Origin of the sequence: Alsobacter soli (assembly GCF_003004785.1) — a bacterium.
Classification (GTDB): Bacteria; Pseudomonadota; Alphaproteobacteria; order Rhizobiales; family Beijerinckiaceae; genus Alsobacter; species Alsobacter soli.
The window spans coordinates 1-113353 of sequence record NZ_PVZS01000013.1; the positions used below are offsets into that span (position 1 = coordinate 1).

Here is a 113353-nt window from a genome sequence, read left to right on the forward strand (position 1 = left end):
CGGGACGAGCCCGGCCATGACGGAGAGGGAAGGCTCCAGGTGGCAAACGAGCCGAGGAGGCCCCGCCCTACTCCACCGTGACCGACTTCGCGAGGTTGCGCGGCTGGTCGACGTCCTTGCCCAGCGCCACGGCGGCGTAATAGGCGAGCAGCTGGACCGGGACGGCGTAGACGATGGGCGCGAAGTCGGGGCCCATGTTCGGCATGACGACGGTCTCCAGCCCCGCGAGGCCGGATTCGGCCGCCGCGTGCTCGTCGGAAATCAGCACGATGCGTCCGCCGCGGGCGGCGACTTCCTGCATGTTGGAGACGGTCTTCTCGTAGATCGCGTCTCGCGGGGCGATGACGATCACCGGCATGGTCTCGTCAATGAGCGCGATGGGGCCGTGCTTCAGCTCGCCGGCGGCGTAGGCCTCGGCATGGATGTAGGAGATCTCCTTGAGCTTCAGGGCGCCTTCCAGCGCCATGGGGTAGCTCGTGCCGCGGCCCAGGTAGAGCACGTCGGTGACCTTCGAGATGTCGCGGGCGACGTGCTCGATGGCGTGCTCGTGCTTCAGCGCCTCGGCGATCAGGCCGGGCGCGGCGATGAGCTCGGTGACGAGCCGCAGGCCCTCCGCCTCGGACAGCGTGCCACGCTCCAGGCCGGCCGCCACGGCGAGGCAAGCGAGCACGGTCAACTGACAGGTGAACGCCTTGGTGGAGGCGACGCCGATCTCGGGGCCGGCCAGCGTCGGGGCGACCACGTCGCTCTCGCGGGCGATGGAGGAGGTGGGCACGTTGACCACGGAGAGGATCTTCTGGCCGTTCTCCTTGGCGTAGCGCAGGCTCGCCAGGGTGTCGGCCGTCTCTCCCGACTGGGAGATGAACAGCGCCAGCCCCTTCCTGGGCAATGGAGCCTCGCGGTAGCGGAACTCGGAGGCGACGTCGATCTCCACCGGCAGCCGGGCGAAGCGCTCGAACCAGTACTTCCCGATCAGGCCCGCGATATAGGCGGTGCCGCAGGCGGAAATGGTGAGCCGGTCGAGGTCCTTCCAGTCGAACGGCGTCTCGAACGGCAGCCGGACGCGGCCGGTGGCCATGTCCAGGTAGTGGGCCAGGGTGCGGCCCACCACTTCCGGCTGCTCGTGGATTTCCTTCGCCATGAAGTGCTTGTGCGCGCCCTTGTCGACCAGGAAGGCGCCGGCGGTGGTCTTCTGCCTGGGCCGCTCCACGATCTCGTTGGCCTCGTCGCGAATCTCCGCGCCGCCGCGGCGCAGGATCGCCCAGTCGCCGTCCTCCAGGTAGGTGATGGTGTCCGTGAAGGGCGCGAGCGCCAGGGCGTCCGAGCCCAGGTACATCTCGCCGTCGCCCCAGCCGATGGCCAGCGGCGCGCCGCGGCGGGCGCCGATCAGGAGATCGTCCTGGCCGTCGAACACGAAGCCCAGCGCGAAGGCGCCCCGGAAGCGGGGCAGCGAGGCGGCGACGGCCGCGACGGGATCATTGGTGCGGCGCATCTCGCGGGAGACGTACTGGGCGACGACCTCGGTGTCGGTCTCGGAGTCGAAGCGCACGCCGTCGCGCTCCAGCTCCTCGCGCAGCTCGCGGAAATTCTCGATGATGCCGTTGTGGACCACGGCCAGCTTGTCGGTGGCGTGGGGATGGGCGTTGCGCTCGGTCGGCTTGCCGTGGGTGGCCCAGCGCGTGTGGCCGATGCCGATCGTCCCGCTCAGCGGCTGTTCGCGCAGCCGGGCTTCCAGGTTGCGCAGCTTGCCTTCGGCGCGGCGGCGCTCGAGATGGCCATTCTCCAGGGTGGCGACGCCGGCCGAGTCATATCCCCGGTATTCCAGGCGCTTCAGGCCGTCCACGATCATGGGCGCGACGGAAGACGTCCCCAGAATCCCGACGATGCCGCACATGCCTCTGCTCCCCTGGCCATTATCGATAAGCCTGTGCTTAAGGCTTACGCCTGCTTCGCGCAAAATCACATTGAATGACGAATGGTAACAGGCGCCCTTTGGTGGGCGGTCGCCCTCATCCGGCGCCGCGAACGCGAGCCGGCCCCCTGTTCCCGGCACGGGGAGAGGGCTGGGGTGAGGGGCCGAGACGCATAAAATACAACTGCACTCGCGCCGTGATGCGTGGCCTGCGAGGCCAGTCCGCCACAGCATTCTATCATGCGGGGGCATTCCAGGCAGCAGATCGGGCGCGCACGGCGACTGCGTCGCGACATGACCGATGCGGAGCGCAAGCTCTGGATGCAGTTGCGCGATCGGCGGATGGTGGGATTCAAGTTCGTACGACAGGAGCCGATCGGACCTTACATCGCCGACTTTTGCTGCCGCGAGGCGCGCCTGATCATCGAACTTGATGGGTCCCAGCACGCTGCAAGCTGACGGGACGCCGTCCGCGACGCTGCGCTTCGAGACGCGGGCTACAGTGTGTTGCGGTTTTGGAACCATGAGGCGCTCCAGCACATGCAGAGCGTGTTGGACACGATCTATGCTCGGCTGACAGAAGCTTGATGGCGCATGTGGCCCCTCATCCGGCGCTTCGCGCCACCTTCTCCCCGTGCCGGGGAGAAGGGATCAACCGGCGCCGCGGGCGCGAACCGGCCCCCTCTCCCCGGCACGGGGAGAGGGCTGGGGTGAGGGGCTAGCCAGGCCGCCCGTCTCGACGCCATTAGCACCGGCCCCTTATCCGGCGCTGCGCGCCACCTTCTCTCCGCACCGGGGAGAAGGGATCGAGGGCGCCGCCTTGACGCGCCCTGCCCGCTCGCCGAAAAGAAACGCGCGCAGCCGGACCCATGCGATGACAGCCGTCACCCTGATCGACAACTACGACAGCTTCACCTGGAACCTCTACCACGACCTCGGCAAGCTCGGGGCCAAAGTCAGGGTGGTGCGCAACGACCAGGTGACCACCCGCGAAGTGTTGGCCGGCGCGCCGGATGCGATCGTGCTGTCGCCCGGGCCGGGCACGCCGAGCGACTCCGGCATCATCCTGGACGTGATCGACAAGGCCGCGGGGGAGATCCCGATCTTCGGCGTGTGCCTCGGGCTGCAGGCCATGGGACAGGCGTTCGGTGGCGACGTGGTGCGCGCGCCGTTGCCGATGCACGGCAAGGTGTCGACCATCCATCACCGGGGCCAGGCGGTGTTTCGCGGCATCAACGGGCCGTTCCGGGCGACGCGCTACCATTCCCTTGTCGTGAACCGGGACAGCTTTCCGGGCGACCTCGCGGTCACGGCCGAGAGCGAGGATGGGCTCGTGATGGGGCTCTCGCACAAGAGCCTGCCGGTGCACGGCGTGCAGTTTCACCCGGAGAGCATCCAGTCCGAGCACGGGCTGACGATCCTCAAGAATTTCCTCGACCTCGCATCCGAATGGAATAAGACGAGACGCGGGCGGGCCGTCGCCTGAGCCGCTGCGGAGCCTCGCCATGGACGCCTTCAAGCCCATTCTCGCCAAGGTCGCGGCCGGCAGCCCCCTGTCGCGCGAGGAAGCCGAGCACGCCTTCGACACCATCCTGTCGGGCGGGTCGACGCTGGCCCAGACGGGCGCCTTCCTGATGGCGCTGCGCGTGCGCGGCGAGACTGTGGACGAGATCGCCGGCGCGGTCTCCACCATGCGGGCCAAGATGCTGCGGGTGCAGGCGCCGAAGGACGCCATCGACATCGTCGGCACCGGCGGCGACAACTCGGGCAGCTACAACGTCTCCACGCTGGCCGCCATGATCGTCGCGGCCTGCGGCGTGCCGGTCGCCAAGCACGGCAACCGGGCGGCCTCTTCGAAGTCCGGCGCGGCTGACGTGCTCATGGCTCTCGGCGTCAAGGTCGGCCTCGAGCCCGAGAAGGTGACCCACTGCATCGCCGAAGCCGGCGTCGGCTTCATGTTCGCGCCGACCCACCACGCCTCCATGCGCCATGTCGCCCCGGTGCGCGTGGAGCTCGGCACGCGCACCATCTTCAACATCCTCGGCCCGCTCTCGAATCCCGCCGGCGTGAAGCGCCAGGTGCTGGGCGTTTTCTCCGAAAGCTGGCTGCAGCCGATCGCTGACACCCTCAAGGTGATGGGCTCGGAGCGCGTCTGGGTCGTTTATGGCCGCGACGGCCTCGACGAGATCACCACGACGGGCGAAACGGCCGTCGTGGCGCTGGAGAACGGCGAAACCCGCCGCTTCGTGATCACGCCCGAGGAGGCCGGCCTGGAGCGGGCGCGGCCGCAGGATCTGAAGGGCGGCGAGGCCGACCACAACGCGGCCGCGCTGCGCGCGGTGGTGTTCGGCGAGAAGACGCCCTATCGCGATATCGCCGTGCTGAACGCCGCCGCCGGCCTCGTGGTGGCGGGCAAGGCGGCCTCCCTGCTGGAAGGCGCCACCATGGCGCAAAGGGCGCTGGACTCGGGAGCGGTCAAATCGGTGCTTGACCGGCTTGTCGCAGCCTCCAACGACTAAGCGCCATGTCGGACATCCTCGCCAAGATCGAAGCCTACAAGCGCCAGGAGATCGCGGCGGCCAAGGCGCGCGTCTCCCCGTCCGAGATCGAGCGACAGGCGCGCGAGGCCGCTCCGCCGCGCGGCTTCGTACGGGCGATCGAGGCCCATCTGGCCGCCGGACGCCCGGCGTTGATCGCCGAGATCAAGAAGGCCAGCCCGTCGAAAGGCCTGATCCGGCCCGACTTCGACCCGCCCTCCCTGGCCAAGGCCTACGCCCAGGGTGGCGCGACCTGCCTGTCGGTGCTGACCGACGAGCCCTCGTTCGGGGGAAGGCCGGAATTTCTGTCCGCCGCGCGCGAGGCCTCGGGCCTGCCGGCGCTGCGCAAGGACTTTCTGTTCGAGCCCTACCAGGTGTTCGAGGCCCGCGCCTGGGGGGCGGACTGCATCCTGGTCATCATGGCGAGCCTGTCCGACGACGCCGCGAAGCTGCTGACCGACACCGCCCATGCGCTCGGCATGGACGTGCTGGTCGAGGTGCATGACGCCGCCGAGCTCGAGCGGGCCCTGCCGCTCGGCACCAAGCTCGTCGGCATCAACAATCGCAACCTGCGGACCTTCGAGGTGAGCCTCGCGGTGTCGGAGGAGCTTGCGAAGCGCATCCCGGCCGACCGCATCATCGTGGGCGAGAGCGGGATCTTCACCCATGACGACGTGCAGCGGCTGCAGGCGTCGCGCATCTACGCGTTCCTGGTCGGCGAGAGCCTGATGCGGCAGGCGGATGTGGCCGCCGCGACGCGGGCGCTGCTGTTCGGGGACGCCGCCCAGGCCGGCGCGGCATGAGCGAGCTCACCCATATCGACGCCAGCGGCGCGGCCAGCATGGTCGACGTCTCCGAGAAGGCCGTCTCCTCGCGGGTTGCCGTGGCGGAAGGCCGGGTGGTGATGCTGCCCGAAACGGTGGCGCTGATCCGGGCCGGGGACGCCAAGAAGGGCGACGTGCTCGGCGTGGCCCGCGTGGCCGGCGTCATGGCCGCCAAGAAGACGCACGAGCTGATCCCGCTCTGCCATCCGCTGATGGTGTCCAAGGTCGCGGTGGACCTCGCGCTGGATGACGCCCTGCCCGGCGTGCGCGTGACCGCGACGGTCAAGGTCTCCGGCCAGACCGGCGTTGAGATGGAGGCGCTGACCGCCGTGTCGGTCGCCTGCCTCACGATCTACGACATGGTGAAGGCCGCCGACCGCGGCATGCGCATCGAGGGCGTCCGCCTGCTGGAGAAAGAGGGCGGCAAGTCCGGCTCCTGGCGCGCCGCAGACTGACACGCAGCGAGGACCGCATGGCCGCTTCCGAACCGCTTCTGTCTGTGGACGAGGCGCTGGCGCGCGTGCTGTCCGCCGCCCGCGAGCCCTTGCCGGCCGAGGACGTGTCAGTGGCCGACGCGCATGAGCGCACGCTGGCCGAGCCCTTGCGTGCGCTGCGCACGCAGCCGCCCTTCCCCGCTTCCGCCATGGACGGATATGCGGTTCGCGCCACGGACGCCCAGGCGGGCGCGAGCCTGGCGGTCATCGGCGAGGCCCCGGCGGGTCGCGCCTTCCCGGGCTCGGTCGGGCCAGCCCAGGCGGTGCGCATCTTCACCGGGGCGCCAGTGCCGGAGGGGGCCGACGCGATCCTCATCCAGGAGAACGCCACGGCTGCGGATGGGCTCGTGACCGTGAACGTGGCGCCGCAGCCGGGGCAGTTCGTCCGCCCGGCGGGGCTGGATTTCCGCGAGGGCGAGGCCATCCTGCCCGCGGGCCTGCGATTGGCGCCGCGCACGGTCGCGCTGGCGGCCGCCATGGGGCACGCGCGCGTGCGCGTGCGTCGGGCGCCCCGCGTGGGCATCCTGGCGACCGGGGACGAGTTGGTGCGCCCGGGCGAGGAGGCCCGGCCGGACCAGATCGTGGCCTCCAATACCTACGCGCTCGCAGGCCTCGTCCGCCGGGCCGGCGGGATTCCGCTCGACCTCGGGATCGCGGGGGACACCTTCGCCGCGCTGGAAGCCGCCATTACGCGGGCCGTGGAGGCCGGCGCCGACGTGCTGGTCACGCTCGGAGGCGCCTCCGTGGGCGACCATGACCTGGTGCAGTCCGCCCTCGCCCGCCGGGGCATGGAGCTCGGCTTCTGGCGCATCGCCATGCGACCCGGCAAGCCGCTGATCTTCGGCCGGCTCGAGTCCATGGCGATCCTGGGGCTGCCCGGGAATCCTGTCTCGTCCATCGTGTGCGGGCGGCTGTTCCTGCTGCCGCTGCTGCGGGCCCTGCAGGGCGATCCCCATGCGGCGGAGGATCCCAGCGAGCCGGCCGTGCTCGGCGCGGAGCTTCGCGCCAACGACTCACGCCAGGATTACCTGCGCGCCCGGCTGGAGCGCGACGCGGAAGGCGCCCTGCGCGCCGTCGCCTTCGGGCGGCAGGACTCGTCCATGCTGCGCCTCCTGGCCGAGGCCGACTGCCTGATCGTGCGCCCCCCGCATGCGCCGGCCGCCCGGGCGGGAGATCCCTGCCGGATCGTGCGGCTTTAAGCGGCCGGCCTGCCCCGGGGCGGCCGGGTTCGCCCGCTCGGCCACTGGGTGGGATCTTCCCGATGCAGCCGCCGCTACGAGAAGACGCCCCAATCGCAAACAAGGCGCTCGGCGCCATTGCGGAACAGAGATCGAACATGTATGGTTTGTTCGTGATTTGTTTTGGATGAGTCGGCTGCAAGGCCGTCGGCGCATCCTGCAGCGGGGCCTGACCGCCGATGTTGACCCGAAAGCAGCACGAACTCCTGCGCTTCATCCACGACCGCCTGCGCGAGGACGGCGTGCCGCCCTCCTTCGACGAGATGAAGGAGGCGCTGGACCTCCGGTCCAAGTCGGGCATCCACCGGCTCATCATGGCTCTCGAGGAGCGCGGCTTCATTCGCCGGCTACCCAACCGGGCGCGGGCCATCGAGGTGGTCCGGATGCCCGAGCAGGCGCTGCCGACCCCGACGCCGCGGGGCAAGTTCAATCCCAGCGTGATCGAAGGCAACCTCGGCAAGGTGCGCGCCAAGATCACCCCGTCCGAGGAGGCCAACCAGAACGTGGCGATCCCGGTCATGGGGCGGATCGCGGCGGGCACGCCAATCTCGGCCATCCAGTCGCGCTCGCACACGATCAGCCTGCCCCCGGACCTGCTGTCCACGGGCGAGCACTACGCGCTCGAGGTGCGGGGCGACTCCATGATCGAGGCCGGCATCCTGGACGGCGACACGGTGGTGATCCGCAAGCAGGAGAACGCCGACAACGGGGACATCATCGTCGCGCTGATCGATGACGAAGAGGCGACCCTGAAGCGCCTGCGGCGGAAAGGGTCGTCCATCGCGCTCGAGGCGGCCAACCCGGCCTATGAGACGCGCGTGCTCGGGCCGGATCGCGTCCGGATCCAGGGCAAGCTCGTGAGCCTGGTCCGGAAGTACTGAGGCTACCGCCGGCGGGGCTACCTTCGCGGGGTGAGGCCACGCGCCGGAGAGGCTCGCGTCCGCGAGCGGGCGGGCGCGGTCAGCGGTCGGGCGCGAAGGCGTCTTCCTCGCCATCTTCTCCGGATTGCGGCTGCGCCGGGTCGGGAGCGGCGCGGCTGGTCTTCGACGGTCCCGGGGCCGCCGCCTGTGCGCTTTGTTCGGGCTTGGCTGGCGCTGGTGATCCCTTCGCGCGATCTGCTGGAGGGGGTGGAGACGGCCGGCGCGGCAGCCAGGGGCGGTCGCGCAGGTCACTGCGCTCCGTCGCGGCCGTGAAGCCCTCGGCCATGGCGGTGAGCGCCGTGGCTCCGCTCGCCTGAAGCCGCTTGCGATCGAGAACGAGAGGCCTGTCGCACCAGGCAGGCGCCGTCAGCGGCGTCACGATGACGGCAGCCCGGCGGCAGTCATCCTCGAATGCCATCGGGCTGAGCGCCTGGGACACGGCGCGGCCATCCGGGAGCCGCACCACGCAACCCTGCGGGTCACAGCGAACAGGAGCGCCCAGCGAGGGGTCGCCTGGATCGCGCATGTCGCCATCGGCCCTGAGCCACTGCTCGGTGACGAATGCGCCGGCCTGGCGTCCCACGATGGCCAGGCGCCCATCGGAAGCCCGGACCGCAAGGGCCCTGCCGTCACGCGCGACCACGATGTCTGGCGCGTGGGCGTTGCCGGCCAACCCGATCCCGGCCGCGGCGAAGGCGAGACCGCCCCAGCGCAGGCCGGTACGCCACAGGGTCAGCCACAGGATCGCGAGCGTGAGCAGGAGGACGGCGCCCACCCCGAAGGCGGGCATGGCCTGCGTCGAGCCGGGCCAGGATCGCACCTTGGCGGCGATGCGAAGCATGCCCTCCACGCCCCATCCCATGGCCTGCCAGACGGGGCCATCCCAGCCGAATGGATAGGCGACCGCCCCAAGCAGGGCGGCCGGCATGATGATCAGCGACACCAGGGGCAAGGTGAGCGCGTTGCCCACGAGCCCGAAGGGCGTGTAGCGCTGGAAATGATAGAGGCCGTAGGCTCCCGTGGCGGCCTCCGCCACAAGCGTGGAAAGCACTGTTCCCACGAGATGATGGCGAAAGGCCCGCGCGAGCCGGGCGAGCCAGCCGCCCGGTGGCGCCTGCCTGGCCTTGGGCTCGGGCAGGCCAAGCCCGGTGAATGTCCCCGCCTCCGGGTCGGCCCCGGACTGGCCCGGGCGCTCGAACACCGCGATGAGCGCCGCGACCGCGGCGAAGGACATCTGGAACCCCGGCGCCAGGACGGATTCCGGCTCGATCAGGAGGATCAGGATGGCGGCGATCGCCAGATTGCGCATGGACAGCGCCGGCCGGTCCACCAGGATCGCGCCGAGGAGCACGAGCGTCATCACCAGCGAGCGCACCGTGGCCACATCGCCGCCGGCGAACACGGTATAGCCCGTCCCCGCAACCATGGCGCAGGCGGCGGCCCACTTCTTGATGGGCCGGCCAAGCACCATGCCGGGCGACAAGGCCAGCGCGGCGCGGACAATCCAGAACACCATGCCGGCGGCGAGCACCAGATGGAGCCCGGAGATCGACACCACGTGATAGATCCCTGCCGCGCGCAGGTCGTCGTTGGCGTCTTCTGGGATCAGGCCCCGCTTGCCCGTGACGAGCGCCGCGGCGACGCCGCCGGCCGCTCCACCGATGCTGCGGGCGATGCGCTCGGTCATATCATTGCGAGCGCGGTCGACGGCGGCGAGCAGGCGCAGGTCTGCCGGCGGCTCGGGCGCGCCGGGCTCGAGCTCGATCTTGCCGGCCAGAGACCCTACCGCCCCGATGGCGCCGAAATACGCGTCCCGGGCGAAGTTGTAGCCACCGGGGCGCGACGGCTCGGGCGGCGGCAGGAGGCGCGCGGTGGCGCGAATGGCGTCCCCGGGCTTCACGGACGGGCGATTGGGCGTCGTCACCCGGACACGGTAGGGGATCTTGTCAGGCGCGAGCCCCTCCAGCGACAGGACGCGGATCATCAGCCGCCCCCCGGCCATCCGCGTCTCGGCGGCCTCCACGAAGCCGGTGAGCTTGCCCACGCGAACCCGCTCCAGCGCGGGCGCGGCCACCAGGCGCGTTCGCGACGCCGCAGCCACGAAACCCGCGAACACGGCGGTGACGCCAACCGCGGCCACGAAGCCCAGACGCGAGCGGGACGACAACTTCAGCGCCGCGGCGGCCGCCAGCGCGCAGGCGAGCGCGGGCGCCCAAAGGGCTGGCTCCTGGTCCGCGGCGAAATAGAGCAGCACCCCGAGGCCCAGCGCCGCCGGGAGCCACAGGAAAAGGCGGCGCTCCTCGGCCTCGCGCTCGAACAAGCGGCGCAGGCCCGCGCCGCCGGCCGCAAGCGCCTCGCCGAGCGACGGAAGAGCGCCCGCGCCGCCGACCAGCCGGCCGGCCCGCAACGCCTGCGCGACCGCGCGCGCACGGTCCGCCGACGTACCGCCCCGCCCCATTTCGAAAGCCCTGCGCCCGGCCCTTAACCTTGCCGGGCATTGATGCTACAGCACCGCCTCTTGCGGACCAGCGACGGGCAGTTGCATCGTCCGCCACCTCTTTCTCGAGACGTTCACCCGATGTCCGCACCCGTCGTGACCCGCTTCGCCCCCTCGCCGACCGGCTTCCTGCATATCGGGGGCGGCCGCACCGCGCTGTTCAACTGGCTCTACGCCAAGCGCTTCGGCGGCAAGATGCTGCTGCGCATCGAGGACACGGACCGCGAACGCTCCACCGAGGCGGCGATCGCCGCCATCCTGGACGGTCTGCAGTGGCTCGGGATCACCTGGGACGGCGACGTCGTGTACCAGTTCGCGCGCGCCGCACGGCATCGCGAGGTGGCCGAGAAGCTTCTGGCCGAGGGCAAGGCCTACTACTGCTACGCGAGCCCGCAGGAGCTCGAGGAGATGCGCGAGGCCGCGCGCGCGGCCGGCAAGCCCATGCGCTACGACGGCCGCTGGCGCGACCGCGACCCCAGCGAGGCTCCGGCCGGCGTGAAGCCGGTGATCCGCCTCAAGGCGCCCACCGAGGGTGAGACCGTGGTCGACGACCAGGTCCAGGGCCGCGTGACCTGGCAGAACAAAGACCTGGACGACCTGGTGCTGCTCCGCTCCGACGGTACGCCCACCTACATGCTCGCGGTCGTGGTGGACGACCACGACATGGCGGTCACGCACGTCATTCGCGGCGACGACCACCTGACCAACGCAGCCCGCCAGACCCAGATTTACCAGGCCTGCGGCTGGGACATCCCCATGTTTGCGCATATCCCGCTCATTCACGGGCCGGATGGGGCGAAGCTTTCCAAGCGCCATGGGGCGCTCGGCGTCGACGCGTACCGCTCGCTGGGCTACCTGCCCGCGGCGCTGCGCAACTATCTGGTCCGGCTCGGCTGGAGCCACGGCGACCAGGAGTTCTTCTCCACGGAGGAGATGATCGCTGCTTTCGACCTGTCAGGCGTGGGCCGCTCTCCGGCGCGCTTCGACTTCGCCAAGCTGGAGCACCTGAACGGCCACTACATGCGGGCGAGCTCCGACGAAGAGCTCGTGAAGGCGATCGAAGTGATCCTTCCGGAGGTCGGTCCCGCCAAGGGCGCCCCGGCGCAGCTGTCTCCCGAACTGCGAGCGAAGTTCGTGGCCGCCATGCCCGGCCTCAAGGAGCGCGCCAAGACTCTCGTCGAGCTCATCGACAGCGCCTATTACCTGTACGCCCAGCGTCCGCTCAGCTTCGAGCCAAAGGCCGAGCAGTTGCTGGCCGACGGCGGGCGAGCCCGCGTCGCGGCCCTCTTGCCGGCGCTGAAGGCGCTCCCCGAGTGGACGGCGGCGTCCACGGAAGGCGCCGTCCGCGCCTTTGCGGAGGAGACCGGGGCCAAGCTCGGCCAGGTGGCTCAGCCGCTGCGCGCGGCGCTGACCGGCCGGTCGACGTCGCCCGGGCTGTTCGACGTCATGGCCGTGCTGGGGCGCGAAGAAAGCCTGGCCCGGCTGGAGGATCAGGCCGCCAAGGCCTGACCGGTTGCGAGGGGCGCGCTCCGCGCGCAGCCGCCCGACTTTCGGTGTGGTTGAACGCCCTTCGCAATTGCGATAGCAAGCGCAAGACTTCTAGCGAACTCACTGCGATGGTGACGGGAAGCCCCTGAGATGAGGGCAAATCCGGACCCTCGCGAGCCGCCTGATCTCGCCGTCGCGGCCCGGGCGCCCTAGCTCCGGCAGCGGCTGCCTCGCCTTGACGTCTTGGCCGAAGGAAAATCGCCCATGAGCGCTCCTGCCTCCCTGTCTGCCGCCGGAAAGACCGTAGAGTTCCCCGTCAAATCCGGTTCGATCGGCCCGGACGTCATGGACATCAGCAAGCTGTATGCCCAGACCGGGATGTTCACCTACGATCCCGGTTTCACCTCCACGGCGAGCTGCGAGTCGAAGATCACCTATATCGACGGCGACGAGGGCGTGCTGCTGTATCGCGGCTACCCCATCGAGCAGCTGGCCGAGCACGGCGACTTTCTCGAGACCTGCTACCTGCTGCTCTACGGGGAGTTGCCCACCGCCGCCCAGAAGGCCGACTTCGACTACCGCGTCACGCGCCACACGATGGTGCACGAGCAGATGATGCGGTTCTTCCAGGGCTTCCGCCGGGATGCGCATCCGATGGCGGTGATGGTGGCGAGCGTGGGCGCGCTCTCGGCCTTCTACCACGACTCGACGGATATCTCCGACCCGCAGCAGCGCATGGTCGCCAGCATGCGCATGGTCGCCAAGATGCCGACCCTGGCGGCGATGGCCTACAAGTATTCCATCGGCCAGCCGTTCATCTATCCGCAGAACGACCTCGATTACACGTCGAATTTCCTGAAGATGTGCTTCGCCGTTCCGTGTGAGGACTACAAGGTCAATCCGGTGCTGTCGCGCGCCCTTGACCGCATCTTCATCCTGCATGCGGACCATGAGCAGAACGCCTCCACGTCGACGGTGCGGCTGGCCGGCTCTTCCGGGGCCAACCCGTTCGCCTGCATCGCGGCCGGCGTAGCCTGCCTGTGGGGCCCGGCGCATGGCGGCGCCAACGAGGCGGCGCTCAAGATGCTGGAGGAGATCGGCTCGGTGGAGCGCATCCCGCAGTTCATCGCCCGGGCCAAGGACAAGAACGATCCGTTCCGCCTCATGGGCTTCGGCCACCGGGTCTACAAGAACTACGACCCGCGCGCCAAGATCATGCAGAAGACGACGCACGAGGTGCTGAACGAGCTCGGCATCAAGGACGATCCGCTGCTGGACGTCGCCATCGAGCTCGAGCGCATCGCGCTGCACGACGAGTACTTCATCGAGAAGAAGCTATACCCGAACATCGACTTCTACTCGGGCATCACGCTCAAGGCGATGGGCTTCCCCACCTCCATGTTCACGGTGCTGTTCGCCGTGGCCCGCACGGTGGGCTGGATCGCCCAGTGGAAGGAGATGATCGAGGATCCGTCCCAGCGCATCGGCCGTCCGCGCCAGCTCTACACGGGAGCGCCCACGCGCGAGTACGTGTCGATCAACCAGCGCTGAGCCGAGGCTCGCGCCCGAACGCGAAAGGCCCCCGGCGACGGGGGCCTTTTTCATTTGTTTCCTCCCCGTCATGGCCGGGCTCGTCCCGGCCCTCCACGTCGCAGCCGTCCCGCGCGGATCCCCGGGACAAGCCCGGGGATGACGGCGAGAGGAGACCGGACGTTCGGGGCGGTCGCCGGCCCGTCAGAGATAGGTCGCGGCCGCTTCCGCCTCGAAGCGGCCGGGGGGCCCCTCCCAGGCGATGCGGGCGTGGTCGAGCACGTAGACCCGGTCCGCGTGCGGCAGCGCGAAGGTGACGTTCTGCTCTCCGAGCAGCACCGAGATCGGCGTGGTCGCGCGCAGTTTCTCCAGCGCCTTGGACAGCGTCTCGAGGATCACCGGGGCGAGACCCAGGGTGGGCTCGTCCAGGATCAGGAGGCGCGGCTTCATCATGAGCGCGCGGGCGATGGCGAGCATCTGCTGCTCGCCGCCGCTCAGGGTCCGCGACATCTGGGCGCGGCGGGCGCGCAGGATGGGGAAGAGCTCCAGAAGCCACTCAAGCCGCTCCTCGCGCTCCTTCGGCGGGAGGAAATGGCCGCCCAGGTCCAGGTTCTCGCGCACGCTCATGTCGCCGAAGAGTTCGCGCGTCTCGGGGCACTGGACGAGGCCTGTGCGGGCGATGGCCGCCGGGCTCAGGGCCTTGAGCGGTTTCCCCTCCCAGCGGATCTCCCCGGCATAGGGCACCAGGCCGGAGATGGCGTTGAACAGCGTCGTCTTGCCCGCGCCGTTGAGCCCCACCACCGACACGAACTCGCCCTCGTGGACGTGGATGGAGGCGCCCTGCAGGGCCTGGGCCTTGCCGTAGCTGACGCTCACATTGTCCACCTGCAGGACGGGCGTGACGTCCTTGAAGCTCGACTCCGGCCGCGCCACGGTCGTGATGGCGCCGCCGAGGTAGACCTTGCGCACGGTGGGATCGGCCATGACCTGGGCGGCGCTGCCCTCGGCGATCCGCTCGCCGAGGTACATGGCGAGCACGCGGTCGACGAGCGCGGAGACGCTCTTGACGTTGTGGTCCACGAGCAGAACCGCCCTGCCCTCCTCGCGGAACCCGCGGATCAGTTCGGAGAACTCACGGGTCTCGGAGGCGGTCAGGCCGGCGAAGGGCTCGTCGACCAGCACCAGCTTGGGGTGGCGGGCGATGGCCTTGGCGAGCTCCAGGCGGCGCAGGTCGGCGAAGGGGAGCGTCGGCGGCTTGCGTTCCATGACCTTGCCGAGGCCGACCCGCTCCGCGATGGCCCGCGCCTGGCCGTCCACGTGCGGGTCGGCGAAGAGCCGCAGCAGGCTGTCGGGCAGGAGGGCGACCTTGATGTTCTCCAGCACGGTCTGCCGGTGCAGCGGGCGCGAGTGCTGGAACACGAGGCCGACGCCCTTGCGGGCGACCTTGTGGGACGGCAGGCCGGCGATGTTCTCGCCGTCCAGCAGGATGGTCCCGGCGGTCGGACGCTCCACGCCCATGATCAGCTTCATGGCGGTGGACTTGCCGGAGCCGTTCGGGCCGATGAGGCCGAGGATCTCGCCGGGCCGGATGGAGAAGGACAGGTCCCGGACGGCGACAAGGCCGCCGAAGCGTTTGGTGAGGCCGGTCACATCGAGCATGACGTCGCTCCTCATGAACGGGCCTCCCCGCGCAGCATGCCCAGGAAGCCGTTGGGGAAGAACAGCACGACGGCCAGCGCCACAACGGAGACGATGGGCGTGGCGAGTTCGCCCAGCGGGCGCAGGATCTCGCCCATGCCGATCAGGAACACCGCGCCGATCGCGGCGCCCAGCACCGTGCGGCGGCCGCCGAGCACGGCGGCGATGATCACCTGCACGCCCACCGACACGTCGATGAAGGTGCCGACCGAGGCCGTCCCCATGTAGAACACCATCAGGGCGCCGGCGAGGCCGGAGAAGAAGGCGCTCACGATGAAGGCGGCCAGCTTATGCTTGGCCACATTGAAGCCCAGCGCCCCCGCCTGCACCTTGTCCTGCCCGCTGGCCTGCAGGATGAGGCCGATGGAGGAGCGCGACAGGCCGAACAGGATGGCGCCGCTGACCACCATGAAGCCGAGCGCGATCCAGTAGTTGGCCTTCTGGTCGATCGTGATGACGTCAGGCACCGAGAGGCCGATCTCGCCGCCGGTGAGGTCGGCGAAGACGACCACGAAGTTCTGCAGCATGAGCACCGCGACCAGCGTCGTGAGGCCGAAATAGGGGCCGCTGACGCGCAGCGCCGGCAAGGCCAGGACCACGCCGCCGATCACCGCCGCAAGAGCGCCGGCGATGATGCAGATCCAGATGGAGAGCCCCGGCGAGAACTGCTGGTCGAGGATGCCGGCCGTATAGGCGCCGAGGCCGATGAGGAAGGTGGGACCGAAGTTCACCTCGCCTGCGAAGCCGAACAGGAGATCCCACGACATGGCGAAGACGGCCGTGAAATAGGCCACCGTGAGCAGGCCGAGCACATAGCCGGAGGCGAATTGCGGCAGCACGGCCGCGCCGACGAGCACGGCCACGGTGAGCCAGAAGAGACGGGTCGAGAACAGGGAGCGCATCGGTCACCTCCGTCCGAAGAGCCCCTGCGGGCGCAGGTACATGACGGCGAGCAGCAGCAGCAGCGACGGAATGGTCCGGTAGGCCGGAGAGATCAGGTAGGCGGTGATCGTCTCCAGGTAGCCGACCACATAGGCGGCGATCAGGGAGCCCGAGACGCTGCCCAGCCCGCCCAGCACCACGATGGAGAAGGCGCTCGCCGTGAGCGGGCCGACGCTGTAGGAGCTCACGCCCAGGAACATGCCCAGCAGCACGCCGGCGATGCCGGCGAGCACGCCGTACACGGCCCAGACCGCAAGGTAGATGCTGGACAGCTCGAACCCGAGCAGGGTCACTCCCCGCGGGTTCATGGAGGCCGCGAGCACGGCCTTGCCGGCCTTTGTCTTGTTCACCAGCACCCAGAGCAGGCCGATCACGATCCAGCACACCGCGGCGGTGAAGTACTCGTTCGCGGGCGTGCGGACGCCCAGGACCGTCACAACGCCCTCGATGATGGGCAGCACGGTCTTGGCGTTGTTGGTGAAGAAGTAGGAGATGGCCTCCTGGATGATGATGCCCCAGAGCAGGGTCGCGGTGAGGATGAAGATCTCCTTCTCGCTCTCGGCGATCTGGCGCGAATGCTGGATCGGCCGCACGGCGATGAAGTAGGTGGCGAAGGACAGCACCAGGCTGGTGATGACGCCGATGAGCGTCGCGACGTAGCTGCCCACGTGGAGGTCGCCGGAGGCCGCCCAGGCGGCCACCGCCGCGGCGACCATGATCGCGCCGTGGGACAGGTTCAGCACGCCCGAGACGCCGAAGATGAGCGTGAAGCCGGTTGCGCCCAGGGCATAGAGGGCGCTGACGGCGAAGCCGTCGATGAGGATTTGCCAAAGGAGCATCAAGAAACCCCGAGTGGGACGGAAACCGCGCGCGAAAAGGAAAGGCCGCCCCGAAGGGCGGCCCGGATCACGGCATCACTTCTCAGAGGTCTTGATGAAGGACGGGAACTTCAGTTGGCCGTTGGCGACGTCCTTGGGCCACAGGTTCACCTGCTTGCCGTCCTGCCACTGGAGCATCAGGCCCGTGATGGCGCCCTTGCCGGTCTTCAGGCCGTGCACATGGGGGTCGCCCTTGGGCAGGAACTGGATGCGGCCGATCGTGCCGACCCAGTCGGTCTTCTCCAGCGCCTCGACCATCTTGTCGCTGTCGGTGGAGCCGGCCCGCTTCACCGCGTCGGCAATGTAGTAGACCTCGTCATAGGCGGTGTAGCCGGCGTAGGACGGGGTGTTGCCGTACTTCTTCTGGAACGCGTCCACAAAGGGCAGCGTCTTTTCGGTCACGGCGACTCCCGGTCCGGACACGGCGTTGTAGAGCACGCCTTCGGTCGCGCCGTTGGTGTCCTTCCAGAAGGTCGAGTTCGTGGCCTGGGAGGCGACGCCGAGCATCGGGATCGGGACCTGCTGGCTCTTCCACTGCACGGTGGGCTGGGTGCCGACATGGGAGATGCCGGTGATCATGACGTCCGGCTTCTGGCTCTCGATCTTGTTGAAGATCGGCGTGAAGTCGGTGGTGTCGGGCGAGAAGCGGATATGGTCGAGCACCTTGAGGCCGACCTCGGGCAGGCACTTCTCGTAACCGGCGTCGAGCGGCTTGGTCCAGGCGGCGTCCTCGCTCATGATCACGGCCGACTTCATCTTCAGGCCGTCCACCAGGAGGTCTTTCGCGGCGTCACACACAAGGCTGGCCAGGGCGCTGGACGTCAGGTAGCCGTGGAAGGTGTACTTGTTGTGCTCGTAGTCCTTGGCGATGTTCTCCGTGATCACGTCCGAGGCGGCGCCCGGCGTGATCATGATGGTCTTCAGGCGACCGGCCCACGGCTCGAGCGCCAGCACCACCTCCGAGATATAGCTCGCGATGACGGCGTTGACCTTGTCCTCGTTCACGGCCCGCTGGAAGGCGCGGATCGACTCCGCCGAGGACGAATGGTTGTCGTAGGTGACGATCTCGATCTTGCGGCCGTCGACACCGCCCTTGGCGTTGATCTCATCGGCTGCGAGCTGGGCCGCGAGCGGGATCGAGGATCCTGCGACGGCCTGGGCTTCGGCGATGACGCCGATCTTGATGGAGTCGGCGGCCTGCGCCGGAGCGACAGCCGCCGCTAGGCCTAGCGCGAAGACCGATGTCCTCGCTGCGACGCCCAGCCGCGCCCTCATTGGTTGGCAGATTGGCATGGTCCCTCCCCAGGGTTGTTGCTTGTTTTCGCGAACTTGCATGCATGGTGATGCTCTCGCGAACGCGATTGCAAGTTTCCAATGCAGCTTCGTCTCTGAACAGACCAAAAATCAATGTTGCTGTGCAGCAAATTGGGCGATGGCTCTCAATTTTTACTTTGCTACATTCATGACGCAATCGGTCGCTACGCAATCCCACCGACGCACTCGGTCAAGGCCGCAGGCCGGGAAAGCAGAGTTGAGATGCCAAGCCGAGCTTTAGCTTCCATTCTGCGTAGTGCGCCGGACTGGACCCTGTGGCCCACTGAGGTTACTTCAACGCCGCGACGCCTGGCGCGACCGGGCGATCTTTGGATGCGTATTCCCCCTTGCGACATCTTCGATCTGGATCAGCCGTGACCCCCATTTTGTCCCGTTTGCGCGATCGCGCTCGCCGCCGCCCCCTGCTGGCCGCGAGCCTCGCTGTTCTCTTCGCAACTGCAATCGTTGGGGCCGCCCTCGTGCTCGGCCGTCAGCCGGCGACCATGCCATACTCCGCTTTCGCCAAGGCGGCCGCCGCAGGCGACGTCGCCAAGGTGACGGTCGGCGACGGCCAGATGGAGGTTGTCCGCCGGTCGGGCGAGACGGCTCTGGTGCGGCTGCCCGGGGACGCGCTGGACGCAGCCTATCTGGACAAGCTGGCAGGGGCCGGGGTCGAGGTCGACATGACCCGCCCGTCGAGCGACCTGGTCGGCCTGCTGGGCGGCATCGCCTCCTTCGCCCTGATGGCCATCTTCGCGACCGTCATGGCGCTGCAACTCGACCTCCGCGGGCGCCTTGCGTGGCCTGCTGTGGCAACCGCGGTGCCAAACCGCTTCAGCGACGTCGCGGGTCTGGACGAGCCCAAGGCGGAGGTGGCGGAGATCGTCAGCTTCCTCAAGAATCCCGAGTCCTTCGCCCGGCTCGGCGCGCGACCGCCGCGAGGCGTCCTGATGGTGGGCCCGCCCGGCACGGGCAAGACGCTGCTGGCCCGGGCCCTCGCCGGCGAAGCCAACGTGTCCTTCATGGCCGTGTCGGGCAGCGACTTCTCGGCGGCCTTCGTGGGCGTGTCCAAGGGCCGCGTGGCGCGGCTGTTCCGGGAGGCGCGCAAGCGCGCGCCCTGCATCCTGTTCATTGACGAGCTCGACTCCATCGGCAAGAAGCGCGCCGCGGGCGCCTCTGCGGCGGACCGTGAGTACGACACCACGCTGAACCAGTTGCTCGTCGAAATGGACGGCTTCCAGGGCTCGGACGGCGTGATCGTGGTGGGCGCCACGAACCGCGTCGACGTGCTGGATTCGGCGCTGCTGCGCCCCGGCCGCTTCGACCGCCAGGTTCATGTGGGCCTGCCGGACGTCAACGGCCGCCAGGCGATCCTGGCCGTGCACACCGGCAAGACTCCGCTCGCCGATGACGTGGACCTGCGCATCATCGCGCGCGGCACCCCGGGCTTCTCGGGCGCCGAGCTCTCCAACCTCGTCAACGAGGCGGCCGTTCTCGCCGCCCGCGCGGGGGCGGCGCGGGTCACGGCCGCTCACTTCGACGGCGCCCGCAAGAAGATGATGATGGGCGTGGAGCGCCGGAGCCTGGCCCTGGACGACGACGAGCGCCGCCTGATCGCGGTGCACGAGGCCGGGCACGCGCTCTGCGCCACCCTGCTTCCTGCCGCGGACCGCGTGCACTCGGCGACCATCGTGCCCCATGGCGGCGCGCTCGGCATGGTGATGCGCCTGCCGGAAAAGGACCGGCTCTGCGTGCCGCTCGACAAGCTCAAGACCGATCTCGTGGTGGCCATGGGCGGCCGCGCGGCGGAAGAGACGGTGTTTGGGCCGGAGAAGATCACCACCGGCGCGTCCTCCGACATTTCCTTCGCCACGGACCTCGCCACCCGCATGGTGACCGAGTGGGGCATGAGCTCCCTGGGCCAGGTGAAGGTGACGCTGCGCGACGGCGAGCTGCCGCCCGCGGTGCGGGACGAGGTCCGGGCGATGGTGGAGCAGGCCTATCGCGCCGCGCGCCTGATCATGGACGATCGTCGGGACGCCCTGGACCGCTTGGCCGAAGCGCTCCTCGCCCACGAGACCCTGAACGCGACGGAGGTGACGGACATCATCGCCGGCCGCACCGATGCGGAAGCCCTGGCGCGCCACGCGGCGTGAATGCGCAAAACGTCCGGCATGGATGGCGATGGCCCGGGCATGCCCGGGCCATCTGTGTTTTCAGGCAGTCGCCTTCTTTCGGCTGGGCAGGAAGACGCGTTTTGAGAACTCGGCCGGGAACAACCAAGCCCGGCGTTACGGCCGATCGTCTTCCTCATCCTCAAGGCGGTCCAGCACCGCCTCAGGCGCGACATCGCGCTTCAACTCGCGCAGTTCCGGCTTTGCCGCCTCCTGCACACCCACCTTGGCGGCGATGGCGGCCGTCAGCTCCAGCAAGCGCGTGACCTCGTGTTCGGCGAGGAGATTGATCTGAAGGTCCAGATCCGCCCGCCGGTCCGCGGCCGCGGCCGCGCGGTTCTGGCTGATCAGCACGAAGGTCGACAGGAAGATCGCCTCGACTGAAGCCGCGGTGGCCAGAATTACGAAGGACGGGTCGAAGGCCTTCACGCCTGGGATGAGGCCGACGTTCCAGGAGATCCAGAGCAGCACGGCTGCGAGGTGGATGTAGACGAACGCCATGCTGCCGCTGAAGCGGGTAATGGCGGCGGCGATCTTCTCCTCGACAGTCGCTGATCGCTCCTCCCGCACCCGCCGCTCGCGCAGCGCTTCGATGTTCCGGTGCAGGACCGAGCTCAACCCTTCTGCGTCGGGTTGTGCGGACACCTCCTCGCGCATGAGTCACTGCGCCTTTCGCGCTGTCCGCTTCGGCGGCGCCGGCGCCCGGGCGGGGGCGGCGCGTTTCGCGGGTCGAGGTTTCGGGGGAGCCTTCGGCGCACGCTGCGGGGGGCGCGGCGCTTCGGGCTCCTGTCCCCAGACCGCGTCGGGTCGCCCTACCGGGCCCGGGTTCATGAAGGGCTTAGGCCCCCTGCCGCTGCCCGCGGCGATGTCGTCCAGGCTGCGACCGGACGCGACGGAACGGTCCTGGTCGAGAATGGCGGCGCCGTCGCCATCCCGGGCGAATTCATCGCGGTGCTTGATCAGCAGCCAGTTGGTGCGCTTGTCGCCCGGGCGGTTGCGCTTCATGCGCACCAGCACCCAGCCGCCCCGGAGCTTTTCGCCCTCGAGCCTGACCTTGAAGTCGCCTTTCGCGAAGGCCTCTTCCGGATCCTGGCCGCCGTCCGGCTCCCAGTAGCCGCGGTCCCAAAGCATGACCGTGCCACCGCCATACTCCCCTTCCGGGATGATTCCCTCGAAGTCGCCATAGTCGAGGGGGTGGTCTTCCACCTCCACGGCGAGGCGCTTGTCGTGTGGATCCAGCGAAGGACCTTTCGCCACGGCCCAGGATTTGAACACGCCATCGAGCTCCAGGCGAAAGTCGTAGTGGAGGCGCGAGGCGTCGTGCTTCTGCACGACGAACCGACGCCGCGGCGCCGGAGCGGGCTGGTGCTCGCCGCTGGGCTCGGCGGTCTTGGCGAAGTCGCGCTTGGCGCGGTAGGCGGAGAGCTTGTCGGCGGGCACGGTGGAGATCCCGGCTGGAGATGCTGGGAAACCGCCGCGACCGCGCCCGGTTCCGAACCGAACCTGCGGCGCATGTTCGCCCTTGGTGGAAGGACGCTGACCGTTGCGCAAACGCGCGCATCGCACGACATAGGGCGTGCATTATCGTTTCTCCTGCGTCGCTCAAGGCGCTTTGCCCAGGACCGCCCGTATGATCAACACCGTTTCCACCACGCCATTCGAGGGACAGAAGCCCGGCACCTCCGGGCTGCGCAAGAAGGTCTCGGTCTTCCAGCAGCCGCGCTATGTCGACAACTTCGTCCAGTCGATCATGGATTGCCTGGACGGGACGGAGGGCGCGACCCTGGTCGTCGGCGGCGACGGCCGCTTCTTCAACCGCGAGGCGATCCAGATCGTGATCCGCATGGCGGCGGCCAAGGGCTTCGGGCGCATTGTGGTCGGGCGCGGCGGCATCCTGTCTACGCCGGCGGCGTCCAACCTGATCCGCAAGCTGAAGGCGTTCGGCGGGATCGTGCTGTCGGCGAGCCACAATCCGGGCGGGCCTGAAGGCGACTTCGGCATCAAGTACAACGTGGGCAACGGTGGGCCAGCGCCCGAAAAGGTGACAGACGCCATCTACGCCCGGACGCAGACGGTGGACCGCCTCGCCTATGAGGACGCGCCGGACGTGGACCTCGACCGGATCGGCGAAACGCAGGTGGGCGGCGCCACGGTGGCTGTGATCGACCCGGTCGCCGACTACCAGGCCCTCATGGAGACGCTGTTCGACTTCGATCGCATTCGCGCGCTGTTCGCCTCCGGCTTCCGCATGCGCTTCGACGCCATGTCGGCTGTCACGGGCCCCTACGCCAAGGCGATCCTGGAAGGCGCGCTGGGCGCGCCGGCGGGGACGGTCGTGAACGGGACGCCGCTGCCCGACTTCGGCGGGCATCACCCCGATCCCAACCTGGTGCACGCCAAGGAGCTGTACGACCTCGCCATGTCGGCCGACGCGCCGGACCTGTGCGCGGCCTCCGACGGTGACGGCGACCGCAACCTCATCATCGGCAAGGGGCTGTCCGTGACCCCCTCAGACAGCCTCGCCGTGCTGGCCGCCAACGCGCATCTCGCCAAGGGCTACGCCCAGGGGATCAGCGGTGTTGCGCGCTCCATGCCGACGAGCGCCGCGGCGGACCGCGTGGCTGCGGCGAAGGGCATCAACATCTTCGAGACGCCCACGGGCTGGAAGTTCTTCGGCAACCTCCTGGACGCGGGGCTCGTGACGATCTGCGGCGAGGAGAGCGCCGGGACAGGCTCCAACCACGTGCGGGAGAAGGACGGGCTCTGGGCCGTGCTGCTGTGGCTCGACATCCTGGCGGCCCGGCGGGAGAGCGTGGCGCAGATCGTGCGCGAGCACTGGGCGACCTATGGCCGCAACTACTACTCTCGCCACGACTACGAGGAGGTCGCCTCCGAGGGCGCGAACGCCCTCATGGCCGGGCTGCGGGGCGCCCTGCCCGCCCTCAAGGGAAAACGCTTCGGCGCGCTGGAGGTCGCGAATGCGGACGACTTCGCCTACCACGACCCCGTGGACGGATCGGACTCGAAGAACCAGGGCGTCCGGATCCTGTTCGCGGACGGCTCGCGGCTGATCTACCGCCTGTCGGGCACAGGCACTGCCGGCGCCACGCTGCGGGTGTATATCGACCGCTACGTCGCCGATCCGGCCCAGCACGGGCTCGACACCCAGGACGCGCTGGCGGACCTGATTGCGCTGTCGCGCGACCTCGCCGGCATCGCGCGCCACACGGGCCGGACAGAGCCGAGCGTCATCACCTGACCTGCGAAAGCCCCTCGCAGCCGCTCGTTTCAAGTCATGCCCGGGCTACGGCCCGGGCATCTCCGTTGATGGCCCCCCAGAGAACGGCTACTCGACTGTTGCACGTGGTATTTGCGGCGCTCGTTAGTCCTCTTCGCACCTGCGGCAAGCAAAGCCTAGACCATTGCCACATCCAGGAACAAACAGCCCAATTCCGCCACGATCTAGACCTATCCGCCTAATAGATCTCCCTCACGATGTTGTGTCTGATCCGTTCGGATCCTCAGGGAGCATCTGCGCAACGGAGGGGCGATCCTTTGATGGCTGGACGGAACGGCCGCCGCAAGACGGCCGCCAAGGCGCGTTTTGCGCATTTCACCGCTTTCATCGCCGGACTGGCCGCGATCCTCGCGACCCAGGAGGGCCCGCCCGCGATGGCCTATGGCGACGACCGGTCGCTCACCTTCTTCCACACCCACCGCGGCGACACGATCACGGTCGCCTACAAGAAGGGCGGCCTGTTCGACGAGGACGGGCTGAACCAGCTCAACCATTTCCTTCGCGATTGGCGCAACGACCAGGAGACGCGGATGGACCCGCGCCTGTTCGACGTCGTGTGGGAAGCCTACCACGACAGCGGCTCGCAGGCGCCCATCCAGATCATCTCGGCCTATCGGTCGCCCGTGACGAACGCCATGCTGCATCGCCGTTCGCGCGCCGTCGCCGAGCACAGCCAGCACATGCTGGGCAAGGCCATGGACATCCGTCTGGCCGACGTGGACACCGCGCGGCTGCGGGCCACCGCCATGAGGCTGCAACACGGCGGCGTGGGCTACTACAGCACGGAGAAGTTCGTGCATGTGGACACCGGCAGCATCCGGGCCTGGCCGCGGATGACGCAGGACCAGCTCGCCAAGCTGTTCCCGGACGGCAAGACCGTCCATCTGCCCTCCAGCGGCAAGCCTTTGCCCGGCTACCAGGACGCCAAGGCCACCCTGCTGGCGCGCGGCGAAACCGTCGAAGGCGTCACGACCGTGGTCGCGCAGGCGCCGATCGGTCGGAAGAGCTTCTTCGCGGCGCTGTTCGGGTCGAAGCAGCAGGACCAGCCGGCGACGACAACCCTGGCCTCGGCCGATCCGTCCGCCATGGCCTACGCCGCGGAGGCAGACGCGCCGGCCGACTCGACGCCGCTTCCGCTAAAGCGCCCGCCCAACCTTCCGGGAGCCACCCTGAGCGCCCCGGCGAAGCCCGTGGACACGGCGGCGCTCGCCACCGTGCTGGCGGGCGTGCTCAGCCGCGAGGCGGGCTGGGACATGGCCGGCGACCAGCGAGCGGCGGTGCAGGCGCTCTTCGCCGTGCGCATCAAGCCTGAGGCGCCGACCCAAGTCCGCATAGCAGAGGCGTCCGTCAAAGCGGCTCCCGCCCCGGCCGTCGCCGGAATGGCGGTCGCCCCCGCACAGGTGATCGACGTCCGGTTCACCGCGGGGCCTGCGACGGACCTGGCTGTCTCCAGGTTCACCGGTCCGGCCGTACAGGGACTTCGCCTCGCGCTGCTCGATCCCGGCAAGGCCTCCGGGAACGCCCGCTTGGCATCGGCGCAGCCGAACTGAGACGAGGTTCGGCGCGGTTGCGCCGAACCAATCCTTCATTTCCGAACAACGCAGTCTTCCTATTTCGCCTGTTTGTACGTCTTTGGACGGATTGAGATCGCCAATTTAGGGCCAGATTGCAAACTGGCAATGTTTGCGGAAGTTCTCAAGGATGGCCTCCGAACCGTTCTTGAGTGAATTCTGCAATGTGGTCACCCCCGTCCGCTCCGGCCCTGGCGCGAATCCGATCGCCGCAATCGGCCCCGGACATATTCGCCGCGAGTGGAACGCGCGCCGCGCCATCTCACCTGGTCGCCCGCCCCAATCGCTATTCGCCCGCGGAATGGGACGCCTTCGCCCAAGCCTGCGGCGCATCGTTCCGGGGCGCCTATGCCGCTGCCTTCTGGTGGCGTTTCGATCACCAGCCTGGCGGCCGCATCAAACGCATGGAGGTGGTTGTTCAGAACGGCCCTGAGCAGCGCAGGATCGCGCAATTCGCCGTCAGCGCGCGGAATGGCGAAGCAGCCTTCCTGGACACCCTGCAGGTTCTTCCCCCCTACCGTCATCTCTGGGCCGAGGCCATGGAGGCGGCTCTCCGCGCGCTCGGACCAGGACTCTTCCACTACGGATCCGACTGGTCGCTCGACAACGTGCGTGCGCCCCTGGTCGACGGCATCCCCGGGGCCCGCGTGATCAGTCGGCGACAGAGCTGGCTGGACGTTATTGATTTCCGCCGCTGGACCGAATGGCGCGCCTATCTTTCGGCGATCAGCACCAACGTCCTCCGCAACGACAGGAAGTGTGCGCATCACCATCCCAGACTGCGCATCGAAACGCGCAATGGGGCGTCAGCCCTGACCTGCGCGCCGAGGCTGAACCTGATGCGCTGGCGCATGTACCGCGAGAAGGGCGTCGCCGTTTCCCCTCTGAAGCTGGTTCTTCGCTCGGCGGCTCGCACGTGGTGCCTGCGACAATATGCAATGACCGCCCTGGCGATCAGCGAGGCTGGCCCGCTCAGCGCCTACGCCGGAATCGACTTCGGGCGGACCAGCTTCTACCTCGAAGGCGCGTCGACCCGAAACAACGGCGGGGCCGCCTGGCGCCTGCTGCTGGCCATGGTTCAAGCCGCCTTCGAGCGCACCGAGGGACAGGGCCTTTTCGTGCTCGGGCCGAGCGTGGGATCCGAGCCGCCCTGGGACGGCCTGGCCCGCTCGCGCCGCCAACTCCGTGCGACAGCGGTGGAAGGCTGCTGCTTCAGCTTCCGCTACGAGAGCCCGTCCTAGCTCATGCAGGGCAGCCGCCCGCCAACGGCCCTTGACCGTCCTTCCTCGCCCGCCTTGGATGCGCCCGCCGGCGCACAGCTCCGGCTCCGAACCGGATTCGGCACAAGAAGAAGATGCGAGGACAATGCCCATGACTGACGACATCACGCAGCGGCTGTCGGCCTGCTATACCGGCGTGATCCATGACGTGATGCGAGCCATGGGGCTCAAGGACTTCACGCTCCCGCCGGAACTGCGCCCCAATTTCCCCGAGCGCACTCTCGCAGGGCCCGCCTTCACCATCGACGGCCGGGTGGATCCCAACGCGGATCCGCACGAGACCCTGCTGGCTTGGACCGGGTTGCTTTCCAAAGCCAAGCCCGGCCACATCTGGGTGTCACAGCCCAATGACCGTGTTGTCGCCCATATGGGCGAATTGTCGGCGGAGACGCTGAAGAACAAGGGCGTGCTCGGCTGCATCGCAGATGGCTACGTGCGCGACACGAATTTCCTGCTGGCCATGGAATTCCAGACCTGGTCGCGCGGCCACACGCCGCGAGACATCGTTGGCTACTGGCTGCCCAGGGCGTTCGAAGTCGACATCCGGATCGGGGACGTCGTGATCGCGCCCGGCGACTACATGATAGGCGATCGCGATGGCCTCATTCGCGTGCCCCAGGCCCGCGTCGAGGAGATCATCGGCGCGGCGGAAACGGCCATCGCGACAGAGAACAAGGTCCGCACCGCCATTCTGGCGGGCGTGGACCCTCAGGAGGCATACATCCGCTACGGCAAGTTCTGATGATGCTGGCGGCCGGCGTCATCGTCGGCCGCCTTTACGACCGATTGCGCCACTCCGCCAAGCTTTGGGGACGCTGCAGGCGTTCAGCTGGCCTCTGCCCGATGCCCGCCAACTTCGCGCGACCGAGAGCGGGTCGCTATCGGCTTTGAATCCATGAAGAGCCGGGCTCGGGACGTCAGGCCATAAGCAATGCGACCATGTGGCCCGGCCTCGCCATGGACGGGCTTCAGCAAGTCATTCACAAGAAGCAGCTTGAGGTCTGCTGAGAGTGGGGCTTGAGGAGAGGCCAGGTCTATTTCCAGGCGCCCCTCGTTATCACATAATTCAGCTACGCGTCGCAGGACACGAACAAGCATACTTTGCCCCCATGCTGGACCGTACAAATGTAAACTGTTCATGACGGCCTGGCATTCCAAATACAACGAGTATTCTGTCGGCCGATGCAGGAATGATACACGCGCAGATCAGTGTGTCCATGCGAAATGAACGCTGCGTTGCAGCAGAATCCTTACAGAACAGCAACTCGATGATTTGCAATAAGCGAGCAGGACACTTGGCAATCCGCTTTGCCAGGAAGCGTTCGCTAAAGCCCACAAAAGCCATGTCGGCATCAGCAACGCGAGCGATATGCTTCCGCAACTTCGGTCAGCGCCTTTGGTGAGAAGTCGAGGAAACGAGATGCCCTAACCTCGGTCCACGCGCACGAGGCGATAAGGGCGAGCGGCCCGCCGCCCAGCGGCACGCGGCAGCATCGCGTGGGCCTGCTCAGGCGTCGGCGGGAACCGGGCAGAACGTGGCCTGCAGCACTTCCATGACCTTGACGACCCGCTGGTCGGCCAGCGCATACCAGATCGTCTGACCCTCTCGACGCGTCTTCACCAGTCCATCTTTGCGCAGCAGGGCGAGATGCTGCGACACGACGCTCTGGCGCACGCCCAAAAGGTCCGCCAACTCCCCCACGGACGCCTCGCGGCCGGTGATGGCGCACAAGATGCGCAATCTCACCGGACTGGCGAGCGATTTGAGGAATTCGCTGGCCTCGTCAGCGGCGGCGGAAAGGGTCGCGATGTCGATGTTCATGCAGTGAGAGAGCCGGGACGTCATCGCGTCCTGAACCAGACGCTCTCTGTCTGTAACCTTTTGCGAGCACAAAGTCATGTCGGCGACATGCGCGTCCAGGCGACTTTCGTCCGACAATGTCCCAACCTTGAAACGGCCCGCGCAGAGCACGGGCCGTCGGCGCAATGCTGCGTCAGCGTTTGTCGCCGCCCTTGCCCACCGTATGCGTATGGTGGTGGATGTTTCCCTGCGCGTCCCGGTATTCACGGGACTTCAGGTCGGACGACTCGCTCGATCCGCGGGAGGAATGGCTCGAAGACTGGGGGCCGCTGGCCTTGGACCCGCCGCTGGCGTGCGAGCTATGCGACCCGCCCTTGTTATCCTTGGTGTGCGAGTAAGGCTCCTGCGTGCTCTTGTGCGGATGCTTGCCGGCGCCTTGCTGTCCACTGTTGGCCATGATGGGGCTCCTCTTTCTGCTGGCGCGACGCCGGACGCGTGAACCCGCGCCGCGGACCGGACCAACGGGCCGGGGAGCCCGATGTTCCGGCGTGCGACAGGGCGACACGGCCAGCTCGAACGCGACCTGATGCAGCGCGAAGGGGCGGCTCAGGCCGGTTTCGAAGACAGCGGATCGAGGCTTGCTGGCGGCACGCTGTCGTCGGGGACGAAGAAGTCGACGAAGAGGCGCTGGGTCGGATCCACCCGGTAGTGGTCGAACTCCGTCACGCCCTCGCCGGCCAGGAACGTGTCGTCGATCAGGAACTGGCCCGTGAACTCCCGCGCAGGCTTCTCGAAGATACGGTAGGCCGCATCGGCCACGATCTCAGGCGTGCGGCTGGCGCGCATGAGGCTGTCGCCGCCCAGCAGGTTCTTGACGGCGGCGGTCGCGATGGTGGTGCGCGGCCAGAGCGCATTCACGGCGATGCCTTGCTGCCTTAACTCGCCCGCCAGCCCCAGCACGCAGAGGCTCATGCCGAACTTGGCCATGGTGTAGGCAAGGTGCGGGGCGAACCACTTCTCCTTCATGTCGAGCGGCGGCGAAAGCATGAGGATGTGCGGATTGGCCGCCTTCGCCAGGTGCGGGATGGCGTATTTGGACACCATGAACGTGCCGCGCGTGTTGATCTGGTGCATCAGATCGAAGCGCTTCATGTCGGTCTGGGTGGTAGGCGTGAGCTGGATGGCCGACGCATTGTTGACGACGATGTCGATGCCGCCAAACGCCTCGGCCGTGCGGGTGATCGCCTCCTGCACGCTGGCCTCTTCCCTGACATCCACCACCAGCGGCAGGGCCTTCCCGCCGGCCTGCTCGATCGCGTCCGCCGCCGTATAGATGGTGCCCTCCAGCTTGGGATGAGGCTCCGTCGTCTTCGCCGCTATGGCGATGTTGGCGCCATCAGCGGCTGCCTTGAGCGCAATGGCGAGGCCTATGCCACGCGACGCCCCCGTGATGAACAATGTCTTTCCCGCCAACGACATCTGGCCCTCCCCTCCCATCTTGATTCAAACGGCGTGGCTCGCCGGATCGTAGCGCGGCGGCTGCCCGCCCTCCGCGTCCGTGAAGCCGTATCGACGCGCCAGGTCGGCCACGAACAGAGAGGCCCCGTTCAGGGCCCGGATCTCGGGATCAGCGGCCAACGAGGCCACGGCGCGGCCCGCATAGAGCGGGCTTTCGCCCGACTGGGCGGCCAGACCCGCCTCGATCACCCGCTCCGTGCGGACGAAGCCTGGCGACAGATGGACGGCCGTGACCCCATGCGGCCCGAGGTCGGCGGCCATGAGTTGCGTCGCGCGCAGCACGGCGGCCTTGCCGAGGTCGAAGTAGAGATCGCCCAAAGGCGCCCCACCGCCATCGAAGCCCATGGCGACGACCAGTCCCGAACCAGTCGGGACCATCAGGGGCGCGAAGGCGCGGGTCGTGGCCAGGAGCGCGTAGGCTCCGGTGGCGAGCGCGGGCTCGAAGGGCGCCAGCGAGCGCTGGAAGAAAGGCGCGCCGAAGACCGAGCCGTCCGAATAGCGACGGCCGTCAAAGCCCTCTTCGCCGCCCCAGACGGCGCAGGCGACCAGCGCCGGCGGGCCGAAGCGGCGCGCCACATAGGCTGCGAAGTCGTAGAGCGCTTTCGGGTCGGTGTGGTCGCAGACGTAGGGAAAGCCGCGACCACCGGCCTCCTCCACGGCCTCAGCCGTGTCCTCCACAGTTTCGCGCCGGCCCTCCGTCCGGCGCCCGAAGCGGGTGGAACGGGCGCTGCAGATCACCGTGGCGCCCGCTTCCGCCAGACCCAGTGCGATCCCGCGCCCCACGCCGCGGGACGCCCCCGCAACGATGCAGAGGCGACCGGCGAGCGGTCGGGGCGGCTCGCTCACGCGGCGAAGACCAGGGCGCCGTCCTCGACCGCGCCCGCGCCGTCCACCACTGCGCGCTCCAGGGCTGGCGCTTCCGTGGCGACCTGCTCGGCGAAGAAGCGGGCCGTCGCCACGCGAGCCGCCTGGGCATGCTCATCGCCATTCTCGGCGCCGACCAGGCCCTTTTGCGCAAGCGAGGTCCCGCCCAGGGCCAGGCCGAAGAGCTTGAGGTAGTCCGTCGCGCCTGCGAGCGCCTCGCCGGGCCGGGCGCCCAGGGCCTCCAGCATAAAAGAGGTGGCGCGCTCGAGGCTGTCGACCGCCTCGCGCAGGCGCTCGGCGGTCTTGCCGAAGGCGGGCGCGTTGGAAGCCGCTACTTTCGCCACGACGTCGCGCATTTCGGCGATCACGCCGCGCACCGTCTCGCCGCCCGAGAGCGGCAGCTTGCGCTGGACCAGGTCGATGGCCTGGATGCCATTGGTGCCCTCGTAGATGGTCGCGATGCGCGCATCGCGCAGGTGCTGGGCGGCGCCGGTCTCCTCCACGAAGCCCATGCCGCCATGCACCTGGACGCCCATGGAGGCGACCTCCACGCCGATATCGGTGGAATAGGCCTTCGCGATGGGGGTCAGCAGCGCCGCGCGCTCGGACGCGGCCTTCCTGGCTGCATCCGTCGTCGCCCGATGGGCGCGGTCGAGGCCTTCAGCCACCTTGTAGCAGATGGCGCGTGAAGCCTGCGTCTGGGCGCGCATGCGCAGGAGCATGCGGCGCACGTCCGGATGTTCCGCGATGGGGCTCATGCCCTCGCCCGTCCAGCCGGGGGCGCGCCCCTGCTTGCGCTCCTTCGCGTAGGCCAAGGCATGCTGGTAGGCCCGCTCCGCGATGGCGACGCCCTGCAGGCCCACGTTCAGGCGCGCGTTGTTCATCATGGTGAACATGCAGGCGAGGCCGCGGTTCTCCTCGCCGATGAGCCAGCCGACGGCCCCGCCGTTGTCGCCGTACACCATGGTGCAAGTGGGCGACGCGTGGATTCCGAGCTTGTGCTCGATGGAGTGACAGCGCACGTCGTTGGGGGCTCCCAGGGAGCCGTCCTGGTTCACCAGGATCTTGGGGACCAGGAACAGGGAGATGCCGCGGGTTCCGGGGGGCGCGTCAGGCAGGCGCGCCAGCACGAGGTGGACGATGTTGTCCGTGAGGTCGTGGTCGCCGTAAGTGATGAAGATTTTCTGGCCGAAGATGCGGTAGGTCCCGTCCGGCGCGCGCTCCGCCTTGGCGCGCAGGGCGTTCAGGTCGGACCCGGCCTGCGGCTCGGTGAGGTTCATGGTGCCCATCCACTCGCCGGAGACGAGCTTGGCGAGGTAGGTCTCCTTCAGGCGCTCCGAACCGTGCGTGGTCAGCGCCTCGATGGCGCCGGCCGTGAGCAGCGGGCCGAGCGCGAAGGCGAAGGAGGCCGAGTTCCACATCTCGACGCAGGCCGCCTGGACCAGCTGCGGCAAGCCCTGGCCGCCGAACTCCGGATCCGCGGTCAGGCCGTTCCAGCCGGCCTCGGCCCAGGCCATGTAAGCCTCGCGCCAACCGGGCGGCGTCGTCACGCGGCCGTTCTCCAGGCGCGAGCCGATCTTGTCGCCAACCGTGTTGAGGGGGGCGATGACATCGTTGGCGAACTTGCCCGCTTCCTCCAGGATCGCGCCCGCCATGCCGCCCTCGAGCTCGGGCGCGAGGCCATCGGCCGAGAGGCGGTCCAGGCCGGCCACGTGGCGGAGCGTGAACAGCATGTCCTCGACAGGGGCGCGGTAGGTCATCGATCAGTTCTCCATGCGCGGAAGCGGGCTCGGAACGCCACGCGTTGGCGCGCATCATAGTGTGCGTGCTAAGCGAAGCCGACTGAGAAATCTGGCGCATTGACCGCGCCTGCCGGAGCATAGTTTAGACGTGAACGATCAGGGATCAAGCCGCCGTGCGACGGTCCGCATCGCGCCCGACGTGGCCGGACTCGAAGAGGCCGCCGCCATCCTGCGTGCGGGCGGGCTCGTCGCTTTCCCGACGGAGACGGTCTACGGCCTCGGCGCGGACGCCACAAACGGCGAAGCGGTCGCGGGAATCTACGCGGCCAAGGAGCGGCCCAGCTTCAATCCCCTGATCGCGCATGTGCCGGACCTCGCCGCGGCGCAGCGCCAAGGCGTCTTCAACGAAGCCGCGCTCGCGCTCGCCCAGGCGTTCTGGCCAGGGCCGCTGACGCTGGTGGTTCCGAAAGCGGTGGGGTGCGCCGTGTCGGATCTCGCCACCGCCGGGTTGGACAGCGTGGCGCTGCGCGTGCCTGCCCATCCGGTGGCGCATGCGCTCCTGGAGAAGGTCGGCCGGCCCGTATCCGCACCCTCCGCCAACCGCTCGGGGCGCGTCAGCCCGACCGCGCCAGAGCATGTGCTTGGCGACCTCGACGGGCGAATTGACGCGGTGGTCATGGCCGGGCCGACGGCCGTCGGCGTCGAATCGACCATCGTGTCGTGCCTGGGCGAGCAGCCGGCCCTGCTGCGTCCCGGCGGCGTGGCGCGCCAGGACCTTGAGCGCGTCCTGGGGCAGCCCCTGGCCGAAGCGCCCCACCATGGTGGCGAGCAGCGAGGAGACGCGCCGCTGGCGCCGGGGATGCTGGCGTCCCACTACGCCCCGAACGCAGGCGTGCGGCTCGACGCATCGCATGTGGAGCCGGGCGAGGCTGCGCTGTTGTTCGGAAGCAGCCCTGTCGAGGGGATCGAGGCGGCCCGCAAGGCGCTGAACCTGAGCCCCTCCGGGGACCTGGCGGAAGCCGCCGCGAACCTCTTCGCCATGATGCGGCGACTGGACGAGAGCGGCGCCCCCACGATGGCGGTGGCGCCAATTCCGGAATGGGGACTGGGGGAAGCGATCAACGATCGGTTGCGTCGCGCCGCGGCGCCGCGGGGCTGATCGTCAGAGCCCAACCGCGGACATGCGCTTGCCGGTCTCCGAGCAGCGGCCTGTCACCAGGGCGAGCAATCTCCCGCCGAGGCCATGGCCGGCGCAAGCTCCGGCCTGACTCGCGCCGGATCGGGATGCGCGGCGCCCGCCGGCGGCCCGTCCGAGAGCGCCGTCAGCCGGCGCGAACGTCGCAGTTTGATTTCTCGTTTTTGTCATTGAGTCTGTCCAAAGCATAAGCCGCCCCGACAGGATCGGGACGGCTTTCATGCTGCTCCATATAGCTCAGGCGGGCTGGGCGGCAAGCCTCGCGGAGCGCGGCAGCGTGGTGGGGCGGAGCGCCAGGGCGCCGTCGCCGCCAAGGACGATCGTGAGGCCGGCGATCACGAGGAACGCCGGGTACTCCCACCCGCCGTTCGCGGCGGTGAAGAGCCAGCCGTTGCCCGCATGGACCGAGAGCGCGCCGAGCAGGACCGGGGTGAGCACGAGCGCCACGGCCCGGGAATAGACGCCCAGGATCAGCGCCACGCCGCCAAAGGTCTCAAGCAGGATGACCGGAAGGGCCATGAACGACGGCATGCCGACCTGGGCCAGAAAGCCGGCGAAGCCGGGAACCGTGAACACGAAGACCTTCAGGGCGGCGTGGGCGATGAACATGACGCCGAGCGCGAGGCGCAGCAGCAACAGGGCGTAGGGGGCGGTGCGGGTGTCGACCATCGGGGTGATCCTTCGGGGTCTGCCCGGAGCGGCCGGGCGGCTTGCGATGGCGAGATCCTGCTCTTCTCTTTTCCGCAAATCCATGAGACAAGCAGAAAGAAATACTTTGCAGGGGCGCAATGTGAGCTCGATCCCGTGGGATGACTTCCGCCTGGTCAAGGCCATCGCGGACACCCGCTCGCTGACCGGGGCGGCCGAGGCCTTGGGCGTGAATCACTCCACGGTCTTCCGCAGACTGGCGGAAATCGAAAAGCGGGTTGGCCTGTCCCTGTTCGAGCGGCATCGCACCGGCTACGGCCTGACCCCAGCCGGCGAGGAGATGGCGGCCCTCGCCGAGCGCATGGACCGGGACGTCACCGCCTTCTCCCGCAAGCTGGCCGGGCAGGCCCTGACGCCCTCGGGCGAGGTGAGGGTCACGACGAACGATACGCTGCTGGTGCACCTGCTGATGCCGGTAATCGCGCAGTTCCGGCGCAACTACCCCGACATCCGCGTCGACATGGTGCTATCCAACCAGGCCCTGAACCTCTCCAAGCGCGACGCCGACATCGCGGTGCGGGCCACGGACAGCCCGCCGGAGACGTTGGTCGGACGCCGGGCGGCGAGCATCGTTTGGGCGGTCTACGGGAGGCGCGTCGATTTTCCTGAGGCGACGCCGGCCGAGCCCATCGACGAGGAGCAACTCTACGACCGCTACTGGGTCTCGCTCGGCGACCAGTTCGGGCATCTGAAGGCGGCGCGCTACGTCCGCGACCACGTGCCGGCCGAGCGGGTGGCGATCAAGATCAACACGGTGCTCGGGCTCACGGAGGCGGTGGCCGAGGGCATCGGCGTGGGGCCCCTGCCCTGCTTCATCGCCGACCGGAGGCCAGACCTCGTGCGCCTCACCATGCTCAACCCGGATTTCTCAGCGGGCCTTTGGCTGCTCACCCACCCGGACCTTCGCGCTTCCCCGAGGGTGCGCGCCTTCCTGGACACCGCCGCCGCGGAGATCGTCAAAATGCGCGCATTGCTGGAAGGGGACCGCCCCTGGGTTGGTTGAGCGGCGTCCGTCTCAAGCTTAGCCTCAGCTTTCGCAGGCGACTGAGGCTAGCTCATGAAACTCCCGTTTTGGATTCCCGCTTTTCTCGGCTTGGCCGCTTGCAACACGGTAGGCTCTGGCGCGATCCCGAAGGCCATTCCCGAGGGCGTCCCTCGAAAAATCAATACTTACTACTCCATTAACCAAGATTGCACAGCCGATCCGGGGATCTTGGGACGGGTTGTAGTGGCGCCGGAGAACGGCCGAGTAAGCTTCCGTCCTGGAGCGGACTACCCATCCTATCCGCGCACAAACTCCCGCTATCGGTGCAATCTGAAAAAGGCGCCATCGGTGCAGCTTTGGTATACGCCGAATCCCGGTTTCCGGGGGTCGGACTCGACTATCGTCGAGGCGCTTTACCCGGACGGCACCGTGATCAAGCGCACCTTCACGATCGACGTGCGCTGAACACTATCCCTCGAGCGGCTCTGTCCTGACGATCTCGATGCCGAAGCCGGCGAGCCCGACGTAGGATCGCGGGGTGGAGGACAGGTTCACGATGGAGCTGACGTCGAGGTCGCGCAGGATCTGCGCGCCGAGGCCCACTTCGCGCCATTGGCGCTGGCGGGCGGCCTCGGAGGGCGACAGGTCGGTTTCGAGTTCCTGGAGCGGCACGCCGGCAGTGCCGTCGCGCAGGTAGACCAGGACGCCCCGGCCGGCCTGCTTGAACCGCTGCAAGGCGCCGTGGATCGCCTTGCCCCCGCCGAAGGTGTCCGCAATGACATTGGCGCGGTGCAGGCGCGTGGTCATGTTGCGGCCATCTCCAATAGGGCCATACACGAAGGCGAAGTGGTGCACGGGGTCGTAGGGCGTGACGTAGGCGTAGCCGGTCAGTTCTCCGATCTCGGTCTTGACCGGGAACGTCGCCACACGCTCCACCAGCTTCTCGCGGCCCTGGCGGTAGGCGATCATGTCCGCCACAGAGATGCGCTTGAGCTTGTGCTGCTCGGCGAAGGCCTCGATCTGCGGGCCGCGCATCACGGTGCCGTCATCATTGGCGAGTTCACAGATGACGCCAACCGGGGGTAGCCCGGCGAGCTTGCAGAGATCCACCGCGGCTTCCGTATGGCCCGAGCGCATGAGCACGCCGCCGTCCTTTGCGATCAACGGAAATACGTGGCCGGGGCGGACGAAATCGGCCGGACCCATGTTGCCGTTGGCGAGGGCGCGGACGGTGTTGGACCGCTGCTCGGCCGAGATGCCGGTTGTGAGGCCGTGGCGGACGTCGACGGTCACCGTGAAGGCGGTGCCCAGCGGCGCGTCGTTGCTGGCGACCATCGGGGCGAGATTGAGCCGGCGCGCCTCGTCGCTGGTCAGCGGAGCGCAGACGATGCCGCAGGTGTTGCGGATGATGAAGGCCATCTTCTCCGGCGTGCACAGAGAGGCGGCGCAGATCAGGTCGCCCTCGTTCTCACGGTCGTCGTCGTCCGTGACGATGACGATTTCGCCGCGCGCGAGCGCCTCGATGGCTTCTGTGACCGAATGGGACATGGCGCGCTCCTGGGAAGAGGCGGTCGGCAGGACCGTGGGCAGGTCGATGAAGTCGTTGGGGGTCACCGCGCCCCGGGTGGCGCGGGAAATGAGCTCGGCCGTTTCGCGCGACATCCAGGCGGCGTCATTGTTGCAGAGCTGGGTCACTGCAGCGGGCGAAACGCCGATTCGCTGCGCAAACACGTTGCGGGGGACGCCCTGGGCACGGAGCCAGTCTGCCAGCTTCATTCCTTCCATCTAGCCCGAGCGGGAATTCAGCGCTACTGAATTCGATGCAAATTAAGCTTTGCTGAAATCAGGCCAACGTCGGCCAGTGCCCGGTCTCTCCAACCTGTCCGCGGTGCCGCAGGAACTGGTCCGCGATTACGCAGGCCACCATAGCCTCGCCGACTGGCACAGCACGGATTCCGACGCACGGGTCATGCCGCCCCTTGGTGATGAGGTCCGTCTCCCCTCCCCGACGGTCGACGGTCAGTCGGGGCGTGAGGATCGAAGAGGTGGGCTTGACGGCGAAGCGGGCGATGACGGCCTGTCCTGTTGAGATGCCGCCCAGAACGCCGCCTGCGTGGTTCGACAGGAACAACGGCTTGCCGTCATTGCCATGGCGCATCTCGTCTGCGTTCTGCTCGCCTGTCAGTTCGGCCGCGCCGAAGCCGGCGCCGATCTCCACGCCCTTTACGGCGTTGATGCTCATCAGCGCGCTGGCGAGTTCGGAATCGAGCTTGCCGTAGATGGGCGCGCCGAGACCCGGCGGGACGCCCTCGGCCACCACCTCAATCACGGCGCCGATGGAGGATCCGGATTTCCGGATGCCATCGAGGTAGTCTGCGAAGAAGGCCGCAGCCTTGGCGTCAGGACAGAAGAATGGGTTGCGGGCGACCTCGTCCCAATCCCAGTTGTTCCGGTCGATCTTGTGTGGCCCCATCTGAACCAGGGCGCCACGGACCACGAGCCCGGGAACCACCTTGCGGGCCACCGCGCCGGCGGCCACGCGGGCTGCGGTTTCGCGGGCCGAGGAGCGGCCGCCGCCACGATAGTCGCGGATGCCGTATTTCACGTCATAGGTAAAGTCGGCGTGGCCCGGCCGGTACTTGTCCTTGATGTCCCCGTAGTCCTTGGAGCGCTGGTCCACGTTCTCGATCACCAGCGCGATCGGCGTGCCGGTGGTGACCTGGCGCCCGTTTTCATCCGCGAAGACGCCGGACAGGATCTTCACCTGGTCCGGCTCCTGGCGCTGGGTGGTGTAGCGCGACTGGCCGGGGCGGCGACGGTCGAGGTCCGCCTGGATCTCCTCCACGCTCAGCGGGATGCGCGGGGGGCAGCCGTCGATAACGCAGCCGAGCGCCGGCCCGTGGCTTTCGCCGAAGGTCGTCACGCGGAAGAGATGGCCGAAGGTGTTGTGCGACATGGCGGCGGACCCGAAGACGGAGCCCGCCTCTTAGAGCATTTCGGGCGGCGGGGGAAAGCCTGCTTCGGCCTTACACCGTCACCTGGGTGCCCACCTCCACCACGCGGCCGGTCGGGATCTGAAAGAAGTCCGTGGCGTCCGAGGCGTTGCGGGCGAGCGCGATGAAGAGCTTGTCCTGCCAGAGCGGCATGCCCGACTGGGCGGCCGGCTTGATCGACCGGCGGGACACGAAGAAGGACGTCGACATGATATCGAAGGTCCAGCCGAGCTTGCGGGCGATGGCGAGACCGCGCGGAATGTTCGGGCTCTCCATGTAGCCGAATGTCATCTTCACGCGCGAGAAGTGGTCGCTGACGGGCTGGATGGTGATCCGATCCTCCTCGCGCACGCGCGGCGTGTCGGCGGTGGAAACCGTGAGGATCACGTTCTTGTCGTGCAGAATCTTGTTGTGCTTCAGGTTGTGGAGCAGCGCCGTGGGCGCGTAGTCCGGGTCGCTGGTGAGGAAGACCGCGGTGCCCTGGACGCGGTGCGGCGGCTTCTTCTCGAGGTTGCGGACGAGCATTTCGAGCGGCACCTCGGACCGGCGCGTCTTGTCGGCCAGGATGCGGGTGCCTTTGCGCCAGGTCGCCATGAGCAGGATGAGGCACGAGGCGAAGACCAGCGGGGCCCAGGCGCCGTCCAGCAGCTTCAGCAGGTTGGCGGCCAGGAAGGTCGAGTCGATCATCAGGAACGGCGCGACCAGCAGGGCGGCGGCCCAGGGCTTCCAATGCCACATGCGCCAGATGACGATAAAGGCGAGCGTCGCATCGACGACCATGGTGGTGGTGACCGCGATGCCGTAGGCCGAGGCCAGGGAGCTCGACGAGCGGAACAGCAGGACGAGGATCAACACGCCCGTCAGCAGCAGCGTGTTGATGCGCGGGATGTAGATCTGGCCCGAGTGCGTTTCCGAGGTGAACCGGATGTCGATGCGCGGCAGGAGGCCGAGCTGCACGGCCTGGCGCGTCAGAGAGAAGGCGCCGGTGATCACCGCCTGGCTGGCGATGATGGTGGCGGCCGTCGCCATGCCGACGACCGGGATCAGGGCCCAGTCCGGGTAAAGCATGAAGAGCGGGTTCTCGAGCGCCTCGGGGTGCGACATCACGAGGGCGCCCTGGCCGAAATAGTTGATCACGAGCGAGGGAAGAACGAGGCCGAGCCAGGCGATCTGGATCGGGCGGCGTCCGAAATGGCCGAGGTCCGCATAGAGCGCCTCGCCGCCGGTGACGGCCAGGAAGACCGCGCCGAGCGTCACGAGCCCGATGAGCTTGTGCTGGGCGAGGAAGACCAGGCCGTGGCTCGGATTCAGCGCCAGCACGACGCCCGGGTCGTCGCTGATGTGGGTGATGCCGCCGAGCGCCAGGACACCGAACCAGGCGATCATGATCGGGCCGAAGGCGGCCGCCACCTTGGCGGTGCCGCGGCTCTGGACGGCGAACAGCAGGACGAGGATGCAGACCGTGATCGGCACCACGTAATGCTCCAAGGCAGGCGTGATCAGCTTCATGCCTTCCACGGCCGAGAGCACCGAGATCGCCGGGGTGATGACCGAGTCGCCGTAGAACATGGAGGCGCCGATGACGCCAAGCGCCAGCATGTAGCCGCGGCCCTTCTTCAGGGTGCGCTGGGCCAGCGCCATCAGGGACAGCGTACCACCCTCGCCGTTGTTGTCGGCGCGGAGCAGGATCAGAACGTATTTGGCGGTCACAACGAGCAGCAGCGCCCAAACGATGAGCGACAGCACGCCCAGGACCGTCTCGCGCGGGATCACCGGGTGGGCGCCGGGTTGATTGTGCGCCCCCGCAGCGGCCAGCAGGGCTTCGCGGAAGGCGTAGAGGGGACTCGTGCCGATATCCCCATAGACCACGCCGATGCTGCCGACCGTCAGCCCGATGAGGCTGCTCTGTCCGTGGCCTTGGCTTTTCCCGTGCCCCGCAACTTGCGCCGCCGCGCTCTCGCTCACGGATGACCTCGCCTCTCAAGCACGTCCCGATCAGGGATCGGGAGCAATGCGGCATGACCTTGCCGGTTCCCCCGGGCGGCGGCGCTTATATCACCGCCGCGGCAGGTTTCCATCCGTCCGGCCACAGTCCAGACAAAATGGTTACGGCTGCGCTGGCAAGCAGGTTCTGCAGTGGTTCGCGCAAGAGTGGCGGAGCGTCGCCCACACCGGAATCGGCCGGAGCGCTTCCGCTGCGGCAGGGGTTCCGCTATTGATGCCCGACACCGTAGGGCTCCACGCAATCGAACGGTCGACATGACAGAGCAGATCTCCCGGGCTTCCAACCTCCTCGCCGGCAAGCGCGGGCTCGTGATGGGCGTCGCCAACAACCGCTCGATCGCGTGGGGAATCGCCCGCGCCGCGCACCAGCACGGCGCCCAGCTCGCTTTCACCTACCAGGGCGAGGCGCTGGAGAAGCGGGTGCGCCCGCTCGCGAACGAACTCGGCGCCGCCGTCGTGGGCCATTGCGACGTCACGGACGCGGCTTCCATGGACGCCGTCTTCGCCGAGGTCGAGAAGCTGTGGGGCGGGCTGGACTTCGTGGTCCATTGCATCGCCTTTTCCGACAAGGACGAGCTGACCGGTCGCTATGTCGACACGACCGAGGCCAACTTCACCAAGTCGCTCCTCATCTCCTGCTACTCTTTCACGGCCATCGCGCAGCGGGCCGAGAAGCTGATGCGGGACGGCGGGTCGATGCTGACCCTCACTTATTACGGCGCCGAGAAGTGGATGCCGCACTATAACGTCATGGGCGTCGCCAAGGCCGCGCTCGAGGCGTCGGTGCGCTACATGGCCGCGGACCTCGGCCCGAAGAACATCCGCGTCAACGCCATTTCGGCCGGCCCGATCAAGACGCTGGCGGCCTCCGGCATCGGCGACTTCCGCTACATCCTGCGGTGGAACGAGTACAATGCGCCGCTGCGGCGCACCGTGACGACCGAGGAGGTCGGCGACACCGCCGCCTATCTGGTGTCCGACCTGTCCCGCGGCATGACGGGCGAGATACTCCACGTCGACGCCGGCTACCATGTCGTCGGCATGAAGAACCCCGAGGCGCCGGACATCACGCTCGAGAAGGCGTGACGTGAAGGATGGGTTCTGATTATCGGCTGTACTTCATCCGCCACGGCGAGACCGACTGGAACGCCGAAGGACGGCTGCAAGGCCAGCAGGACATCCCGATCAATGAGCGCGGGCGCTTCCAGGCGGTCGAGGCGGGGCGCAAGCTGGGCAAGCTCGCCCCGCATGCGGGCGAATTGCGCTGGAACGTGAGCCCCCTCTGGCGCACGCGCGACACGGCCGAGCGGGCGCGCCGGGCCCTGCACCTCGATCCCGACGGGTACGAGCTCGATCCCATTCTCAAGGAAATCTCCTTCGGCGACTGGGAGGGACGAACCTGGCGTGAACTCCGGAAGGCCGAGCCTGAAGCCGCGGCGGAACGCGAATCCCGGAAATGGACTTACGTCCCGCCGGGCGGCGAAAGCTACGCCATGCTGACGGATCGGGTGCGGCCCTTCGCCGAGGCGCTCGCGGGTGAGAGCGTGGCGGTCGCCCACGGAGGCGTCGCCCGCGCCCTGCTGGTTCTGCTCTGCGGGCTGCCGGCGGAGCGGGCGTGCAGCGCCGACATCTGGCAAGGACGCGTCCTGCTCTTCGAAAAGGGCCGCTTCAGCTGGATCTGAGCGCCCCGGGACGCCATCTTCCCCCTGACGCCGCCCTTTCTCGCTGTCTCGCGCACCTCTCGCCGTGGATGAACGGCGGCGTTCACCTTCGTTCATCGTGGGTTCAGCCGCTTGGTTGCATAGAGGATGTGTCGCGAGGAGGCTTCCGTGCCTCCAAGCACCTCGTCTGACGCGACAGAAGCCGCGGGCGGGCACACAGGGACTTGAGGGCGCTGCGGGGGCATCGTCACGAGCCAGGCGGATGCGACGGGGGCTTGCCCCCGAACGGAGACGCTTTGCCGACGATGACCGCGACGCCGGAGGACGCAGCAATGAACCGGGTTCCCACCGACCTCGTGGCCTCGAATTCCGCAGCCCGCGCCAGCGCGGCGCCGCAGGAGCCGGCCATCCTCCGGGGCGACATGCGGCCGGACCTGCTGCGCGACGAAGTCCTGGCCGAAATCTTCGCGGCCACCGCGGACCGGCACGCCGACAAGGCGGCCATGATCTGCCGGGGCGAGATCCTGACCTATGCGCAGGTCGAGGCGCAGGCCAACGCGATCGCGCGCGGGCTTGCGGACCGCGGAGTTGGTCCGGGCGACGTGGTCGGCCTTTGGGCGCCGCGGGGCGCCGAGTTGCTCATCGCACAAATCGCTGTCGCCAAGTCGGGCGCCGCGTGGCTGCCCTTCGACGCGGACGCGCCCGTGGAGCGCATCGCCGTCTGCCTGGCGGACGCCGAGGCCAAGGGCCTTCTCACCTGCGCGGCCTTCACCGAGCGCGCCGCCGGCGCGGGCGTGGCCGTGCTGACCGCCGCCCTGCTGTCGGAAGGCCAGAGCGGCGAGCGGTTCTGCCCGCGCGAGCGGGGCCTGACGCCGGACCACCCGGCCTACATGATCTACACCTCGGGCTCGACCGGCACGCCCAAGGGCATCGTGGTCAGCCATCGCAACATCACGCATTACCTGCGGGCGGCCAACACGCTGTTCGGCCTCACCCATGAGGACGTGATGTTCCAGAGCGCCTCGGTGGCATTCGACCTGTCCATGGAGGAGATCTGGGTCCCTTACCTGGCCGGCGCCACGCTTTGGGTCGCCACGCCGGAGGTGATGGCTGAGACCGACAAGCTCGCTGACGTGATCGCCGAGGCCGGCGTCACCGCCATCGACACGGTGCCGACTCTGCTCGGCCTGTTTCAGCGCGACATCCCGAGCCTGCGGGTCATCATCCTGGGCGGCGAGGCCCTGCCGGCCTCCCTGGTGACCAAGTGGGCGCGCGACGGCCGGCGCGTGTTCAACACCTATGGGCCCACGGAAGCGACTGTCGTCGCCACCGCCTGGGAGGCGAAACCCGGCGAGCCGGTCACGATCGGCCGGCCGATCGCGAACTACACCTGCTATGTGGCGGCCGAGGACCTGACGCTGCTGCCGCCCGGCGTGCAGGGCGAGTTGCTGATCGGCGGCCCTGGCGTGGCCCAGGGCTACCTGAAGCGTCCCGAGTTGACCGCCGAAAAATTCATCGCCAACCCGTTCGTGTCGGACGGCGCGGACACGGTGCTTTACCGGTCAGGCGACGCGGTGAGCATGGACGCTGCGGGGAACATCGTGTTCCACGGCCGCATCGACGACCAGGTGAAGATCCGCGGCTTTCGCGTGGAGTTGGGCGAGATCGAGGCCAAGCTGGATGAGCTGCCCGGCGTGGCCCAGTGCGCGGTGGTGCTGCGCCAGGATGACGGCCTCGACCGCCTCGTGGCGTTCGTGGCGCCGGAAGCCGAAGGCAAGCTCGACCGCATGCAGGTGCGCATGGCGCTCGCCGAACGGCTGCCGTCCTACATGGTGCCGTCGCGCTTCGAACTCGCCACGTCGCTGCCCCGCCTGATCTCCGGCAAGATCGACCGCAAGGCGCTGAAAGCCATGCCGCTTGCGAGCGCCGCGGGGTCCGCCGAGGAGCAGGAGCCTGCGCGCACGCCGACCGAGGGGAAGTTGCTCGCCGCGGCGCAGACCGTGTTCCCGGGCCAGAGCATTCCGTTCGAGGCGGATTTCTTCAATGAGCTGGGCGGTCATTCGCTGATCGCGGCGCGCTTCGTGTCGGCCGTGCGCCAGAACCGCGGCTTCGAGGCCGTGACCCTCCAGGACATCTATGGCCAGCGTACGCTGAGGGCCATGGCGACCGCCATCGACGCGCGCGCCGCGACCGAGGGTGAGCAGGCGGACCTTTCGTTCGAGCCCCCGCCCTTCCGTCGGCGCTTCCTGTGCGGCCTGGCGCAGGCCGTCTCCATGCCCTTCATCCTGGGCCTGGTGACGATCCAATGGCTCGGTCTGTTCCTCGCGTCCGTGTTCCTGCTGCAGGACGATCCCAGCCTGCTGGCCGAGATCCCCGTGCTGCTCGGCATCTATGTGGCGCTGAACATCGGCACGAAGGCGCTCATCGTGGCGCTGAAATGGGCCATCGTCGGCAAGACCAAACCTGGGCGCTACCCGCTCTGGGGCGCTTACTACTTCCGCGTCTGGTTCGTGCAGCGCCTCATCCAGGTCACCACGATCAAGTTCCTGCAGAACTCGCCGCTGATGCGCGTCTATCTGCGCGCTCTCGGCGCGAAGGTCGGCAAGGACGCCATGATCTCGGACTTCGAGGCCGGCGCCATCGACCTGATCAGCATCGGCGACCGGGCCAGCCTGGGCCTCAAGACCAAGTTCGCCAATGCGCTGGCGATCGGCAATGAGTTCGTGATCGGCAAGATCGACATCGGCGCCGACGCCTACACGGGCTCCTCGTGCTCGTTTGGGCCCAACAGCGTGGTCCAGGAAGGCGCGCAGCTCGGAGACCTGACCTCAGTCGGTCCCGACATGACCATTCCGGCCTGGGAGACCTGGACCGGCTCGCCGCCCCGCAAGACGGGCGAGGTCGACCGCGCCTCCATGCCGGCGTTCCCGGAGGTGTCCACGGCTACCCGCTGGCTGCAGAACGCGACCTATGCGGGTTCCTATGTGGTCATGCTGATGCTCGGCCTCGTGCCGATCTTCCCGGCCTTCTACATCCTGTACAACCTCGACGCGCTCATTGACGGCAAGGTCGACTACTCGGTCAGCTGGAGCACCCTGCCCTTCCTGGCTTGGCCGACGGCGATGGCGCTGATCGTGGTGGCGGTGGCGATCATCGTGGCGCTGCGGTGGATCATCCTGCCGACCCGCGTGCAGTCCGGTCACTATTCGATCCACAGCTGGTTCTATGTGCGGAAGTGGATGGTCGGCCTCGCCACGGAGGTGACGCTGGAGACGGTCTCGTCACTGTACGCCACCGTGTTCATGCGCCACTGGTACCGGATGCTCGGCGCCAAGATTGGCCGCGGCACGGAAGTTTCGACCAACCTGGCCGGCCGCTACGACTTGGTGGAGCTCGGCGAGGACAATTTCGTCGGCGACGAAGCGGTGCTGGGCGACGAGGAGATCCGCAACGGCTGGATGATCCTGGAGCCCGTGAAGACCGGCGACCGCGTGTTCATGGGCAATGACTCCGTGATCCCGCCCGGCTCCGTGCTGGAGAGCGACTGCCTGATCGGCGTGAAGTCGACCATCCCGTCCAGCCTGCATGTGAAGACCGGCGAGATCTCCTTCGGCAGCCCGGCGATGCTGATCCCGGCGCGCCAGAAGGTGAAGGCTGACGCGCAGACCACCTATCGGCCGTCGAAGTGGTGGGTGTTCGGCCGGACCATCTTCGAGACGCTGCACACCTCGCTGCCGACCGCGACCTTCATCACCTGCGGCTACATGACAGCCGACCTGATGGAGGCCCCGATCACCAATGCCGAGTGGGGCAAGGCCACGGCCATCTTCCTCGCCGCCGGCATCGTGATCGCGCTGGCCCTGGTGGCGGTGTCCGTGGTCGTCAAGTGGCTGCTGATGGGCGTCTACAAGCCCACCATGAAGCCGATGTGGTCCTTCTGGGCCATGCGCACCGAGGCGGTAGCCGTGCTGTACGGCGGCCTCGTCGGGAAGGCCTCGGTGGAGTTCCTCCGCGGCACGCCGTTCCTGCCCATGATCCTGCGCCTCTACGGCACGAAGATCGGCAAGGGTGTGTGGATGGACCTGACGGACATCACCGAGTTCGACTGCGTGAAGATCGGCGACTTCGCCACGCTCAACATGGGCGCCTGCCTGCAGACGCACCTCTACGAGGACCGCATCATGAAAGTCGGCCGGATCGAGGTGAAGCAGGGCGTGCATGTCGGCTGGGGCACGACGGTGCTCTACGACAGCACCGTTGGCGAGTTCGCTCAGCTCGGCCAGCTGACGATCGTGATGAAGGGCGAGAACATCCCGGCCAACACGGCCTGGGCCGGCGCACCGGCGATGCCGGTGCGGGTTGCGAAAGCGGCCGCCGTTGAGGTGAAGGCGGCCGCGTAAGCCCCTCCCTTCGGGACCAGCAAAAAAGGCGGCCTCAGGGCCGCCTTTTCGTTTCAAGCGCCTGGAAACCGAGCCGGTCAGAGATCCTTGCGCGGATCGAAGGTCTGCACCTCCGCCCAGCGCTTCATGAGCGCCTCGAGCTCGGAGTCCTTCTCGGGGGGCAGAACGACCTCGACAGTGACCAGCAGGTCGCCCGCGCCTTCGGGAGCAGGCAGACCTTTGCCGCGCAGTCGGAGCGTGCGACCGCTGGACGAGTAGGCGGGAATGGAAACCTCAACGGCCCCCTCGAGGGTCGGGACACGCACCTTCGCGCCAAGCACGGCCTCGTCGAGACGCAGCGGGAGGCGCAGGCGAAGGTCCTTGCCTTCGACGGCGAAGCGCCGGTCGGGCCGCACCCGAACCGTAAGAAGGAAGTCGCCGGCCGCGCCGCCCCAGGGGCTCGCCTGGCCCTGGCCCTTCAGGCGGATGACCTTTCCATCCGTGACGCCGGCCGGGACCGTGACCTCGACGTCCTTGCCGGATGGCAGGGTTACGCGCGCCTTCGTTCCCTTGGCGGCGTCGGCCAGTGACACGGTCACCTCGCCAGCCACATCCTCGCCCGCGGGGCGCTTGGCCTGACGCGTGGTGCGCTGGCCCCCACCCGAGAACAGGTCGGCGAAGATATCGCCCGGGTCGAAGCCGCCCGGCCCCGTGCGGGCGCGGAACCCACCGCCGCCCGGCTCGAATCCGAAGTTGAAGCCCTCGAAACCCGCCCCTCGCCCAGCGCCGAAGCCGGCCCCTGCCCCTGGGCCGCCGCCATGGGCGAAGCCCTCAAAGCCGGTGAAGCGGGGCTTGCCCTCGGCGTCGATCTCGCCGCGGTCGAACTGCTTGCGCTTGGCGTCATCGCCCAGGATCTCGTAGGCGTTGGTGAGCTCGGAGAATTTCTCGCGAGCCTTAGGGTCGTCAGGGTTGCGGTCCGGATGCAAGGCCTTGGCGAGCTTGCGGTAAGCCTTCTTGATGTCCGCCTCCTGCGCGGAGCGCGGCACGCCCAGGACATCATAGGGATCGCGCATCGTTCATCGTCTCCTGCGGGTGAATTGAAGCGCGGCCGCGCTTCTTCCCGGACCAAACGGGTCCGCGCGCCGTGGGCGCGCAAAACCGCTCGGCTCTAATCGTCACGCCTGATGTGGGGAGACTGTTGCCGATTCGCAACGGAGGTCCCGCCCGGCCTCCATCATATCGCTTCGGCGAACGGCTTCACCTTCTGCACGGTCCAGTCGCCCGCCCCGACCCGGCACGCGGCGCCGACCAGTTTCTCGTCGCGCCCTTGCACCCTCACCGTCGCCGTGAAGGAGCGGCAAACCTGGTCATTACGCAGGTATGCGGGCCCGTTGGGCGCGAAAGCGCCGGAGGAGCCCGTGTCGGCGTTCTTCCACGAGGCGCTGGGCCCCTTGTGCAACGGGTCGAGGGACAACGCCAGGGCCGGGCTCGCGACCTTCCAGTCCACGTCGTCGATGGCGGGAGCGAGAGGGGAGTTGGCCGGCGGCGGAAGGGAGCCGGTCACGTCGGGATCAACGACGCTCATGCCGGGCAGGACCATGGAGCAGCCGCACAGACCCGCGGACAGCATCGCGGCAGCCCCCGCCCGCGCCCATTTGCGCGACCAGCGAGAGCTTTGTGGAAGGCTGAGATGTCCCATATAAGTCGTCTGGCCGGCTCGGCGGGACAATGGCGATCCTCGTCAACTCTCTACACTCGCGCCCATTGAATGATCGGAAACGTTAATGGCTGGTGACTTCACCGGGTCGGACGACCCCTTCACGCTCTTCGCCGAGTGGTTCGAGGAGGCCAAGGCTTCGGAGCCGAATGACCCGAACGCCATGGCGCTCGCCACGGTTGATGAGAGCGGCCTCCCTGACGTCAGGATGGTGCTTCTGAAGGGCCAGGACGCGCGCGGGTTCGTGTTCTACACCAACACGGAAAGCGCCAAGGGCGTGGAGCTCGCGGCCAATCCGAAGGCCGCCCTCGTGTTCCACTGGAAAAGCCTGCGCCGGCAGGTGCGCGTGCGCGGGCCGGTCGAGCGCGTCACGGACGCGGAGGCGGACGCCTACTTCCAGAGCCGGCCCCGGGACAGCCGCATCGGCGCGTGGGCGAGCCAGCAGTCGCGTTCCCTGGAGAGCCGCTTCGCGCTGGAAAAGGCGGTGGCGCTCTACGCCGCGAAGTACGCAATTGGCGAGGTGCCGCGGCCGGCCCACTGGACCGGGTTCCGAATCCGCCCAGTGCAGATGGAGTTCTGGCAGGACAAACCGTTCCGTCTGCACGACCGTATCGTCTTCCGCCGCCCTCAACCTGAGGGCGACTGGAGCCGCGATCGGCTGTATCCTTGACCTGAATCCCCCGTTCGCACGCTTTGACTCCAGGGCGGCCGCCAGCGCAGCCGCCCAGCCCTGACAGGACCATCGATGCCCAACACCCTGAAGGAAAACGGCCCGAGGAAGACCATGCTGCTGACCGGCGCCAGCCGGGGCATCGGCCACGCCACGGTGAAGCGCTTCTCCGCGGCGGGGTGGCGCGTGATCACCTGCTCGCGGCAGCCGTTCCCGGAGAACTGCCCCTGGGAGATGGGCCCCGAGGACCACCTGCAGATCGATCTCGCGGACCCGGACAACACGGCCGAGGCGATCGAGGAGGTGAAGCGGCGGCTTGAGGACGGACGGCTGGACGCGCTGGTCAACAACGCGGCGATCTCGCCCAAAGGCCCCGGCGGTTCGCGGCTGGGCACGATCGAGACAGCGCTCCAAGACTGGAAGACGGTGTTCCAGGTCAACTTCTTCGCGCCCGTCATGCTTGCCCGCGGGCTCATGGGAGAGTTGAAGCGCGCCAAGGGTTCGGTGGTGAACGTCACCTCCATCGCGGGGTCGCGGGTGCATCCCTTCGCCGGCGCAGCCTACGCGACGTCCAAGGCAGCCCTCGCGGCTCTGACGCGCGAGATGGCGTCCGACTTCGGGCCGCACGAGATCCGCGTGAACGCGATCTCGCCCGGCGAGATCGACACGGCGATCCTGTCGCCAGGCACCGAAAAGATCGTCGCCCAGATCCCGCTGCGTCGGCTCGGGACTCCCGAGGAGGTGGCCAAGGCCATCTACTTCCTGTGCACCGACCAGTCGAGCTACGTCCACGGGGCCGAGATCCACATCAATGGCGGCCAGCACGTCTGACGCAGCCGTGTCCGATCCGCGGCTCTACCCGACCCGTCCGTTCCTGGCGGCGAGCATCGCCGTGTTCCGGAAAGGCAAGGTGCTCCTCGCCACGCGCACGAAGCCGCCTGCCCAGGCGCTCTTCTCCCTGCCAGGCGGCCTCGTCGAGCCGGGAGAGACCCTTGCGGAAGCGGCTCAGCGTGAACTCTACGAGGAGGTCGGGGTTGTCGCGGAAGTCGTCGGCTTCGTCCGGCACACGGAAGTCATCGAGCGGGACGAGGAACAGCGGGTGCTACGGCATTTCGTGATCGCAACTTTTGCGGCGCGATGGGTCTCGGGCGAGCCGGTCCCTGGGCCCGAGGCAGGAGAAGTCCTGTTCGCCGACCCCACCGCGCTCGGCGCGTTGCGCACGACGAGGGGGCTGGCCTCCGTCGTGGCGGAGGCCGCCGCGCTGGTGAGGTCGGCATGACCAAATCGTCACTGCTCCGCGCCGCTTTGTGCGCCTCCGCCCTGGTGAGCGCCCTGGATGGCGCTCACGCGCAATTCTATTGGCCCTGGGAAACCCCGCCCCGCCCGGCGCCGCAGATCATCATCCAGCGGCCGCAGCGCCATTACGCGCCGCCGGCCGCCGTTCAAGCTCCGCGCCGTCATGTTCGTCCCGGCGCCCACAAGGTCGATCGTTCTCCACGGCCGCAGAAGCCCGCCGAAGCAAAGCCGGCCGAGCCCAAGCCGACGGAGGAAGCGGCGCAGCCCCCGCCGGAGGAGCCGCCGCCGCCCTACGAGCCGCAGATGCTGCGGCTTTCCGAGCTGTTGGGCGCCCTCGCCTTCCTGCAGCCGCTCTGCGGCGGGGAGCCGGAGGCGCAATGGCGCGAGCGCATGAACGCGATGATCAACGCCGAGCAGCCCACGCCGCAACGTCGCGAGCGCCTCGCCGGGGCGTACAACAAGGGCTTCCGGGAGTACGCCGCAACGTACCGGCGCTGCACTCCGGCGGCCGAGGTGATCATCAGCCGCAGCCTGAACGAGGGTGGCCGGCTGACCCGCGACCTCACCAACCGCTTCGGGGGCTAAGCCAGGCCGGCCGCCATGCATGGCTGAGCGGCGCCTGGGCCGTTGCCAGCTGTGACGTCATCAGGTTGCATGTTCTCCGTCAGGGAGGACACCAATGGCTCAAATCGCCGATCTCACCGCGGTCGAATTGCTTCAGCACTACCGGCGCAAGGCGCTCTCCCCCGTGGAAGTCGCGCGGGACGCGCTCGCCCGCAAGGCGCTGCACGAGCCGGCGATCAACGTCTTCTGCGGTGGCGCGGAGGAAGACGCCCTCGTGATGGCGCGCGCCTCGGAGGCGCGATGGTCGAAGGGCGAGCCCTGTGGCCCCTTGGACGGCGTGCCAGCCACCATCAAGGACAACATCGCCGTCAAGGGCTGGACAAATTTCAAGGGATCGGCAGTCACCTCCAAAGCGCCGGCCGACGAGGACGCGCCGGCCGTCGCGCGGATGCGGGAAGCCGGCGCCGTGTTTCTCGGGAAGACCTGCATGCCGGAATTCGGCTGGAAAGGGCTTGGCGACTCGCCGCTGACCGGGATCACGCGCAACCCCTGGAAGCTCGACCGGACACCCGGCGGTTCCTCCTCGGGCGGGGCGGGCTGCGCAGCGCTCAACATCGGATGCATCCACCTCGGCACGGATGGCGCGGGGTCGATCCGCATCCCGGGCGCATTCACGGGCGTTTTCGGCATCAAGGCCAGCTACGGACGCGTCCCCGCGCACCCGATCTCCGTCATGGGTTTCCTGGCTCATGTCGGGCCGCTCACCCGGACGGTGGAGGACGCGGCGCTGGCCCTGTCGGTCATTGCGCAGCCCGACCACCGCGACATGACCGCGATGACGACGCCTCCACCAGACTACCGGATCGGGCTCGCGGACGGGGTCCGCGGGCTCCGGATCGCGTGGTCGCCCCGGCTGGGCTATGTCAAAACCGTGGACTCCGACGTGGCTCGCCTGACCGAGAACGCCGCACGGCGCTTCGCTGAGTTGGGCGCCACCGTGGAGGAAGCGGACCCTGGCTTCACGGATCCCCTCGAGACGCTTGTTACGCTGTGGTCCGCCGGAGCCGCGCTGGCGCTGGCGCCTTTCGGAGCGGAGGAACGGGCCCGCATGGACCCGGGGCTCGTCGCCGTCGCAGAGCATGGCGCCAAGGTCGGCGGCCCGGCCTATGCCGACGCGTTTTTGTACCAACGCAACGCGCTCGCGACCCGCATGGCGGAGTTCCACACCCGCTACGACCTGCTGCTCACGCCGACGCTGGCTACCACCGCCTTCGAGGCCGGGCGACTGACGCCCGCGGATGGACGTTTCGGAGACGACTGGATCGCCTGGACGCCGTTCTCCTACCCCTTCAACATCACGCAGCAGCCGGCCGCGACCGTGCCGTGCGGGCTTTCGGACGAAGGCCTGCCCGTCGGGCTTCAGATCGTGGGTCCCTATGGTGCCGATGCGCTCGTACTCCGAGCGGCGCGCGCCTTCGAATCAGCATTCGGCTGGGAGACCATCAGCGCGCCGCGGCCATAGGCGGAGCGGTCCACTCTGAGGCCATGCGGCACGCCCGCGGGGCGGCCACCGAAGAACTCTCACGCCCCCTGCGTGAAACCGGCGTCCTGACCAGCACGTTGTTCCGAAGGGGGCTGTGGGAGAACGGCATGAGCACCACCGTCAAGACCATCGCCGCCTGCGCGGCGCTTCTGATCGGCTCCGCAGGCTTGGCCGCAGCGCAGACAAGCCCTGGAGCCTCGGCCAATGCGCCAGGACAGGAAATGCAGACCAAGGGATCCGTCAAGGGATCGCCCGGCGCCTCCGGTTATGCTCCGGGCCACGAGAAGCGGACGAAACACTCGGCCAAGAGTTCAACCGGCGCGTCGAGCTTCGCGCCCGGACACGAAACGGGCTCGGTGAAGACCACGACAAAGAAGACGACCCACTGACGACGACCTGGCCGGGCCAAGCGCCCGGCCAGCTTGCATTTTGCTCCCCTGCTGCGTTCAGCTCGCTAAGTCAGGCTGGGGGCTGACCGCCCTGTCCAGTCGCAAAGCCGCGGTAACCAATTCCCTGGTGTAGGGGTGCTGCGGCGCCTGGAGCACCTGGGCCGTCTCTCCTCCCTCGACGATTTGGCCGTCGCGCATGACCAGCACGCGATCCGTGATGGCGCGAACGACGCCGAGGTCGTGCGAGATGAAGAGGTAACTCAAGCCAAGGCGCGCCTGGAGATCGGCCAGAAGCGCCAAGACTTGGGCCCGGATGGACACGTCGAGCGCCGAGACCGGCTCATCCAGCACGATGAGGTCCGGGCGGGTGATCAGCGCGCGGGCGATGGCCAGTCGCTGACGCTGGCCACCGGAGAATTCGTGCGGGTATTTCGATGCGTCGCTGGCCGCGAGGCCCACCTCTTCGAGAGCCGCAGCCACGCGGCGTCGAGCCTCAGGCTGTGTCAAATCCGGGAGCAGGCGCAGGGGCTCGGCGATGATCCGGCCGGCCTTGTGACGCGGATCAAAGGAGCCGTACGGGTCCTGGAACACCATCTGCACGCGCCGCCTGAAGGCCAGGAGTTCCGCCCCGGAGAGGTTGGCGGCGCCCCGCCCGTCGAATCGGATCGTCCCGCCCTGCAACGGTTCAAGCGCCAGGATCGCGCGAGCAGTCGTGGACTTGCCGCAGCCTGACTCTCCGACAAGTCCGAGGCATTCTCCTCGTCGGATCGCGAAACTCACGCCGTCCACGGCGCGTCGGCGCGGCGCAGGGCGGAAGGGATTGCGCCGCGGGAGGGCGTACTCCCGCACCAGTCCTTCGACTTCCAGCAACGTCACGGCCTTTAGGTCCGGCGCGCGGCGCGGGGGAGCGTATCGGGAACTGTCCAGCAAGGCCCTCGCATAGGGATGGCGAGCGCCGGTCCGGAACTCGGCCGCCCTGCCCTGCTCCAGCACCTGCCCACCTCTCATGACGGCGACATGGTCCGCCATGGCGTTCACGACGGCGAGGTCATGGGTGATCAACACCAGCCCGGCGCCGGTCTCTGCAACCAATCGCCTGAGGAGGCGCAGGATCTGAGCCTGGGTTGTGACGTCCAGCGCCGTGGTGGGCTCATCGGCGATGATCAGCTTCGGCTCCAGGGCGACGGCCATCGCCACCACGACCCGCTGACGCTGGCCGCCGCTCAGTTCGTGCGGATATCGGGAGAGCGGAATGGACTCAGGCGGAAGGCCAACCCTGGCCAGCACGCCGGCGGCGCGATTCAGGGCCTCTCGCTGACTGAGGCCAAGGTGCAAGCGAAAACCCTCGGCGACTTGGCGCCCAATCGTCTGAAGGGGGTTCAACGCCGTCATAGGCTCCTGGAAGATCATGCCGATCTCCCGCCCGCGTATCGCGCACATCTGCCTTTCGGGCAGGGCCGCCAGGTCGCGCCCGCCAAAGAGGATCCGCCCCTGGGCCCGCGCGCCGCGTGGAGTCAGGCGCATGATGCTGAGCGCCGTCAGGGACTTGCCCGAGCCGGACTCCCCGACCAGGCCCAGCACCTGGCCGGGCTCGACGGACAGGCAGACCCGGTCCAGCAGCGGAATATTGTTGATGGCGAGGCTGAGGCCCTCGACGTCGAGCAGCGCCACGTCATCGCTCCCGAGCCAGGCGAGGGTCGAGAACATCCCGCAGGCCATCGCCCAGCAGGTTCAGGCCAAGCACTGTGAAGATGATCGCGAAGCCGGGCAGGAGCGCGAGACGGGGCGCGAGCGCCATGAAGGTTTGCGCCTCGTTCAGCATGCGGCCCCAGCTCGGCGCTGGCGGCTGGATCCCAAGCCCCACATAGGAGAGCGCCGCCTCCGCCAGAACGCCTAGGGAGAGCTGGATCGTAGCCTGCACGATCACGAGGCTCACCATGTTGGGGAGGATATGCTCGAGCGTGATGCGGCTTGGCCCCTTGCCGGCGACGCGCGCGGCGAGCACAAAATCCCGGGTCCACAAGGGCAAGGCGGCGCCATAGGCCACGCGGGCGAACACCGGGACGTTGAACACGCCGATCGCGACCGCCGCGTTGATCCAGCCGGGGCCGAACACTTCCCGCAGCATGATGGCGACCAGCAGCGCCGGAAAGGCGAAGACGAAGTCGCTCGCCCGCATGATGGCGTGATCGGCGAAGCCGCGCGTCTGCGCGGCGAGAAGCCCCAGCGGGACGCCCAGGCCGGCGCCGAGCCCTACGGCCAGAATCGACACGGCCATGGAGGCGACCGCCCCGCGCATGATCATGGACAGCACATCACGGCCGAACTGATCCGTCCCGAGCCAGTGCTGAGGCGAAGCCCCCTGCAGCTTCGATGGAATGTCGATGGCAGTAGGGTCCCAGGGAGTCCACACGAGCGAGAGCGCCGCCATGAAGGCGATCATGATGGTGATGGCGGCCCCGGCCAGGAAGCTCGGATGGCGGAATGCTCGGCTTGCCCAGCAATCGCCAGGCGAAATCGAGAGCGGTTCGGAGCCAGCGCTCAAGCCCGTCTCCGAAGCCGCGGGTCCACCGCCGCATAGGTCAGGTCCACGATGAAATTCACGATGATCACGCTGGCGACGAGCAGCATGACCACACTCTTCACGACCGCGAGATCGCGTTGGTTGATGGCCTGGAAGACGAGGCGGCCCAGGCCGGGCAGGTAGAACACGTTCTCGATGATCACCGTGCCAGCCAGAAGGAATGAAAACTGGAGACCCATGATGGTGAGCACGGGGATGAGAGCGTTGCGCAAGGCATGCCTGCGCAGGGCCTGGCCTTCAGTGAGCCCCTTGGCGCGGGCCGTGCGGACATAGTCATCCGAGAGCGTGTCGAGCAGGGAGGACCGCATAACACGGGCGAGGATGGACGCCTGCGGCAGCGCCAGGGCCACCGCCGGCAGGATCAGCGCCCGGACGCCGCTCCATAAGCCGCCCGACCAGCCCGGGAAGCCGCCAGCGGGAAGCCACCGCAGAGTGATGGCGAACAGAAGGGCCAGCAACATCGCGAACCAGAAGTTCGGAACGGCGACGCCGACCTGGGTGGCGCCCATGATCCCGAGGTCCACGACGCTGTTGCGCCGGGCCGCCGCCCAAGCGCCGAGCGGGATCGCGATCGCGGTCGTGAGCGCAAGCGCCATCAGGGCCAGGGGCAGGCTGACGGCGAGGCGGTCTCGGACAAGCTCGGTCACCGGAGTGGCGTAGGTGTAGCTCATGCCGAGGTCGCCGCGGACCAGTCCCGTCACCCATGCCAGGTATCGCTCGGGCGCAGGCTGGTTCAACCCGAGCTTCTCGCGCAGGGCGGCCAGCGTGTCCGGTCTCGCTTCCGTGCCGAGCATCACCTGGGCGGGATCGCCCGGCAGCACTTCCATGACCACGAACACCACCGCAGACGCCACGGCCAGCGTGAGCGCGAGAGCGAGGAGACGGCGCAGGGCGAAAGTCAGCATGGCTGGCCCGTACGCCCCATAAGCGGCCGGCGCGCGGCAACCCTAAAGCGCAAGGGGGACCCCGGGATCACGCCTTCCAGCTCACCTCTGTCAGGTCGTTGACCGGAATGGGCGCGTTCTCCCAAAGGCCCTGCAGGTCGGCGCTCCACACGCCGCTCTTGGGCAGCATGAAGAGGAACACGTTCACGGCGTCTTCGGCGATCTGCTCCTGCGCCTTCTTGTACAGCTCGATCCGCTTGGCCTGGTCCGTGGTGGCCGTGAGCTCGGCGTAGATCGCCTTGTAGGCTTGGCTCTTGTAATCAAAGTAGTAGTCGTCGCGGGCATAGATATCGAGGTCGAGCGGCTCGACATGCGAGATGATCGTCATGTCGAAGTTCTTGCCCTTGAACACATCCGACAGCCATTGGGCCCATTCCATGGGCACGAGTTCGACATCCAATCCTACGGCCTTGAGCTGGGCGGCGATAATCTGCCCACTGCGCCGAGCGTAGTCCGGCGGCGGCAGAACGAGGCGCAACTTTGTCCCCTCCGGGACGCCGGATTCCTTGAGAAGGCTCTTGGCCTTGGCCGGGTCGTATGGGTACTTGCCCGTTAGGTCGACATAGCCCGCGTCCTGCGGCGCGAAGTGGGAGCCGATGGGCTTGGCGATGCCGAACATGGCGCCGTCGATGACAGTCTTGCGGTCCACGGCATGGCAGAGCGCGCGCCGGACGCGGATGTCGTCGAATGGCTTGCGACCGTTGTTGAGGGCCATGATGGTCTTGCCCTCGGTATTTCCGATCACGACCTTGAACCGCGGATCCGCGCGGAACTGATCGAGGTTCTCCGGGGCCGGGTAGATGGGAAAGGCATCCACGTCGCCAGCCATCAGGGCCGCGAAGGAAGCGGAGGGATCGCTGATCACCTTGAACGCGGCCTTGTCCAGCTTGACTGGAGAGCCCCAGTATTTCTCGGCCCGGACCAGCTCGACGCTGGCTCCCTTGGTCCAGTTCGCAAACTTGAATGGTCCTGTGCCGACCGGCTTCGTTTTCGCGTCGGCCGCGGTCGCCGGGGCCAGCATCACGGCGGCTGGCCACCCCAGGCCGAAGAGGAAATTGCCGGCTGGCTGCTTCAGGGTCACTTTCAGGGTGGCGGGATCCACAGCCTCGGCCGCTTCGATGGGCGCGAACAGACTCTTCTGGGGATTCACGCTGTCCGGGGCGCGAGCCCGGTCCAGGTTGAACTTGGCCACGGACGCGTCGAAAGGCGCGCCGTCGTGGTACGTCACGCCGCTCCGCAGCTTGAAAGTGTAGGTCTTCCCATCGTCGGAGATGGTCCAGCTCTCGGCCAGGGCGGGCTTCACCGCGCCGTCCCGGTCGATGCGCGTCAGCCCCTCGAACACGTTCGCGTAGACGATCTCGCCGATGGCGGCGGCGGCGCCCGCCGTGGGATCCAGATGAGGCGGCTCGAGGCGGATGCCGATGTTGAGGTCCTTGCGCGCGGCCGCCAGAGCCCGTGAGGCCCCGCCCAAGGCGCCCGCCGCGGACAGCGAAGCGACGGAGCCGGCCAGGAACAGCCTGCGGTTAAGCGTCATCGAGATTCCCCCTCTTGTCGCGCAACCTGCTTTCGTCGCGCGGCATGCAATTCCGCGCGCATGCTATCCGCAACGCCTCCGTGGCGTCGAGGCCGCCGAAGGCGCCGCGGTGACGGGCCTCGCGCATGCGCAAGCGGCGTTGCTCGCGCCAAAGCCTCGACCTACGGTGGCGCCCGGCCGCGATCGAGCGGCGTCTGCCGGAGCGTTCCATGTCCCTTTCCTTGTTCGACCTCACAGGTCGCGTCGCCCTCATTACCGGCTCCAGCCAGGGAATCGGCTACGCGCTCGCCGGCGGACTGGGCCGGGCCGGCGCCCGGGTGATCCTCAACGGCCGGGACGCGTCGAAGCTGGCCCAGGCGGTCGACAGTCTCTCGGCCGAGGGGCTGAACGTCACAGGCAGCGTGTTCGACGTGACGGATCCCGACGCGATCGAGGCCGCGGTGGCCCGGATCGAACAGGAAGTCGGTCCTGTCGACATTCTCATCAACAATGCCGGCAAGCAGCACCGCGCGCCTGCCGAGGAGTTCCCCGACGAAGCCTGGCGCGACATTTTCCGCACAAACGTGGACAGCGCATTCTTCGCCGCGCGCTCGGTCGGCCGTCGCATGATTGAGCGGCGACGCGGCAAGATCATCAACATCGGCTCGGTGCAGAGCGAACTCGGGCGGCCGACCATCGTGCCCTACACGGCGACCAAGGGAGCGGTGAAGATGATGACCCGCGGGCTCGCGGCCGAATGGGCCAAGCACAACATCCAGGTGAACGCGATCGGGCCGGGCTACTTCGACACGCCGCTCAATGCCGCGCTGGTCAACAACCCGGAATTCAGCGCCTGGCTGTGCGGGCGCACGCCTGCGGGTCGCTGGGGCAAGCTGGAGGAATTGATCGGCGCCGCGATCTTCCTGTCGTCTAGCGCGTCCGACTTCGTCAACGGCCACATGCTGATGGTGGACGGCGGACTCACCGCATCCGTTTGAGTTTTTCAAAATCAGAGATCAGGGAGAGAAACCAATGCCGAAGGAGATCATGGACCCGCCCTATGAGGTGCTGGAGCCGCGCGGCAAGGGGCTGTTCAACAAGACCGCCAAGCTCGAGAGGCTCTATCAGGGGTGCCGGTGGGCGGAGGGGCCGGCCTATTTCCCGGCCGGGCGCTATCTCTTGTGGTCGGACATCCCGAACAACCGCATCATGCGATACGATGAGACGGACGGCAGCGTCTCCGTCTTCCGCGAGCCGTCCAACAACACCAACGGACATACGGTCGATCGCCAGGGGCGGCTCGTCTCCTGCGAGCACCTTGGCCGCCGCGTGTCACGGACCGAGCACGATGGCACGATCACGGTGCTGGCGGACCGCTGGCAGGGCAAGCGCCTGAATTCGCCCAACGATGTCGTAGTGAAGTCGGACGGGTCCATCTGGTTCACCGATCCGGCCTACGGCATCGACTGGGACTACGAGGGCGCTCGGGCAGAGAGCGAGATCGGCGCCTGCAATGTCTACCGCATTGACCCGCAAACCGGCGCCGTTGATCTCGTGGCGGACGACTTCAAGCGGCCGAACGGGCTGGCCTTCTCGCCCGACGAAAGCAAGCTCTATATCGCCGACACGGGCGCCAGCCACTTCGAGAACGGGCCGCGGCACATCCGGGTGTTCGACGTGGGGTCCGACGGCAAGACGCTCAAGGGTGGCGAGATCTTCGCGGAATGCACCGCCGGGCTGTTCGACGGTTTTCGCTGTGACGAAGATGGACGAATCTGGACGTCCGCGGCGGACGGGGTGCACGTCTATCACCCGGATGGGACGATGATCGCCAAGGTGCACGTGCCGGAGATCGTGGCCAACGTCTGCTTCGGGGCGCTCAGGCGCAACCGGCTCTACATCTGCGGGACGACCTCGCTGTACGCCTACTACGTGCTTGTGCGCGGGGCTAAGACGTTCTGATAAGAACGAGCCGGCATGGTCCGGCTCCTTCTCTGTCTTGTCGAGCGAAGCGACCCAGACGGAGGGGCCAACGCCCCTGGACTGGGTCGTCGCTTCGCTTGTTGGCGCAACTGACTGGCAACATCAATCCAGCATCGCCAATGCCTTGGTGAAGAAGTCCGGACCGCCGAAGTTCCCGGACTTCAGGGCCAGCGCGATATGCGCGCCATCGGCCGCGAGCGTCCACGGAACGCCCGGGTCGATTTCCGGGCCGATCTCCAGCATGGAGACGCCGAGCGCGCCGACCACGGCGCCCGAGGTCTCCCCGCCCGCCACCACCATGCGGGTGACACCGGCTGAGACGAGACCCTGGGCGACCTCCGCCAGCATACGCTCGACCAGCGCGCCGGCAGCGTCGCGGCCCAACTTGTCCTGTGCTGAACGGACCGACTCCGGTTCGGCGGTGGAATAAACGAGGATGGGACGCGCCCCGAGCCGCGGCGTGGCCCAGTTCAGCACATGGTCGGGCGTGAGGCGGCCCTCGGCGATGGCCAGCGGGTCGAGCGCGAAGCTCTCGACGCCGGCGTGAATGGCGTGAGCCACCTGGCCGCGGGTGGCGGCGGAGCAACTGCCCGCCAAGATCGCCGTCTTGCCGGCAGGCGCATGGAAGGGCCGCGGGGGGCCCTTCGGTTCGAGAAGGCCGGCGCGGCGGAAATTATCCGGAAGGCCAAGCGCGATACCGGACCCGCCTGTCAGCAACTTTTCGCCCGCGAAAGCCTCGCCAAGAATGCGCAGGTGGCCATCCGTGATGGCGTCAGCGACGCCGATGCAGGGCGCGTCGGCCGCGAGCGCTTCAAAGGCGCGTCGTGTGGCGGCCGCCCCCTGCTCCACCGTCGCAAACGGCACGAGCCCTACTTTCACCTGCGTCTGGCGCTGCAGAACGCGGACCAGATTGGAGTCCCGCATCGGGGTGAGCGGGTGGTCCTTCATGGGGCTGTCTGACAGAAGCTGCGCGCCGACGAAGAGGTGCCCCTGATACACGGAGCGGCCGTTCGCCGGGAAGGCCGGGCACGCCACGGTCCAGCGCACGCCAAGGCGCTCCATCAACGCTTCGGCCACAGGGCCGATGTTCCCCTCGTCCGTGGAATCGAAGGTCGAGCAGTACTTGAACAGGATCTGGCGCGCGCCGGCGCCAAGCAGCGCGTCGCAGGCGGCGAGCGACCATTCCACAGCCTCGGCTGCCGGGTTGGTGCGTGATTTCATGGAGACGACCACGGCGTCGGCCTCAGGCAGCGACTCAGACCCAGCGGGGACACCCACGGTCTGGACCACCCGCATGCCTTCCCGGGCGAGCATCAGGGCGACATCGGTGGCCCCGGTCAGGTCGTCAGCGATCACCCCGAGCAGCATGGCGTTCCTCACCTTTTCCTTGCGCCGAGGTCAGGCTCGGCGGCCGGGGGCCACCTTCTCCCGTTCGTGCTCGGAAGGGAAGATCATTCACCAGCGGGCGGAGAAACTGTCCCGGAGTTCCTGGATCTGTCGATCGTCCAAGGGCGGCAGGCGCGCGCTACGCGTGAGGAAGACGAGCTTCGCCGTCTCCTCCGCTTCTTCCAGCGCCGCGGAGGCGGCGAAGACGCTCTCGTGCCAAAAGGTCGGGCCGATGCGGGCCAGCACCACTCCACGGACATGGGGGACGTGGGGCGCCACGAGGCTGGTCACGTCCGGGTCTCCCGGCCGGCGATACGGGATGAGGGGCACGCGGCCGGCCTTCATGACGTGGTATGGCGTCAGCGGCGGCAGGATGTTGGCCGGGTCCACCCCAGGCGTGAGCGACAGGGCCACAAGGTGGGTGGAGTGGGTATGGACCACCGCCCGCAGCGCCGGATCCGCGCCATAGATCGCCCGATGCAGGCGGATCGTCTTGGAGGCGCGGTCGCCGGAGACCTGCTCGCCATTGGCGTCGAGCTTCGCCAAGCGGGCCGGGTCGAGGTCGCCCAGGCAGGCGTCGGTGGGGGTGATCAGGAACCCGTCAGGCAGCCGGGCAGATATATTGCCCGCAGCGCCAACCGTGTACCCCCGGGCGTACAGGCTTGCCCCCACCCGGCAGATTTCGTCTCTGAGGCGGCTTTCGTCGGACATCGTTTCACCAGGTCAGGAACGAAAGTTCGGGGGACATGGTGAACTTCCACTGGCGCACCGGGCCAGCCATAACGTTCAGATAGTAGAGATCAATCCCGTGCGGGGCTCCAACCGGGTGGTAGCCCCTAGGCACCAGCACGACGTCGCCGTCCGATACCGCCATTGTTTCATCGAGAGAGCGGTCGTCCGTGTAGACGCGCTGGAGTGCGAAGCCGCCGGGCTGGGCAAGCCGATGGTAATAGGTCTCTTCCAGGTACGTTTCGCGCGGGAAGTCATCCACGTCGTGCTTGTGCGGCGGGTAGCTCGACCAGTGACCGCCGGGCGTAATGACCTCCACCACGAGCAGGCTTTCGGCATAGGCCGACGTGTCCGGCAAAATGTTGCGCACGTGGCGCACGTTCGTGCCCTTGCCACGCGTCTCCAGGCCGACCTCGTCCGGCCCAATCACGCGCGCGTGCAGCCTGCCTTCCGCCGGCGCCTTGCAGACAGCGAGTTCACAGTCGGTCTCGGCCTGGGCGGCCCAGGAGGACTGCGCCGGAACGTAGAGCGACCAGGGCGCACCTTCGAAGGGGCTCATACGCTCGCCGATGACGCCGAAGTCCTTGCCACCTGCGCCGACATGGGCCTTGCCCGAGACCAGCACGAGGCACACCTCCTCGCCAGCCGTCGGCTGATCGACCTCCTGGCCTGCCTTGAGCCGATACACGTCGAAGCCAACATAGCGCCAGCCGGCGCTGGCGGGCGAAATGCGATGGACGGCGCCTTGCGCATCCGGAGCGCTGGGGTGGACAAGCAGGTTCGGCATCGGACGGGACTCCACAGGGCGGCCGAGCTTAGCTCAATCCGGCTTCTTTGAGCGCGGCCTTCAGGTGCGCCACGCCGCGCTTGGCGTAGTCGAGCGGGTTGGCCTTCTCCGGATCCTGCTCGGCCTCGACGACGACCCAGCCGGAATAGCCGGGCAGCGCCTTGAACACCGAGACGTAGTCGACCATGCCGTCGCCCGGGACAGTGTAGACGCCGAGTTCTGCTCCCTCGCCCAGCACGGCGTCGAGGAAACTCCAGTCCTGCACGCGCGCCTTCTCCATGATGGGCTTGCGAACGTCCTTGGCGTGCACGTGGCTGATGCGATCCTGGTACTTGCGGGCGAGTTCGGCCGGATCGGCGCCGCCCCAGGTCGCGTGGCCGGTGTCGAGAAGCAAGTGCGCCGCCGGGCCCGTGGCCGCCATAAAGGCGTCGATGTCGGCTGCGCTCTCCACGATCGTCCCCATGTGGTGGTGGTAGACGAGCCGCACGCCTTCAGCGAGCGTGCGTTCGGCCACCTGGGTCACTCGGCGGCCGAACTCCGCCCAGGAGCCAGGGGCCATGACGGGCCGCTTCGACAACGGCTTGGAGCGGTCGCCGTGAATAGCGTTGGACGTCTCGGCGAAGACGAGGACGTTAGACCCCATCGCTTTCAGGAGGTCGAGATGGGGGCGGAGATGGCGCATTTCCTCGTCCGCGTCGCGGCGGAGCAGTTCGGCCGAGTACCAGCCCGAGATGCAGGCCATTGCGAACGGCGCGAGCGCCGCCTTGAGGGCGTTGGGGTCGCGGGGGAACTTGTGGCCGAGTTCCATGCCCTGGAAGCCGGCTTCACGGGCCTCGGCGAGGCAGGTCTCGAGCGGGGTGGCGCCGCCGATCGCCTGGAGATCGTCGTTGGACCAGCCGATGGGGTTCGCGCCGATGCGGATGGGCATGGATATCTCCTGCAGACTGGGACAACAGGCCCTCCGGCCCGCTCATATGGATAGGACGGACTACGAACCAGCGGTCCGCGGGCCTGGCTACGACAGGCTTCCGCGCCGGTCGAGCGCTTCCTCGTAGCGCCGACGGGCGTCGCGGACCTGCTCACGGTCGGAGACCTCGGGCACCGCTACTTCCCACCACCAGCCACCCGCATCAGTCGAGGCGAGCGGGTCCGTGTCGATCACCACGGCGGTGACGCCTGGGCGGCCGCGGGCGCCGCGAAGCGCAGCCTCGAGGTCGGCTAGGCTCGCGACCTTCTCAGCGTGCGCGCCCAGCGAGCGGGCGTGGGCGGCGAAGTCGATGTCAGGCAGCGTCTCGTGGCGCGTGTGCTGCAGCAGGTTGTTGAAGCTCTCGCCGCCCGTCGCACGCTGGAGGCGGTTGATGCAGCCGAATCCGCGGTTATCGAGAATCACGACTGTCATGCTCACCCCCAGCATGGCCGCGGAGGCGATCTCCGAGTTCATCATGAGGTAGGAACCGTCGCCTACCAGAACGGTAACGCGCCGCTCCGGGCAGGCCAGGGCCACGCCGAGGCCACCGGCTATCTCGTACCCCATGCAGGAATAGCCGTATTCCAGGTGGTAGCCGCCCGGCTGGGCGGCGCGCCAGAGCTTGTGCAACTCGCCCGGCAAGCCTCCTGCGGCGCAAACCACCACATCACTCGGCTCGGCGGCGCGCTGAACGGCGCCGATCACCTGCGCGTCGCTTGGCAGATCGGCATTGCTCGGCTCGGTGTACAGCGCGGCGGTCGCCGCCCAGCGCGCCTTCTCGGCGCTGGCGCGCTCGCGCCAGACGGCTGGGGCCACGGCTCCAGCCCCCAAGGCCTTGTCGAGTTCCTCCAGGCCGGCTCGGGCGTCCGCCACCACCGAGAGCGCCCCGTGCTTGCTGGCGTCGAAGGCTTGCGCGTTGAGGCCGATGATGCGGCGATCCGGGTTTGAAAAAAGGCTCCAGGATCCCGTGGTGAAATCCTGGAGGCGCGTTCCGACGGCAAGGATCACGTCGGCTTCCTGGGCGAGCGCATTGGCCGCGCCCGTGCCGGTTACGCCGACCGCACCCATGTTGAGGGGATGCTCGTCAGGAAGGCTGCTCTTGCCGGCCTGTGTCTCGACCAGCGGATAACCGTGGGCCTCGCAGAATACCTTCAGCCGTTCCTCGGTCTCGCTGTAGAGCACGCCGCCGCCGGCAATGACGAGCGGCTTGCGGGCCCCTGCGAGGAGAGCGACTGCCGCCGCGAGTTCGCGGTCGTCCGGCCGGGCGCGACGAGGCCTCCAGATGCGCTCGGCGAAGAAGGCTTCCGGATAGTCGTAAGCCTCAGTCTGCGTGTCCTGGCACAGCGCGAGGGTGACGGGGCCGCACTCGGCCGGGTCGGTGAGCACCTGCATGGCGCGGGCGAAGGCCGGGATGAGTTGCTCGGGCCGACCGATGCGATCGAAGTAGCGCGAGACCGGGCGGAAGCAGTCGTTGGCCGAGACCGTGCCGTCGCCGAAGTCCTCGATTTGCTGGAGCACGGGGTCGGGTTGCCGCGTGGCGAAGACGTCGCCAGGGAGCAGCAGCACCGGCAGCCGGTTCACATGCGCCACGGCGGCGGCCGTCACCATGTTGGTCGCGCCCGGGCCGATGGAGGTCGTGCAGGCCATCATGCGCCGGCGCCGGGACGCCTTGGCGAAGGCGACTGCCGCATGCGCCATGGCCTGCTCATTGTGAGCGCGATATGTGGGCAGCGTTTCCCCGACTCCGTAAAGCGCCTCGCCCATGCCGGCGACATTGCCGTGTCCGAAGATGGCCCAGACTCCGCCAAACAGCGGGACCGTCCTGCCGCCGACCTCGGTTTTCTGGGCCGCCATGGCGCGCACGAGCGCCTGCGCCATGGTGAGGCGAATGGTCTTGCTCATAGGGCGTTTCCTCCCGCGCCCGCCGCGCGCTCCCAGGCGGCGACCAGGCGGCTGAAGTTGTCGGCCATTCGGGACACTGCGGTCGCATCGTCGATGCGCCCCGCGAGCCATTCGCGAGCTGGCTCGGCGAATATGGTGCGGCCCACCGCGAAGCCCTTCACGCGCGGGCAGGACGCGGCGAGCGAGAAGGCCTCGGCCAGCGCGGATTCCGGAGCTTCCAACCCCAGGAGCACCACGCCGCGGCAGAGCGGGTCGTTGTCGTCGATCACAGTGGCGATGGCGTCCCAGGCCGCGGCGCTGGGCTGCGGCTCCAGCTTCCACCAGTCGGGCTTGATGCCGAGATCGTAGAGCCGGCCCATCACCGCGGCCGTCGTGTCGTCGCCAAGCGCCCCGTTGCGGGATGCGATGATCTCGACCAGCAATTCGCGGCCAACGCTGCGGCAAGCGTCGAAGACGCGGCGCAGCTCGCGCTCCTGGTCACGCTTGAGCGCGTCTTGATCATCCGGGTGGTAGAAGCAGAGCACCTTGGCGGTATGGGTGACCGGCCACTCGGCCAGAGTCGCCCCGAGCGATGCGTGGCCCTCCACCTCGAGGCGAAGCGGTCGCGAGCCTGGCCGTTCGAGGGGGCGGGCCACCCAGAAGTCATGGTCGACGACGCGGAACAGGGCTTCCCGCCCATAGGCGCCGTCCAGCAGCATGCCGAAGCCGGGCCGGCCTCCGGCTACCTGGGCAGCAGCCTTCACGGCGAGACCCTTGAACGCCTCCAGGCGGGACCGGGCCGCGCCCACCGCGTCCGCGATCTCCTCCAACTGCGCGCGGTGGTCGATGGCGAAGGCCATGAGGCGGTCCGGCCGGGGCCGCCGGGTGGTGGCCCAGTGGACCTGGTTCAGCGCCTCGTCCCTGCGCAGCGCACGGTGCGGCGAGCCGTGCTGGAGGAAATGCTGCAGTTCTGGCCATGTCGGGTATTCCGACGAGCACATCAGGCGAGAGACGGCGAAGGCGCCGCAGGCGTTGGCCCACGCGCAGGTGGTCTCGAGCGGCTGGTCCGTCAACCAGCCGCGCAGGAACCCGGCGATGAACCCGTCGCCAGCGCCGAGCACGTTGTAGACCTCGACCGGGAAGCCCGGGCCCTTGATCCCCTGCTCGATGTCTCCGGGGATGTCTCCAGGGAACACGACGCAGCCCATCGGGCCGCGTTTGCAGACGATAACAGCGGCCGACAATCTCCGGATGGCGCGGATCGCGTCCAGGGTGTCCGTCGTGCCGCCGGCGATGTGCAGTTCCTCCTCGGTCCCGACGATCAGGTCGCAGCCAGGCAGGATTTGCTGCAGATGCGCCGTCACCTGGTCGGAACGGATGTAGCGTTCCTCGCCGGCGCCATGTCCGGCCAGGCCCCATAGGTTGGGGCGGTAGTCGATGTCGAAGGCCACCTTGCGGCCGTGCGCACGGGCCAGCCGCATCGCCTTGCGCTGGGCGGCGTCCGTGTTGGGCTTGGCGAAGTGCGTGCCCGTGACCACGATCGCCTTGGCCGACGCGATGTAGGCTTCGTCGATGTCGCTCTCGTCCAGCGCGCTATCCGCGCAGTCGGTGCGATAGAAGATCAGCGGGAAGCTCTTGTCGTCCCGGACTCCCAGCAGCACCAGGGCGGTGAGGCGCTCGGGATCGGTGTGGACGCCCCGGACGTCGACGCCCTCTCGCTCCAACTGCTCGCGCAGGAAGCGCCCCATGTGCTCGTCGCCGACGCGCGTGATGAGGCCGGGCTTGAGGCCCAGTCGCGCGGCTCCGATGGCCATGTTGGTTGGGCTGCCCCCGACCGCCTTGACGAAATTCCCCATGTCCTCCAAGCGGCCGCCGACCTGCTGCCCGTAGAGGTCCACAGACGAACGACCGATGGTGATGACGTCGAGCGTGGGTTCAGTCATCCCCCTGCCCTCACGCCGGGCGCTTCGGTTGAGGGGCGCTTTCCCAGCAGCCCAGGACCGACTGGTCGAGGTCGATATTGGCCCCGGTCATCAGGCCGGATTCATCTGAAGCCAGGAACACCGTGGCGCGGGCCACCTCATCGGGATCCACGAGGCGACCGAAGGGCTGCTCGGCCGACGCTTTCTCCAGCCAGCCGTCCTGGGCGCCGTGATATTTGCGCATGATGGCGTCCTCGCCGGGCGTGGACATCCAGCCGATGTTCAATCCGTTCACCCGGATGCGCCAGGGCATGAGCGAAAATGCGGCGTTCTTGGTGAGAGTGGCAAGAGCGCCCTTGGAAACAGAGTAGGCGCTGATGAAGGGCTGGCCCCCGTGGGCCGACATGGACTGGATGTTGACGATGGAGCCCGCGACGCCCTGCCGCCGCATCAGCGTGGCGGCGGCCTGGATCAGGAAAAACGGCGCCTTCACGTTCACGTCCATGATCCGGTCGTAGAGCGTGGGGGACGTATCGAAGATCGTGCCACGGTCCGTGTCGCCGGCCGCGTTCACGAGGATGTCCAGTCGGCCGAACGCCTCCTCCGCGGCAGGAATGATGCGCGCGACCTGCTCCTGATCCGCCAGGTCGGCCTGGACGAAAACGGCCTTGCAGCCCTCCCCGGCCAGCGAATCCGCCACACGGCGGCCCCGGTCGGCATTGCGGCCCGTGATCACCACTCCGGCTGCGCCAGCCGCCGCAACATGACGTGCGATCGATTCACCCAGGCCTTGCGTCCCTCCCGTGACCACGACGACCTTGCCCGCAAGGCGGGTGGAACGGGGGGCTTCGGGCATCGCTTCCTCCTCCTGTCCGGCATCCGGACGGCGCAGCCCTGGGCGGCTGCTTTGGCGCGATGAAACGGAAATTCGAATAGCGCGTCAATTCGGAATATGTATTCTGGCGCGCGCTTCACGGCTGCGGCAGGCGCAGCCCACAACGTGTTTCAGCGGAGGATACAACCATGCTGCGCGTAGGTTTGCTCGGCGCCGGTCGCATCGGCCGCATCCACGGCGGCAACGTGGCATCGCACGCCAAGGCGCAACTGGTCTCCGTCGCTGACGCTTCGCTCGAGGCGAGCCAGGTGGTCGCGGCGGCGACCAACGCCACGGTGGGAACGATCGACGGCATCCTCGCCGACGAGAACATCGACGCCGTGTTGATCTGCACGCCCACCGACATGCACGCGGACCTGATCGAGCGCGCCGCCCAGGCAGGCAAGGCCGTATTCTGCGAGAAGCCCGTCGACCTCGCCGCTGACCGCATCCGCGCATGCCTGCAGGTCGTGGAGCAGGCCGGGACGCCCCTGATGATCGGCTTCAACCGGCGGTTCGATCCGAACTTCGCGGCCCTAAAGCGACGGCTCGACGAAGGCGAGGTCGGCGCCATCGAGATCGTGACGGTGATCTCGCGCGACCCCGCGCCGCCCCCGGTGGACTACGTCAAGCGGTCCGGCGGACTGTTCCGGGACATGATGATCCACGACCTCGACATGGCGGCGTTTCTCCTCGGAGAGGCGCCGGTGGAGGTCTACGCGGTCGGGTCCGCGCTGGTGGACAGGGCGATTGGCGAGGCCGGGGACGTCGACACGGCGGCCGTCATCCTGAAAACCGCGTCAGGAAAGATCGCCCAGATCTCGAATTCCCGCCGGGCGGCCTATGGTTACGACCAACGCATCGAGGTGCACGGCTCCAAGGGCATGATCCGCGCCGGCAACGTGCACGAGACCACGGTGGAGGCTGCGACAGCCGCGGGATTCCGTGCAGACCCGGTGCAAAACTTCTTCCTGGAACGCTATGCGGCCGCTTACCGCCTCGAGCTGGACGCCTTCGTGACGGCGGTCACGGAGGGGCAAGCGCCCAATCCGTCCGGCGAGGACGGGCTGCGGGCGCAGCTGCTGGCCGACGCGGCGACAGAATCGGCGCAGACTGGACGCCCGGTCCGGCTCGGGTAATTTCCCGGCGCCGGATCTCGTCCGATGCTTGAGATCACCCCGCGACCTTCTCCTCCAGCCTGAAGCGCACGATCCGCAGCACCTGGGCGAGCGCCGTGAGGCGCTCCTCCAGCAGCGCGCCGTGCAAACGGGCTTCGAAGCTCGCCAGGATCTGGTGCTTGTCGGCCCCCTTTACGGCCAAAATAAAGGGGATGCCGAAACGGGCCTTGTAGGCCTCGTTCAGCGCGGTGAAACGGGCGAATTCCGCCTGGGTGAGCGAACCGAGGCCGGCGCCGGCCTGCTCCGCCGTGCTCTCAGACGTGAGTTCTCCCGCAACCGCGGCGCGGCCGGCGAGATCGGGGTGCGCACGCAAGAGGGCGGTCTGCTCGGCTTCGCTTGCGGCCACGATGACGCGCTGGAAGGCGTTCACCATCGAAGGCCGGTCCGCGAACGGGCGCTGCGCGTCGGCTCGCTCGGCCACCCAGGGCGCGTCCTCGGCGATTCCCGCGAAGGCGCGCAGGAAGTCGTCATGCGAGAGTTCGTTGACCTGGGTGAGCGGCAGCCCCGTCATCGCGTCCTCACTGCTGCGCAATCCAGGTCCCCAAGCGGGCGCGCTCCTCGTCGGTCATATGCGTTTCGTTGCCGAGCGGCATGGCGCGGCCCTGCACCGCCTGGGCGTTCACCTGGGCCGCGTGACGGCGGATGTTCTCCACCGTGTCCAGCATCACGCCCTTGGGCGGCTCCCCTCCCTTGAACGCCTCATGGCTGGGTTTGGGCGCGTGGCACATCACGCAGTGCGTCTGCGTGATCTTCAGGACATCCGCGTCCGACACGGCCGCTCCGTGGGCCGCTCCGCGCGGCGCGGTCCAGATGATCGCGGCGATGAGGGCGACCGCCGCTGCCGGAAGCGCCCAGGCGACCGACTTCGGATCCGCGCCTGCGTCCACCCGGTTCAGGAAGTGGCGGACCATGCCGCCAGCCAGCACGATAAAGGCCACCACCAACCAGGACTGCGGGTGCGCATAGAGAAACGCGTAGTGGTTCGACACCATAAACAGGAGGACGGGCAGCGTCAGGTAGTTGTTGTGCAACGAGCGCTGCTTGCCGATCTTGCCATAGCGAGGATCGGGCGCGCGGCCGGCGAGCAGGTCGGCCGTGATGATCTTCTGGTTGGGGATGATCACCCGAAAAACGTTTGCCGCCATGATGGTCCCGACCATCGCGCCGACGTGGATGAAGGCCCCGCGGCCCGAGAATACGTGCGTGAACAGGATGGCCGCGCCGACGATCATGGCGAAGACGCAGAGCGCCAGCAGTCCGGTCTTGTCGCCGATGGGCGAACGGCACAGGGCGTCGTAGACGAACCAACCGGCCGCCAGGCTGAGCACGGAGATGATGACCGCCTCCGGGCCCGTCATGGCCAGCACCGCCGGGTCGACAAGAAACGCGCTCGCGTTCCAGTAGTACTGGACAATCAGCAAGCCGAAACCGGAAAGGAATGTAAGGTAGGCCTCCCATTTGAACCAATGCAGGTCCGGCGGCAGGTTTGCGGGCGCGACCAGGTATTTCTCGACGTGGTAGAAGCCGCCGCCGTGGACCATCCACGACGTGCCATAAACGCCCTCGTTCATCCGCTCGCGTGCCCGCAGGCTGAAGTCGAGCCAGATGAAATGGAAGCTCGCGCCGATCCAGGCGATGCCCACCACGAGGTGGAACCACCTCAGACCCAGGTTGATCCAGTCGGCCGCGAACGCGCCCATGTGGCCCTGCCTTCCGCTTCCAGCCGTCAGTATTCGATCTTGTCCGGCTTCGCCATCCAGGCCGCAAAGGCCGCCGCCGCCTCGGGCGTAGGCACGTGATCCATCGGAATGGCGCGCTCGCCGGGCGGCTTCGGCATCTCGTCATAGATGAAAGCGTCGTCGAAGCCGATCGCAGCCGCCTCGTCCCGGGTATTGGCGTAGACGATGCGCGAGATGCGCGCCCAGTAGGCCGAGGCGAGGCACATGGGACAGGGCTCGCAACTCGTATAGAGCGTGGCGCCCGCGAGACTGAAATCGCCAAGGGCTCCGCACGCCTTGCGGATGGCCGTCACTTCAGCGTGGGCGGTGGGGTCGTTGGAGGACGTCACCTCGTTCCAGCCCTCGCCGAGCACTCGGCCTTCGCGCACGATGACGGCCCCGAACGGCCCACCCAGGTTGGCCTCCATGCGCTCGCGCGACAGCGCGACGGCTCGGGCCAGGTGAAGAAGGTCGTCTTGGGTGGTCATCGGGCGTCCTGGGGCGGGAAATGTTCAATCGGCCTTGGCCAGCCACTCGTCGAAGGCGGCGCTGGCCTCGGCCATGGGTGCATGGATGCAGGGGATGGCGCGCTCTTCCGGATTTTCCTTCAGGTACTCGGCGTAGATCGCCTCGGTCTGCGCGCCGATCCGGGACGCCTCCTGGCGGGTGGTGGCGTAGTAGCAGCGGGACACGCCGGCCAGAAACATGGCGCCCAGGCACATGGGGCACGGCTCTCCAGAGGCGTAGAGCACGGAGCCGCTGAGATCGCCATGGCCAAGAACCTTGCAGGCGCGGCGGATGGCCATCAGTTCGGCGTGAGCGGTGGGATCCTTGGAGGCGAAGACGGAATTCCAGCCCTCGGCGAGGGGCTTGCCGTTCAGCACCAGAACCGCCCCGAATGGACGGCCTTCCCCGGAGCGCATGTGCTCGAAGGCGATATCCACGGCGCGCTTGAGAAAGCCACGATCCTTGGAGTCGAAGCTCATCAACGGTCCCCCGATACTCGGCGCGGGCCCGCAGGCTCCGCGCTCGTCGTTGAGCGGGCGGCCTGCCCCGCCTCCCGCCATTGCAAAAGCTGCGCCGCGGCGGAGGCGGCGATGACCGCCGGCTCCTTGCCGCTCACCCCGGGGATCCCGATCGGGCAATGGAGGCGAGCGAGCGCGAACTCCGAAACGCCAGCCTGGCGCAGGCGAGCGAGGAAGCGTGCGCGCTTGGTGGCGGAGCCGATCAGGCCCACTGGCCCCAGGTCGAATCGGCCCAGAGCCGCGGCGGTCACGGCAAGATCCAGCGGGTGGGAATGAGTCATGACCATGACGGAGGCGCCCGCCGGGGCGGCGCCGATTGCCTGAACCGGGTCGGTGAGCACGGACGCGGTCGCGTTGGCGGGAACGAGGGCGGGGAAGGCATCCGGGCGCGGGTCGAACCATTGCAGCCGAAACGGCAGGGGCGCGAGCGCCAGCGCGAGGGCGCGCCCGACATGGCCAGCGCCGAACAGGACAACGGGCGATCGATCGTCGCCGAAACGCTCCCGAACGGCCTCTTCCAAGCCTGGGCGGGATGATGCGGAGGAGACGGCGAGCGTCCTGGCCAGCCGCCCGTCGGCCTGGCGGATGGCCAAGATCTCGTGCCTCCCACGGCGCTCGAGGTCGGCCCAGGTCTCGATTTCCCGACGGTCCCGGGCGTCGAACGTCTCGATCCAGGTTGTGACCCGCCCCCCGCAGCATTGGCCGAGGTCCGGGCCGAGCGGCCAATCCTGCACCCGAGCCGGGCCCCTGCCCGCCTCCAGGGCGTCACGCGCCTCCGCGAGCAGACGCCATTCGAGCTGACCGCCGCCGACGGTGCCCCAAAAGCCTCCGTCGGGACGGATGATCATGCGGGCGCCGGGCTCGCGCGGCGCCGATCCTTGCACCGAGACGACGCTCACCAAGGCGCCGGCGCCCTGGGCGTCTATGGTCTCCAGCAATCGGCTCCATACGGGGGTCATGCGCGATCCTGCCGCGGCTCAGCGGGGTCTTTCAAGCGGCTGCGGAAACGATTCAACCAGCCGCCACAATCCCTTGAATGGCTTTCAGGATCGCTTCCGGCGTGGCCGGCGCGTCGAGCGGGACCGGGCGACCGGGCGCGATGGACTGCACGGCGTCAGCGATGGCGCAGAATACGGCGTTGGCCAGCATCAAGGGCGGCTCGCCGACGGCCTTTGAGCGGTAGACGGTCTCTTCGCGGTTCTCACCGTCGAACAGCGTGACTCGGAAGTCGGCCGGCACGTCGGAAGCCACCGGGATCTTGTAGGTCGAGGGCGCGTGGGTCCGCAGCCGTCCGTCCTTGTCGTAGACCAGTTCTTCCGTGGTGAGCCACCCCATCCCCTGGACGAAGCCGCCCTCGATCTGCCCGATGTCGATGGCCGGGTTCAGCGAGCGGCCGACGTCATGAAGAATGTCGACGCGCAGCACGCGGTTCTCGCCCGTGAGGGTGTCGATCACCACCTCGGCGCAGGCTGCGCCATAGGCGAAATAGAAGAAGGGTCGTCCCACGCCCTTCTGACGATCCCAGTGAAGCTTGGGCGTCTTGTAGTGGCCGGCCGCCGAGAGGTGGATCCGGGCGGCATGGGCGCGGCGGGCGAGTTCAGCGAAGGGGAGGCTCTCGTTGCCAGCGAAGGCGTGGTCGTCTCGGAAAACCACCTCTTTCGCCGGCACGCCGAAGTGTTCGCCGGCCAGGATGGCGAGCCGGTCGCGAATCTGGCGAGCGGCCATGCGCGCGGCCATGCCGTTGAGGTCCGAGCCGGACGAGGCCGCCGTGGGCGAAGTGTTGGGGACCTTGTCGGTCGTCGTCGCGGTGACGCGCACCCGGTCCATGCCGACGCCGAACTCCTCGGCGACGACCTGGGCGACCTTCTGGTAGAGCCCCTGCCCCATTTCCGTGCCGCCGTGGTTCAGCTGAACGGACCCGTCGGAGTAGACGTGCACCAGCGCGCCGGCCTGGTTCAGCTGGGTCAGCGTGAACGAGATCCCGAACTTCACCGGTGTGAGCGCGATTCCCTTGCGCAGGATGGGCGAAGAAGCATTGAAGCCCGCAATGGCCTCTCGCCGCTCCCTGTAGTTCGAACTGCGTTCAAGCTGCTCCAGGATGGCCGCGCCGACGTCATGGTCCTCCACCGTCATCCCGTAGGGTGTGGTGTCCCGCTCGGGGCCATAGTGGTTGACCTTGCGCACATCGAGCGGATCGCGCCCGAGGCGACAGGCGATCTCGTCGATGATGCGTTCCATCGCCAGCATGCCTTGCGGGCCGCCGAAGCCGCGGAAGGCGGTGTTGGAGACGGTGTTGGTCTTGAGCCGCCGGCTGCTGATGATGAGTTCGGGCAGGAAGTAGGACGCGTCGGCGTGGAACATGGTGCGGTCGACCACGCCCTGGCTGAGATCCGCCGAACATCCACACCGCGCCAGGAAGGCCATCTCGACGCCCTGGATGCGGCCCTCGTCGTCGAACCCGACGGCGTAGTCCACCCGGAAGTCGTGGCGCTTGCCGGTCATCGCCATGTCGTCGTCGCGGTCGAGCCGGATCTTGCAGGGCCGGCCGGTCACGCGGGCGGCGAGGGCCGCCATGGCCGCCCATTGAGAGGCTTGGCTCTCCTTGCCGCCGAAGCCTCCGCCCATGCGGCGCACCTCCGCGGTGACCATGGCGTCCGGAAGCCCCAGTATGCGGGCGCAGACATGCTGCACCTCCGTCGGGTGCTGGGTCGAGGTATGGACGTGCATCGCGCCGTCCTCGCCCGGGATGGCGAGCGCCACCTGTCCTTCCAGGTAGAAATGCTCCTGGCCGCCGATGCGGAACTGACCCGCGATCTGGTTCGGGGCCGCGTCTATGGCCGCCGAAGCGTCGCCGCGAATGAAGGCGTAGTCAGGCAGCACCGTGTCGCCGCGCTTCTCGGCGTCCTCCACGGTGACAGCCGGCTTCTCCTGCACGACCGTGATGGCGCCGAGCCGGGCGGCCCTGCGGGCCGCGTCGCGGGTCTCGGCGGCAACCGCGAAGACCGGCTGGCCGTGGAACATGACATGGCCATGGGCGAACAGGGGCTCGTCCCCGAAGGCAGGCGAGATGTCATTTTTGCCGGGCACGTCGGCCGCGGTCAGGACCGCCACGACGCCAGGAACCGCCCGGACCTTCTCGAGATCGACCGCGATCAGGCGTCCGCGCGCCATGGGCGAGCCGCCAACGGCGAGGTGCAACGTCCCGGCGGGCTCGGGAAGGTCGTCGATGTAGGGGGCGGCGCCCTGGACGTGCTTAGCCGCGGAATCGTGCGGAAGCGGCTGGCTTACGTGTCGCAATTGCACGCCGCCGGGGGCAGGATGGTCATTCGGCCGCATGCGCCGCCTCCCGATGGCCGATGATCCGGGTCGCGTCCGAGGGCGCGCCGGCGATCTCTGCGAGCGCCTTGACGATCAGGTTCTTGCCAACTTGCAGCCGATAGGCGGCCGAGGCGCGGTGGTCGTCCAAGGGAGTGAAGTCCTGCCCGAGGGCTTCGCCTGCGGCGGCCCAGGCCGTGCCTTCCTGGATGCGGGATTCCAGCAGCGCCTTCTCCACCGCGAGCGCCCGCTTGGGTATCGCGGCCATCCCCCCGAAGGCTACGCGGGCCGTAACGATGCGACCGTCCTTGATGGTCAGTCGCATGGCCATCATGACGGCCGAGATGTCCTCGTCGAAGCGCTTCGTCACCTTGAAGATGCGGATGTGGTCGTTGGGCCCGGGCTTGGGGATGAGAACGCTGCGCAGGAACTCGCCGCGGCGACGATCCTGCTTGCGGTAGCCGAGGAAGAAGTTCTCGATGGGCAGCGTGCGCCGGTCATTGCCCTGGCGCAGTTCGAGGATGGCGCCCAGGGTGATCAGCGCCGGCGCGAGGTCGCCGATGGGAGATCCGTTCGCGATGTTTCCTCCCACGGTGCCCGACGCGCGCACCTGGGCGGAGCCGAACCGACGCATGAGCTCGCCAAGGTCGGGATCGATTCCGGCGAGAGGTCCCATGGCGCGGGCGTGGGTCGACATGGCGCCCAGCGCCAGCACCTCGGGGCTGTCGTGGATTTCCTCCAGTCCCTTGACGCGTCCAAGCGAGATGAACTTCCGCAAGGGCGCCAGGCCCTTGGTGACCCACAGGCCGACATCGGTGGCGCCGGCGAGCAGCGTGGCTTCAGGATGGTCCGAGAGCAGCTTCGCGAGAGTCTCCTCGTTGGCGGGCGCGGCGAAGAACGCGTGGCCCTCGCCAACGAAGACGTCCTCCCCATCGTCAAGGCGCCGGAGCGCGGCCAGTGTGGCCTCGTTGCGGGATTCAAAGGCGTCGGCCGGGGGCTCTGCGCACACGTCAAGCGCGGCGTCGATGATGGGCCGATACCCGGTGCAGCGGCACAAGTTGCCGGCGAGAGCGTCGCACACCGTCTCACGGGTGACCGGCCTGCCCCCCTCCTGGTACAAGGCGAACAGGCTCATCACGATGCCCGGCGTGCAGAAGCCGCACTGCGAGCCGTGGCGCGCCACAAGGGCGGCCTGGACGGGGTGCAACGCGCCCGCCTGCGCCAGATCCTCCACCGTAATCAGTTCGGCGCCGTCCATCTGCCCGAGCAGCATGATGCAGGCGTTAACCGGCTCGTAGACGAGGCGGCCCTCCCGCTCTCGCCCGAGCACCACCGTGCAGGCCCCGCAGTCGCCTTCCGCGCATCCCTCCTTGGTTCCCGTCGCGCGCTGGTCGATCCTAAGCCAGTCGAGCAGCGTGGTCCGCGGCGCGAAATCCGCTACCTCGACCACTCGGCCACGTCGAAGGAAGCGGATGCCCTTTCGCGCCATGCTCAGCTGCCTCGATAGGTGGAGTAACCGTAGGGGGAAACGAGCAGAGGCACGTGGTAGTGCGCGTTTTCGGCTGCGCCGAAGCGGATGGGCACCACGTCGAGGAACGGGGGATCAGGCAGGCTCACCCCCTGCGAGCGGTAATAGTCACCGACATGGAACGCGAGTTCGTAGGGGCCCGGCTCCGCCCGGTCGGCGGACAGGAGCGCCTGGTCGAGGCGCCCGTCGTGGTTCGTGGCCGCGTCAGCGAGAACAGCCCCGTCCCTCAGGCGCCTGAGAACCACGCGAATGCCGCAGGCAGGACGCCCGGCAGCGGTGTCGAGGACGTGGGTCGTCAGCTTCATGAGCTCATGATGGAGCAAACGCCATGATTTACGAAAGCCCCGACGGGGATGTTTTCCAAGGCGAACTCGATTGCGAGATGGCGGCCCCGGCCTTCGCGCCCGAGACATCGTGCGAGTTCGGGACTGCCGCTCCCGGATCGCAACTTCCGCAACAAGCTATCTTGATATTAATCATTTTACGGCTTTATCGACCGGGATAAATGCACGCTTGCCGTCCTCTCGTTATCCGGTTGACGCGACCCTATATCGACCGCACATGCCGCCCCACCGACGCCCCGCCTGAAAATCGCCGGCCTGGTTAGCCTGTGACGAAGATCGTCGTGAGCGCACAGCGCCGCTGGGGCCCGAATCGCAATGCAGCCATCGTTCCTTCGCGAAGGCTTGCTCAAATCAACAAGTCCTCTGCAGCAGGACTGAACCGACCCTTGGGATGCCTCTTGGCGATGTCCGACTCTCCGAAAAGCACCATTCCGACGCGCGCCAGTGGCGCACCGCTTTACGCGCAGGTGCGCAACACGCTCGTGGGCAGGCTCGTGAAGGGCGTTTGGGCTCCGGGGGACGCGCTTCCCAGCGAGTTCGAGTTGGCCGCCGAACTCGGCGTCAGCCAGGGCACGGTTCGCAAGGCGCTGGACTCGCTGGCCGCGGACAACCTCGTGGTGAGACGGCAAGGGAGCGGCACGTTCGTGGCGGAGCACGACGAATCGCGGATCCTGTTCCAGTTCTTCCGGCTGGCGCCGGACACGGGGGAGCCCACCTTTCCTGAGAGCCGGCTGGTCTCCCTTCGCACGGGCCCCGCTCAGCCCGAGGAGGCCCGTGTGTTCAGCGTGACTGAGGGCGTCGACGTGTTCCGGATCCACAGGGTGCGTTCGCTTAGCGGGCGAGGCGTGATCGCCGAGCGCATCATCCTGCTCGCTTCCATGTTCCCGGGCCTGGACGGCGCGAAGTCACCCAACAACCTCTATGGGCTCTATGCCCATCGATATGGGGTCACGGTGGCGCGGGCCCACGAGCGCCTCAAAGCCATCGGCTTGCCTGAAGAAGAGGCGCTGCTCCTTGACAGCGATCCTGGTACTCCCGCGCTGCTCATCGACCGGGTCGCCTATGGGCTGGACGGGTCCGTGGTGGAATGGCGCGTGGCGCATTGCCTGACGGACGAATTCCACTACGCCACGGACCTGAAATAGCCCGTCACGGCGCCGTCGCCAGCATCGCCTCCACCTCGGGGCGGGAGGGCGCGCCTTCGCGCCCACCGAAGCGGGTGCACTTGAGGGCTGCTGCGGCCGCTGCGAAGCGCACGGCGCGACGCTCGGGCATCCCCTCCGCCAGCGCCAAGGCCAGCGCGCCATGGAAGACGTCGCCAGCGCCCAGGGTGTCGACGGCCCTGACCGGAATGGCCGGCTCATGGACGATCGCGCCGTTCTCGCTGAAGTATACGCCCCGGGGGCCGTCTGTGACGGCGAGCCAGTTCGACGCGCTACGCGCGAGCTCGGCGAGGCCGGTCTGCAGATCGTGGCGGCCCGTCATCTCGCGAAGTGCCTGGGCGGCGAACGCGACGTGGGTCGCCGCGTTCAGAAGCCGTTTTGCCTTCGGCGCGCGGTCCGCGTCCAGGACTCCGTGACCGCCAGAGGCGCGCGCCGCCGCGAATGCGGCCAGGGCGCCCTCCTCCCAGCGCGTGTCGGCCATCACGGCCTGCATCCCGATGGGCAGTTTGGATGGGATCACGTCCAAGGCGGCGGGCATGCGAGGATCGGAGTAGCTCAGCACCAGGCGCTCGCCTGCGGCGTCCACGATGACGGCCGATAGAGGAGAGCGCAGGCCAGCGCCGCGGAAGGCCAGGGAACAGTCCACGCCGTCCCGCTCCAGGGCGGCGATAATGGCGTCGCCCGTCGGGTCATCTCCCAGCCGCGTGGCCAGCACCGATCGGCCGCCGAGCCGGGCGACGGCGACGGCCGCATTCGCCGCGATGCCGCCGCCCACCGTCGCCAGGTCATGCGCGCGATGTTTCTCTGCGGTCCGCGGCATCGCGTCGACCGCGAAGACGTGGTCCAGCGTGGCGATGCCCACGCATAGAACGCCCCGCCGCGGGGCCCCTGTTCGCTCCTGCACGGTGAGCCGGGCCTAGCCGATGCGATATTCCGACACCTGGCGATACACCTGTCCGGGGCGCAGCGTCGGGTTCGGGAAATGCTGGTGGTTGGGGCTGCCCGGCCATACCTGGCTTTCCAGGCAGAGCCCCGCGTTCGCTCCATAGCGCTGGTCGCCCAGGCCAGTCACCGGCAGGCTGATCTTCCAGCCGTCATAGACCTGGACGCCGGGCTCGGTTGTGTGGAGTTCGAGCGTAAGTCCGGAACGCGGCGAACGAAGCGTCGCGGCCTTCCGCAGGGCCGAGGCGGCGTCCGGCCGATGTGACGTCAGCACAAAATTGTGGTCGAGCTTGAACGGCGCGCCGTCCGGTCCAGACTGGCGCAGAGCGCGGGCGCGCCGGAAGTCGAAGGGGGTACCGGCTACGGCGAGCACCTCGCCCGTCGCGATCTGCTCCTCGTCCACCGGCGTGTAGAAATCGGCCGCGAGTTGCAGTTCGTGATCGAGCACCGACGGCGCGCCGTCGAGCGTCCAGTAGGTGTGCTGGGCGAGATTGATGATGGTGGGCGCGTCAGTCGTAGCGCTGAGTTCCACGCGCAGGGTCGCAGGCTCCAGCAGGATGTACCGGCATGTCACCGTGACTTGGCCCGGATACCCGCCATCGCCGTCCGGCGAGACCAGCGTCAGCGTCACGGAGTTGTCGTCACGGGCGGCGAGGCGCCATGGGCGTTTGCCGAAGCCGGCCGAACCGCCATGGAGGGCGTGGCGGCCGTTCTGGTTGCGCTCGAGCTGATAGGTCTTTCCATCGAGGGTGAAGCGGCCCTCGGCGATCCGGTTGGCGTAGCGGCCGGCGATCGCGCCCATGTGGGGCGAATGCTTCACGTAGGCGTCAAGATCCTCGAAGCCGAGCACCACCCGCTGACGGCCACCCCCAGGCAGCGGGACGTGGAAGTCGCGCACCACGGCGCCCCAGGTGATCACTTGCGCCTCCGCGCCCGCCTTGGACCGGATGGTGATTTCCTGGATCGGCTCCTCGCCCAACCGGCCGAACTCCCTGACGCTCATGCACCCTCCGCTCATGAATTATTGTCCGTGGTCGTTCGCCCGTGATTGCGAGGAGCGCAGCGACCAACCCATCCAGAGCCCTGCCTTGCGGCGCCCTGGATTGCTTCGCTGCGCTCGCAATGACGGCTTCGGGAAACCGCTACCACGTCCCCGTATTCGGCATGGAGGACCAAGGCTCGGCCGGGAGCTTGGGTTCGCCCTTCTGGAGGATTTCGATCGAGATGCCGTCCGGGGAGCGAATGAACGCCATGTAGCCGTCGCGGGGCGGCCTGTTGATGGTGACGCCAGCCTTCATGAGCCGGTCGCAGGTCTCGTAGATGTCGTCCACGCGATAGGCGAGATGGCCGAAATTGCGGCCGCCCGCATAGTCCTTCTCGTCCCAATTGTAGGTGAGCTCCAGGAGGGGCGCCTTGGTTTCCTTGGCCCGTTCGACATCGTCCCGCGCCGCCAGGAACACGAGGGTGTAGCGGCCCTTCTCGTTCTCCATCCGGCGAACTTCCACTAGGCCGAACTTGTTGCAGTAGAAGTCCAGCGCCTTGTCCAGGTCGCCGACGCGCACCATCGTGTGCAGGTATTCCATGGGTTCCTCCTGGCTCGATTCCCCGGGATCATGGGGCCTCGTCTTGGGCCGGGGTAGGCCCGCCCATGCATGGCGGCCCCGGCCGGTTCGCTCTAGGTTATAGGCAGGAGAACCCGCCCGACACCCCCAGGGAGCGCATGCGTGAGCGACGCTGACGACGATATCGAGATCCTTTCAGAGCCTCCGCCGCCGCGCGTCGAAGCCCTGACCGTCGCGATCGCCCGGGACGGTCAGGCCGAGGAGCGCGCGCGAACGCTCGCCGCGGAGGTTCCGGTCTCGATCACCTACAACGGCCTGGCCCACGCCGTGATGATGGCGAGTCCGATCGACGTGGAGGACTTCGTCGTTGGGTTCTCTCTCACGGAGCAGATCGTGGAGCGCGCCGAAGAGGTGGAGGACATCGTCATCCGCCCGATCGCCCTGGGGTTGCTGGCGCAAGCCACGATCCCAGCCCACCGGCAGAAAGCCCTCCTGGAGAACCGGCGCAACCTTGTCGGACAGACCGGTTGCGGCATCTGCGGCATCGTGGAACTCGAGCAGGCGGTGCGCCGCTTCGGGGCGATCGAAACGAAGCCGCTGATCAGCGGGGCGGCCGTGTTCGCGGCCCTTGACGCGCTTTACCCCCTCCAGCGGCTTAATCGCGAGACCGGGGCGGTGCACGCAGCCGCCTTCGTGTCGCCGTCCGGCGAAATCCTGGCGGTACGCGAGGACGTGGGCCGCCATAACGCGCTGGACAAGCTCATCGGTTACATGGCGCGGGCCGGCATTCCAGGGGAGAGCGGCTTCTGCCTCATGACGAGCCGCATCTCGTTCGAACTCGTGCAAAAATGTCTCGCCGCGCGCATTCCCGCGCTGGCGGGCATATCAGCGCCGACAAGCCTCGCGGTCCGCCTTTCGCAAGAGCATCGGCTCACGCTGATCGCATTGGCGCGCAGCGACACGTTTCAGATCTTCTCCGATCCACACGCGCTTTTCCGAGACCCTGGCGACTCCAGCGAGGGATGCTTTCGTGTAGCGTCGCCGGCTCGTTGACGCTCAGTTCCGACGCTTCCAGGGCATGGCTTCGCGCCCCCCCCCCGCGGAGGCGCCGATTCGGGCGTACGGGTTGTAGCGGGCGTCAGGGCGCCCGATAACAAGCGCCCTTTCTGCGTCAGCCCGGAAGCCTCCATGCGCACCGACACCGCCGCTCCCGTCCGCCTCGAAGACTACCGGCCGACGGACTACCTCATCGACACGGTGTCGCTGGACGTGCGGCTGCATCCCACCGCCACCCGGATCTTGGCTGAACTGGCGATCCGGCCCAATCCGGCGGGCCGGGCGGGCGCTGCGCTGGAGCTCGACGGGGACGAGCTGGAACTCGTGTCCGTGGCGCTGGACGGCGGCGCCCTGGCGCCCGGCGCCTACGAGGCCAGCCCGAGCGGGCTCACTCTGCACGCGCCGCCGGAGCGGGCATTCCGGCTCTCGATCGAGACCCGGGTCAACCCGACGGCAAACACCAAGCTCATGGGCCTCTACCGGTCCTCCGGGGTGTACTGCACCCAGTGCGAGGCCGAAGGCTTCCGCCGGATCACCTATTTCCTCGACCGCCCGGACGTGATGGCGGTCTACACGACCCGCATCGAGGCCGAGGAAGCCGAGGCGCCGGTCCTGCTGGGCAACGGCGATCCGGTCGAGCGCGGCGCGCTGCCGAACGGCCGACATTACGCCGTGTGGCGCGATCCCCACCCGAAGCCCTGCTACCTCTTCGCGCTCGTGGGCGGGAAGCTTGGCCGGGTCGGCGGCGAGATCGTCACCCGCTCGGGCCGGAAGGTCGAACTCGGCGTCTACGTGGAGCCGGGCAAAGAGAGCCGCGCCGGCTACGCCCTCGACGCGCTGGTCCGCTCCATGCGCTGGGACGAGCAGGCGTTCGGCTGCGAGTACGACCTCAGCGTGTTCAACATCGTCGCCGTGTCTGACTTCAACATGGGCGCGATGGAGAACAAGGGCCTCAACATCTTCAACGACAAGTACGTGTTGGCGAGCCCGGAGACTGCGACCGATGCGGATTACGCCGCCATCGAGGCGATCATCGCTCACGAGTATTTCCATAATTGGACCGGCAACAGAATCACTTGCCGGGACTGGTTCCAGCTCTGCCTGAAGGAAGGCCTCACCGTCTTCCGCGACCAGGAGTTCAGCTCGGACGAGCGCTCCCGCCCCGTGAAGCGGATCGCGGATGTGCGGGCGCTGCGCGCCCAGCAGTTCGCCGAGGATTCAGGCCCCCTCGCCCATCCGGTGCGACCCTCCGTCTATCGCGAGATCAACAACTTCTACACGGCGACCGTCTACGAGAAGGGCGCCGAAGTGATCCGCATGCTGAAGACGCTGATCGGTCCCGAGGCCTTCAAGGCCGGGATGGACCTCTATTTCCACCGCTGCGACGGCACGGCCGCGACGATCGAGGATTTCCTCGCCTGCTTCGCCGAGGCGAGCGGGCGCGATCTCTCCCACTTCTCGCTCTGGTACCGGCAGGCCGGCACGCCCAGCGTCGCCGTACGCACGGCCTATGACGCCGAGGACCGGACGCTGCGGCTGGACTTCGCCCAGAGCACGCCGCCCACGCCAGGGCAGACCGAGAAGGAGCCGGTCGTCATCCCGATCCGCCTTGGCCTCGTCAGCGCGCAGGGACGCGGGGCGCCGCTCAAGACGGCGGACGGACGCACGCTCGAGGATGGTCTCTTCGTGCTCGACAAGACAGCTGACAGCCTGACCCTGATCGAGGTTCCGGCCGACCCCGTGCCGTCGCTGCTGCGCGGCTTCTCGGCGCCCGTGCGGCTTGAGCAGGAGCTGGGGCCAGCCGAACTGCTGACGCTGTTCCGGCGCGACGAGGACCCGTTCAACCGCTGGCAGGCGGCCCAGACCTACGCGATGCGCCTCATGGTGCGCGCCGTGGAAGCGCTGCGGGCGCAGCAGCCGCCGGAATTCGACCAAGGCTTCGCGGTGGCCCTCGGGGAGTTGCTGGCCGCGACGGACGACCACGCCTTCGCAGCCCAGGTGATGGCGCTTCCAAGCGAGGCGGACGTGGCGCGCGAACTCGGCCGCGAAATCGACCCCGACGCCGTCCTGCACGCCCGCAAGGCGCTGCGAAGCTTCGTGGGGCAGACAGCTGGCGACCGTCTGGCTCAGACCTACTCCAGGCTGGAGACAACTGGCCCCTACAGCCCCGATGCGGCCAGCGCCGGGAGGCGCTCGCTCCGCAATGCGGCGCTCGACCTGCTCACGGCGGGTGACCCCGGGCGAGGCATTCCGCTGGCGCAGGCTCAGTTCGCCTCGGCCGACAACATGACGGACCAGATCGGAGCCCTCGCCATCCTCGCCCAGCACCCCGGTCCGGCGCGCGAGGAGGCGCTCGCCGCCTTCGGCGAGCATTTCGCCGCCGACCCGCTGGTTCTGGACAAGTGGTTCGGGCTGCAGGCGGCCATCCCGGAGGCGGCCACGCTCGACAGGGTGCGGGGGCTCATGCGCCATCCCGCCTTCTCGCTGTCCAATCCCAACCGCACCCGGGCGCTCGTAGGCACGTTCGCGATGGCCAACCTGTCGCAATTCCACAGGGCCGACGGCGCAGGCTACGCCTTCCTGGCCGACATGGTGCTCCAGCTCGATGGCAGCAACCCGCAGCTGGCTGCGCGCCTCCTCGGAGCGTTCCGGACCTGGCGCTCCCTGGAACAGGGCCGGCGGGCGCAGGCCGAGACCCAGCTTCGGCGAGTCGCGGCGAAGGAAGGTCTCTCGCCGGATGTTTCCGACATCGTCACGCGCTCACTCGCGTGATTAGAGCTCGGCGGGGACCAGCAGGCCTCCGCCCCTTTGTGGGTCTTCGCCGCCCGTTGATACAATCCCTAGTGGCAAGTTCTTTTTTTCTTCGTAATCAACTCTTAACAACTGGACAAATCACCCCCCGGGGATTCAGATCATCTCGATTCGGAGAGATGCGGCACGTCCTTCCGAATGGGCGTTTTAGGGATCCGAGGGGGACCGTGAATGGCGCGAAGCTTCGCAGCCATTGCTTCCGTTCGCACACATTCAATACCGGGTCTGGTCCGTTCTCTGGCCGACCCGGCCTATATGAAACTGCTCGACATCGAGCCGTGGCTCCGGCGCATCGTTCCGGTCCTGGTCGCTGTCTTTGTGGTGGCGCTCGGCAGCATCTCCTACCTGAACGCGTCGGCGACGCGGGAGGAGACGCTCGTCGACGCCGTGGGCGACATCGACATCCTCGCGTCCTACACCGCGGCTGAGCTTTCGCGCGCCATTGGCGCGGATGCAATCCTCGACGCCCGCGCTCTGGGATTTGTCCCCAGCCATGCGATCCACGACGGCCGGTTCATGCTCCTGACCCGCGCCGAGGGCGCGGTGGTCGCCAGCCTTCCTGGCGGCCTCTACACCGGCGGCACGCTCGTGAGCGCGCTCGGCGAGTCGCAGCCGCTGACCACCTTCGCGGACAAGGCCGGGGTCATCGTGATCACGCTGCCGAGCGGCGCAAAGGCGCTCGCGACGGTGCGGGACCTGCCCGCGCCCTACGGCCAGGTCGCCGTGGTGCAGCCGATCTCTCTGGCGCTCGCCACCTGGCGGCAGCGCACCACCTCCACGCTCATCCTGCTGGGGGCGGCGTGCTTCGTCCTCACCGCCATCAGCACGGCCTATTTCTGGCAAGCGTGGAGGGCGCGGCAGGCGGACGCGATCTGCGACAAGTTCCGCCGCCGGCTCGATGCAGCGCTGTCGCGCGGTCGTTGCGGACTGTGGGACTGGGACATCGCGCGGGGCACGCTCTACTGGTCCGACTCCATGTACGAGATGCTCGGCTACGCGCGCGAGAGCGAGTTCATGTCCTTCGGCGAGGTGAACCGCCTGGTTCATCCGGAGGACGGGGACCTGTTCTCGCTGGCCGACACCCTGGCGAGCCGCGAAGCCACCACGGTGGACCATGCCTTCCGGGTCCGCGCCGCGGACGGGGCATGGGTGTGGCTGCGCGCCCGGGCCGAACTGGTGCGGGACGGCGAGAACCGAGACCCACACCTGATCGGCATCGCCATCGACATCACCGAACAGCGCCGCCTCGCCCAGCAGACCGCGACGGCGGACATGCGGTTGCGCGAGGCCATCGAGACCATCTCGGAAGCCTTCGTCCTGTGGGACGACGCCAACCAGCTGGTGATGTGCAACTCGAAGTTCCAGAAGCTGCACAACCTCCTGCCTGAGCACGTGCAGCCGGGCACGCCCTACGAGACGCTGGCGGCCGCCCTGACGCCCTCCGTGGTGCAACACCGCCTGGACGCGGCCGTCGAGGCTGGGGCGCGCAGCTACGAAGCGCAGTTGCCGGACCAGCGCTGGCTGCAGATTAACGAGCGCCGGACCAAGGACGGCGGTTACGTGTCGGTGGGTACGGACATCACGCTCCTGAAACAGCAGGAAGAGCGCCTGCTGGACAGCGAGCGCAAGCTGACGGCCTCAGTGGCCGATCTGAAGCGCTCGCGACAGACGCTCGAGATGCAGGCGCAGCAGCTCGCCGACCTGGCCGAGCGCTACCTGGAGCAGAAGGCCGAGGCCGAGAGCGCGAACCGCGCCAAGTCCGAGTTCCTGGCCAAGATGAGTCACGAGCTGCGCACGCCGCTCAACGCCATTCTGGGCTTTTCGGAGGTCATGGAAGCCGGCATCTTCGGCTCGCTCGGCTGTGACAAGTACACCGACTACTGCCGCGACATCCGCAAGAGCGGCGAATATCTGCTGGGCCTCATCGCCGACATCCTCGACATGGCGGAGCTGGAGGCCGGACGGGTGCGCATGCACCGCGAGCCGGTGGTCGCTGAGGAGATGGTGTCCGCGGCCATGGCCGCCATCACACCCGTCGCGCATTCGCGCGGGCTGTCGCTCTCTGCCGAGCCCCTGGCGGGCGCGGTGGTCCACGCAGACAAGCGCGCGCTGGAGAAGATGCTGGGGCACCTGCTGTCGAACGCGGTGAAGTTCACCCCCGAGGGCGGCAAGGTGATGATCCGCACGCGCCGGATCGGCGGCAATCTCAACATCTACGTCGAGGACACCGGCGTCGGCATCCCGAAGGACGCGCTGCCCAAGCTCGCACGCCCGTTCGAGTGGGTGGCCATGGACGCCTCCAAGCCGACGGACGGTTCGGGGCTGGGACTCGCCATCGCGCGCTCGCTGGCGGAGCTGCATGGCGGCGGATTGCGCATCCGCTCCTGCGAGGGCGCAGGCACCATCGTGATGTTGCACCTGCCGCTCAAGCCGCCCACGGGACTGGAGATCGCGTCGGGGCGGGCTTCGCGGGTCGGCTGACCGGCTCTAGCCGACCAGTCGCGTGAAGATGTCGCGCACCTTGTCCTGCGTGTCAGCCAAGTCGCGCTCGAGGATCTTGAAATCCGGCAGACCGACGATGGACGCCATGCGGCGCTTCAGGCCCTGGGAGGCGGTCTTGCCATCGAAGGCGCCGGCCACCGTCAGTCGCTGCCAGTGCAGCAGGTCGCGCATCATGGCGTAGGCCTCTCGCAGGAACTCGCCGTGTTCGGGAGCGAGGACGCCATGCTCCTGCGCCTCGCGCAGGATGTCGCCCGTCGAGGTCGTGACGAGGCTGGGATGGGCGCGCCCGTGGACCAGCACCAGCGTCTGCGCAATGAACTCGATATCGAGCAGCCCGCCGCGGGCGAGCTTGAGATCCCATAGCTGATCCTCGCCCTTCTCCCGGGCGATCAGGCGACGCATGTCCGCCGCCTCGCGCCGAACATGGTCCGGGTCTCGCTCGGCGGTGAGAATGCCGTGGATGGCGCCAGCCACCTCCTCCGCGAACAGGAGATCGCCGGCGACGGGCCGGGCGCGGGTGAGCGCCATCTTCTCCCAAACCTCAGCCTCCTCGTTCTGGTAGGCGAGGAAGCCCTTGTACTGCGTGGCCGCAGGGCCCTTGTTGCCAGAGGGCCTCAGGCGCATGTCGACGGAATACAGCACGCCCCTGCGCGTCGGGACGGTGAGCGCGCTGATGAGCCGCTGGGTCAGGCGCGTGTAGTACACGACGGCGTTCAGAGGGCGCGTGCCGTCGCTCTCGGCCGCGTCCTCGTCAAAGTCGTAAAGCACCACGAGGTCGAGATCGGAGGTCGCCGTCATCTCGCGCGAGCCTAGCCGGCCCATGCCCACGACAGCCATGCGCCCGCCCGGAACCCTGCCGTGGTCGGCCTGGAAGCGACGCTCCACCTCGCGGAGGGCGACCTGGATGAGCGCGTCCGCCAGGGTGGCGTAGGCTGTTCCGATCCGCGACAGCGGCACGGCCTCCGAAATGGCGCGCGAGCCGACAAGGAACATCTCGTGCTGGCCGACCTCGCGGATGCGGTCGAGAAAATCTTCCAGCAGTTCAGGCGCCCCGACCGCGCCCGAAAGGCGTGAGACGAGTTCCTCCACCCCCGCATAAGGCCTGTTCAGGGCCGGGTCGATGACGGCGTCCAGGAGATGCGGCCGCTGGGCCACAGTCTCGGCGAGCCGCGGAGCCGAGCCGAGCAGGTCGGCGAACAGCGCCAGGATGGAGCGGTGGTTCTTCAGGATGGAGAAGAGCTCGACAGCGGCAGGCATGCGGGCGAGCGCCCTATCGAGATTGGCGAGGGCGCCGTCGGGATCGGCGGTCGCCCCGAAGGCCGTCAGCAGCTGGGGAACGAGCTCTGTCAGGACCTCCCGGGCGCGCGGGCTCGTCACAGCCTGGCGCCGGCCGAAGTGCCAGCCGCGCACCGTCTCGGCAGCGAGCGCCGGGTCGGTGAAGCCCATGCGGCGCAGCGTCTCCAGGGTCTCCGGGTCGTCCGTCACGCCCGTGAAGACGAGGTTGCCCTCGCCGGCGGTGAGTTCGCCGCCTTCCTCGAACAGGCGCGCGTAGTGCCCTTCCACCTTGAGCGCCTGGGCCGTCAGCGCCTTGCCGAAGGAGGCCGCCGAGGCATAGCCGCAGAACTTGGCGAAGCGGGCGAGCTTGTCGTCTTCGTGCGGCAGCTGCTGCGTCTGTTCGTCGGCCTGCATCTGCAGCCGGTGCTCGATCGCGCGCAGGAATCGGTATGCTTCCGACAGCTCCTGTTCCGCCGTCGCGCTGATCCAGCCGTCCTGTCGCAGCGCCGTCAGCATCTCGAGCGTGCGCCGCCCCCGCAGCTGCGGCCTGCGGCCGCCGAACACGAGTTGCTGGGTCTGGACGAAGAATTCCACCTCGCGGATGCCGCCGCGGCCCAGCTTAATGTTGTGCCCCGCGACCGCGATCACGTCGTGGCCGCGCACGGCGTGGATCTGGCGCTTCATGGCGTGGATGTCCGCCACGGCGGCGAAGTCGAAGTACTTGCGCCAGATGAAGGGCGTCAGCTCCTTGAGGAAGGCCTCGCCGATGGGGATGTCCCCAGCCACCGCGCGCGCCTTGATGAGGGCGGCGCGTTCCCAGTTCTGGCCGACGCTCTCGTAGTAGGCGTAGGCCGACGGCAGGGGGATGGCGCTGGGCGTGGAGGCGGGATCCGGTCGAAGCCGCAGGTCGGTGCGGAACACGTAGCCATCCGCCGTGCGCTCCTGCAGCAGCTTCACGACCCCCTTCACCATCCGGACGAAGAAGGGCGTGGGCTCGACGTTTCCGGCGAGCGGCGCCTTGTCCGGATCGAAAAAGACGACGATGTCGATATCCGAAGAGTAGTTCAGCTCCCGGGCGCCGTGCTTGCCGAGCGCCAGAACCACCACGCCGCAGTCGGCGGCTGGGTCATTCGGGTCATTCGGCCTGAACTTCCCGGCCTCCGCCGCCTCGTTCAGCAGCCAGCGCACGCTGGTCGCGACGCAAGCGTCCGCGAAGTCGCTGAGGGTTTCGGTGACCTGCTCGACACCCCAGAGGCCGCCAAGGTCGGCAAGCGCCACGAGAAGCGCCACCTCCTGCTTGGCGGCTCGCAACCTGCGCATCAATTGCTGCTCGGCTTCCGCTTCCCGCCAGAGGCCGTTGACTCGCCGGACGAGGGCCGCCGCGTGCGCGTCCGGGTCGCAGGCCAGAAGGGACACAAGGCGGGCGGGGTCGCCCGAGACGAGACGCCACAAGTAGGGGGAGTGGTCGGCGATCCCCGCCAGCAGAGCTTGAACCGACTCACTGGCCTGCACGAGCGGCTTCAGGCCCCCTCCCCCGCCAGGCTCATCGGCCCCGGCGAGGAACTCGGCCACTCGGTCGCGCGCGCTCCCGTGGTCGGCGAGCCGGGGCGCCGCCGTTAGCCGGTCGACAAGTCGCACGCCCGTGGGCGCTTTGTGGGGGGCAGGTTCGCCGGCGCCGGTGTCCATCTACGCTCCTGCGGTCGCCGGAAGCGCGACCACGGCGCGCAACCCGGGCTCATTGTCCTCCAGGCGCAACGTCCCGCCATGGAGACGCGCCACCGCCGCCGCCAAGGATAGCCCAAGGCCGAAGCCCGGTCGCGTGCGGGCGCCCTCGAGCCTGACGAAGCGCTCCAGCACTCGGCTGCGATCCGCAGCCGGAATGCCTGGGCCGCGGTCCGCGACGGCGAGTTCCACGGTATCGCCGTGCTGCCCGGCCCTGACAAGCACCTCAGGCGAAGGCGACGGTACCTGCCCACCGTCGGTCGCCGCCACGGCCTCCAGCGGCTTCGGCGCATACTTGATGGCGTTGTCCACCAGGTTGGCGAGCGCCTGCCCAATGAGCTCGCGCGAACCGCGGATGCGCAAGCCCGGCTCCACCTCCAGCCGCAGCGGAACTCCCGCTTCCTCGGCGACCGGCTCATACAGCTCCACGACATCGCGCGCCACCTCGGCCACGTCGAAACCAGCCATGTTGTCTCGCGCGTTCCCGGCCTCCGCGCGGGCGATCATCAGGAGCGCGTTGAAGACGCGGATCAGGTTATCCGCCTCCTCGATCGTGCCCTCCAGTGCGTTGCGATAGTCGTTGGGCGTCTCGGCGGTGCGCAGCGCCTCCTCAGCGCCGTTGCGCAGGCGCGTCAGCGGTGTCTTGAGGTCGTGGGCGATGTTGTCGGAGACCTCCTTCATGCCGGACATCAACTCCTCGATGCGGTCCAGCATGGCGTTGAGGTTTACGGCGAGGCGGTCGAGCTCGTCGTTCGTGCCCGCGATGGCGAGGCGGCCGGAGAGGTCGCCCTTCATGATGCCGCGCGTGGCGTCCGTCATGGCGTCAATGCGGCCCAGAACGCGGCGTGTGACGAACCAGCCGCCCAGGAGCGCCAGGATCACCACCAGCGACAGCGACCAGCTGAAGGCGCGGCGGATGACCTGGCGCAGGCGGTCGGCTTCGGCGAGGTCGTGGCCGACCAGCAGGCGCACGCCCTGGGGCAATTGATAGACGCGCACCAGGGCCATGTGGGCCTTCTGGTCGTCGTCGTTGTGGAAGTAGGAGATCGTGCGCTGGCCGGGGCGCTCCAGCAAATCCGATGGCAGGCGGCCGATATTGCCGGCGTATCTCTCGCCATTCGGTCCTGCGACGAGGTAGAGCGAGGCTCCGGGCTGGCGCGAACGCGACTCGATCACGTCCACGAGCCGGCGCAAGCCGCCGCCCATGTACTGCTCGGCGAGGCCCTGGGTCTCCGCCTCCACCACGGAGGCGACCTGGTCGGCGATGAGCCGACGGGCGTTGAAGGCGATGTAGCCGAGCAGGAAAAACGCGAAGAGCGTGAAAATCGCGAGGTAGGCCAGCGACAGCTTGAACGCCGTCGTACGGAAAAGCTTACCGAGCGCTGTCACGGACCACGTATCCGGCGCCGCGGACGGTGTGGATCAGGGGCCGGTCGAAACCCCTGTCCACCTTCCCGCGCAGGCGCGACAGGTGCACGTCGATGACGTTGGTTTGCGGGTCGAAGTGGTAGTCCCATACATTCTCGAGCAGCATCGTGCGCGTCACCACCTGCCCGGCGTGCTTCATCAGGTATTCGAGGAGGCGGAACTCGCGCGGCTGAAGTTCGATCGGCTTGCCGGCGCGAGCCACCGTGTGGGACAGGCGGTCGAGCTCCAGGTCGGCGACGCGGTAGCGGGTCTCCTCCACCGGGCCGGTGCGGCGGCGGCGCGCGAGCACCTCGGCGCGGGCCAGGAGTTCGGAAAAGGCGTAGGGCTTGGGCAGGTAGTCGTCGCCGCCGGCGCGCAGGCCCTTCACGCGGTCATCCACCTGGCCGAGGGCCGACAGGATCAGGACAGGCGTCTCGACCTTCTGCTCGCGCAACCCGTGAATGAGCGACAGGCCGTCGAGCTTGGGCAGCATGCGGTCGATGATGAGGACGTCGTAGTCGCCCTCGCGGGCCAGGGCGTAGCCGTCGAGGCCGTCGGCGGCGTGGTCGGCCACGTGCCCGGCCTCCTTGAAGGCCTTCACCAGGTAGGCCGCGGAGTCCGTGTCGTCCTCGACGATGAGAAGCTTCATGTCCATGGCATACCTCCAAGACGCGCGCCTGTTGAGGGGGCTCGGACATCCGGAGCGGCTTGCGCAGAAGAAAAAAAGCAAGCAGGCCGGAAGAGGCTGGGCTTCCGGCCTGCCTGACGCTCCCGCCGCGCCGGTTGGGACGGGGGCGGCGGGAGGCGGCGACGCGCTGGGGCATGCGCGCGTCAGCCGCTGGAGCGGAGCTGGCGGAGAGGGGGCGGTCCCCGCCGGCTCCGGCAGGCTTAGCCGCGGTCCTTCTTGGGGAAGGCGAGCGCGACGAAGCGGCTGTCCTTGCCGGTCTTGAGCCGAAGCAGCACGGCCTTCTTGCCGCCCTTGCGAGCGTCGGCGAGGGCCTGCTTCACCTCGGAGGGGCTGGACACGGCGTGGCCGGCCACCTCCAGGATGACGTCGCCCTGCTTCACGCCCTGCTGGGCGCCGGGGCCCTCCGGGTCGACCTGGGTCACCACGACCCCCTGCGAGCCCGCGCCATCCACCGAACTGGCCGGAGCCAGCGCCAGGCCGAAGCCGCCGGCCGGGGCCGCGTTCTCGTCCTGCGCGTCCGCCCGGGCCGTCTTGTCGTTGGGCAGCGCGGCGAGCTTGAGGGTGACCGTCTGCTCGCGGCCGTCGCGGATGTAGGTGATCTCGGCCTTGTCGCCCGGCTTCATGGAGCCGATGCGACGAGACAGCTCCTTCGGACCCGCGACCTTGTCGCCGTCCACGGACACGATCACGTCGCCGGCCTTGATGCCGGCGTCAGAGGCCGGACCGGGTTGGGCCTCGGCCACCAGGGCGCCCTTGGCGTCCTTCAGGCCCAGGCTGTCGGCGATCTCGCTCGTCACCGGCTGGATCTGCACGCCGATGAAGCCGCGGGCGACGGAGCCCGTGTCCTTCAGCGACTCGACCACGTTGGCCGCCACCTCGGTCGGGATCGCGAAGGCGATGCCGACGTTGCCGCCGGACGGCGAGTAGATGGCCGTGTTCACGCCCACGACCTCGCCGTTCATGTCGAAGGTCGGACCGCCCGAGTTGCCGCGGTTCACGGCTGCGTCGATCTGCAGGTAGTCGTCATAGGGTCCGGAGCCGATGTCGCGACCGCGGGCCGAAACGATGCCGGCCGTCACCGTGCCGCCGAGGCCGAACGGGTTGCCTACCGCGATCACCCAGTCGCCGACGCGGGGCTGCGCCTTGGCGAACTTGACGAAGGGGTATGTCCCGGGCTGCTTCACCTTAAGCAGCGCGAGGTCGGTCTTGGGGTCCGTGCCGATCACTTTGGCGTCGAGCGTCTTGCCGTCGTCCATGGTCACCTGGACCTCGACGCCGTGCTCGACCACGTGGTTGTTGGTGACGATGTAGCCGTCCGGCGAGATGAAGAAGCCCGAGCCCTGGGCCTGCGAGTACTGGTGTCCGCGCGGGCGCATCTGGCCGTGCGGCATGCCGCCCCCATTGGGCTCGCCAAACTGGCGGAAGAAGTCGCGCAGGCCGGGCGGCAGGTTCGGCGGGAGGCCGTTGTCCTCGCCGTCGCCGTTGGCGATATCACCGCCACGCACCGCGGCGCTCTCGACCTTCACCTTCACGGAGACGACGGCGGGCTTCACCCGGTCGACGGCGTTGGCGAAGGAAGGCGGGCCGCCGAGCGACTGGCCGCCCTGCGGCTGCGCGCTCTGGGCGTTGGCGATGGCGACGGGGAAATCGGAATAGTGTGTCACGCCCGCGCCGACGACCGCGATCGCGCAAGCCCCGGCCAGCAGGCCGGCGCGGACCGACAGGCGGCGCCTGGGGGTGTTCGTCGGGGAAGTCTCTTGGGTCATCGTTTGCTCCTCGGGCCTGGGTTTCGGGGGCATCCCCGGGGGCCTGTGGAGCAGAAGATGGGGCGCAGCGGCTTACGGCGCCCTCGCGGGATCATGAAACTTTGGAAAGGTGCGGTAACGGTCAGCCGACCTGATCCAGCCGGTCCAAGGCCACGCGCTCTTCGTCCGTCAGCGGGCTCACAGGCGTCGGGCTCGTGCGCCGCTTCGCGTTCGCCCAGACGATGCCAATGCCGGCCAGCAGCACCAGGAACGGCCCTGCCCAGAGCAGCACGGTGTGGGGCGTGAAGGTCGGCTTCAACAGCACGAACTCGCCGTAGCGGTCCACGAGGAAGGTGCGGATCTGCGTCTCGTTCTCGCCGGCCTTGAGCTTCTCGCGAACGATCAGCCGCAGGTCGCGCGCGAGCGGGGCGTCGCTATCGTCGATCGACTGGTTCTGGCACACGAGGCACCGCAACTCGGAGGACAGCGCGCGGGCGCGGGCCTCGAGCTTCGGGTCGGAGAGGACCTCGTCCGGGTTCACCGCGAAGGCGGGCGTTGAACCGAGAAGAGCCAGCGCGGCCAGGGCGAGGAGGAGCCAGCGGCGCATGGTCACTCCGCCGGAACTGCGGCCGGGGCCGCACGGCGGACCGGCGCGCCGACCCGGGCGCGGCGATCGCTGAGCGACAGCACGCCGCCGGCGGCCATCACCACTGCGCCCAGCCAGATGAAGAGCACCCACGGCTTCCAGTAGAGCCGCACGCCGACGCTCCCGCCGGCCTCGATCTCGGCCACGCTGGCGTAGACCTGCCCCAACCCCACCGTCAGCAGCCCGGCCTCGGAGGTGGGCATCGAGCGACCGGTGAAGGTGCGCTTGCCTGGTTCGACGCGGCCGACGAGGCGGTCACCGTCCCGAATGGCCAGGAGGGCCGCGGTCTCGCGGTAGTCGGGCCCATTGCGCGGCACGACGGCTTCCAGCGTCACCTGGTAGGGGCCGAGGTCCAGGCTTTCTCCCGCCTTCATGGTCGCAAGGCGCTCGACGCCCCAGGCCGTTGCGGCGATGCCGATCACGGTGACGCCGAGCCCCGCATGGGCCAGCGCCGTGCCCCAGGCCGAGCGCGGCAGGCCGGCGGCGCGGCGCAGCACCACCGCGAGCGAGGCGCCTGCGCGGTGCGAGCGGTTGAAGATCTCGGACGCGGAGCCGAGGATCAGCCACAGGCCGAGGCCGATGCCGAGCGGCGCCGCGACCGGCCCTCGCCGCGTTACGGCAAATACGACGATCGCGCCGGCGAGGGCCAAGGCGAAGGCCGCAGCGAGGCGCTGGGCCACGCCGAGGAGGTCGCCACGCTTCCACGCCAGCGACTGGCCCACCGGGACCAGCAACAGCAGCGGAACGGTCAGCGGCAGGAAGGTCGCTTCAAAGAACGGGGCGCCGACCGAGATCTTGCCGCCCGTGAGCGCCTCAAGGCCGAGCGGGTACAGGGTGCCGATGAACACGGCCGCGCAGGCGGCGGACAGGAACAGGTTGTTCAGGACCAGCGCGCCTTCGCGCGAGATCGGCGCGAAGAGGCCGCCCTGGCGCAGCACAGGCGCGCGCCAGGCGAACAGGGTCAGGCCGCCGCCGATGAAGAAGATCAGGATGCCGAGAATGAACACGCCGCGAGTCGGGTCGCTCGCAAACGAATGCACGGAGGTCAGAACGCCCGAGCGCACCAGGAAGGTGCCGATCAGCGACAGCGAGAAAGCCAGGATGGACAGCAGGATGGTCCAGACCTTCAGGGCGTCGCGCTTTTCCATCACCACGATGGAGTGGATGAGGGCCGTGCCGGCGAGCCAGGGCATCAGGGAAGCGTTCTCGACCGGGTCCCAGAACCACCAGCCGCCCCAGCCGAGCTCGTAGTAGGCCCAGTACGAGCCCATCGCGATGCCGAGCGTCAGGAAGGCCCAGGCTAGCAGCGTCCAGGGCCGCACGAAGCGGGCCCACACGGCGTCGATGCGCCCTTCCAGCAGCGCGCCGACCGCGAAGGAGAAGGCCACCGAGAAGCCGACATAGCCCAGGTAGAGCAGCGGCGGATGGATCGCCAGGCCGGGGTCCTGCAGGATCGGGTTCAGCCCCTCCCCCTCGAAGGGCGCCGGCATGACGCGGGCGAAGGGATTGGAGGTGAGCAGGATGAACAGGAAGAAGGCGGCCGCGATCGCGCCCTGCACGGAAAGCACATAGGCGAGCAAGCGCTGGGGCATGTGCGCGCCGCGCCAGGCTACCAGGCCGGCGAACAGGGCGAGGATGGTCACCCAGAGCAGCATCGATCCTTCGTGGTTCGACCACACGCCGGAGATCTTGTAGGCGAGCGGCTTCGACGAATGCGAGTTCTGGACGACGTTGAGGACGGAGAAGTCCGAATCCACATAGGCGATCGTCAGCGCCAGGAAGGCGAGCGCGGCGAAACCCAGCATGGCGAAGGCGGCCGGGCGGGCCACGCCCATGAGGGCCGAGTCACGAGTATGCGCGCCCCAGGCGGGGATGAAGGTCAGCACCAGCGAGAGCGCCAGGGCGAGCACGAGGGCGTAGTGGCCGACTTCGACGACCATGGCGTCAGGCCCCCGGCTTCGCGGCTGCGGGCGCCGCATTCGGCGCGGCCTCCTTGGCCTTGTCGCCCGTGTGCTGCCACATGCCCTGCTGCTTGAGCGCCTCGGCTACTTCCTTGGGCATGTACTTCTCGTCGTGCTTGGCGAGCACGCTGTCGGCCTTGAACTCGCCGGAGGGTTGCAGGGCGCCGTCGGCCACCACGCCCTGCCCTTCCCTGAACAGGTCAGGGAGCAGGCCCTGGTAAGTCACCGGCACGGAACGGTTCGTGTCCGTCACCTCGAAGTGGACCGTCTGGTTAGGGCCGCGTTGCAGCGTTCCCTCCTTCACAAGGCCGCCAATGCGCAGGCGCATGCCGGGCTTGAACCCCTCTTCCGCCAACTCCGTCGGCGTCTTGAAGAAGGTGATCGTCTTCGTGAGATTGTACAGGATCAGCCCTGCCGCGACAGCGAGCACGGCAAGCGCGGATCCGATGAGGGTCAGGCGGCGCTGCTTCCGGGTCATGGGGGATCAGGAGCCTTCGATCTTCAGTTCGCGGCCGAGCGCCTCGAGACGGTCGCGGCCAGTCTGGTCGGAAGCCAGCGCGGCCCGCCCGCGGGCGAACGCGTCGCGGGCCTTCTCAGGCTCGCCCAGAACCATGTAGGAACGGACCAGCCTCAGCCAACCCTCGACGTCGTCGCCTTTTTCCGCAAGCCGGGCGTCCAGGCTCGCCACCATGCCGCGGATCGCGGTCATGCGATCGCCGGCCGCCATGCCGGCGATGGCTTGCGCGGCCTCGCCCGACGGCTGCGGCGGCTTGCCGCCGAGCTCTGCGACCTTGTCGTCCAGGCGGGCCTTGATGGGCGCGCCCGCCGGCGCCTCGGCGGCCAGTTCGGAATACAAGGAGAGCGCCTTGGCCTTGTCGCCGTCCTGCTCGGCGGCGAGCGCGCGGTAATAGCGCGCCTTCACCAGCTTGGCGTCGAGCGCCAGGGCCTTGTCGAAGCTCGTCCGGGCGTTCGCGGTCACGATGCCGTCGGCCTGGGCCACCTGGGCCTCGCCCAGGCTCTCCCACCGATGAGGGCTGTCGCCGAGGATGCGGATCGCGGCCGCGAAGGCGCGCTCGGCGTCGGCGAAGCGGCCCATGCTCATGTAGACCGGCCCGACGACCTCCTGGCCCCGGCCGTCGTTGGGATTCTTGGCGAGGTGCTCCTCGATGCGCGCGAGCGCCTGCCCCATGCTCATGTCGGGCGCGGCGCGGTCGTTGCGGGCCTGCAGCGGCATATCCGGGATCGCCGGGTTGCCCAGGGTCAGGTAGATCGTGAGACTCACCAACGGCAGGCCGACGAGCGCCACGACGGCTGCGGCGCGCCGGCGGCCAGCGGTCGCGGACAACGGACCAGCGGCCTCGCCGCGGCGGGCCGAGGCGAGCAGCCGACGGGCCGCCTCCACCTTGGCGGTCTCGGCCTCGGAGGGCTCGATCAGCCCGCGTTCGGCGTCGCGCTCAATCTCGGCGAGTTGGGCCTTGTAGAAAGCGGCGTCGGTCGCCGTCTCAGCCGAGGGCTGCTGCGACTGCGCGCGGCCGAGCGGCCAGAGCACCGCCAGCACCGCGGCGCCCGTCATCAGGGCCAGGACGATCCAGAGGGTCATGCGGGATCGATTACCGATCCTTTATGGCCGCGTCACGCCAAATCCGGATCAGGCTGAATGCGGATGGGAGATGGCGACCTCACGCCGCGGGCAGGACCAGCTCCGCCCTGAGGCCGCCGAGGGGCGAGGCGCCGAGCGTCAGGGCGCCGCCGTAGAGGCTCGCGAGATCGGCCACGATGGAGAGGCCCAGCCCGGAGCCGGGCTTCGACTCGTCCAGGCGCGCGCCGCGGCGCAGGGCGCCCGTCCAGGCTTCCTCGGGCAGGCCGGGGCCGTCGTCATCGACGTGGATGCACAGGTACAGGCGTCCGTCGCCCGTGGGCTCGGCCGGGCGCGCGTCCACGCGGACATGGGTGGCGGCCCACTTGCCGCCGTTGTCGACGAGGTTGCCGACCATCTCCTCCAGATCCTGCCGCTCGCCGCGGAACAACAGGCCGGGCGTTGTCTGGCCATCGAACACGATGGCGCGGTCGCCGTGGATCTTGGCCGCGGTGCGCAGGATGCCGTCCACCACCGGGCCGACCTCGGTGGACGCGCCGATGGAGCCGGCCCGCGCGGCGGCCCGGGCGCGCTCCAGGTACCAGCTCACCTGGTCGCGCATGATCGCAGCCTGCTCCTTCACCTTGTCGGCGAGCGGGCCGCCCTCGGCCGAGGCCTCGTTCATGATGACGCTGAGCGGCGTCTTGAGCGCATGCGCCAGGTTGCCGACCTGGGTGCGGGCGCGCTCCAGGATCTCGCGGTTGGAGTCGATCAGCAGGTTGATCTCGGAGGCGAGCGGGGCGATGTCGTGCGGGAACTGCCCGGAAACGTGGTCCGCCTCCCCCTTGCGGATGGCGCCGACGCCGGCGGACAGACGCGAGAGCGGCAGCAGGCCGAAGCGCACCTGAAACACGGTGGTGGCGACCAGCGCCAGCCCCAGCAGCGCGAAGGTGAAGCCGAGCGCCCAGTTGAAGCTCGTCACCGACTGCTCGATTTCCGCCGAATCCGCAGCCACCTGGATCAGGAACTTGCCATCTTCCCCGAGGTCGATCACGCGCTCCACCATGCGCAGGCGGCGCTCGTCGGGTCCGGTGGCGTAGCCCTCGCGCAACTCGCCGGCCTTGGCCTTGACGTTGCTGGCCGCGAGCGACAGCAGACGGCCGCCGAAAAGGGAGGTGGAGCCCTTGATCTCGTTGGGCTCACGGTCGACCCGGGTGATCTGCCAGTACCAGCCGGACAACGGCAGGTCGAAGCGGGGCTCGCCGAGACTGTAGGGGTCCGAGCGCTCGCTGTCGTTGGGCGACGCCACGTCGGCCACGAGGGACTTGAGATAGACGTGGAGCCGCTCGTCGAAGGCGTGCTCCGTGGTGCGGCGGTTCAGCGTCGAGAGGATCACGCCGGCGATGAGCAGGATCGCGAGGCTCCATGCCGCGGACGACACGAAGAGGCGCGTCGCGATCGACTGGCGCTTGCGCAGGAACAGCAGTCGCCGGGGCATCACGCGCGCGGCGCCGGGGGCGCCTGGAGCACGTAGCCGAGGCCTCGCACGGTCTGGATCACGTCCACGCCGAGCTTTTTGCGGAGCCTACCGACAAAGACCTCGATCGTGTTGGAATCGCGGTCAAAGTCCTGATCGTACAGATGTTCCACGATTTCCGTGCGCGACACCACCCGGCCGGCGTGGTGCATCAGGTAGGCCATCAGCCGGTACTCGTGCGAAGTCAGCTTCACCGGGTTGCCGTCCACCGTCACGCGGCCGGCGCGGGTGTCGAGGCGGACCGGGCCGCAGACCAGCTCGCTGCTGGCGTGGCCGGCGGCGCGGCGCACCACCGCGCGCACGCGGGCCAGGATCTCCTCCATGTGGAAGGGCTTGGTCACATAATCGTCGGCGCCGGCGTCGAAACCTTGCACCTTGTCGCTCCAGCGGTCGCGGGCGGTAAGAATGATCACCGGCATCGTGCGGCCGTTGCGGCGCCAGGCCTGGAGCACGCCCACCCCGTCGAGCTTGGGCAGGCCGAGGTCCAGGATCACGGCGTCGTAGGGCTCGGTGTCGCCCAGGAACTTGCCTTCCTCGCCGTCAAAGGCGCGGTCGACGGCGTAGCCGGCCTGCTCGAGCGCGGCCGAGATCTGGCGGTTGAGGTCTTTGTCGTCCTCGACGACGAGGAGGCGCACGGGATTCTGTCCTCGCGGAAACGGTTCAGTGGGAGGCCATGACCTTGCCGGTCTGGGCGTCGACATACACCCTGACGACCTTGCCGTCCCGCTTCAAGGCCGTGATGGCGTAGACCAGCCCCGACTCGTTGCGGCACAGGCGCGCCCTGACGGCCTCGCCGCCCAGCGCGCCGCGCGCGGCGCGCAGCGCCACCACCTGGGACACCACGCGCTTGGCGGCCACCTCCTCGCGGATCTCGTGCTGGTCCAGGCAGCCGGAGAGCTTGGGGACGAGCGGTTCTGCGGCTGGAGCGGAAGCGGACACGGCCGGGGCGAGGGCTGCGATGCAGGCGGCTACAAAGAGGTGATGAAATCGGGCCATGGCCCCTTCCCTGCCGGATTGTTCCTGAACCAACCCTGAATGCCCGCTTGTTCCAATCCTACACCAGCCTGCGCGTCGCCAGGATGCGGAACACGGTGGACGACACGAAACTCAGGCCGGCGATGGCCTGGAGGCCGGCCTCGGCCAGGCGGCCCTGGTCCACACCGGTCGTGTCGAAGCCGAACGCCGAGAGTCCGATCGCGGCGAGGCCGATCAGGTTGGACCAGACGGTGCGGCTCTGCAGGATGGGCTTAATCATGTCCATCGATTTCTCCTGGGTTTTGGATGGTTGGGAGGGCGCCGCGGCGACCCGTGGCGGTTCGGGCTTGGGCGCAGGAGGCGCGGCGAGAGCCAGGGCGCGCCGTTCGATCTCGGCGACGCGGCGGCTCCAGCCGCGGCCGAAGGTCTTCCAGCCCGGCAGGCTGCGAAGCCACGCGAGCCGGGCGGCGGAATAGTGGGAGATCAGCGTGGAGGGGTCGGCGCCGAGGGCCGCCTCGAGCGTGAGGGGGCCGATCACGCCGTCCTGCTGGACGCCGAGCGCCTTCTGGAGCAGCAGCACGGCCCGACGCGGGCCGGCGTTCACGGCGCCGTCGAACACGGCGAGGTCGACCCCGGCCGGGAGTTCATCGCCGCGCACCGCGTCCCAGTACAGATGACGGTAGATGTCCGCAGCCTCGTCGCGGCCGAGCGCCTTCACCTCCTCCGCGCTGACCGGCCGGCCCCGGGCGCGGGCGAGCGTGGCCTGTGTCACGCCGAAGCGGGTCGGTCCTCCGGGATCGCGCGGATCGTCGGAATACCCGCCCTCCACCGCGAAGACGGCGTCGAGCGCCGCCGGAAAGTTCGCGTCCATGGGATCCCCCTCACAGTTCGGCTGAATAATCGTAGGGGCCGGTTCCGGTTTGGACGGGCGTCGTCCGCATGGCGTAGGCCAGGTTGGCGGGCGCCTGCGCCGTCGCGTAGCGACGAAAGAAGCGGCGGGCCATGGCCAGCTCGATCGCTGGCGGGCGCCGCTCGAACGGCGTGGAAACCGGCCCGGCCTCGACCTGCACGTCCGCGACGTCGATGGACGCGGCGGCGGCTCCGGACAGGAAGATGCGGAAAGACAGGAAGGAGCCCGCGCCCACGGTCTTGCCGGCGATGGAGGGGACGTTGACCACCGTAGCCATGCGCCGCCACGTCCCGGGGCTCGGCGGCAGCGCGGCCTGCCCAATCGACCACACGGTCGATGAACCGCCAGTCCCGAAGCCCTGGGCGAGGTCGAAGAAAAAGGCCGGCGAGGCCGTGCGGTAGGAGAGCGAGACCACCGCTGTCCTGCCGGCCAGCGTGGCCACGTCCTCGATGCGGGTCTGCACCTCGGGGTACGACGAGGCGGACGTGGCCGTCACCGCGAAGGTCGCGAAATTCGCCGCGCCGGGGACATCGGACTGGCCCGGCGGAAACGCCGTGCGCGACACGGAGCCGGTCGCCGGGCCCGCCGCCTGGATGAGCCATCGGTCGAACCCATACGAGGCCGCCTGCCCCAGGGCGAAAGGCCCGGGGCCGCGCTGGGCGATGCCGAAATCACCATTCACCACCCCGTTGCGGAAGCCGTGCGGAAGGCCGACCGCGCCGCTCGGGAAGGCCACGGCGCCGGTGGCGGGATCAGCGACGAGGGAGTCGCGCCACGAAGCGCCGTCCGCCGACACCTTGAGACGCCAGGCGTCGTCGCCGATGAGCCCGGATTCGGCCCGGCCGCCGAAAGCCGTCTGGAACAGGTGCGAGACGATCCGGGCGGCCGCCGGTTTGTTGAAAGCGACGCGCAGGTCGCCCGTGCCTCCCTCCGTCGCCGGCAAGGCGTTGAACAGGGCGGCGTTGAGGCGGGCCGACAAAGGGTTGGCCGGGTCCGGCGCCGTCCCGATTCCAATCCGCTCCAGCGGGCCCAGTCGGCGCGCCAGTTCGTCCAGGTCGCGCCAGCCTGCGCCGTCGTGGACCAGGAGCCGCCTCTCCGCGACGACCCAGATGCGCCAGCCGGGCTTCGGCTGCAGGAAACGCCACGCGCCGTCGTCGAAGGCGGCGAGAGCGCCCGCCTGTCCGGCAAAGGCCCCCGAGGGAGCGGCGCCGACAAGATATCGGTCGCCTTCCGCGGGCGCCTCCGGCGGAGCGGCGCGGTTGCGCTCGATCACGGCCGCGTGGACCAGGGCGTCGAGGATTTGCAGCGCGTCGTTGTGCGTGACGTGCTTCTGCGCCTGGGCGGCCGCCAGATAGGGCAGCCCCAGCCGGGTGCTGTCGGACATGGGAAACCTCGGTCAGAGGACAGGAAGAGTGACGGCCAGCGCGCGCCCGCGGCCCACGGCGGCGCTGAGCTGGACGATGCGCAGCCACAGAGAGGCCTGGGGCGCGCCGAAGTCGGCGCGTTCGGCGTCTGCCGGGTACAGCGCCTCCGGGGAGGAGCAGGACAAGGTTCGTTTCACGACACCTCCGGCGAGCACATCGACCTCGTAGCGCTCGGCGGCCTCGCCGAGCGGAATCTCGACCGGCTCCCAGGCGTCCGCCTCCAGCCGGCCGCGGCGGATCCAGCGCAGCGCCACCCCCGCCGAAGTGCGGCGCGCCGACGCCCGCACGGGGGCGAGCGGCAGCAGGGCCCCCGGCCCCGGAGCAGCCTCGAACGCCAGTGCGGCGGGGTCGCCCGCGCCGCGGGCGGCAGGGCCGACGCGATACCGGAAAGCCCGCCCAAGGCTCTCGGGTCCGGCCGCCAGGGGGACGAGGGAGGCGTCCAGCAGCACCGCGAGAGACCCGGCCGGGACGTCGCGGCTGGCGGCCTCCTCCGTGCCTGACAGTCCGCGCAGGAGACGCGTCAGGCGCCAGCGCGAGGGTCCGACCAGTTCGGAGCGCGCGTAGGCCAGCACCTCCCAGGCGCCGTCCGGCCCCCGGATGGCCAAGGCCGTCGCGCCCGACAGGGCGGCCATGTCCGCGCCAGTCGGCGGCGCGCCGGCCGGAAGCTGCATCTCCACTCCGCCCGCCCTGTCCCATCGACCGCAGGGGCCGGCCGGCAACGGCGCGAGCAGCCGGGCCATCAAGCTCGGCGCGTCGACGGTCGCGACGGTATCGAAGCCAAGGCCATCGGCCGAGCGCCACACGACCATGCGCCCCGGCCAGGGCCGGCCGGCCACCGCCAGCCATTGGAGCACGGGCGCGCCCGGCACGGGCAGGCTGACGTCCAGGACCGCCGCGAAAGGGCGACCCGGCGCGGCGGGAGCGCCAACCGAGCGCGTTCCGCCAGCGGCCCGGGCAGGAGCCTCCAGGGCGGCGGGATCCACCGCCCGGCCCGTGACCTCCCGCGCCTCGGCGTCGCGGATCCGCGTGATCCGGTAGGTCCGGGGCGTCCCATTCACGGCGAGGCTGACGCAGTCGCCGGGCTCAGGCGCCAGCAGGCCCGGGCGCAGGCGGAACTCGACGGTTTCCCGCGCGATCCAGGCGTCGTGCAGAATCCTGTCGGCCAGGCGCGCCGCGGCGGAGCGCGGCAGCACGGCGGCGGCCTCCACCTGCGTTTCCCGGCGGCTGCCGCCCTCGAGGCGGCGGGACAACACGCTGGCGCGGGCGTAGTCCCCCTCCGCGTCCGCAAAGCCGAGCGCCACCGCGCGGGGCAGTTCGGCGTCCTGGGTCCGCGTGAGGCGCAGCAGCGCGCCCTCCCCGTCCGGCGCGAGATCATCCTCGCCGAGCGGCGTCGCATGGACGTCGCCCCGGTCGATGAACCGGACTCGGCCGCCGCTCGCCACCGCGTCGAAGCCGAAGAGCGCGACCAGGGGCTCCAGCGCCGCCCGCAGGCTCATGGGGCGGTCCACAACGTATCCGTCCAGGAAGCCGTCCACGTCCACCTCAGCCGGAGGCTCGACGCCCCAGTCGCGCAGCAGCGCGCGGACGAGATCCGCGAGGGGCATGCCTTCAAGGCGGCCGGTGAGCCAGTGGCCGAGCTCCCAGGCGGGGCCGTCCGCCCAGATCGCTTCCCGGCTCGGAAAGGCCGGGAAAGGCCGCGCGTCCCAGCACCACAGGTGCATGCGGGCCGGATCGACCATCCGCCCGCCGTAGATCGGCGAGACCGGGTTGGCGGCCTCGGCGAAGCCCGGCGCGGCCGGATCGAAATGGTTGAGCAGCGCGCGGATCGCGCGGTCCTGGGCCAGGTCGTCGCGGAAGCCGCGCGAGAACGGCGGCAGGTTCGCCGCGCCGGACTTGGCGTCCGGGAAGCAGTTCGGCCCGTTGGAGCCCTTGTCCACGGCCGGGCAGCCGCACTCGACGAGGAGGATCGGCTTGGAGCGGGGGACCCAGGCCGTGGGCGTGGCCAGCTCCACGCCGTTCACGCGCTCCACGTGAGGCTGCGACCACCAGGCCGCGAGGTCCTTGGGTCTGTAGACCCAGGGCTTGTCGTAGGCGCCGTCCGTCATCGGCCGGCGATCCTGCCGGCGTCGGGCCTCGTCGTCTGGGTAGAACCAGTCGAAGCCCTCCCCGCCCGCGACGTTGGCGGCGATGTAGGACGCCCCGGCGCCATTGCGGGCGCGGCCGGAGTCCGCGTGGCCGGGCTCGTCACGCCAATCGGCCAGGGGCGGCCACCAGTCGACGCCGACGCAGTCGATCGCGGGCGAGGCCCAGAGCGGGTCGAGGGGGAAGCGCAGCTCCCCGTCCGACGGGGCATGGGCGCCGTATTCGGTCCAGTCCGCCCCGTAGGTCAGCCTGGTTCCGGCGCCGAGCACGGCCTTCACGTCCGCGGCGAGCGCAACCAGGGCGGACACGGCCGGGTAAACGCCGGGCGCGGAGCGCACGCGGGTGAGGCCGACAAGCTCCGAGCCCATCACGAAGGCGTCCACGCCGCCGGCCAGGGCGGCGAGGTGGGCGTAATGCAGCATCATGCGGCGGAAGGACCATTCGGCCGGACCGCCGTACTGGACGGTCCCGTTCGCCAGGGCGGAATCCGCCGGCCGGGCAGCGCCGAAGAAGGCCGCGACCTGGGCGGCCGCCGCGCCGGCGCCATCCGGGCTGCCGGTTCGGCCCGGCGCGGGATGGCACGTCACCCGCCCGCGCCACGGGTAGGGCGGCTGGCCGGCGGCGCCGGTCCAGGGGTCGGGCAGGCCGTTGCCGGCCGGCACGTCCATCATGATGAACGGGTAGAGCATCACCTTCAGGTCGCGGGCCTTCAGGTCGCGGATCGCGGCGACCACGCTGGCGTCGGACGGCGTGCCCCCATAAGCGGGGCGACCCTCGGCCTGGGATGCGACGCGCGCCTCGGGGCGGGTCAAGCCCGCGACGGCCCAGGCTGTTTCCAGGTGGACGCGGTCGCCGCCCTCCACACGCGGGGCCACCGTGCAGGCGCCGGCGCGCAGGTCGTCGCCGAACCAGCTCACCACGAGGCCGACGCTCTCCAGGTTCGGGCAGAGCGCCTGGAGCGCGTCCAGCGAGGCGGCCCAGTCAGTCGGATGGGTGGATTGCCAGCGGTTCTCGGGCCGGGTCTCGCCGAGGCCGGCGTCCCGGGTGACGAGCGTCGGCGCGTACACGAACTCGCCCGCGCCCGGGATGAGGTCCACCGCGCGGATCTGGGCGCCGAGGCCGCCCACCGGGCGCACCACCTCGAAGCTGAGCTGAGGCACGCGGTTGCCGAACTCGGCGAGGGGCAGGCGCTCGAACACCACATAGGCGAGCCCGCGATAGGCCGGGGCGGCGTCCGCGCCCTCCTTGGCGACGATGAGCGGGTCAGGCTCCTGGCTCTCCGCGCCGGTGTGGACGCGGATGCTGTAGAGCGTCCTGTCGAGCTCGCGGCCATCCGCCCAGATGCGGCGCACGAAGGCGATCGGGCCCTCGCACAGTCCGACCGCCAGGTTGGCGTAGTAGGCGTAAGCGGTTGTGACCGTCTGCGCCCCGGCGGAGCCGCCGCCCAGGCCCTTGCCGCCCCCTGATACGGCGGCGGACTCGCGCCGCGTCGTCGCGACCTCCTCGAAGCGGGTCGCCCAGATCACCTCGCCGCCCACGCGGGCGCGGCCATAGACACGCGGGACGGGCGCGCCTTCCGTGGAGCCGAGCCCCGCCAGGGTCTGCAGGCGCGGACCTTCCACGTATTTGCGCGCGCCGCTCCCGCCGAAGAGGGCGTTGTCGATCAGGGAGCCGGCCGCGGCGCCGAGGCCGCCGCCCACGAGGGCGCCCAGGGGGCCGCCGACGGCTCCGCCCACCGCGGAGCCCGCGGCCTGGAGGACGAGGGTGGTCATGGGGAGGCTCCTCCATTTGAGACGCATGCGGTGCGTGAAGCGCCCCCCTTAGCGCAGGCCGGGGAAGCGGAAGGCGGCTGTCAGGCGGGGGCGCCAGACGCCCAGCGCCACTTCGGCCACCACGGCGCCGTCGTGGGCGTGGATCATGCGGGCGGGGCCGGTCGCGACGCCGCAGTGCTTGGCCGGCGCGCCGTCTCGCCAGCGGAACAGGAGCACGTCGCCGGGCGCCGCCTCACCGAGCGGGATGGGCTCCAGCCAGCGGCTCGCCGCTTCCAGCAGCGCGTCACGGCTCGAGGCCTCGGCCCAGTCGGGCGTGTAGGGCGGCGGAGATTCGGGCTCGGGCCCGACCAGGGCGCGCCAGACGCCGCGCACCAGGCCCAGGCAGTCGCAGCCGGCGCCTTTCAGGCTGGCGCCGTGGACGTAGGGCGTGCCGAGCCAGGACCGCGCCTCGGCCAGGATCGCGGCGCGCGTCAGACCGGGCGCGCTCACCGGAACAGGCTCCCGCCATCCATGGCCGGGTCGCCGTTGCGGGCGGCGCGGAGCAGGAAGTCATTGCCCGGCATGTGCGGGAAGCCGCGGAAATTGGCGACGTTGCCGAAGCGCCCGGCGCAGGTCGCGAGCCGCTTGTCGCAGCCAGCCGTGACCACGAAGGCGTCCCCCGGGGCCACCGGCGCGCCGGGAGCCTGCCAGAGCGTGACGAGCCCCTCGCCCACGCCCGCGTCGTGGGCCTTCACCTCGCAGGCGAAGCCGGCGCTGGCGCCCCCCGTGAACCGAAGGCGACCACCTGCGAAGAAGCCGCCCTCGAAGGCGGCGAGCCCGGCGGCGCGGATGAAGACGGCGCCGTCGGTGGCCGTCACAACGGCCTCGGCCCGCCAGCGCGGGTCGGCGAGGTCGACGTGGCAGCGCTCGTCGCCCAGGTCCGCCGCGCAGGCGGGCTGGTAGGTCCGGCCCCGCGGGTCGTCGAAGCGCTGGGCGAGTCCGCGCAGCTCCGCCACGAAGGCCCGGTCGGCGCGGCGGATCTCGCCGATGACGTAGACGTCGAGCAGGATGCGGCTGGCCGGGTCGGTCCAGTCCACCATCCAGGCCTCGACCGTGGCGCCGTCGTAGAGCCCGCCCGCCAGGTCGGCCTCGCTGATGGCGCCGGACGACAAGGCGCCGGCCACCTCGCCCCCGCCGATGGCGAAGCCAAGCTGCGACTCGCAGTCGGAAGCCTCCAGGGCGGCGCCGGCCGCGAAGGTGACTCCGCCGAAGGCGAGGTCGCGGTCATGGTCGGTGAAGCCAAGGGCGGCGCCGTCGCGGCGCAGCACCTTCCAGCAGCGGGCGAGCGTGGTTGCGCCGGCGGCGATGGCCGCCGACAGCGCGTCGGGCACGGTGCGCATGGCGCCTCCGGTTCAGGGCAGGATTTCGACCAGCGGGATGGACGGGATCTCGCCCGCCTCGAAGGCGGCGAGGTCCACGATGAGCTCGTCCGTGTCGAAGCGGACGGGCACGTCGAACAGGAAGCCGGCGGTCACCTTCGCTCCCTCGGGCGGGATCGCGCCCGGGCGGAATGAGACGATCCCGGTCGCAGGGTCCATGTCGAAGTCGCGAACGGCCTGCTTTTCGGCGCCGGCCACCGCCACGCGGACGCTGCCGGCCACAGGCTTCGCGATGGGCCGCCGGTAGGGCGCGAAGGCGCCGCCGTAGGTCTTCGCCAGCGCGAAAGCGGCCGTCGCGCCGTCGCCGACGCCGATGGCCTGGTCCAGCGGACCCGGCGCCTGGCCGTGGGCGCACGAGCGGTCGTCCAGCCGGTCGCGCCAGCGGAAGCCGTAGAGGCGGCCGCGCCGCTCTTCGAAGAAGGCGACCACGGCCGCGAGCGACTCGAGCGTCTTCACCCCGTAGCCCGCGTCGTAGCGGCGGCGCGAATGGGCCCAGCGGGCGTTGCGCTCCTCGCGCCCCGAGCCCACGATGACGACATCCGTGCGCCGCCGCGGCCCGCCGCGGCTCTTCACCGAGACGTCCAGGGGGAAGCGCACCTCATGGAAGGGAGCCGGCATGGCGACCTCCGATTTCGTTGACCTCGGTCAAAGCGCCGCGGACTTGGCGGGGCTCTTGTGGGGGCACTGACATTCCAAGGAGAGACGCATGACCCATGTCCCCCACGGCCTCCACGAGGAGTTCCCCACCTCGGCTGCGGCCATCAGCAAGCTGAAGATCGGCGACGCCCATTTCGCCACGCTGGCGGAGAGCTACGACGCCACGAATCGCGAGATTCACCGCATCGAGGCCGGCATCGAGCCCACGGACGACGCGGTGCTGGAGGAACTCAAGAAGAAGCGCCTCAAGCTCAAGGACCAGATCGCCGCCATGCTGCGCGCGGCTGCGTAAGCCTGCTCTCGCCAACGCGGGAGAGGAACGGTCCAAACGTCGGTCATTGCGCGCGCAGTGAAGCAATCCAGGGGACTTGCGCCGAAGCCTCCTGGATTGCTTCGTCGCTGCGCTCCTCGCAGAGACGGAAACGGCGGTTGCTTCGGCCCTTCCGCGCTCCAACTCACAGGCCCCGCTGGCCACGGGCGACGGCGCGGGCGATGGCGGCGGTGAGGCTGGCTTCCGAGCGGCGGAAGCTTTCCACGTCCTGCGCGGCGATGTTCACCGTCACGGACGCCGCGCCTCCGCCGGCGCGCACGCCGAGCGCCCCGTCGGGGCCGCGCGCCAGCGGCAGGATGGCCTCCGGCCCGGCCTCGCCGGCGAGGCCGAGGCCCTGCCCGAGCGGGAAGTAGGTCGGCGCGCGGATCACGCCGCCATCCGCGAAGGCCTGCACCGGGCCGAAGCCGCCCAGGCCCATCCCCTGCCCCGTCGACGCGCCGAGCCTGGCGCCAAGGCTGGACAGCCCGCTCGCCAGCAGCGCCTGAAGGGGCTGCATGGCCGCCTTCAGGGCCATGTCCTGCAGCTTCTGCCCCAGCCCGCGCAACACGTCGTCCAGCTTCCTGCCGTCCGTGGTTCCCTTGGCGAAGGCTGAGGACAGCGCCTTGCCGAGATTGTCCGCAAGGCCGTTCAGCTTCTCGAGCTGGGCTTCCTGGGCAGCGAAGTCTTGATTCATGAAAAGGCTCCAAGGCTCTGAACGGCGCATATTTTCCCGCCGTCATCCCCGGCGGCGCGAAGCGCCGGGAAGGGGATCCAGGGGTCGTGGCGCGCGGCCCCTGGATCCCCTTCCCCTCCGCGGCTTCGCCGCTCCGGCCGGGGATGACGGCGAAATAAGTCAGCCTCTCGCCTCATCCGGGAACAGCCGCATCAGGTCCGCCAAAGCCGCGCGAGTGGGCGGCGCGGTCCCGCGCCTGCGTCCGAAGACGCCCTCGGCGGCGGCGGCGAGTTCGCGGGGCGTCATGCGCCAGAAGGCGCCAGGGGTCAGCCGCAGGACGCCGAGGCCGAAGGCCATTGCGTCGTCCCAGGGGAACGGGCGGGAGTCCCCGTCCCCCGAAAGGGCGCCGGATCGGCGTCCTGCGGCGCTCAAGGGCGGGGCGACCGGTCCCCGCCCGAGCCGAAGGCTTGCAGCAGCATGCGGGCGATGGCGTCGGCCACGGCCTCGAGGCCCTCGCCCAGGGGCAGCGCGGCGACCTCCTCGTCCGAGAGGTCGGCGCCGCCGCCGCGGATCCCGGCGCCGAGCAGGCGCACGAGGTCGCGGGCGGACAGGGCGCCGGAGGCGAAGCGGCGGCCCAGGTCGTCCAGGCTCTCGGCCGCGAACGCGGCCTCCAGCTCGGCCAGGGCGCCCAGTGTCAGTCGCAACGTGAAGCGGCGGCCGCCGAGCACGAGTTCGGCGTCCCCGCGGCGCAGGTTCGGCATGGGAGGCGCTCCATTTCGGAACTTTCCGTCTTGCGAGGAGCGCAGCGACGAAGCAATCCAGGACGGCTGGCCCTGCGACAGTCCCCCTGGATTGCTTCGCTGCGCTCGCAATGACGGGACAGGGGGATTTCAAATGGCGGTGAACGTGAGCGCGCCGGCGCTTTCCAGCGCCAGGTCGAACGTCACCTCGCCGGCGTGGTCGCCGCGGTAGTCGAGGCTGGCGATGTGGAACGGACCCTGGACGATCCCGAAGCTCGGGATGATCACCTGCCAGGTTCGGATGGCGTCGTCGAACAGCGTCTGGCGGACCAGCGCGTCGGCGGCCTCGTCGCGGAACACGCCGGCGCCAGTCACGGCGGCGCGACGCACCGCGGCGCCGGCCAGCAGCTCGCGCCAGCGGCCGGCGGAGTCGGCGCTGGTGACGTCCACCGCCTCGCTGTTGAACGTGATCTGGCGTGCGCGAAGACCTGCGACCGAGACGAAGGCGCCGGTCCCGTCGTCGAGCTTGAGCAGCAGGTCCTTGCCTTTCTGAGCGGGCATGGAAACCTCCGGTTTTGGGTGAAAGGGCCGTCTTGGGGTCGCCACGAGCGGGCGAAGCAGCGAGGCAGCGGACGCGACTCCTCCCCCGTCATCCCCGGGCTTGTCCCGGGGATCCACGCGCTGGGGACAGGCGTGGATGGCCGGGACGAGCCCGGCCATGACGGCTCATGCGGGGCTCGTGGTGACGACTGGGCCCCATCCGTTCGCGCCTAGAGCGGCTCCGTAAGCGCGGCGAGGCGGATGACGGCGCGGCGCAGGCCGGCCTTGTCGGGGCGCGCCGTCTCCTGCGACGCCACGCGCAGCAGGACGAGGCGGTTGCCGGCGAGCGCCAGGGGCGGGTCGGCGCAGAGGGCCGCGATCCGGTCGAGGACGGCGAGGACTTCGGCGTCGCCGCCCTGGCGGGACCAGGCGACCAGGGCGAGCGCATGCTGGCAGCCGCCGGTCGACCAGTCCCGCGCGCTGGCCTCGCCGAAGGTCACGTAAGGCGGCTCGGCCCCGCGGGGCGGCTCGTCGTAGACGCGCTCGCCGCCGAGCAGGGCGACCAGCGCGGGGTCGGCCACCAGCAGGGCGCGCAGCGCCGTCCGGAGAGCAAGGATGGGGTGGCTCACGGCTTCACCTCCTCGCAGAGGCAGACGATGCGCCGGCGGCGCTCGTCCGGGTCCCAGACGGCGCGGATCAGGAACAGTCGCGACCCCAGCCGCAGGCGCATGGAGGCGTCCAGCCCGGCGCGCCAGCGCAGGTGGATGCGGTGGGTCACGCGCTGGCCAACGGCGCCGGCGCGGACCTCCTCGTCCCCGCCGAGCGGGGCGACCGCGCCCCACAACGTGGCCGCGCCCGCGAAGGAGCGCGTCACGCCCCCTGCCCCGTCCGGCGCCTCGACGGGCTGCTCCAAGGTCAGTCGCCGGCGCAGCTGGGCGATGGCGGGCGACGCCATCACAGCTTCGCCCGGCGATAGGGGCCGACCAACGCGGCGACGGCCGGCGGCGGCTGCATCGGCGCGAGACCGGGCGCGCCGTCGCCCCGGTTCTCATAGAGGTGCGCGGCCATGAGCCGAACCGCCATGCGCAGCGCCTCCGGCACGGCGGCAGCGGCGCCCCCGTAGCCGGCCGTCATGTCGATCTCGATGCCGCCAAGCGCACGGCCCGGCTGCGGCGTCGCGCCCAGCAGCGCCAGCCGCGGCGGCAGGAAGGCGTTGCTCAACTGGTACAGCGTGGCCGCGACCGTCGCCGCCACGCCGGCGGCGTTGTAGACGCGGATGGCCGGAACGGCCTGCATGGGCCAGACCGGCAGCTCCAGGGGCGACGCGGGCCAGGCGTTCAGCACCCAGCGCCAGGTCTGCGTCAGCAGCTTGCGGCCGGATGCAGCCTCCACGGCCAGACGCGCGGCGGCGATCACGGCCGTGAGCAGAACGTCCTCGTCCGCCGTGTCGATCTTCAGCCAGTCCTTCAGTTCGGCGAGCGTGACCGGCTCCACCGTGGGCGGGGTCACGAGCATCAGGGCCATGGGCGGCTCCTCGTCTTCCGTTCCGGCGGCGAACATGCGATGTCGCGCCCAGGCGGAGGGGTTTCGGCATGCAGCGGTTTCGTAGGCTTCCTGGAATGGGCGCGCTGGCGGCGGCGCTGGGCGCAGCCGCGCCGGCGGGCGCGATCGTGCAGGGCGGGCCGGCGCCCGAGCTCGCGCCGCACACCGTGATGGTGGTGGAGCGGCAGGGCTTCTGCTCGGCCACGGCGCTGGCGCCGGACGTGGTGCTGACGGCGGCGCATTGCGTCGCCGGCAAGGAGGTCCGGGTGTTCTACCGGGACGCGGCCAACGCGCCCGCGTTCCTGGCGCCGCGCGCCGTGGCGGTGCACCCCGGCTACGTGAAGGGGGCCGAGCA

Annotated in this window: 97 protein-coding genes and 2 pseudogenes (1 of these 99 cut by a window edge); 34 read left to right on the forward strand and 65 right to left on the reverse strand. The window is 68.8% G+C overall.

Annotated elements, in window-relative coordinates; all coding sequences use genetic code 11:
• Positions 1 to 67: 67 nt before the first annotated feature.
• Positions 68 to 1894, reverse strand: a complete 1827-nt coding sequence (gene glmS, locus SLNSH_RS13120; RefSeq protein WP_106337461.1) for a glutamine--fructose-6-phosphate transaminase (isomerizing) — start codon at positions 1892 to 1894, stop codon at positions 68 to 70.
• Between the two features lie 339 nt (positions 1895 to 2233).
• Here glmS and SLNSH_RS13125 point away from each other — a divergent pair.
• From SLNSH_RS13125 to lexA, 7 genes and pseudogenes are all read left to right on the forward strand, one after another.
• Positions 2234 to 2500, forward strand: a pseudogene (locus tag SLNSH_RS13125) (endonuclease domain-containing protein).
• Between the two features lie 286 nt (positions 2501 to 2786).
• Positions 2787 to 3398: an anthranilate synthase component II gene (locus tag SLNSH_RS13130; protein ID WP_106337462.1), complete on the forward strand. Its 612-nt coding sequence runs from the start codon at positions 2787 to 2789 to the stop codon at positions 3396 to 3398.
• Positions 3399 to 3417: 19 nt separating this feature from the next.
• Positions 3418 to 4431, forward strand: coding sequence for an anthranilate phosphoribosyltransferase (trpD, locus tag SLNSH_RS13135; protein WP_106337463.1), 1014 nt, complete (start codon positions 3418 to 3420; stop codon positions 4429 to 4431).
• Between the two features lie 5 nt (positions 4432 to 4436).
• Positions 4437 to 5252 carry an indole-3-glycerol phosphate synthase TrpC gene (trpC, locus tag SLNSH_RS13140; RefSeq protein WP_106337464.1) on the forward strand — a complete coding sequence of 272 codons (816 nt, stop codon included), beginning with the start codon at positions 4437 to 4439 and terminating at the stop codon, positions 5250 to 5252.
• Positions 5249 to 5728 (forward strand): cyclic pyranopterin monophosphate synthase MoaC, encoded by a 480-nt coding sequence (gene moaC, locus SLNSH_RS13145; RefSeq protein ID WP_106337465.1) that lies wholly within the window; start codon positions 5249 to 5251, stop codon positions 5726 to 5728. Before trpC ends, moaC begins: the two co-directional genes overlap by 4 nt.
• A gap of 17 nt (positions 5729 to 5745) precedes the next feature.
• Positions 5746 to 6966, forward strand: coding sequence for a molybdopterin molybdotransferase MoeA (locus tag SLNSH_RS13150; protein WP_106337466.1), 1221 nt, complete (start codon positions 5746 to 5748; stop codon positions 6964 to 6966).
• A 218-nt stretch (positions 6967 to 7184) separates the two neighbouring features.
• On the forward strand, positions 7185 to 7886 hold the full coding sequence (lexA, locus tag SLNSH_RS13155) for a transcriptional repressor LexA (protein ID WP_106337467.1): 702 nt from the start codon (positions 7185 to 7187) through the stop codon (positions 7884 to 7886).
• 79 nt (positions 7887 to 7965) lie between these two features.
• Here lexA and SLNSH_RS13160 read toward each other — a convergent pair whose 3' ends face one another.
• On the reverse strand, positions 7966 to 10383 hold the full coding sequence (locus SLNSH_RS13160) for a ComEC/Rec2 family competence protein (protein ID WP_106337468.1): 2418 nt from the start codon (positions 10381 to 10383) through the stop codon (positions 7966 to 7968).
• Positions 10384 to 10503: 120 nt separating this feature from the next.
• On the opposite strand from SLNSH_RS13160, the gene gltX reads away from it, so the two are divergent.
• Both gltX and gltA read left to right on the forward strand, forming a co-directional pair.
• Positions 10504 to 11931: a glutamate--tRNA ligase gene (gene gltX, locus SLNSH_RS13165; protein ID WP_106337469.1), complete on the forward strand. Its 1428-nt coding sequence runs from the start codon at positions 10504 to 10506 to the stop codon at positions 11929 to 11931.
• 243 nt (positions 11932 to 12174) lie between these two features.
• Positions 12175 to 13461, forward strand: a complete 1287-nt coding sequence (gene gltA / locus SLNSH_RS13170; RefSeq protein WP_106337470.1) for a citrate synthase — start codon at positions 12175 to 12177, stop codon at positions 13459 to 13461.
• A gap of 183 nt (positions 13462 to 13644) precedes the next feature.
• Here the strand turns inward: gltA and SLNSH_RS13175 are convergent, their stop codons facing one another.
• The 4 genes from SLNSH_RS13175 to SLNSH_RS13190 form a co-directional block, all read right to left on the reverse strand.
• Complete coding sequence (locus tag SLNSH_RS13175) at positions 13645 to 15114, reverse strand: ATP-binding cassette domain-containing protein (protein ID WP_106337471.1); 1470 nt, start codon at positions 15112 to 15114, stop codon at positions 13645 to 13647.
• Positions 15111 to 16040, reverse strand: coding sequence for a branched-chain amino acid ABC transporter permease (locus SLNSH_RS13180; protein ID WP_106337472.1), 930 nt, complete (start codon positions 16038 to 16040; stop codon positions 15111 to 15113). The genes SLNSH_RS13175 and SLNSH_RS13180 overlap by 4 nt, the downstream gene beginning before the upstream one ends.
• A gap of 3 nt (positions 16041 to 16043) precedes the next feature.
• On the reverse strand, positions 16044 to 16919 hold the full coding sequence (locus SLNSH_RS13185; RefSeq protein ID WP_106337473.1) for a branched-chain amino acid ABC transporter permease: 876 nt from the start codon (positions 16917 to 16919) through the stop codon (positions 16044 to 16046).
• A gap of 75 nt (positions 16920 to 16994) precedes the next feature.
• Complete coding sequence (locus tag SLNSH_RS13190) at positions 16995 to 18233, reverse strand: ABC transporter substrate-binding protein (protein ID WP_106337474.1); 1239 nt, start codon at positions 18231 to 18233, stop codon at positions 16995 to 16997.
• 542 nt (positions 18234 to 18775) lie between these two features.
• Between SLNSH_RS13190 and SLNSH_RS13195 the strand changes: the two genes are divergently transcribed.
• Entirely contained in the window at positions 18776 to 20428 is a 1653-nt protein-coding gene (locus SLNSH_RS13195; RefSeq protein WP_106337584.1) for an ATP-dependent metallopeptidase FtsH/Yme1/Tma family protein, read from the forward strand.
• A 135-nt stretch (positions 20429 to 20563) separates the two neighbouring features.
• Here the strand turns inward: SLNSH_RS13195 and SLNSH_RS13200 are convergent, their stop codons facing one another.
• Together SLNSH_RS13200 and SLNSH_RS13205 are read right to left on the reverse strand one after the other, a co-directional pair.
• On the reverse strand, positions 20564 to 21103 hold the full coding sequence (locus SLNSH_RS13200; RefSeq protein WP_106337475.1) for a DUF1003 domain-containing protein: 540 nt from the start codon (positions 21101 to 21103) through the stop codon (positions 20564 to 20566).
• A gap of 33 nt (positions 21104 to 21136) precedes the next feature.
• A pseudogene (locus SLNSH_RS13205) lies at positions 21137 to 21886 on the reverse strand (DNA polymerase ligase N-terminal domain-containing protein); the annotation flags it as partial.
• Positions 21887 to 22076: 190 nt separating this feature from the next.
• On the opposite strand from SLNSH_RS13205, the gene SLNSH_RS13210 reads away from it, so the two are divergent.
• From SLNSH_RS13210 to SLNSH_RS13225, 4 genes are all read left to right on the forward strand, one after another.
• Positions 22077 to 23705 carry an alpha-D-glucose phosphate-specific phosphoglucomutase gene (locus SLNSH_RS13210; protein ID WP_106337477.1) on the forward strand — a complete coding sequence of 543 codons (1629 nt, stop codon included), beginning with the start codon at positions 22077 to 22079 and terminating at the stop codon, positions 23703 to 23705.
• A 299-nt stretch (positions 23706 to 24004) separates the two neighbouring features.
• The gene (locus SLNSH_RS13215) at positions 24005 to 25294 is read left to right on the forward strand and encodes a peptidoglycan L,D-endopeptidase MepK (RefSeq protein ID WP_245422335.1); all 1290 of its coding nucleotides are present in this window, start codon (positions 24005 to 24007) and stop codon (positions 25292 to 25294) included.
• A 425-nt stretch (positions 25295 to 25719) separates the two neighbouring features.
• Positions 25720 to 26556, forward strand: a complete 837-nt coding sequence (locus SLNSH_RS13220; RefSeq protein WP_146140256.1) for a hypothetical protein — start codon at positions 25720 to 25722, stop codon at positions 26554 to 26556.
• 130 nt (positions 26557 to 26686) lie between these two features.
• On the forward strand, positions 26687 to 27337 hold the full coding sequence (locus SLNSH_RS13225) for an RraA family protein (RefSeq protein ID WP_106337480.1): 651 nt from the start codon (positions 26687 to 26689) through the stop codon (positions 27335 to 27337).
• Positions 27338 to 28102: 765 nt separating this feature from the next.
• On the opposite strand, the gene SLNSH_RS13230 is transcribed toward SLNSH_RS13225, so the two are convergent.
• The 5 genes from SLNSH_RS13230 to SLNSH_RS13250 all read right to left on the reverse strand — a co-directional run bounded on the left by SLNSH_RS13230 (position 28103) and on the right by SLNSH_RS13250 (position 32538).
• On the reverse strand, positions 28103 to 28417 hold the full coding sequence (locus SLNSH_RS13230) for an ArsR/SmtB family transcription factor (protein ID WP_106337481.1): 315 nt from the start codon (positions 28415 to 28417) through the stop codon (positions 28103 to 28105).
• 172 nt (positions 28418 to 28589) lie between these two features.
• Positions 28590 to 28853: a hypothetical protein gene (locus SLNSH_RS13235; protein ID WP_106337482.1), complete on the reverse strand. Its 264-nt coding sequence runs from the start codon at positions 28851 to 28853 to the stop codon at positions 28590 to 28592.
• Between the two features lie 149 nt (positions 28854 to 29002).
• Complete coding sequence (locus SLNSH_RS13240) at positions 29003 to 29875, reverse strand: SDR family oxidoreductase (RefSeq protein WP_106337483.1); 873 nt, start codon at positions 29873 to 29875, stop codon at positions 29003 to 29005.
• Positions 29876 to 29899: 24 nt separating this feature from the next.
• Positions 29900 to 30760, reverse strand: a complete 861-nt coding sequence (locus SLNSH_RS13245; RefSeq protein ID WP_106337484.1) for an SDR family oxidoreductase — start codon at positions 30758 to 30760, stop codon at positions 29900 to 29902.
• Positions 30757 to 32538 carry an acyl-CoA dehydrogenase gene (locus SLNSH_RS13250; RefSeq protein WP_106337485.1) on the reverse strand — a complete coding sequence of 594 codons (1782 nt, stop codon included), beginning with the start codon at positions 32536 to 32538 and terminating at the stop codon, positions 30757 to 30759. The genes SLNSH_RS13245 and SLNSH_RS13250 overlap by 4 nt, the downstream gene beginning before the upstream one ends.
• A 130-nt stretch (positions 32539 to 32668) precedes the next feature.
• Between SLNSH_RS13250 and SLNSH_RS13255 the strand changes: the two genes are divergently transcribed.
• A complete protein-coding gene (locus SLNSH_RS13255) occupies positions 32669 to 33679 on the forward strand; it encodes an L-threonylcarbamoyladenylate synthase (protein ID WP_106337486.1) in 1011 nt (336 codons plus the stop codon).
• Between the two features lie 273 nt (positions 33680 to 33952).
• On the opposite strand, the gene SLNSH_RS13260 is transcribed toward SLNSH_RS13255, so the two are convergent.
• Positions 33953 to 34384, reverse strand: a complete 432-nt coding sequence (locus SLNSH_RS13260; protein ID WP_106337487.1) for a DoxX family protein — start codon at positions 34382 to 34384, stop codon at positions 33953 to 33955.
• A gap of 82 nt (positions 34385 to 34466) precedes the next feature.
• On the opposite strand from SLNSH_RS13260, the gene SLNSH_RS13265 reads away from it, so the two are divergent.
• Positions 34467 to 35426 (forward strand): LysR family transcriptional regulator, encoded by a 960-nt coding sequence (locus SLNSH_RS13265; protein WP_106337488.1) that lies wholly within the window; start codon positions 34467 to 34469, stop codon positions 35424 to 35426.
• Positions 35427 to 35876: 450 nt separating this feature from the next.
• On the opposite strand, the gene ribB is transcribed toward SLNSH_RS13265, so the two are convergent.
• From ribB to SLNSH_RS13280, 3 genes are all read right to left on the reverse strand, one after another.
• Positions 35877 to 37184, reverse strand: a complete 1308-nt coding sequence (gene ribB, locus SLNSH_RS13270; RefSeq protein WP_196240257.1) for a 3,4-dihydroxy-2-butanone-4-phosphate synthase — start codon at positions 37182 to 37184, stop codon at positions 35877 to 35879.
• Positions 37185 to 37251: 67 nt separating this feature from the next.
• Entirely contained in the window at positions 37252 to 38364 is a 1113-nt protein-coding gene (gene aroC / locus SLNSH_RS13275; RefSeq protein ID WP_106337489.1) for a chorismate synthase, read from the reverse strand.
• 70 nt (positions 38365 to 38434) lie between these two features.
• A complete protein-coding gene (locus SLNSH_RS13280) occupies positions 38435 to 40297 on the reverse strand; it encodes a potassium transporter Kup (RefSeq protein WP_245422345.1) in 1863 nt (620 codons plus the stop codon).
• Positions 40298 to 40660: 363 nt separating this feature from the next.
• Here SLNSH_RS13280 and fabI point away from each other — a divergent pair, with 363 nt between their 5' ends.
• From fabI to SLNSH_RS13295, 3 genes are all read left to right on the forward strand, one after another.
• Positions 40661 to 41491 carry an enoyl-ACP reductase FabI gene (gene fabI / locus SLNSH_RS13285; RefSeq protein ID WP_106337491.1) on the forward strand — a complete coding sequence of 277 codons (831 nt, stop codon included), beginning with the start codon at positions 40661 to 40663 and terminating at the stop codon, positions 41489 to 41491.
• Positions 41492 to 41499: 8 nt separating this feature from the next.
• Positions 41500 to 42087, forward strand: a complete 588-nt coding sequence (locus SLNSH_RS13290; protein ID WP_106337492.1) for a histidine phosphatase family protein — start codon at positions 41500 to 41502, stop codon at positions 42085 to 42087.
• A gap of 311 nt (positions 42088 to 42398) precedes the next feature.
• Entirely contained in the window at positions 42399 to 46466 is a 4068-nt protein-coding gene (locus SLNSH_RS13295; protein WP_106337493.1) for a Pls/PosA family non-ribosomal peptide synthetase, read from the forward strand.
• 77 nt (positions 46467 to 46543) lie between these two features.
• Here SLNSH_RS13295 and SLNSH_RS13300 read toward each other — a convergent pair whose 3' ends face one another.
• Together SLNSH_RS13300 and SLNSH_RS13305 are read right to left on the reverse strand one after the other, a co-directional pair.
• A complete protein-coding gene (locus SLNSH_RS13300; protein WP_106337494.1) occupies positions 46544 to 47518 on the reverse strand; it encodes a DnaJ C-terminal domain-containing protein in 975 nt (324 codons plus the stop codon).
• Positions 47519 to 47679: 161 nt separating this feature from the next.
• Positions 47680 to 48075 (reverse strand): RT0821/Lpp0805 family surface protein, encoded by a 396-nt coding sequence (locus SLNSH_RS13305; protein WP_158266754.1) that lies wholly within the window; start codon positions 48073 to 48075, stop codon positions 47680 to 47682.
• Between the two features lie 154 nt (positions 48076 to 48229).
• Here SLNSH_RS13305 and pdxH point away from each other — a divergent pair, with 154 nt between their 5' ends.
• The 6 genes from pdxH to SLNSH_RS13335 all read left to right on the forward strand — a co-directional run bounded on the left by pdxH (position 48230) and on the right by SLNSH_RS13335 (position 52624).
• Positions 48230 to 48832 (forward strand): pyridoxamine 5'-phosphate oxidase, encoded by a 603-nt coding sequence (gene pdxH / locus SLNSH_RS13310; protein WP_106337496.1) that lies wholly within the window; start codon positions 48230 to 48232, stop codon positions 48830 to 48832.
• A 75-nt stretch (positions 48833 to 48907) separates the two neighbouring features.
• A complete protein-coding gene (locus tag SLNSH_RS13315) occupies positions 48908 to 49663 on the forward strand; it encodes an SDR family NAD(P)-dependent oxidoreductase (protein ID WP_106337497.1) in 756 nt (251 codons plus the stop codon).
• On the forward strand, positions 49644 to 50111 hold the full coding sequence (locus SLNSH_RS13320) for an NUDIX hydrolase (protein WP_106337498.1): 468 nt from the start codon (positions 49644 to 49646) through the stop codon (positions 50109 to 50111). Before SLNSH_RS13315 ends, SLNSH_RS13320 begins: the two co-directional genes overlap by 20 nt.
• Entirely contained in the window at positions 50108 to 50713 is a 606-nt protein-coding gene (locus SLNSH_RS13325) for a TIGR02301 family protein (RefSeq protein WP_106337499.1), read from the forward strand. The genes SLNSH_RS13320 and SLNSH_RS13325 overlap by 4 nt, the downstream gene beginning before the upstream one ends.
• Before the next feature lie 94 nt (positions 50714 to 50807).
• A complete protein-coding gene (locus SLNSH_RS13330) occupies positions 50808 to 52214 on the forward strand; it encodes an amidase (protein WP_106337500.1) in 1407 nt (468 codons plus the stop codon).
• Positions 52215 to 52342: 128 nt separating this feature from the next.
• Positions 52343 to 52624, forward strand: coding sequence for a hypothetical protein (locus SLNSH_RS13335; RefSeq protein ID WP_106337501.1), 282 nt, complete (start codon positions 52343 to 52345; stop codon positions 52622 to 52624).
• Positions 52625 to 52681: 57 nt separating this feature from the next.
• Here SLNSH_RS13335 and SLNSH_RS13340 read toward each other — a convergent pair whose 3' ends face one another.
• From SLNSH_RS13340 to SLNSH_RS13355, 4 genes are all read right to left on the reverse strand, one after another.
• Positions 52682 to 54331, reverse strand: coding sequence for an ABC transporter ATP-binding protein (locus SLNSH_RS13340; RefSeq protein WP_106337586.1), 1650 nt, complete (start codon positions 54329 to 54331; stop codon positions 52682 to 52684).
• Positions 54297 to 55067, reverse strand: coding sequence for an ABC transporter permease (locus tag SLNSH_RS13345; protein WP_106337587.1), 771 nt, complete (start codon positions 55065 to 55067; stop codon positions 54297 to 54299). Before SLNSH_RS13345 ends, SLNSH_RS13340 begins: the two co-directional genes overlap by 35 nt.
• 98 nt (positions 55068 to 55165) lie before the next feature.
• Positions 55166 to 56113, reverse strand: a complete 948-nt coding sequence (locus SLNSH_RS13350; protein WP_106337502.1) for an ABC transporter permease — start codon at positions 56111 to 56113, stop codon at positions 55166 to 55168.
• Between the two features lie 67 nt (positions 56114 to 56180).
• The gene (locus tag SLNSH_RS13355; RefSeq protein WP_106337503.1) at positions 56181 to 57686 is read right to left on the reverse strand and encodes an ABC transporter substrate-binding protein; all 1506 of its coding nucleotides are present in this window, start codon (positions 57684 to 57686) and stop codon (positions 56181 to 56183) included.
• Positions 57687 to 57895: 209 nt separating this feature from the next.
• On the opposite strand from SLNSH_RS13355, the gene SLNSH_RS13365 reads away from it, so the two are divergent.
• Positions 57896 to 58663: an SDR family NAD(P)-dependent oxidoreductase gene (locus SLNSH_RS13365; protein WP_106337505.1), complete on the forward strand. Its 768-nt coding sequence runs from the start codon at positions 57896 to 57898 to the stop codon at positions 58661 to 58663.
• Between the two features lie 34 nt (positions 58664 to 58697).
• Positions 58698 to 59627: an SMP-30/gluconolactonase/LRE family protein gene (locus SLNSH_RS13370; protein ID WP_425352997.1), complete on the forward strand. Its 930-nt coding sequence runs from the start codon at positions 58698 to 58700 to the stop codon at positions 59625 to 59627.
• Positions 59628 to 59750: 123 nt separating this feature from the next.
• On the opposite strand, the gene otnK is transcribed toward SLNSH_RS13370, so the two are convergent.
• From otnK to SLNSH_RS13405, 7 genes are all read right to left on the reverse strand, one after another.
• Entirely contained in the window at positions 59751 to 61016 is a 1266-nt protein-coding gene (otnK, locus tag SLNSH_RS13375) for a 3-oxo-tetronate kinase (protein ID WP_106337506.1), read from the reverse strand.
• Between the two features lie 87 nt (positions 61017 to 61103).
• The gene (gene otnC / locus SLNSH_RS13380; RefSeq protein ID WP_106337507.1) at positions 61104 to 61745 is read right to left on the reverse strand and encodes a 3-oxo-tetronate 4-phosphate decarboxylase; all 642 of its coding nucleotides are present in this window, start codon (positions 61743 to 61745) and stop codon (positions 61104 to 61106) included.
• 4 nt (positions 61746 to 61749) lie between these two features.
• Positions 61750 to 62550, reverse strand: coding sequence for a 5-deoxy-glucuronate isomerase (gene iolB / locus SLNSH_RS13385; RefSeq protein WP_106337508.1), 801 nt, complete (start codon positions 62548 to 62550; stop codon positions 61750 to 61752).
• 28 nt (positions 62551 to 62578) lie between these two features.
• Positions 62579 to 63478, reverse strand: a complete 900-nt coding sequence (iolE, locus tag SLNSH_RS13390; RefSeq protein WP_106337509.1) for a myo-inosose-2 dehydratase — start codon at positions 63476 to 63478, stop codon at positions 62579 to 62581.
• A gap of 87 nt (positions 63479 to 63565) precedes the next feature.
• A complete protein-coding gene (gene iolD / locus SLNSH_RS13395; protein WP_106337510.1) occupies positions 63566 to 65419 on the reverse strand; it encodes a 3D-(3,5/4)-trihydroxycyclohexane-1,2-dione acylhydrolase (decyclizing) in 1854 nt (617 codons plus the stop codon).
• Positions 65416 to 67341 carry a bifunctional 5-dehydro-2-deoxygluconokinase/5-dehydro-2-deoxyphosphogluconate aldolase gene (locus SLNSH_RS13400; RefSeq protein ID WP_106337511.1) on the reverse strand — a complete coding sequence of 642 codons (1926 nt, stop codon included), beginning with the start codon at positions 67339 to 67341 and terminating at the stop codon, positions 65416 to 65418. The genes iolD and SLNSH_RS13400 overlap by 4 nt, the downstream gene beginning before the upstream one ends.
• A 10-nt stretch (positions 67342 to 67351) precedes the next feature.
• Positions 67352 to 68176 (reverse strand): SDR family oxidoreductase, encoded by an 825-nt coding sequence (locus tag SLNSH_RS13405; protein WP_106337512.1) that lies wholly within the window; start codon positions 68174 to 68176, stop codon positions 67352 to 67354.
• 167 nt (positions 68177 to 68343) lie between these two features.
• Between SLNSH_RS13405 and iolG the strand changes: the two genes are divergently transcribed.
• On the forward strand, positions 68344 to 69333 hold the full coding sequence (iolG, locus tag SLNSH_RS13410; RefSeq protein ID WP_106337513.1) for an inositol 2-dehydrogenase: 990 nt from the start codon (positions 68344 to 68346) through the stop codon (positions 69331 to 69333).
• A gap of 34 nt (positions 69334 to 69367) precedes the next feature.
• Here the strand turns inward: iolG and uraD are convergent, their stop codons facing one another.
• From uraD to uraH, 8 genes are read right to left on the reverse strand one after another with little or no spacing between them, the layout of a single operon-like run.
• Complete coding sequence (uraD, locus tag SLNSH_RS13415) at positions 69368 to 69883, reverse strand: 2-oxo-4-hydroxy-4-carboxy-5-ureidoimidazoline decarboxylase (RefSeq protein WP_106337514.1); 516 nt, start codon at positions 69881 to 69883, stop codon at positions 69368 to 69370.
• A 7-nt stretch (positions 69884 to 69890) separates the two neighbouring features.
• Positions 69891 to 71072, reverse strand: coding sequence for a urate hydroxylase PuuD (locus SLNSH_RS13420; RefSeq protein ID WP_106337515.1), 1182 nt, complete (start codon positions 71070 to 71072; stop codon positions 69891 to 69893).
• 26 nt (positions 71073 to 71098) lie between these two features.
• Entirely contained in the window at positions 71099 to 71578 is a 480-nt protein-coding gene (locus tag SLNSH_RS13425) for a nucleoside deaminase (protein WP_106337516.1), read from the reverse strand.
• A gap of 24 nt (positions 71579 to 71602) precedes the next feature.
• Positions 71603 to 72076, reverse strand: coding sequence for a nucleoside deaminase (locus SLNSH_RS13430; protein WP_106337517.1), 474 nt, complete (start codon positions 72074 to 72076; stop codon positions 71603 to 71605).
• The gene (gene xdhC, locus SLNSH_RS13435; RefSeq protein ID WP_106337518.1) at positions 72076 to 73074 is read right to left on the reverse strand and encodes a xanthine dehydrogenase accessory protein XdhC; all 999 of its coding nucleotides are present in this window, start codon (positions 73072 to 73074) and stop codon (positions 72076 to 72078) included. Before xdhC ends, SLNSH_RS13430 begins: the two co-directional genes overlap by 1 nt.
• 52 nt (positions 73075 to 73126) lie before the next feature.
• Positions 73127 to 75451 (reverse strand): xanthine dehydrogenase molybdopterin binding subunit, encoded by a 2325-nt coding sequence (xdhB, locus tag SLNSH_RS13440; RefSeq protein WP_106337519.1) that lies wholly within the window; start codon positions 75449 to 75451, stop codon positions 73127 to 73129.
• Positions 75438 to 76919 (reverse strand): xanthine dehydrogenase small subunit, encoded by a 1482-nt coding sequence (gene xdhA, locus SLNSH_RS13445; RefSeq protein ID WP_106337520.1) that lies wholly within the window; start codon positions 76917 to 76919, stop codon positions 75438 to 75440. The genes xdhB and xdhA overlap by 14 nt, the downstream gene beginning before the upstream one ends.
• 2 nt (positions 76920 to 76921) lie before the next feature.
• Entirely contained in the window at positions 76922 to 77263 is a 342-nt protein-coding gene (gene uraH, locus SLNSH_RS13450) for a hydroxyisourate hydrolase (protein ID WP_106337589.1), read from the reverse strand.
• A gap of 443 nt (positions 77264 to 77706) precedes the next feature.
• Here uraH and SLNSH_RS13455 point away from each other — a divergent pair, with 443 nt between their 5' ends.
• Positions 77707 to 78447, forward strand: a complete 741-nt coding sequence (locus SLNSH_RS13455; protein ID WP_106337521.1) for a GntR family transcriptional regulator — start codon at positions 77707 to 77709, stop codon at positions 78445 to 78447.
• A 4-nt stretch (positions 78448 to 78451) separates the two neighbouring features.
• Here SLNSH_RS13455 and SLNSH_RS13460 read toward each other — a convergent pair whose 3' ends face one another.
• From SLNSH_RS13460 to gloA, 3 genes are all read right to left on the reverse strand, one after another.
• On the reverse strand, positions 78452 to 79327 hold the full coding sequence (locus SLNSH_RS13460) for a PfkB family carbohydrate kinase (protein ID WP_245422338.1): 876 nt from the start codon (positions 79325 to 79327) through the stop codon (positions 78452 to 78454).
• Positions 79328 to 79381: 54 nt separating this feature from the next.
• A complete protein-coding gene (locus SLNSH_RS13465) occupies positions 79382 to 80410 on the reverse strand; it encodes an aldose epimerase family protein (RefSeq protein WP_106337523.1) in 1029 nt (342 codons plus the stop codon).
• A gap of 139 nt (positions 80411 to 80549) precedes the next feature.
• Positions 80550 to 80990: a lactoylglutathione lyase gene (gloA, locus tag SLNSH_RS13470; protein ID WP_106337524.1), complete on the reverse strand. Its 441-nt coding sequence runs from the start codon at positions 80988 to 80990 to the stop codon at positions 80550 to 80552.
• 141 nt (positions 80991 to 81131) lie between these two features.
• On the opposite strand from gloA, the gene fdhD reads away from it, so the two are divergent.
• The 3 genes from fdhD to SLNSH_RS13485 all read left to right on the forward strand — a co-directional run bounded on the left by fdhD (position 81132) and on the right by SLNSH_RS13485 (position 87317).
• Positions 81132 to 82022 carry a formate dehydrogenase accessory sulfurtransferase FdhD gene (gene fdhD, locus SLNSH_RS13475; protein WP_158266755.1) on the forward strand — a complete coding sequence of 297 codons (891 nt, stop codon included), beginning with the start codon at positions 81132 to 81134 and terminating at the stop codon, positions 82020 to 82022.
• Positions 82023 to 82157: 135 nt separating this feature from the next.
• Positions 82158 to 84797 (forward strand): aminopeptidase N, encoded by a 2640-nt coding sequence (gene pepN, locus SLNSH_RS13480; protein WP_106337526.1) that lies wholly within the window; start codon positions 82158 to 82160, stop codon positions 84795 to 84797.
• Positions 84798 to 85091: 294 nt separating this feature from the next.
• Entirely contained in the window at positions 85092 to 87317 is a 2226-nt protein-coding gene (locus SLNSH_RS13485) for a sensor histidine kinase (RefSeq protein WP_245422340.1), read from the forward strand.
• Between the two features lie 6 nt (positions 87318 to 87323).
• Here SLNSH_RS13485 and SLNSH_RS13490 read toward each other — a convergent pair whose 3' ends face one another.
• The 17 genes from SLNSH_RS13490 to SLNSH_RS13570 form a co-directional block, all read right to left on the reverse strand.
• Positions 87324 to 90299 (reverse strand): bifunctional [glutamine synthetase] adenylyltransferase/[glutamine synthetase]-adenylyl-L-tyrosine phosphorylase, encoded by a 2976-nt coding sequence (locus tag SLNSH_RS13490; RefSeq protein WP_106337528.1) that lies wholly within the window; start codon positions 90297 to 90299, stop codon positions 87324 to 87326.
• The gene (locus tag SLNSH_RS13495) at positions 90300 to 91724 is read right to left on the reverse strand and encodes a sensor histidine kinase (RefSeq protein WP_106337529.1); all 1425 of its coding nucleotides are present in this window, start codon (positions 91722 to 91724) and stop codon (positions 90300 to 90302) included. It abuts the gene before it with no gap.
• Positions 91708 to 92391 (reverse strand): winged helix-turn-helix domain-containing protein, encoded by a 684-nt coding sequence (locus SLNSH_RS13500; protein ID WP_106337590.1) that lies wholly within the window; start codon positions 92389 to 92391, stop codon positions 91708 to 91710. Before SLNSH_RS13500 ends, SLNSH_RS13495 begins: the two co-directional genes overlap by 17 nt.
• Before the next feature lie 239 nt (positions 92392 to 92630).
• Entirely contained in the window at positions 92631 to 94196 is a 1566-nt protein-coding gene (locus SLNSH_RS13505) for a Do family serine endopeptidase (RefSeq protein ID WP_106337530.1), read from the reverse strand.
• Positions 94197 to 94317: 121 nt separating this feature from the next.
• The gene (locus tag SLNSH_RS13510) at positions 94318 to 94782 is read right to left on the reverse strand and encodes a cytochrome c-type biogenesis protein (RefSeq protein ID WP_106337531.1); all 465 of its coding nucleotides are present in this window, start codon (positions 94780 to 94782) and stop codon (positions 94318 to 94320) included.
• Positions 94783 to 94784: 2 nt separating this feature from the next.
• Complete coding sequence (locus tag SLNSH_RS13515; RefSeq protein WP_106337591.1) at positions 94785 to 96761, reverse strand: heme lyase CcmF/NrfE family subunit; 1977 nt, start codon at positions 96759 to 96761, stop codon at positions 94785 to 94787.
• Positions 96762 to 96765: 4 nt separating this feature from the next.
• A complete protein-coding gene (gene ccmE / locus SLNSH_RS13520) occupies positions 96766 to 97260 on the reverse strand; it encodes a cytochrome c maturation protein CcmE (RefSeq protein ID WP_106337532.1) in 495 nt (164 codons plus the stop codon).
• A 6-nt stretch (positions 97261 to 97266) separates the two neighbouring features.
• A complete protein-coding gene (gene ccmI, locus SLNSH_RS13525; RefSeq protein ID WP_106337533.1) occupies positions 97267 to 98382 on the reverse strand; it encodes a c-type cytochrome biogenesis protein CcmI in 1116 nt (371 codons plus the stop codon).
• Positions 98383 to 98461: 79 nt separating this feature from the next.
• Complete coding sequence (locus SLNSH_RS13530) at positions 98462 to 99856, reverse strand: ATP-binding protein (RefSeq protein ID WP_106337534.1); 1395 nt, start codon at positions 99854 to 99856, stop codon at positions 98462 to 98464.
• Positions 99856 to 100530 carry a response regulator transcription factor gene (locus SLNSH_RS13535; RefSeq protein ID WP_106337535.1) on the reverse strand — a complete coding sequence of 225 codons (675 nt, stop codon included), beginning with the start codon at positions 100528 to 100530 and terminating at the stop codon, positions 99856 to 99858. Before SLNSH_RS13535 ends, SLNSH_RS13530 begins: the two co-directional genes overlap by 1 nt.
• Before the next feature lie 25 nt (positions 100531 to 100555).
• Positions 100556 to 100891, reverse strand: coding sequence for a PepSY domain-containing protein (locus SLNSH_RS13540; RefSeq protein WP_106337536.1), 336 nt, complete (start codon positions 100889 to 100891; stop codon positions 100556 to 100558).
• 58 nt (positions 100892 to 100949) lie between these two features.
• Complete coding sequence (locus SLNSH_RS13545; RefSeq protein WP_106337537.1) at positions 100950 to 101741, reverse strand: glycoside hydrolase family 108 protein; 792 nt, start codon at positions 101739 to 101741, stop codon at positions 100950 to 100952.
• A gap of 10 nt (positions 101742 to 101751) precedes the next feature.
• Entirely contained in the window at positions 101752 to 103164 is a 1413-nt protein-coding gene (locus SLNSH_RS13550) for a DUF2793 domain-containing protein (protein WP_106337538.1), read from the reverse strand.
• Between the two features lie 12 nt (positions 103165 to 103176).
• The gene (locus SLNSH_RS13555) at positions 103177 to 107118 is read right to left on the reverse strand and encodes a baseplate multidomain protein megatron (protein ID WP_106337539.1); all 3942 of its coding nucleotides are present in this window, start codon (positions 107116 to 107118) and stop codon (positions 103177 to 103179) included.
• Positions 107119 to 107166: 48 nt separating this feature from the next.
• Positions 107167 to 107607: an NlpC/P60 family protein gene (locus SLNSH_RS13560; RefSeq protein ID WP_106337540.1), complete on the reverse strand. Its 441-nt coding sequence runs from the start codon at positions 107605 to 107607 to the stop codon at positions 107167 to 107169.
• On the reverse strand, positions 107604 to 108497 hold the full coding sequence (locus SLNSH_RS13565; RefSeq protein ID WP_106337541.1) for a DUF2163 domain-containing protein: 894 nt from the start codon (positions 108495 to 108497) through the stop codon (positions 107604 to 107606). The genes SLNSH_RS13560 and SLNSH_RS13565 overlap by 4 nt, the downstream gene beginning before the upstream one ends.
• 12 nt (positions 108498 to 108509) lie before the next feature.
• Entirely contained in the window at positions 108510 to 109154 is a 645-nt protein-coding gene (locus tag SLNSH_RS13570; protein WP_106337542.1) for a DUF2460 domain-containing protein, read from the reverse strand.
• An 88-nt stretch (positions 109155 to 109242) separates the two neighbouring features.
• On the opposite strand from SLNSH_RS13570, the gene SLNSH_RS13575 reads away from it, so the two are divergent.
• A complete protein-coding gene (locus SLNSH_RS13575; RefSeq protein WP_106337543.1) occupies positions 109243 to 109485 on the forward strand; it encodes an HP1242/YdcH family protein in 243 nt (80 codons plus the stop codon).
• Positions 109486 to 109648: 163 nt separating this feature from the next.
• Here the strand turns inward: SLNSH_RS13575 and SLNSH_RS13580 are convergent, their stop codons facing one another.
• The 7 genes from SLNSH_RS13580 to SLNSH_RS13610 all read right to left on the reverse strand — a co-directional run bounded on the left by SLNSH_RS13580 (position 109649) and on the right by SLNSH_RS13610 (position 112980).
• Positions 109649 to 110197 (reverse strand): phage tail tape measure protein, encoded by a 549-nt coding sequence (locus SLNSH_RS13580; protein ID WP_245422341.1) that lies wholly within the window; start codon positions 110195 to 110197, stop codon positions 109649 to 109651.
• A 159-nt stretch (positions 110198 to 110356) separates the two neighbouring features.
• Positions 110357 to 110608 carry a rcc01693 family protein gene (locus SLNSH_RS13585; RefSeq protein WP_280954473.1) on the reverse strand — a complete coding sequence of 84 codons (252 nt, stop codon included), beginning with the start codon at positions 110606 to 110608 and terminating at the stop codon, positions 110357 to 110359.
• Positions 110605 to 110937: a gene transfer agent family protein gene (locus SLNSH_RS13590; RefSeq protein WP_106337546.1), complete on the reverse strand. Its 333-nt coding sequence runs from the start codon at positions 110935 to 110937 to the stop codon at positions 110605 to 110607. The genes SLNSH_RS13585 and SLNSH_RS13590 overlap by 4 nt, the downstream gene beginning before the upstream one ends.
• Positions 110938 to 111066: 129 nt before the next feature.
• The gene (locus SLNSH_RS13595) at positions 111067 to 111477 is read right to left on the reverse strand and encodes a phage major tail protein, TP901-1 family (protein WP_106337547.1); all 411 of its coding nucleotides are present in this window, start codon (positions 111475 to 111477) and stop codon (positions 111067 to 111069) included.
• Positions 111478 to 111686: 209 nt separating this feature from the next.
• On the reverse strand, positions 111687 to 112085 hold the full coding sequence (locus SLNSH_RS13600) for a DUF3168 domain-containing protein (RefSeq protein WP_158266756.1): 399 nt from the start codon (positions 112083 to 112085) through the stop codon (positions 111687 to 111689).
• The gene (locus tag SLNSH_RS13605; protein WP_106337549.1) at positions 112082 to 112411 is read right to left on the reverse strand and encodes a phage head closure protein; all 330 of its coding nucleotides are present in this window, start codon (positions 112409 to 112411) and stop codon (positions 112082 to 112084) included. Before SLNSH_RS13605 ends, SLNSH_RS13600 begins: the two co-directional genes overlap by 4 nt.
• On the reverse strand, positions 112411 to 112980 hold the full coding sequence (locus tag SLNSH_RS13610; protein ID WP_158266757.1) for a head-tail connector protein: 570 nt from the start codon (positions 112978 to 112980) through the stop codon (positions 112411 to 112413). Before SLNSH_RS13610 ends, SLNSH_RS13605 begins: the two co-directional genes overlap by 1 nt.
• Before the next feature lie 68 nt (positions 112981 to 113048).
• Between SLNSH_RS13610 and SLNSH_RS13615 the strand changes: the two genes are divergently transcribed.
• Positions 113049 to 113353, forward strand: partial view of a S1 family peptidase gene (locus tag SLNSH_RS13615; protein WP_106337551.1) — the start only. The gene runs 427 nt beyond the window's last position; 305 of the gene's 732 nt are visible here — the first part of the coding sequence; the start codon lies at positions 113049 to 113051; its stop codon lies off the right edge, out of view.

Coding starts and splice junctions, on each gene's coding strand:
- glmS (WP_106337461.1), bottom strand. CDS start 1,894: ATGTGCGGCATCGTCGGGATTCTGGGGACGTCTTCCGTCGCGCCCATG.
- SLNSH_RS13130 (WP_106337462.1), top strand. CDS start 2,787: ATGACAGCCGTCACCCTGATCGACAACTACGACAGCTTCACCTGGAAC.
- trpD (WP_106337463.1), top strand. CDS start 3,418: ATGGACGCCTTCAAGCCCATTCTCGCCAAGGTCGCGGCCGGCAGCCCC.
- trpC (WP_106337464.1), top strand. CDS start 4,437: ATGTCGGACATCCTCGCCAAGATCGAAGCCTACAAGCGCCAGGAGATC.
- moaC (WP_106337465.1), top strand. CDS start 5,249: ATGAGCGAGCTCACCCATATCGACGCCAGCGGCGCGGCCAGCATGGTC.
- SLNSH_RS13150 (WP_106337466.1), top strand. CDS start 5,746: ATGGCCGCTTCCGAACCGCTTCTGTCTGTGGACGAGGCGCTGGCGCGC.
- lexA (WP_106337467.1), top strand. CDS start 7,185: ATGTTGACCCGAAAGCAGCACGAACTCCTGCGCTTCATCCACGACCGC.
- SLNSH_RS13160 (WP_106337468.1), bottom strand. CDS start 10,383: ATGGGGCGGGGCGGTACGTCGGCGGACCGTGCGCGCGCGGTCGCGCAG.
- gltX (WP_106337469.1), top strand. CDS start 10,504: ATGTCCGCACCCGTCGTGACCCGCTTCGCCCCCTCGCCGACCGGCTTC.
- gltA (WP_106337470.1), top strand. CDS start 12,175: ATGAGCGCTCCTGCCTCCCTGTCTGCCGCCGGAAAGACCGTAGAGTTC.
- SLNSH_RS13175 (WP_106337471.1), bottom strand. CDS start 15,114: ATGAGGAGCGACGTCATGCTCGATGTGACCGGCCTCACCAAACGCTTC.
- SLNSH_RS13180 (WP_106337472.1), bottom strand. CDS start 16,040: ATGCGCTCCCTGTTCTCGACCCGTCTCTTCTGGCTCACCGTGGCCGTG.
- SLNSH_RS13185 (WP_106337473.1), bottom strand. CDS start 16,919: ATGCTCCTTTGGCAAATCCTCATCGACGGCTTCGCCGTCAGCGCCCTC.
- SLNSH_RS13190 (WP_106337474.1), bottom strand. CDS start 18,233: ATGAGGGCGCGGCTGGGCGTCGCAGCGAGGACATCGGTCTTCGCGCTA.
- SLNSH_RS13195 (WP_106337584.1), top strand. CDS start 18,776: ATGCCATACTCCGCTTTCGCCAAGGCGGCCGCCGCAGGCGACGTCGCC.
- SLNSH_RS13200 (WP_106337475.1), bottom strand. CDS start 21,103: ATGCGCGAGGAGGTGTCCGCACAACCCGACGCAGAAGGGTTGAGCTCG.
- SLNSH_RS13210 (WP_106337477.1), top strand. CDS start 22,077: ATGATCAACACCGTTTCCACCACGCCATTCGAGGGACAGAAGCCCGGC.
- SLNSH_RS13215 (WP_245422335.1), top strand. CDS start 24,005: ATGGCTGGACGGAACGGCCGCCGCAAGACGGCCGCCAAGGCGCGTTTT.
- SLNSH_RS13220 (WP_146140256.1), top strand. CDS start 25,720: ATGGAGGTGGTTGTTCAGAACGGCCCTGAGCAGCGCAGGATCGCGCAA.
- SLNSH_RS13225 (WP_106337480.1), top strand. CDS start 26,687: ATGACTGACGACATCACGCAGCGGCTGTCGGCCTGCTATACCGGCGTG.
- SLNSH_RS13230 (WP_106337481.1), bottom strand. CDS start 28,417: ATGAACATCGACATCGCGACCCTTTCCGCCGCCGCTGACGAGGCCAGC.
- SLNSH_RS13235 (WP_106337482.1), bottom strand. CDS start 28,853: ATGGCCAACAGTGGACAGCAAGGCGCCGGCAAGCATCCGCACAAGAGC.
- SLNSH_RS13240 (WP_106337483.1), bottom strand. CDS start 29,875: ATGTCGTTGGCGGGAAAGACATTGTTCATCACGGGGGCGTCGCGTGGC.
- SLNSH_RS13250 (WP_106337485.1), bottom strand. CDS start 32,538: ATGACCTACCGCGCCCCTGTCGAGGACATGCTGTTCACGCTCCGCCAC.
- SLNSH_RS13260 (WP_106337487.1), bottom strand. CDS start 34,384: ATGGTCGACACCCGCACCGCCCCCTACGCCCTGTTGCTGCTGCGCCTC.
- SLNSH_RS13265 (WP_106337488.1), top strand. CDS start 34,467: ATGAGACAAGCAGAAAGAAATACTTTGCAGGGGCGCAATGTGAGCTCG.
- ribB (WP_196240257.1), bottom strand. CDS start 37,184: ATGAAGCTGGCAGACTGGCTCCGTGCCCAGGGCGTCCCCCGCAACGTG.
- aroC (WP_106337489.1), bottom strand. CDS start 38,364: ATGTCGCACAACACCTTCGGCCATCTCTTCCGCGTGACGACCTTCGGC.
- fabI (WP_106337491.1), top strand. CDS start 40,661: ATGACAGAGCAGATCTCCCGGGCTTCCAACCTCCTCGCCGGCAAGCGC.
- SLNSH_RS13290 (WP_106337492.1), top strand. CDS start 41,500: ATGGGTTCTGATTATCGGCTGTACTTCATCCGCCACGGCGAGACCGAC.
- SLNSH_RS13295 (WP_106337493.1), top strand. CDS start 42,399: ATGAACCGGGTTCCCACCGACCTCGTGGCCTCGAATTCCGCAGCCCGC.
- SLNSH_RS13300 (WP_106337494.1), bottom strand. CDS start 47,518: ATGCGCGATCCCTATGATGTCCTGGGCGTGCCGCGCTCCGCGCAGGAG.
- SLNSH_RS13305 (WP_158266754.1), bottom strand. CDS start 48,075: ATGCTGTCCGCGGGTCTGTGCGGCTGCTCCATGGTCCTGCCCGGCATG.
- pdxH (WP_106337496.1), top strand. CDS start 48,230: ATGGCTGGTGACTTCACCGGGTCGGACGACCCCTTCACGCTCTTCGCC.
- SLNSH_RS13315 (WP_106337497.1), top strand. CDS start 48,908: ATGCCCAACACCCTGAAGGAAAACGGCCCGAGGAAGACCATGCTGCTG.
- SLNSH_RS13320 (WP_106337498.1), top strand. CDS start 49,644: ATGGCGGCCAGCACGTCTGACGCAGCCGTGTCCGATCCGCGGCTCTAC.
- SLNSH_RS13325 (WP_106337499.1), top strand. CDS start 50,108: ATGACCAAATCGTCACTGCTCCGCGCCGCTTTGTGCGCCTCCGCCCTG.
- SLNSH_RS13330 (WP_106337500.1), top strand. CDS start 50,808: ATGGCTCAAATCGCCGATCTCACCGCGGTCGAATTGCTTCAGCACTAC.
- SLNSH_RS13335 (WP_106337501.1), top strand. CDS start 52,343: ATGAGCACCACCGTCAAGACCATCGCCGCCTGCGCGGCGCTTCTGATC.
- SLNSH_RS13340 (WP_106337586.1), bottom strand. CDS start 54,331: ATGTTCTCGACCCTCGCCTGGCTCGGGAGCGATGACGTGGCGCTGCTC.
- SLNSH_RS13345 (WP_106337587.1), bottom strand. CDS start 55,067: ATGATCGCCTTCATGGCGGCGCTCTCGCTCGTGTGGACTCCCTGGGAC.
- SLNSH_RS13350 (WP_106337502.1), bottom strand. CDS start 56,113: ATGCTGACTTTCGCCCTGCGCCGTCTCCTCGCTCTCGCGCTCACGCTG.
- SLNSH_RS13355 (WP_106337503.1), bottom strand. CDS start 57,686: ATGACGCTTAACCGCAGGCTGTTCCTGGCCGGCTCCGTCGCTTCGCTG.
- SLNSH_RS13365 (WP_106337505.1), top strand. CDS start 57,896: ATGTCCCTTTCCTTGTTCGACCTCACAGGTCGCGTCGCCCTCATTACC.
- SLNSH_RS13370 (WP_425352997.1), top strand. CDS start 58,698: ATGCCGAAGGAGATCATGGACCCGCCCTATGAGGTGCTGGAGCCGCGC.
- otnK (WP_106337506.1), bottom strand. CDS start 61,016: ATGCTGCTCGGGGTGATCGCTGACGACCTGACCGGGGCCACCGATGTC.
- otnC (WP_106337507.1), bottom strand. CDS start 61,745: ATGTCCGACGAAAGCCGCCTCAGAGACGAAATCTGCCGGGTGGGGGCA.
- iolB (WP_106337508.1), bottom strand. CDS start 62,550: ATGCCGAACCTGCTTGTCCACCCCAGCGCTCCGGATGCGCAAGGCGCC.
- iolE (WP_106337509.1), bottom strand. CDS start 63,478: ATGCCCATCCGCATCGGCGCGAACCCCATCGGCTGGTCCAACGACGAT.
- iolD (WP_106337510.1), bottom strand. CDS start 65,419: ATGAGCAAGACCATTCGCCTCACCATGGCGCAGGCGCTCGTGCGCGCC.
- SLNSH_RS13400 (WP_106337511.1), bottom strand. CDS start 67,341: ATGACTGAACCCACGCTCGACGTCATCACCATCGGTCGTTCGTCTGTG.
- SLNSH_RS13405 (WP_106337512.1), bottom strand. CDS start 68,176: ATGCCCGAAGCCCCCCGTTCCACCCGCCTTGCGGGCAAGGTCGTCGTG.
- iolG (WP_106337513.1), top strand. CDS start 68,344: ATGCTGCGCGTAGGTTTGCTCGGCGCCGGTCGCATCGGCCGCATCCAC.
- uraD (WP_106337514.1), bottom strand. CDS start 69,883: ATGACGGGGCTGCCGCTCACCCAGGTCAACGAACTCTCGCATGACGAC.
- SLNSH_RS13420 (WP_106337515.1), bottom strand. CDS start 71,072: ATGGGCGCGTTCGCGGCCGACTGGATCAACCTGGGTCTGAGGTGGTTC.
- SLNSH_RS13425 (WP_106337516.1), bottom strand. CDS start 71,578: ATGACCACCCAAGACGACCTTCTTCACCTGGCCCGAGCCGTCGCGCTG.
- SLNSH_RS13430 (WP_106337517.1), bottom strand. CDS start 72,076: ATGAGCTTCGACTCCAAGGATCGTGGCTTTCTCAAGCGCGCCGTGGAT.
- xdhC (WP_106337518.1), bottom strand. CDS start 73,074: ATGACCCCCGTATGGAGCCGATTGCTGGAGACCATAGACGCCCAGGGC.
- xdhB (WP_106337519.1), bottom strand. CDS start 75,451: ATGCGGCCGAATGACCATCCTGCCCCCGGCGGCGTGCAATTGCGACAC.
- xdhA (WP_106337520.1), bottom strand. CDS start 76,919: ATGGCGCGAAAGGGCATCCGCTTCCTTCGACGTGGCCGAGTGGTCGAG.
- uraH (WP_106337589.1), bottom strand. CDS start 77,263: ATGAAGCTGACGACCCACGTCCTCGACACCGCTGCCGGGCGTCCTGCC.
- SLNSH_RS13455 (WP_106337521.1), top strand. CDS start 77,707: ATGTCCGACTCTCCGAAAAGCACCATTCCGACGCGCGCCAGTGGCGCA.
- SLNSH_RS13465 (WP_106337523.1), bottom strand. CDS start 80,410: ATGAGCGTCAGGGAGTTCGGCCGGTTGGGCGAGGAGCCGATCCAGGAA.
- gloA (WP_106337524.1), bottom strand. CDS start 80,990: ATGGAATACCTGCACACGATGGTGCGCGTCGGCGACCTGGACAAGGCG.
- pepN (WP_106337526.1), top strand. CDS start 82,158: ATGCGCACCGACACCGCCGCTCCCGTCCGCCTCGAAGACTACCGGCCG.
- SLNSH_RS13485 (WP_245422340.1), top strand. CDS start 85,092: ATGAAACTGCTCGACATCGAGCCGTGGCTCCGGCGCATCGTTCCGGTC.
- SLNSH_RS13490 (WP_106337528.1), bottom strand. CDS start 90,299: ATGGACACCGGCGCCGGCGAACCTGCCCCCCACAAAGCGCCCACGGGC.
- SLNSH_RS13500 (WP_106337590.1), bottom strand. CDS start 92,391: ATGAAGCTTCTCATCGTCGAGGACGACACGGACTCCGCGGCCTACCTG.
- SLNSH_RS13505 (WP_106337530.1), bottom strand. CDS start 94,196: ATGACCCAAGAGACTTCCCCGACGAACACCCCCAGGCGCCGCCTGTCG.
- SLNSH_RS13510 (WP_106337531.1), bottom strand. CDS start 94,782: ATGCGCCGCTGGCTCCTCCTCGCCCTGGCCGCGCTGGCTCTTCTCGGT.
- SLNSH_RS13515 (WP_106337591.1), bottom strand. CDS start 96,761: ATGGTCGTCGAAGTCGGCCACTACGCCCTCGTGCTCGCCCTGGCGCTC.
- ccmE (WP_106337532.1), bottom strand. CDS start 97,260: ATGACCCGGAAGCAGCGCCGCCTGACCCTCATCGGATCCGCGCTTGCC.
- ccmI (WP_106337533.1), bottom strand. CDS start 98,382: ATGACCCTCTGGATCGTCCTGGCCCTGATGACGGGCGCCGCGGTGCTG.
- SLNSH_RS13530 (WP_106337534.1), bottom strand. CDS start 99,856: ATGCCCCGGCGACTGCTGTTCCTGCGCAAGCGCCAGTCGATCGCGACG.
- SLNSH_RS13540 (WP_106337536.1), bottom strand. CDS start 100,891: ATGGCCCGATTTCATCACCTCTTTGTAGCCGCCTGCATCGCAGCCCTC.
- SLNSH_RS13545 (WP_106337537.1), bottom strand. CDS start 101,741: ATGGACGCGAACTTTCCGGCGGCGCTCGACGCCGTCTTCGCGGTGGAG.
- SLNSH_RS13550 (WP_106337538.1), bottom strand. CDS start 103,164: ATGTCCGACAGCACCCGGCTGGGGCTGCCCTATCTGGCGGCCGCCCAG.
- SLNSH_RS13555 (WP_106337539.1), bottom strand. CDS start 107,118: ATGACCACCCTCGTCCTCCAGGCCGCGGGCTCCGCGGTGGGCGGAGCC.
- SLNSH_RS13565 (WP_106337541.1), bottom strand. CDS start 108,497: ATGCGCACCGTGCCCGACGCGCTGTCGGCGGCCATCGCCGCCGGCGCA.
- SLNSH_RS13570 (WP_106337542.1), bottom strand. CDS start 109,154: ATGCCGGCTCCCTTCCATGAGGTGCGCTTCCCCCTGGACGTCTCGGTG.
- SLNSH_RS13575 (WP_106337543.1), top strand. CDS start 109,243: ATGACCCATGTCCCCCACGGCCTCCACGAGGAGTTCCCCACCTCGGCT.
- SLNSH_RS13580 (WP_245422341.1), bottom strand. CDS start 110,197: ATGAATCAAGACTTCGCTGCCCAGGAAGCCCAGCTCGAGAAGCTGAAC.
- SLNSH_RS13590 (WP_106337546.1), bottom strand. CDS start 110,937: ATGCCGAACCTGCGCCGCGGGGACGCCGAACTCGTGCTCGGCGGCCGC.
- SLNSH_RS13595 (WP_106337547.1), bottom strand. CDS start 111,477: ATGCCCGCTCAGAAAGGCAAGGACCTGCTGCTCAAGCTCGACGACGGG.
- SLNSH_RS13605 (WP_106337549.1), bottom strand. CDS start 112,411: ATGGCGTCGCCCGCCATCGCCCAGCTGCGCCGGCGACTGACCTTGGAG.
- SLNSH_RS13610 (WP_158266757.1), bottom strand. CDS start 112,980: ATGGCCCTGATGCTCGTGACCCCGCCCACGGTGGAGCCGGTCACGCTC.